113 protein-coding genes (2 of these 113 running past the window's edge) are annotated in these 113,776 nt (G+C 61.7%); 40 read left to right on the forward strand and 73 right to left on the reverse strand.

Annotation, left to right across the window (positions count from 1 at the left end; genetic code table 11):
• Positions 1-205, forward strand: partial view of an o-succinylbenzoate synthase gene (gene menC / locus ACBG85_RS23705; protein WP_003940422.1) — the final stretch only. Its footprint begins 929 nt before the window's first position; 205 of the gene's 1,134 nt are visible here — the last part of the coding sequence; its start codon lies off the left edge, out of view; the stop codon is at positions 203-205.
• 123 nt (positions 206-328) lie between these two features.
• Entirely contained in the window at positions 329-1,009 is a 681-nt protein-coding gene (locus tag ACBG85_RS23710) for a 3'-5' exonuclease (protein WP_003940028.1), read from the forward strand.
• A gap of 28 nt (positions 1,010-1,037) precedes the next feature.
• Here ACBG85_RS23710 and ACBG85_RS23715 read toward each other — a convergent pair whose 3' ends face one another.
• Together ACBG85_RS23715 and ACBG85_RS23720 are read right to left on the reverse strand one after the other, a co-directional pair.
• Complete coding sequence (locus tag ACBG85_RS23715; RefSeq protein WP_116057885.1) at positions 1,038-2,465, reverse strand: amidase; 1,428 nt, start codon at positions 2,463-2,465, stop codon at positions 1,038-1,040.
• 115 nt (positions 2,466-2,580) lie between these two features.
• Positions 2,581-3,447 (reverse strand): response regulator transcription factor, encoded by an 867-nt coding sequence (locus ACBG85_RS23720; protein WP_372025113.1) that lies wholly within the window; start codon positions 3,445-3,447, stop codon positions 2,581-2,583.
• A 131-nt stretch (positions 3,448-3,578) separates the two neighbouring features.
• Here ACBG85_RS23720 and ACBG85_RS23725 point away from each other — a divergent pair, with 131 nt between their 5' ends.
• The 6 genes from ACBG85_RS23725 to ACBG85_RS23750 all read left to right on the forward strand — a co-directional run bounded on the left by ACBG85_RS23725 (position 3,579) and on the right by ACBG85_RS23750 (position 9,632).
• Positions 3,579-5,183, forward strand: a complete 1,605-nt coding sequence (locus ACBG85_RS23725) for an acyl--CoA ligase family protein (RefSeq protein ID WP_030535166.1) — start codon at positions 3,579-3,581, stop codon at positions 5,181-5,183.
• Between the two features lie 28 nt (positions 5,184-5,211).
• Positions 5,212-5,904, forward strand: a complete 693-nt coding sequence (locus ACBG85_RS23730) for a TetR family transcriptional regulator (RefSeq protein WP_003939674.1) — start codon at positions 5,212-5,214, stop codon at positions 5,902-5,904.
• A 159-nt stretch (positions 5,905-6,063) separates the two neighbouring features.
• Positions 6,064-7,221, forward strand: a complete 1,158-nt coding sequence (locus tag ACBG85_RS23735; RefSeq protein ID WP_003939784.1) for an acyl-CoA dehydrogenase — start codon at positions 6,064-6,066, stop codon at positions 7,219-7,221.
• Between the two features lie 87 nt (positions 7,222-7,308).
• On the forward strand, positions 7,309-8,157 hold the full coding sequence (locus tag ACBG85_RS23740) for a 3-hydroxybutyryl-CoA dehydrogenase (protein ID WP_003940434.1): 849 nt from the start codon (positions 7,309-7,311) through the stop codon (positions 8,155-8,157).
• Between the two features lie 164 nt (positions 8,158-8,321).
• Positions 8,322-9,215, forward strand: a complete 894-nt coding sequence (locus tag ACBG85_RS23745; protein ID WP_042452758.1) for an oxygenase MpaB family protein — start codon at positions 8,322-8,324, stop codon at positions 9,213-9,215.
• A 24-nt stretch (positions 9,216-9,239) separates the two neighbouring features.
• Positions 9,240-9,632, forward strand: a complete 393-nt coding sequence (locus ACBG85_RS23750; RefSeq protein WP_029256216.1) for an RNA-binding S4 domain-containing protein — start codon at positions 9,240-9,242, stop codon at positions 9,630-9,632.
• Positions 9,633-9,635: 3 nt separating this feature from the next.
• Here the strand turns inward: ACBG85_RS23750 and ACBG85_RS23755 are convergent, their stop codons facing one another.
• Positions 9,636-10,265: a GyrI-like domain-containing protein gene (locus tag ACBG85_RS23755; protein ID WP_075834364.1), complete on the reverse strand. Its 630-nt coding sequence runs from the start codon at positions 10,263-10,265 to the stop codon at positions 9,636-9,638.
• Positions 10,266-10,388: 123 nt separating this feature from the next.
• Between ACBG85_RS23755 and ACBG85_RS23760 the strand changes: the two genes are divergently transcribed.
• A complete protein-coding gene (locus tag ACBG85_RS23760) occupies positions 10,389-11,573 on the forward strand; it encodes a metallophosphoesterase (RefSeq protein WP_372025115.1) in 1,185 nt (394 codons plus the stop codon).
• 6 nt (positions 11,574-11,579) lie between these two features.
• Here the strand turns inward: ACBG85_RS23760 and ACBG85_RS23765 are convergent, their stop codons facing one another.
• The 9 genes from ACBG85_RS23765 to ACBG85_RS23805 form a co-directional block, all read right to left on the reverse strand.
• Complete coding sequence (locus tag ACBG85_RS23765; RefSeq protein ID WP_372025116.1) at positions 11,580-12,266, reverse strand: TetR/AcrR family transcriptional regulator; 687 nt, start codon at positions 12,264-12,266, stop codon at positions 11,580-11,582.
• A 47-nt stretch (positions 12,267-12,313) separates the two neighbouring features.
• Positions 12,314-13,141: a potassium channel family protein gene (locus ACBG85_RS23770; RefSeq protein ID WP_372025117.1), complete on the reverse strand. Its 828-nt coding sequence runs from the start codon at positions 13,139-13,141 to the stop codon at positions 12,314-12,316.
• 46 nt (positions 13,142-13,187) lie between these two features.
• Positions 13,188-14,105 carry a diacylglycerol kinase gene (locus tag ACBG85_RS23775; RefSeq protein WP_007731349.1) on the reverse strand — a complete coding sequence of 306 codons (918 nt, stop codon included), beginning with the start codon at positions 14,103-14,105 and terminating at the stop codon, positions 13,188-13,190.
• Entirely contained in the window at positions 14,102-15,682 is a 1,581-nt protein-coding gene (locus ACBG85_RS23780; protein ID WP_217018922.1) for an FAD-binding oxidoreductase, read from the reverse strand. Before ACBG85_RS23780 ends, ACBG85_RS23775 begins: the two co-directional genes overlap by 4 nt.
• A gap of 92 nt (positions 15,683-15,774) precedes the next feature.
• Positions 15,775-16,314, reverse strand: a complete 540-nt coding sequence (locus tag ACBG85_RS23785; protein ID WP_030535159.1) for a DinB family protein — start codon at positions 16,312-16,314, stop codon at positions 15,775-15,777.
• Positions 16,315-16,468: 154 nt separating this feature from the next.
• Entirely contained in the window at positions 16,469-18,397 is a 1,929-nt protein-coding gene (gene htpG / locus ACBG85_RS23790) for a molecular chaperone HtpG (RefSeq protein ID WP_083056719.1), read from the reverse strand.
• Positions 18,398-18,527: 130 nt separating this feature from the next.
• Positions 18,528-19,667: an acyl-CoA dehydrogenase family protein gene (locus ACBG85_RS23795; protein WP_003939706.1), complete on the reverse strand. Its 1,140-nt coding sequence runs from the start codon at positions 19,665-19,667 to the stop codon at positions 18,528-18,530.
• Between the two features lie 9 nt (positions 19,668-19,676).
• The gene (locus ACBG85_RS23800; RefSeq protein ID WP_209909822.1) at positions 19,677-20,849 is read right to left on the reverse strand and encodes an acyl-CoA dehydrogenase family protein; all 1,173 of its coding nucleotides are present in this window, start codon (positions 20,847-20,849) and stop codon (positions 19,677-19,679) included.
• Positions 20,850-20,877: 28 nt separating this feature from the next.
• Positions 20,878-21,339 (reverse strand): MaoC family dehydratase, encoded by a 462-nt coding sequence (locus ACBG85_RS23805; RefSeq protein ID WP_047271233.1) that lies wholly within the window; start codon positions 21,337-21,339, stop codon positions 20,878-20,880.
• A 94-nt stretch (positions 21,340-21,433) separates the two neighbouring features.
• Here ACBG85_RS23805 and ACBG85_RS23810 point away from each other — a divergent pair, with 94 nt between their 5' ends.
• Positions 21,434-22,087: a TetR/AcrR family transcriptional regulator gene (locus tag ACBG85_RS23810; RefSeq protein WP_047271168.1), complete on the forward strand. Its 654-nt coding sequence runs from the start codon at positions 21,434-21,436 to the stop codon at positions 22,085-22,087.
• A 6-nt stretch (positions 22,088-22,093) separates the two neighbouring features.
• Here ACBG85_RS23810 and ACBG85_RS23815 read toward each other — a convergent pair whose 3' ends face one another.
• Complete coding sequence (locus tag ACBG85_RS23815; RefSeq protein WP_003940281.1) at positions 22,094-22,540, reverse strand: MarR family winged helix-turn-helix transcriptional regulator; 447 nt, start codon at positions 22,538-22,540, stop codon at positions 22,094-22,096.
• A gap of 12 nt (positions 22,541-22,552) precedes the next feature.
• Positions 22,553-22,957: an EVE domain-containing protein gene (locus tag ACBG85_RS23820; protein WP_030535154.1), complete on the reverse strand. Its 405-nt coding sequence runs from the start codon at positions 22,955-22,957 to the stop codon at positions 22,553-22,555.
• Between the two features lie 145 nt (positions 22,958-23,102).
• Between ACBG85_RS23820 and ACBG85_RS23825 the strand changes: the two genes are divergently transcribed.
• Both ACBG85_RS23825 and ACBG85_RS23830 read left to right on the forward strand, forming a co-directional pair.
• The gene (locus ACBG85_RS23825; RefSeq protein ID WP_007731336.1) at positions 23,103-23,780 is read left to right on the forward strand and encodes a TetR family transcriptional regulator; all 678 of its coding nucleotides are present in this window, start codon (positions 23,103-23,105) and stop codon (positions 23,778-23,780) included.
• Positions 23,777-24,697, forward strand: coding sequence for a TIGR01777 family oxidoreductase (locus ACBG85_RS23830; RefSeq protein ID WP_050656413.1), 921 nt, complete (start codon positions 23,777-23,779; stop codon positions 24,695-24,697). The genes ACBG85_RS23825 and ACBG85_RS23830 overlap by 4 nt, the downstream gene beginning before the upstream one ends.
• On the opposite strand, the gene ACBG85_RS23835 is transcribed toward ACBG85_RS23830, so the two are convergent.
• Positions 24,655-25,623, reverse strand: a complete 969-nt coding sequence (locus tag ACBG85_RS23835; RefSeq protein WP_209909825.1) for an NAD(P)/FAD-dependent oxidoreductase — start codon at positions 25,621-25,623, stop codon at positions 24,655-24,657. The genes ACBG85_RS23830 and ACBG85_RS23835 overlap by 43 nt on opposite strands.
• 93 nt (positions 25,624-25,716) lie before the next feature.
• Here ACBG85_RS23835 and ACBG85_RS23840 point away from each other — a divergent pair, with 93 nt between their 5' ends.
• Positions 25,717-26,238, forward strand: coding sequence for a MarR family winged helix-turn-helix transcriptional regulator (locus ACBG85_RS23840; protein ID WP_007731333.1), 522 nt, complete (start codon positions 25,717-25,719; stop codon positions 26,236-26,238).
• A 36-nt stretch (positions 26,239-26,274) separates the two neighbouring features.
• Here ACBG85_RS23840 and lipA read toward each other — a convergent pair whose 3' ends face one another.
• From lipA to ACBG85_RS23880, 8 genes are all read right to left on the reverse strand, one after another.
• Positions 26,275-27,303 carry a lipoyl synthase gene (lipA, locus tag ACBG85_RS23845; RefSeq protein WP_372025121.1) on the reverse strand — a complete coding sequence of 343 codons (1,029 nt, stop codon included), beginning with the start codon at positions 27,301-27,303 and terminating at the stop codon, positions 26,275-26,277.
• 31 nt (positions 27,304-27,334) lie between these two features.
• Positions 27,335-28,375, reverse strand: a complete 1,041-nt coding sequence (locus ACBG85_RS23850; RefSeq protein ID WP_372027904.1) for a phosphotransferase family protein — start codon at positions 28,373-28,375, stop codon at positions 27,335-27,337.
• Positions 28,376-28,429: 54 nt separating this feature from the next.
• Complete coding sequence (locus tag ACBG85_RS23855) at positions 28,430-29,641, reverse strand: acyl-CoA dehydrogenase family protein (RefSeq protein ID WP_209909834.1); 1,212 nt, start codon at positions 29,639-29,641, stop codon at positions 28,430-28,432.
• Between the two features lie 72 nt (positions 29,642-29,713).
• Positions 29,714-30,751 carry a phosphotransferase family protein gene (locus ACBG85_RS23860; RefSeq protein ID WP_083056707.1) on the reverse strand — a complete coding sequence of 346 codons (1,038 nt, stop codon included), beginning with the start codon at positions 30,749-30,751 and terminating at the stop codon, positions 29,714-29,716.
• Positions 30,752-30,776: 25 nt separating this feature from the next.
• Complete coding sequence (locus tag ACBG85_RS23865) at positions 30,777-31,874, reverse strand: alcohol dehydrogenase catalytic domain-containing protein (protein WP_083056705.1); 1,098 nt, start codon at positions 31,872-31,874, stop codon at positions 30,777-30,779.
• Between the two features lie 25 nt (positions 31,875-31,899).
• Positions 31,900-33,201, reverse strand: coding sequence for a dihydrolipoamide acetyltransferase family protein (locus ACBG85_RS23870; protein ID WP_372025124.1), 1,302 nt, complete (start codon positions 33,199-33,201; stop codon positions 31,900-31,902).
• A 25-nt stretch (positions 33,202-33,226) separates the two neighbouring features.
• Positions 33,227-34,249: an alpha-ketoacid dehydrogenase subunit beta gene (locus ACBG85_RS23875; RefSeq protein ID WP_007735418.1), complete on the reverse strand. Its 1,023-nt coding sequence runs from the start codon at positions 34,247-34,249 to the stop codon at positions 33,227-33,229.
• The gene (locus ACBG85_RS23880) at positions 34,246-35,229 is read right to left on the reverse strand and encodes a thiamine pyrophosphate-dependent dehydrogenase E1 component subunit alpha (protein ID WP_050656427.1); all 984 of its coding nucleotides are present in this window, start codon (positions 35,227-35,229) and stop codon (positions 34,246-34,248) included. The genes ACBG85_RS23875 and ACBG85_RS23880 overlap by 4 nt, the downstream gene beginning before the upstream one ends.
• A gap of 235 nt (positions 35,230-35,464) precedes the next feature.
• On the opposite strand from ACBG85_RS23880, the gene ACBG85_RS23885 reads away from it, so the two are divergent.
• The 4 genes from ACBG85_RS23885 to ACBG85_RS23900 all read left to right on the forward strand — a co-directional run bounded on the left by ACBG85_RS23885 (position 35,465) and on the right by ACBG85_RS23900 (position 40,880).
• Positions 35,465-36,100 (forward strand): TetR/AcrR family transcriptional regulator, encoded by a 636-nt coding sequence (locus ACBG85_RS23885; protein ID WP_228232242.1) that lies wholly within the window; start codon positions 35,465-35,467, stop codon positions 36,098-36,100.
• Between the two features lie 316 nt (positions 36,101-36,416).
• Complete coding sequence (locus tag ACBG85_RS23890; RefSeq protein WP_007735413.1) at positions 36,417-37,832, forward strand: MFS transporter; 1,416 nt, start codon at positions 36,417-36,419, stop codon at positions 37,830-37,832.
• A gap of 26 nt (positions 37,833-37,858) precedes the next feature.
• Positions 37,859-39,262, forward strand: coding sequence for a dihydrolipoyl dehydrogenase (lpdA, locus tag ACBG85_RS23895; RefSeq protein ID WP_047269781.1), 1,404 nt, complete (start codon positions 37,859-37,861; stop codon positions 39,260-39,262).
• Between the two features lie 112 nt (positions 39,263-39,374).
• Entirely contained in the window at positions 39,375-40,880 is a 1,506-nt protein-coding gene (locus tag ACBG85_RS23900; RefSeq protein ID WP_037127420.1) for an MFS transporter, read from the forward strand.
• Between the two features lie 5 nt (positions 40,881-40,885).
• On the opposite strand, the gene ACBG85_RS23905 is transcribed toward ACBG85_RS23900, so the two are convergent.
• The 6 genes from ACBG85_RS23905 to prpD form a co-directional block, all read right to left on the reverse strand.
• Entirely contained in the window at positions 40,886-41,359 is a 474-nt protein-coding gene (locus ACBG85_RS23905) for a MerR family transcriptional regulator (protein WP_030538051.1), read from the reverse strand.
• Positions 41,360-41,369: 10 nt separating this feature from the next.
• Positions 41,370-42,230: an SDR family NAD(P)-dependent oxidoreductase gene (locus ACBG85_RS23910; protein WP_372025128.1), complete on the reverse strand. Its 861-nt coding sequence runs from the start codon at positions 42,228-42,230 to the stop codon at positions 41,370-41,372.
• Positions 42,231-42,290: 60 nt separating this feature from the next.
• Positions 42,291-43,073 (reverse strand): enoyl-CoA hydratase, encoded by a 783-nt coding sequence (locus ACBG85_RS23915; protein ID WP_075834383.1) that lies wholly within the window; start codon positions 43,071-43,073, stop codon positions 42,291-42,293.
• A gap of 177 nt (positions 43,074-43,250) precedes the next feature.
• The gene (locus ACBG85_RS23920) at positions 43,251-44,372 is read right to left on the reverse strand and encodes a bifunctional 2-methylcitrate synthase/citrate synthase (protein ID WP_047269777.1); all 1,122 of its coding nucleotides are present in this window, start codon (positions 44,370-44,372) and stop codon (positions 43,251-43,253) included.
• Positions 44,369-45,286, reverse strand: a complete 918-nt coding sequence (gene prpB, locus ACBG85_RS23925) for a methylisocitrate lyase (protein WP_054825247.1) — start codon at positions 45,284-45,286, stop codon at positions 44,369-44,371. The genes ACBG85_RS23920 and prpB overlap by 4 nt, the downstream gene beginning before the upstream one ends.
• Positions 45,286-46,788 carry a 2-methylcitrate dehydratase PrpD gene (prpD, locus tag ACBG85_RS23930; RefSeq protein WP_075834387.1) on the reverse strand — a complete coding sequence of 501 codons (1,503 nt, stop codon included), beginning with the start codon at positions 46,786-46,788 and terminating at the stop codon, positions 45,286-45,288. The genes prpB and prpD overlap by 1 nt, the downstream gene beginning before the upstream one ends.
• Before the next feature lie 167 nt (positions 46,789-46,955).
• On the opposite strand from prpD, the gene ACBG85_RS23935 reads away from it, so the two are divergent.
• Positions 46,956-48,377 (forward strand): short-chain fatty acyl-CoA regulator family protein, encoded by a 1,422-nt coding sequence (locus ACBG85_RS23935; RefSeq protein WP_058037687.1) that lies wholly within the window; start codon positions 46,956-46,958, stop codon positions 48,375-48,377.
• A gap of 67 nt (positions 48,378-48,444) precedes the next feature.
• Positions 48,445-49,440, forward strand: coding sequence for an endonuclease/exonuclease/phosphatase family protein (locus ACBG85_RS23940; protein ID WP_372025132.1), 996 nt, complete (start codon positions 48,445-48,447; stop codon positions 49,438-49,440).
• Positions 49,441-49,510: 70 nt separating this feature from the next.
• Here the strand turns inward: ACBG85_RS23940 and ACBG85_RS23945 are convergent, their stop codons facing one another.
• The 6 genes from ACBG85_RS23945 to ACBG85_RS23970 all read right to left on the reverse strand — a co-directional run bounded on the left by ACBG85_RS23945 (position 49,511) and on the right by ACBG85_RS23970 (position 55,997).
• Positions 49,511-50,749: a DUF222 domain-containing protein gene (locus ACBG85_RS23945; protein ID WP_372025134.1), complete on the reverse strand. Its 1,239-nt coding sequence runs from the start codon at positions 50,747-50,749 to the stop codon at positions 49,511-49,513.
• A gap of 114 nt (positions 50,750-50,863) precedes the next feature.
• The gene (locus tag ACBG85_RS23950) at positions 50,864-52,771 is read right to left on the reverse strand and encodes an alkyl/aryl-sulfatase (RefSeq protein WP_372025136.1); all 1,908 of its coding nucleotides are present in this window, start codon (positions 52,769-52,771) and stop codon (positions 50,864-50,866) included.
• A gap of 63 nt (positions 52,772-52,834) precedes the next feature.
• Positions 52,835-53,161, reverse strand: coding sequence for an SHOCT domain-containing protein (locus tag ACBG85_RS23955; protein WP_003939954.1), 327 nt, complete (start codon positions 53,159-53,161; stop codon positions 52,835-52,837).
• A 24-nt stretch (positions 53,162-53,185) separates the two neighbouring features.
• Positions 53,186-53,614 carry a DUF6325 family protein gene (locus ACBG85_RS23960; RefSeq protein WP_007732604.1) on the reverse strand — a complete coding sequence of 143 codons (429 nt, stop codon included), beginning with the start codon at positions 53,612-53,614 and terminating at the stop codon, positions 53,186-53,188.
• Between the two features lie 70 nt (positions 53,615-53,684).
• On the reverse strand, positions 53,685-54,956 hold the full coding sequence (locus ACBG85_RS23965; RefSeq protein ID WP_019745275.1) for a nitrate/nitrite transporter: 1,272 nt from the start codon (positions 54,954-54,956) through the stop codon (positions 53,685-53,687).
• Between the two features lie 45 nt (positions 54,957-55,001).
• Positions 55,002-55,997, reverse strand: a complete 996-nt coding sequence (locus ACBG85_RS23970; protein ID WP_372025139.1) for an aldo/keto reductase — start codon at positions 55,995-55,997, stop codon at positions 55,002-55,004.
• A 101-nt stretch (positions 55,998-56,098) separates the two neighbouring features.
• Here ACBG85_RS23970 and ACBG85_RS23975 point away from each other — a divergent pair, with 101 nt between their 5' ends.
• A complete protein-coding gene (locus ACBG85_RS23975) occupies positions 56,099-56,656 on the forward strand; it encodes a TIGR03086 family metal-binding protein (protein ID WP_020970773.1) in 558 nt (185 codons plus the stop codon).
• Here the strand turns inward: ACBG85_RS23975 and ACBG85_RS23980 are convergent.
• The 3 genes from ACBG85_RS23980 to ACBG85_RS23990 all read right to left on the reverse strand — a co-directional run bounded on the left by ACBG85_RS23980 (position 56,653) and on the right by ACBG85_RS23990 (position 60,057).
• Positions 56,653-57,927, reverse strand: coding sequence for an alkaline phosphatase family protein (locus ACBG85_RS23980; RefSeq protein WP_047270749.1), 1,275 nt, complete (start codon positions 57,925-57,927; stop codon positions 56,653-56,655). The two genes, ACBG85_RS23975 and ACBG85_RS23980, sit on opposite strands and share 4 nt — an antisense overlap.
• Complete coding sequence (locus ACBG85_RS23985; RefSeq protein ID WP_064074308.1) at positions 57,924-59,612, reverse strand: alkaline phosphatase; 1,689 nt, start codon at positions 59,610-59,612, stop codon at positions 57,924-57,926. The genes ACBG85_RS23980 and ACBG85_RS23985 overlap by 4 nt, the downstream gene beginning before the upstream one ends.
• 103 nt (positions 59,613-59,715) lie before the next feature.
• Positions 59,716-60,057, reverse strand: coding sequence for a hypothetical protein (locus tag ACBG85_RS23990; protein ID WP_003940142.1), 342 nt, complete (start codon positions 60,055-60,057; stop codon positions 59,716-59,718).
• Between the two features lie 142 nt (positions 60,058-60,199).
• On the opposite strand from ACBG85_RS23990, the gene ilvD reads away from it, so the two are divergent.
• Positions 60,200-61,894, forward strand: a complete 1,695-nt coding sequence (gene ilvD / locus ACBG85_RS23995) for a dihydroxy-acid dehydratase (protein WP_003940201.1) — start codon at positions 60,200-60,202, stop codon at positions 61,892-61,894.
• 13 nt (positions 61,895-61,907) lie between these two features.
• Here ilvD and ACBG85_RS24000 read toward each other — a convergent pair whose 3' ends face one another.
• Positions 61,908-62,564, reverse strand: coding sequence for a S1 family peptidase (locus tag ACBG85_RS24000; protein ID WP_007732621.1), 657 nt, complete (start codon positions 62,562-62,564; stop codon positions 61,908-61,910).
• Between the two features lie 74 nt (positions 62,565-62,638).
• Positions 62,639-63,358 carry a DUF6319 family protein gene (locus ACBG85_RS24005; RefSeq protein WP_003940205.1) on the reverse strand — a complete coding sequence of 240 codons (720 nt, stop codon included), beginning with the start codon at positions 63,356-63,358 and terminating at the stop codon, positions 62,639-62,641.
• Between the two features lie 206 nt (positions 63,359-63,564).
• Here ACBG85_RS24005 and ACBG85_RS24010 point away from each other — a divergent pair, with 206 nt between their 5' ends.
• Entirely contained in the window at positions 63,565-64,665 is a 1,101-nt protein-coding gene (locus ACBG85_RS24010) for an adenylate/guanylate cyclase domain-containing protein (protein WP_372025141.1), read from the forward strand.
• Positions 64,666-64,669: 4 nt separating this feature from the next.
• On the opposite strand, the gene ACBG85_RS24015 is transcribed toward ACBG85_RS24010, so the two are convergent.
• Entirely contained in the window at positions 64,670-65,320 is a 651-nt protein-coding gene (locus ACBG85_RS24015; protein WP_030537009.1) for a TetR/AcrR family transcriptional regulator, read from the reverse strand.
• A 56-nt stretch (positions 65,321-65,376) separates the two neighbouring features.
• On the opposite strand from ACBG85_RS24015, the gene ACBG85_RS24020 reads away from it, so the two are divergent.
• A complete protein-coding gene (locus tag ACBG85_RS24020) occupies positions 65,377-66,921 on the forward strand; it encodes an MFS transporter (protein WP_372025143.1) in 1,545 nt (514 codons plus the stop codon).
• Here ACBG85_RS24020 and ACBG85_RS24025 read toward each other — a convergent pair.
• On the reverse strand, positions 66,909-67,421 hold the full coding sequence (locus ACBG85_RS24025; protein ID WP_003939810.1) for an Lrp/AsnC family transcriptional regulator: 513 nt from the start codon (positions 67,419-67,421) through the stop codon (positions 66,909-66,911). The two genes, ACBG85_RS24020 and ACBG85_RS24025, sit on opposite strands and share 13 nt — an antisense overlap.
• 195 nt (positions 67,422-67,616) lie before the next feature.
• Here ACBG85_RS24025 and hppD point away from each other — a divergent pair, with 195 nt between their 5' ends.
• The gene (hppD, locus tag ACBG85_RS24030; RefSeq protein WP_047270743.1) at positions 67,617-68,822 is read left to right on the forward strand and encodes a 4-hydroxyphenylpyruvate dioxygenase; all 1,206 of its coding nucleotides are present in this window, start codon (positions 67,617-67,619) and stop codon (positions 68,820-68,822) included.
• 6 nt (positions 68,823-68,828) lie between these two features.
• On the opposite strand, the gene ACBG85_RS24035 is transcribed toward hppD, so the two are convergent.
• The 5 genes from ACBG85_RS24035 to ACBG85_RS24055 all read right to left on the reverse strand — a co-directional run bounded on the left by ACBG85_RS24035 (position 68,829) and on the right by ACBG85_RS24055 (position 73,782).
• Entirely contained in the window at positions 68,829-69,479 is a 651-nt protein-coding gene (locus ACBG85_RS24035; RefSeq protein ID WP_020909123.1) for an NUDIX domain-containing protein, read from the reverse strand.
• Positions 69,476-70,765, reverse strand: a complete 1,290-nt coding sequence (locus ACBG85_RS24040) for an adenylosuccinate synthetase (RefSeq protein WP_372025145.1) — start codon at positions 70,763-70,765, stop codon at positions 69,476-69,478. Before ACBG85_RS24040 ends, ACBG85_RS24035 begins: the two co-directional genes overlap by 4 nt.
• A 9-nt stretch (positions 70,766-70,774) precedes the next feature.
• Complete coding sequence (locus ACBG85_RS24045; RefSeq protein WP_030537005.1) at positions 70,775-71,761, reverse strand: hypothetical protein; 987 nt, start codon at positions 71,759-71,761, stop codon at positions 70,775-70,777.
• 5 nt (positions 71,762-71,766) lie between these two features.
• Positions 71,767-72,798, reverse strand: a complete 1,032-nt coding sequence (locus tag ACBG85_RS24050; RefSeq protein WP_372025147.1) for a hypothetical protein — start codon at positions 72,796-72,798, stop codon at positions 71,767-71,769.
• A gap of 84 nt (positions 72,799-72,882) precedes the next feature.
• Complete coding sequence (locus ACBG85_RS24055; protein WP_065455831.1) at positions 72,883-73,782, reverse strand: LysR family transcriptional regulator; 900 nt, start codon at positions 73,780-73,782, stop codon at positions 72,883-72,885.
• A gap of 188 nt (positions 73,783-73,970) precedes the next feature.
• Between ACBG85_RS24055 and ACBG85_RS24060 the strand changes: the two genes are divergently transcribed.
• Both ACBG85_RS24060 and ACBG85_RS24065 read left to right on the forward strand, forming a co-directional pair.
• Positions 73,971-74,609 carry a hypothetical protein gene (locus ACBG85_RS24060; protein WP_007732640.1) on the forward strand — a complete coding sequence of 213 codons (639 nt, stop codon included), beginning with the start codon at positions 73,971-73,973 and terminating at the stop codon, positions 74,607-74,609.
• Positions 74,606-75,382, forward strand: a complete 777-nt coding sequence (locus ACBG85_RS24065; RefSeq protein WP_007732641.1) for an SDR family NAD(P)-dependent oxidoreductase — start codon at positions 74,606-74,608, stop codon at positions 75,380-75,382. Before ACBG85_RS24060 ends, ACBG85_RS24065 begins: the two co-directional genes overlap by 4 nt.
• 15 nt (positions 75,383-75,397) lie before the next feature.
• Here the strand turns inward: ACBG85_RS24065 and ACBG85_RS24070 are convergent, their stop codons facing one another.
• Entirely contained in the window at positions 75,398-76,159 is a 762-nt protein-coding gene (locus ACBG85_RS24070; RefSeq protein ID WP_081558427.1) for an SDR family NAD(P)-dependent oxidoreductase, read from the reverse strand.
• Between the two features lie 199 nt (positions 76,160-76,358).
• On the opposite strand from ACBG85_RS24070, the gene ACBG85_RS24075 reads away from it, so the two are divergent.
• The gene (locus tag ACBG85_RS24075; RefSeq protein ID WP_003940546.1) at positions 76,359-77,135 is read left to right on the forward strand and encodes an SDR family oxidoreductase; all 777 of its coding nucleotides are present in this window, start codon (positions 76,359-76,361) and stop codon (positions 77,133-77,135) included.
• Positions 77,136-77,245: 110 nt separating this feature from the next.
• On the opposite strand, the gene ACBG85_RS24080 is transcribed toward ACBG85_RS24075, so the two are convergent.
• From ACBG85_RS24080 to ACBG85_RS24105, 6 genes are read right to left on the reverse strand one after another with little or no spacing between them, the layout of a single operon-like run.
• Positions 77,246-78,067 (reverse strand): MaoC/PaaZ C-terminal domain-containing protein, encoded by an 822-nt coding sequence (locus tag ACBG85_RS24080; protein WP_007732645.1) that lies wholly within the window; start codon positions 78,065-78,067, stop codon positions 77,246-77,248.
• Between the two features lie 14 nt (positions 78,068-78,081).
• Positions 78,082-79,260 (reverse strand): lipid-transfer protein, encoded by a 1,179-nt coding sequence (locus ACBG85_RS24085; protein WP_003940050.1) that lies wholly within the window; start codon positions 79,258-79,260, stop codon positions 78,082-78,084.
• Positions 79,260-79,688 carry a MaoC family dehydratase gene (locus ACBG85_RS24090; RefSeq protein ID WP_081558428.1) on the reverse strand — a complete coding sequence of 143 codons (429 nt, stop codon included), beginning with the start codon at positions 79,686-79,688 and terminating at the stop codon, positions 79,260-79,262. The genes ACBG85_RS24085 and ACBG85_RS24090 overlap by 1 nt, the downstream gene beginning before the upstream one ends.
• Complete coding sequence (locus ACBG85_RS24095; RefSeq protein ID WP_030537002.1) at positions 79,685-80,800, reverse strand: acyl-CoA dehydrogenase family protein; 1,116 nt, start codon at positions 80,798-80,800, stop codon at positions 79,685-79,687. Before ACBG85_RS24095 ends, ACBG85_RS24090 begins: the two co-directional genes overlap by 4 nt.
• Entirely contained in the window at positions 80,800-81,747 is a 948-nt protein-coding gene (locus ACBG85_RS24100; protein ID WP_372025151.1) for a bifunctional MaoC family dehydratase N-terminal/OB-fold nucleic acid binding domain-containing protein, read from the reverse strand. The genes ACBG85_RS24095 and ACBG85_RS24100 overlap by 1 nt, the downstream gene beginning before the upstream one ends.
• On the reverse strand, positions 81,744-82,910 hold the full coding sequence (locus tag ACBG85_RS24105; RefSeq protein ID WP_020970792.1) for an acyl-CoA dehydrogenase family protein: 1,167 nt from the start codon (positions 82,908-82,910) through the stop codon (positions 81,744-81,746). The genes ACBG85_RS24100 and ACBG85_RS24105 overlap by 4 nt, the downstream gene beginning before the upstream one ends.
• A 130-nt stretch (positions 82,911-83,040) precedes the next feature.
• Between ACBG85_RS24105 and ACBG85_RS24110 the strand changes: the two genes are divergently transcribed.
• The 4 genes from ACBG85_RS24110 (at position 83,041) to ACBG85_RS24125 (ending at position 86,150) form a co-directional block, all read left to right on the forward strand.
• Entirely contained in the window at positions 83,041-83,499 is a 459-nt protein-coding gene (locus ACBG85_RS24110; protein WP_372025153.1) for a nuclear transport factor 2 family protein, read from the forward strand.
• 114 nt (positions 83,500-83,613) lie between these two features.
• Positions 83,614-84,471: a MetQ/NlpA family ABC transporter substrate-binding protein gene (locus tag ACBG85_RS24115; protein WP_003940478.1), complete on the forward strand. Its 858-nt coding sequence runs from the start codon at positions 83,614-83,616 to the stop codon at positions 84,469-84,471.
• A 12-nt stretch (positions 84,472-84,483) separates the two neighbouring features.
• Positions 84,484-85,485: a methionine ABC transporter ATP-binding protein gene (locus ACBG85_RS24120; protein WP_007732648.1), complete on the forward strand. Its 1,002-nt coding sequence runs from the start codon at positions 84,484-84,486 to the stop codon at positions 85,483-85,485.
• Positions 85,482-86,150 carry a methionine ABC transporter permease gene (locus ACBG85_RS24125; RefSeq protein WP_007732650.1) on the forward strand — a complete coding sequence of 223 codons (669 nt, stop codon included), beginning with the start codon at positions 85,482-85,484 and terminating at the stop codon, positions 86,148-86,150. The genes ACBG85_RS24120 and ACBG85_RS24125 overlap by 4 nt, the downstream gene beginning before the upstream one ends.
• Positions 86,151-86,154: 4 nt before the next feature.
• On the opposite strand, the gene ACBG85_RS24130 is transcribed toward ACBG85_RS24125, so the two are convergent.
• Entirely contained in the window at positions 86,155-87,375 is a 1,221-nt protein-coding gene (locus ACBG85_RS24130) for a fatty acid desaturase (protein ID WP_021331991.1), read from the reverse strand.
• 133 nt (positions 87,376-87,508) lie between these two features.
• On the opposite strand from ACBG85_RS24130, the gene ACBG85_RS24135 reads away from it, so the two are divergent.
• Together ACBG85_RS24135 and ACBG85_RS24140 are read left to right on the forward strand one after the other, a co-directional pair.
• Positions 87,509-88,714, forward strand: a complete 1,206-nt coding sequence (locus tag ACBG85_RS24135) for an enhanced intracellular survival protein Eis (protein ID WP_372025156.1) — start codon at positions 87,509-87,511, stop codon at positions 88,712-88,714.
• A gap of 65 nt (positions 88,715-88,779) precedes the next feature.
• Positions 88,780-89,343 (forward strand): GtrA family protein, encoded by a 564-nt coding sequence (locus ACBG85_RS24140; protein WP_003939753.1) that lies wholly within the window; start codon positions 88,780-88,782, stop codon positions 89,341-89,343.
• A gap of 84 nt (positions 89,344-89,427) precedes the next feature.
• Here ACBG85_RS24140 and ACBG85_RS24145 read toward each other — a convergent pair whose 3' ends face one another.
• Genes ACBG85_RS24145 through ACBG85_RS24155 form a run of 3 tightly spaced genes read right to left on the reverse strand, consistent with a single transcriptional unit; the run spans position 89,428 to position 92,764 of the window.
• Positions 89,428-90,309, reverse strand: a complete 882-nt coding sequence (locus ACBG85_RS24145; protein ID WP_372025157.1) for an LLM class F420-dependent oxidoreductase — start codon at positions 90,307-90,309, stop codon at positions 89,428-89,430.
• Entirely contained in the window at positions 90,306-91,136 is an 831-nt protein-coding gene (locus ACBG85_RS24150) for an SDR family NAD(P)-dependent oxidoreductase (RefSeq protein WP_030536994.1), read from the reverse strand. The genes ACBG85_RS24145 and ACBG85_RS24150 overlap by 4 nt, the downstream gene beginning before the upstream one ends.
• Positions 91,133-92,764, reverse strand: a complete 1,632-nt coding sequence (locus tag ACBG85_RS24155; protein ID WP_371684398.1) for an AMP-binding protein — start codon at positions 92,762-92,764, stop codon at positions 91,133-91,135. The genes ACBG85_RS24150 and ACBG85_RS24155 overlap by 4 nt, the downstream gene beginning before the upstream one ends.
• Before the next feature lie 254 nt (positions 92,765-93,018).
• Between ACBG85_RS24155 and ACBG85_RS24160 the strand changes: the two genes are divergently transcribed.
• The 4 genes from ACBG85_RS24160 to ACBG85_RS24175 are packed head-to-tail and all read left to right on the forward strand — an operon-like array spanning position 93,019 to position 96,572.
• Positions 93,019-94,680, forward strand: a complete 1,662-nt coding sequence (locus ACBG85_RS24160) for a class I adenylate-forming enzyme family protein (RefSeq protein WP_007732670.1) — start codon at positions 93,019-93,021, stop codon at positions 94,678-94,680.
• Entirely contained in the window at positions 94,677-95,147 is a 471-nt protein-coding gene (locus tag ACBG85_RS24165; RefSeq protein ID WP_042448401.1) for a nuclear transport factor 2 family protein, read from the forward strand. Before ACBG85_RS24160 ends, ACBG85_RS24165 begins: the two co-directional genes overlap by 4 nt.
• Before the next feature lie 13 nt (positions 95,148-95,160).
• Entirely contained in the window at positions 95,161-96,120 is a 960-nt protein-coding gene (locus ACBG85_RS24170; RefSeq protein WP_372025159.1) for a TIGR03619 family F420-dependent LLM class oxidoreductase, read from the forward strand.
• Positions 96,063-96,572, forward strand: coding sequence for a nuclear transport factor 2 family protein (locus tag ACBG85_RS24175; RefSeq protein ID WP_054187458.1), 510 nt, complete (start codon positions 96,063-96,065; stop codon positions 96,570-96,572). The genes ACBG85_RS24170 and ACBG85_RS24175 overlap by 58 nt, the downstream gene beginning before the upstream one ends.
• Positions 96,573-96,580: 8 nt before the next feature.
• Here ACBG85_RS24175 and ACBG85_RS24180 read toward each other — a convergent pair whose 3' ends face one another.
• Positions 96,581-97,096, reverse strand: coding sequence for a hypothetical protein (locus ACBG85_RS24180; RefSeq protein ID WP_232329918.1), 516 nt, complete (start codon positions 97,094-97,096; stop codon positions 96,581-96,583).
• A gap of 838 nt (positions 97,097-97,934) precedes the next feature.
• Here ACBG85_RS24180 and ACBG85_RS24185 point away from each other — a divergent pair.
• On the forward strand, positions 97,935-99,431 hold the full coding sequence (locus ACBG85_RS24185; protein ID WP_054781179.1) for a DUF222 domain-containing protein: 1,497 nt from the start codon (positions 97,935-97,937) through the stop codon (positions 99,429-99,431).
• A 40-nt stretch (positions 99,432-99,471) separates the two neighbouring features.
• On the opposite strand, the gene ACBG85_RS24190 is transcribed toward ACBG85_RS24185, so the two are convergent.
• Positions 99,472-99,627, reverse strand: a complete 156-nt coding sequence (locus tag ACBG85_RS24190; RefSeq protein ID WP_003940615.1) for a hypothetical protein — start codon at positions 99,625-99,627, stop codon at positions 99,472-99,474.
• A 135-nt stretch (positions 99,628-99,762) separates the two neighbouring features.
• Here ACBG85_RS24190 and ACBG85_RS24195 point away from each other — a divergent pair, with 135 nt between their 5' ends.
• Entirely contained in the window at positions 99,763-100,587 is an 825-nt protein-coding gene (locus tag ACBG85_RS24195) for a mycofactocin-coupled SDR family oxidoreductase (RefSeq protein WP_003940537.1), read from the forward strand.
• A gap of 31 nt (positions 100,588-100,618) precedes the next feature.
• Here the strand turns inward: ACBG85_RS24195 and ACBG85_RS24200 are convergent, their stop codons facing one another.
• From ACBG85_RS24200 to ACBG85_RS24230, 7 genes are all read right to left on the reverse strand, one after another.
• A complete protein-coding gene (locus ACBG85_RS24200; protein ID WP_007732675.1) occupies positions 100,619-101,407 on the reverse strand; it encodes an SDR family NAD(P)-dependent oxidoreductase in 789 nt (262 codons plus the stop codon).
• A 78-nt stretch (positions 101,408-101,485) separates the two neighbouring features.
• Positions 101,486-102,136, reverse strand: coding sequence for a PaaI family thioesterase (locus tag ACBG85_RS24205; protein WP_372025162.1), 651 nt, complete (start codon positions 102,134-102,136; stop codon positions 101,486-101,488).
• A complete protein-coding gene (locus ACBG85_RS24210) occupies positions 102,136-103,005 on the reverse strand; it encodes a MaoC/PaaZ C-terminal domain-containing protein (protein WP_030536989.1) in 870 nt (289 codons plus the stop codon). Before ACBG85_RS24210 ends, ACBG85_RS24205 begins: the two co-directional genes overlap by 1 nt.
• Complete coding sequence (locus ACBG85_RS24215) at positions 103,005-104,207, reverse strand: lipid-transfer protein (RefSeq protein WP_003940027.1); 1,203 nt, start codon at positions 104,205-104,207, stop codon at positions 103,005-103,007. Before ACBG85_RS24215 ends, ACBG85_RS24210 begins: the two co-directional genes overlap by 1 nt.
• A gap of 7 nt (positions 104,208-104,214) precedes the next feature.
• Positions 104,215-106,395, reverse strand: a complete 2,181-nt coding sequence (locus tag ACBG85_RS24220; RefSeq protein ID WP_372025164.1) for an acyl-CoA dehydrogenase — start codon at positions 106,393-106,395, stop codon at positions 104,215-104,217.
• A 34-nt stretch (positions 106,396-106,429) separates the two neighbouring features.
• Complete coding sequence (locus ACBG85_RS24225; RefSeq protein WP_064688117.1) at positions 106,430-107,593, reverse strand: steroid 3-ketoacyl-CoA thiolase; 1,164 nt, start codon at positions 107,591-107,593, stop codon at positions 106,430-106,432.
• Between the two features lie 192 nt (positions 107,594-107,785).
• Entirely contained in the window at positions 107,786-108,412 is a 627-nt protein-coding gene (locus tag ACBG85_RS24230) for a TetR family transcriptional regulator (RefSeq protein WP_064688118.1), read from the reverse strand.
• A gap of 153 nt (positions 108,413-108,565) precedes the next feature.
• On the opposite strand from ACBG85_RS24230, the gene ACBG85_RS24235 reads away from it, so the two are divergent.
• Positions 108,566-110,098, forward strand: coding sequence for an FAD-dependent oxidoreductase (locus tag ACBG85_RS24235; RefSeq protein ID WP_037128865.1), 1,533 nt, complete (start codon positions 108,566-108,568; stop codon positions 110,096-110,098).
• Between the two features lie 79 nt (positions 110,099-110,177).
• Here the strand turns inward: ACBG85_RS24235 and ACBG85_RS24240 are convergent, their stop codons facing one another.
• From ACBG85_RS24240 to ACBG85_RS24265, 6 genes are all read right to left on the reverse strand, one after another.
• Positions 110,178-110,729 carry a pyridoxamine 5'-phosphate oxidase family protein gene (locus ACBG85_RS24240; RefSeq protein WP_073512548.1) on the reverse strand — a complete coding sequence of 184 codons (552 nt, stop codon included), beginning with the start codon at positions 110,727-110,729 and terminating at the stop codon, positions 110,178-110,180.
• 30 nt (positions 110,730-110,759) lie between these two features.
• A complete protein-coding gene (locus tag ACBG85_RS24245; RefSeq protein WP_058037665.1) occupies positions 110,760-111,776 on the reverse strand; it encodes a TIGR03617 family F420-dependent LLM class oxidoreductase in 1,017 nt (338 codons plus the stop codon).
• Between the two features lies 1 nt (position 111,777).
• Positions 111,778-112,659 (reverse strand): SMP-30/gluconolactonase/LRE family protein, encoded by an 882-nt coding sequence (locus ACBG85_RS24250; RefSeq protein WP_058037664.1) that lies wholly within the window; start codon positions 112,657-112,659, stop codon positions 111,778-111,780.
• An 81-nt stretch (positions 112,660-112,740) separates the two neighbouring features.
• Positions 112,741-113,202 (reverse strand): SRPBCC domain-containing protein, encoded by a 462-nt coding sequence (locus ACBG85_RS24255; protein ID WP_030536982.1) that lies wholly within the window; start codon positions 113,200-113,202, stop codon positions 112,741-112,743.
• The gene (locus ACBG85_RS24260; RefSeq protein ID WP_003940373.1) at positions 113,195-113,554 is read right to left on the reverse strand and encodes a helix-turn-helix transcriptional regulator; all 360 of its coding nucleotides are present in this window, start codon (positions 113,552-113,554) and stop codon (positions 113,195-113,197) included. Before ACBG85_RS24260 ends, ACBG85_RS24255 begins: the two co-directional genes overlap by 8 nt.
• Positions 113,555-113,619: 65 nt before the next feature.
• Positions 113,620-113,776: the end of a glutamine synthetase gene (locus ACBG85_RS24265; protein ID WP_372025167.1), read on the reverse strand. It continues 1,136 nt past the right edge of the window; only the last 157 of its 1,293 coding nucleotides appear in the window; the start codon falls outside the window, past its right edge — the gene reads right to left on this strand; its stop codon occupies positions 113,620-113,622.

Genomic DNA, 113,776 nt, shown 5'->3' on the forward strand with positions numbered 1-113,776 from the left:
CGCCGCCAACGCAGCCCTCGCGGCGCTGGACGGATTCACGCTGCCCGGCGACATCTCGGCGTCCGATCGCTTCTACAAGGAAGACATCACCGAACCTTTTGTCATCGAGGACGGCCACATCGCCGTGCCGCAGGGACCGGGCTTCGGTGTGACTCCGCGCGAAGACGTCATGGATCGCTTCACGGTCGGAACCGAGATTCTGTAGGTCCGTCACACAGTTACGCAGCAGCCACCTCCACCTTCACCCCGGAGGTGGCTGTTCGTCGTTTGTGTCGGTAGGGGGGTGCATAGTGATTCGGACATGACGTTCTGCACCGAAAGGCCCCCGATGAGTAGCTGGTCCGATCGCCCGATCTGCGCGTTCGACCTCGAGACCACGGGGCGGGATCCGTCGACCGCTCGTATCGTCAGTGCCTGCGTCGCGGTGATCGACGGTTCGAGTGTCGAAACACGCACGTGGCTACTCGATCCCGGCGTCGACATCCCCGCCGGCGCCTCGGCTGTTCACGGCATCAGCACCGAGTTCGCGGCGCAACACGGCCAGGATTATTCCGAGGGCTACGAAGAGATTCGCGAGGCTCTGCACAATTCCTGGGCGCGCGATCACGCCGTCGTGGCGTTCAATGCCTCCTATGATCTGACGGTCATGCATGCCGAGGGTCTGCGCATCGGCAAGCCTGCATTCGTTCCGGGGTTGGTGATCGATCCGTACGTGATCGATCGGGCGATGGATACGTTCCGCAAGGGCAAGCGAACGCTTGCGGCCGTGTGCGAGCACTACGGAATTTCATTGGAGTCGGCGCACGAAGCCGAGGCCGATGCCAAAGCTGCGGCAGCGTTGGCCCGCGAGTTGGCCGTGCGGTTCCCCGACATCCTGGGGCTCGATCTCATGGTCGATCAAGCCGATTGGCACGCCGAGCGGCAACGCGATTTCGCCGAGTACCTTCTCAGCCAAGGGAGGGACGTGGCAGATGTGAACGGCCAGTGGCCGATTCGCATCATCGCCTGACGTCCTCCCCGGCTCGGACGACCGCGCGCTACGCCGGGACCGGCGGCCACACCGGCGCAATGGACCACGGACGGGCTGTTTCGAGCTGCGACGCAACCTGAATCAGCAGATCTTCACGGCCGAACGCGCCGACCAACTGCACGCCGATCGGAACGCCGGCCGAGTCATGACCCATCGGCAAGGAAATCGCCGGCTGACCTGAACTGTTGAACGGACTGGTCAAGCCGCTGTACCCGGCCGAATGCTCCCAGATCGACATAGGATTCGCCGTATCGAGCAGACCGAGCGGAGCTGCCGGCCGAGCCATCGTCGGAGTCAGCAACAGGTCGTGATCGACAAAGAACGCACCGATCACCTGGGCGGCCCGCTCGAGTTCCTGCAACGCCTTGACGACGTTCGTCGCACTTTCGGACTTCGCGCGGTCGTAGATCATCCGCGCCATCGGCTCGAGGTCGTCGTCGCGGATCGCGCGGTTCAGGGCGTCGAGTCGTTCGTCGACCTCGATCGTCATCGGAATGCCCATCAACACCGACAGCCCGGCAGTGAGCGCATCGAGCGGAAAGTTCGGGGCACTCTCGGTGACATCGTGACCGAGTTCTTCGAGCAGGCCGGCAACACCGGTCGCGACGGCCGAGCACTCCGGGTCCACCGGTGTGCCGTCAGGAAGAGCGTTACTCAGACCGATCCGCAACCGTCCGGGATCGGCACCCACTTCCTCGATGTACGGCCGCTTCGGCGCCAGGATCACGTAAGGATCGCCCACTGTCGGCCCGGCGGACAGATCGAGAAGCAGCGCAGTGTCGCGGACACTTCGGGTGAGCGCGTGATGAACACTCATCGGCGACGAGAAGAGCGTGCGCGCCGGTGCCGTCGGAGTACGTCCTCGGCTCGGCTTGAGGCCTACCAGGCCGCAGGCCGATGCGGGAATACGGATCGATCCACCACCGTCGCTGGCATGCCCGCCTGGCACGATCCCGACGGCAACAGCTACAGCCGTGCCACCCGAAGATCCGCCGGGCGAACGATCAAGGGCGTAAGGGTTACGGGTGGGTCCGAACAGCGCAGGTTCGGTACTCGCGTTCTTGCCGAACTCCGGGGTGTTCGTCTTGCCGATGACAACCAGACCAGCCTGGCGGTAGCGCTCGACGAGCGTCGAATCATTTTCTGCCACAGCGTCGGCGAACAATCGAGATCCATTGGTGCTCGGCAATCCTGCCACATCCATGCCGAGGTCTTTGATCACGAACGGGACGCCGTGCAGTGGGCCATCCGGCAGGCCGCCTGATACCTCGTTGCGCGCTTCCTCTCGACGCTCACTGATCACCGCGTTGACTGCCGGGTTGCGCTCGTCGAGCCTGTCCAGACTGAACTCGAGGACTTCCTTGGCGGAGACGTCGCCGCTCTTGATCGCTTCGGCCAGGCCGGTCATGTCGTTGTTGTCGAACAAATCCTGCATCGATGCCCTCATCACTCGTGTCGAACTCTGCCGATAGTGAGGTCCGTCATATCAACCGGAGCGGCGACGGAGTTCCGAAATTCCGCTTGGCGGGACCGATCAGAGAATCAAGCCCTCACAGAATCAAACCCTGCCGCCGCGCTTCCACGACCGCTTCGTGACGACTGCGGACGTCGAGTTTTCCCATCAGATTCCTCATGTACGTCTTGATCGTTTCGACGCTCAGGGACAACCTCTCGGCGATCTCGGCATTGCGCAGTCCGAGAGCGACGTACCCCATCACCTCCCGCTCGCGTGGCGACAGGACAACGGTGTTCGCGACTGGAGTGTTCGCGGATGGTTTCGGCGACACCAACGACCGCAACTTTGCCTCGACCGCGAGGACCTGCGCGCTGAGAGCCATGTCCTCGAGGTTCGCCGCGATCTCGCCGAGCGCCAGGACGCTCTCGGTCAACCCTTCGGATATCTGGGCATCGCGGTTCGAACCATGTTCCACCGCAGCGGTATCGAGCATCGCCACCCGACGATCCACTTCGTCGCGAATCTCGAATTCGCGGGCCAACGCGTACGACGATCGCATCATCGTCTCTGCGATCACGTCGCCGATCGGCAGGTTGGCACGCAGTCCTCCGTAGATCGCTCCGCGAGTAACCCCGCGTACGACGATGGGGACTGCCATCAAGGATTCAATCGCTTCGGTACCCACTTCATAGTCGTAGTCGTGAGTGATGTGCGACGAGTTCGCGTAGTCCTGGACCGCGCCCGGTCGTTGTTCTGCGATCGCCCGACCGCCGAGTCCGCATTCGGCGTCGATCCGCAGGTTTCGCAGGATGTTGCTGCGCGTGCCGACGTGACCGGTGATGGTCAGCGACCGGTCGCTGACGCAGCCGCCGAACAGAACCGGCAACTCGGTTTTGGGGTGCAGCCGACGCAGTTCGGCGCGCAACGCGTCGTCGTCGCTCGGTCTCAGTACCCTGCTCACTCTCACCTCCACGTACCCAATTCAGAGGGTAGCGGCACCTTTGGCTGGGCAATAGCGTGCATCCAGGCCATTTGTAGTGCCGATCACACTTATCGTGATACCAACCGTGCCACGTCGCCTTCGGAGGAACCGTGTCTGTCCCGACAGCTGTTGCAGCCAACAACACCCCGCTCAGTCCGCTGCGTTTTCTCGAGCGCAGCGCCGCGGTGTTCCCCGAGCGCACCGCCGTCGTTCACGGCGACCGGACCTACTCGTACCGAGAGTTCGGTGACGAGGTCGCGGCTCTGGCCCGCGTCCTGCGTGAACGCATTCAGCCCGGTGACCGCGTCGCATACCTGGCGCCGAACGTACCCGAGATGCTGTTCGCGCATTTTGCCGTTCCCCTCGCCGGCGGGGTCCTGATCGCCCTGAACTCACGCCTCGCCGGTCCCGAACTCGAATACATTCTCGATCACTCGGGAACCACGATCCTGTTCGTGGACTCCGAATTCGTCGGTTCGGTCACCTCGTCCAAGGCAAACGTGGGGAGCCTGCGTGAGATCGTCGAGATCCCGGACTCCACCGTCCCCTATCCGGACGTTCCCACCGGAATCGTCACCGGGCAGTACGCCGATCTGATTGCCGAAGGCGAAGCTCTCTCCGATCAGCCACTGCACTGGGGCGTCGACGACGAGCAGCAGTGTATCGCCATCAACTACACCTCGGGTACCACCGGAAAACCCAAGGGCGTCATGTACTCCCACCGCGGGGCGTACCTGAACTCGCTCGGCGAGACATTCCACAACGGCTTCGACGGAGCGACGAAGTATCTGTGGACACTGCCGATGTTCCACTGCAACGGGTGGTGCACGCCGTGGGCCGTCACTCAGGCCGCGGGCACACATATCTGCCTGCGCGCGGTCCGCGCCGATGCGATCTGGGACGCCATCGACAATCTGGGCGTGACACATCTGTGCGGCGCTCCTACCGTCTGCTCCACCATCGCCGACGCAGACCAGGCCCACAAGGTCGACGCCTTGCGCATCACCACCGCCGGCGCTCCCCCGTCACCGACGATCATCGGAAAACTCGAAGACATCGGTGTCACCGTGGTTCACGTCTACGGCCTCACCGAGGTGTACGGCCCCTACACGATCTGCGAATACCAGGAAGCCTGGGACGACAAGCCGCAGTCCGAGCGCGCCGCACTTCTCTCGCGTCAGGGAGTCGGCATGGTGCAGGCCGAAAATGCTCGCGTTGTCGATGCCGAGATGAACGACGTCCCCGCCGACGGCCAGACCATGGGTGAGATCGTGCTCCGCGGCAACAACGTGATGCTCGGGTACTACCGCGACGAGGCCGCGACAGCCGAAGCATTTGCCGGTGGTTGGTTCCATTCCGGCGACCTCGGCGTCATGCATCCCGACGGATACATCCAGCTCAAGGACCGCGCGAAGGACATCATCATCTCAGGCGGCGAGAACATCTCCACCGTCGAGGTCGAGCAGGCGATCATGAGTCACCCCGCGGTGATCGACGTGGCAGTCGTCGGCGTTCCGGACGAGAAGTGGGGCGAGCGCCCGAAGGCATTCGTGGTGCTGGGCAAGGGATTACAGGCATCCGCCGAAGACATCGTCGAGCACACCCGCACTTTGCTGGCCGGGTACAAGGTTCCCCGCGACATCGTCTTCCCGCTCGACCTTCCTCGCACCCCCACCGGCAAGGTTCTCAAGTTCCAGCTACGCGCCGACAACTGACGCCGACGAAACCTGGATACTTGCATCCATGACCGAGCGCTCCGATGTACCCGGAACTGACCCCGCACAGTTTCGGGTACACGTCGCGTCTCAAGCGATCCGGTTGTTCTCGGAGAACGGGTACGAAGCCACCACCGTCGAGCAGATCGCCGCTGCCGCCGGTGTGTCGCGTCGGACGTTCTTCCGGCAGTTCCGCTCCAAGGAAGACGTGATCTTCGCCGATCACGAGTCCCTCCTCGAACACGTCGCAGAGTTCCTCGCGTCCGATTCCGCCGACCCCTGGGCGTCCGTGTGCGAGGCCGCGGGACTGGTCTTCGATTTCTTCCGCAGGAACCGAGACCTGTCGATGCGGCGATACCGCGTCGTACAGCATGTTCCGGCTCTTCGCGACCGCGAACTCGTCACCGGATTCCGCTACGAGCGCCTCTTCGTCGACTACCTGCGCAGCGCTGTGCCCCGCGAACCTGTCCTCGAGGTTGTCGGTTTTGCCGCAGCTGTCACCGCGTGCCACAACTACCTCTTGCGAAGCATGATCAAAGGCGACGAGGACGCCACAGCTGATGCACTAAGTCAGGCATTGCTCGACGTTCGGCGGACGTACGGCGTGGCACCCGGGTCCAAGACCAGCACGCCAGAATCGAAGTCCGTGCTGGTAGTAGCCTTTCCCCCGGGCACGTCCGCTGATGAGATCAGCAGAAAAATCCACGAACAACTCGGCTGACACTGCTCGTGCACCGAAACTTCACACACCCATCCCTTGACCTGGCACTCAGTGCCGTGTTTGACTGGGGTCATGGGCACCGGTCTGTCCGCGAATCTCGCTGGTAACGCCGGAGCCGCACCGACCGCCTTCAAGCCACCTTCACCAAGGAGCGTTCCCATGGCAGGAAACCCGGATTTCAATCTCTTCGCACTGAACGAAGAGCACGACGAACTGCGGGCTGCTATCCGCGGACTCTCCGAGAAGGAAATCGCGCCGTACGCCAAGGACGTCGACGAGAACGCACGTTTCCCCGAGGAAGCGCTCACCGCTCTCAACGCGTCCGGCTTCAACGCCATCCACGTTCCGGAGGCTTACGACGGCCAGGGCGCCGATTCCGTCGCCACCTGCATCGTCATCGAGGAAGTCGCCCGCGTCTGTGGATCCTCCTCGCTGATCCCCGCTGTGAACAAGCTCGGCACCATGGGCCTGATCCTCAAGGGTTCCGAAGAGCTCAAGTCCAAGGTGCTCCCGGACCTCGTGAACGGCGGAATGGCGTCGTACGCACTGTCCGAGCGTGAAGCCGGATCCGACGCCGCTTCGATGCGTACCCGCGCAAAGGCTGACGGCGACGACTGGATCCTCAACGGCTCCAAGTGCTGGATCACCAACGGCGGCAAGTCCACCTGGTACACCGTCATGGCTGTCACCGATCCCGACAAGGGCGCAAACGGCATCTCCTCTTTCATGGTCCACAAGGACGACGAGGGCTTTGTCGTCGGACCGAAGGAAAAGAAGCTCGGCATCAAGGGCTCCCCCACCGCTGAGCTGTACTTCGAGAACTGCCGCATCCCCGGCGACCGCATCATCGGCGAACCGGGCACCGGCTTCAAGACGGCACTCGAGACCCTCGACCACACGCGCCCCACCATCGGTGCTCAGGCTGTCGGCCTGGCCCAGGGCGCACTCGACGCGGCGCTGGCGTACACCAAGGATCGCAAGCAGTTCGGCAAGTCCATCAGCGACTTCCAGGCAGTTCAGTTCATGCTCGCGGACATGGCGATGAAGGTCGAAGCCGCACGTCTGATGGTTTACACCTCCGCAGCACGCGCCGAGCGTGGCGAGAAGAACCTCGGCTTCATCTCCGCTGCGGCGAAGTGCTTCGCTTCGGACGTTGCCATGGAGGTCACCACCGACGCCGTGCAGCTGTTCGGTGGCGCCGGCTACACCACCGACTTCCCGGTCGAGCGCATGATGCGCGACGCCAAGATCACGCAGATCTACGAAGGCACGAACCAGATTCAGCGCGTCGTGATGTCGCGTGCGCTGTTGAAGTAAGGCACTTCGCGCCCCTGTGCGCCTTTCTGGTAGTTCTGACTACCGGAACGGCGCACAGGGGCTTGCCCCTAATTTTTGAGGAGAATTGTGGAACTCGTAGGCGTAATCGGCGGCGGCACCATGGGTGCCGGCATTGCCGAAGTTTGTGCAAAAGCCGGTAGCTCGGTACTGGTGCTCGAAACCAAAGAAGAATTTGCCGCCGCTGCCCGCGAACGGATCGCCAAGTCGATCAACCGCGGCGTCGCCAAGGGCAAGATCACCCAGGAAGAAGCCGACGCCGCGATCGCACGCGTCCGCGTCACCTTGGACATGGAAGAGTTCGCCGATCGCGATCTGGTGATCGAAGCTGCTCCCGAGATCGAAGCTCTCAAGTACGAGATCTTCGGCAAGCTCGACAAGATCGTCAAGCCTGCAGGCATTCTGGCGACCAACACGTCGTCGATCCCCGTCATCAAGATCGCCAAGGCCACCTCGCGCCCCGGCCAGGTTGTCGGCGTTCACTTCTTCAACCCCGTGCCGGTCATGCCGCTCGTGGAGATCGTGGTCAGCCTGACGACGTCCGAAGAGACCGTTCTCGCCGTCACCGACTACGCCAAGAACACCTTGCGTAAGAAGACGGTTCGCGCGGGCGACCGTTCGGGCTTCATCGTCAACGCTCTGCTCATCCCGTACCTGTGCCAGGCTGTCCGGATGCTCGAATCCGGCTACGCCACAGCAGAAGACATCGACGAGGCCATGAAGGGCGGCTGCGGCTACCCGATGGGCCCGCTGACGCTGCTCGACACCGTCGGTCTCGACATCGCTCTCGCAGCAGCGGAGTCGCTGTACGCGGAATTCGCAGAACCGCACTACGCTCCGCCGGCGCTGCTTCGCCGCATGGTCGACGCCGGTCGCCTCGGCAAGAAGACCGGTCGCGGCTTCTACGAATACGCCTGAGTCCGACCGCTTCACTCTTCCGGCCCCTCACCTGTTGCAGGTGAGGGGCCGGAGTTGTTTTCGGGCAGATCTAGCCGAATCCATTGACAAATTCGCGCGGCGCAGCAAAAGTCATCATGTGACAACAACCGTTGTCACATGAGCGCAGGCGGAGGGTCAACCAGATGAGCAGCGATCCGGACACCGATACTCGTCGACCTAAGCCCCAGGCGCGACCAGAGCCCCGGGAACTACGAGCCGATCCGATCGGCCCCGGTTCCCTGACGTGGACACACTTCGGCGACGTTCGCGGTCTGCTGTATCTCGGACGCGCAGGCACGCTGCAGAACATGCACCCCGCGGTAAGTGGAGCGCTGCAAGATCATTCGAACTTCTTCGACAATCCGCTTGACCGCCTGTTCCGCTCACTTCCTCCCATCTACGGGGTCGTGTACGACCGGACCGAAGAGGGCACAGGCACGCTCGTTCGCAACTTCCACACCGATCTCAAAGGAATCGACGAAACCGGCGGGCGTTACCACGCCCTCGCTCCTGACACTTTCTGGTGGACACACGTCACGTTCTTCGAGGTGATACTCGATTTCAACGAGCGATTCGCGTACAAGAAGTTCACGGCGGAGCAGAAGGACCAGCTTGTCCGTGAGGCCGTAACCTGGTGGCGCTGTTACGGACTCACCGACCGACCGGCTTTCGACGACTACGCCAGCTTCCGCACGTACTGGGAAGACATGCTCGACAACCACCTGATCAACACCCACACCACAAAATGGTCGACGCGCATCGCCGAGCACGACATCGCACCGGCTCCGAAGGTTCCGACGTGGCTGTGGCGTCTTAGCTCTCGCCCCACGATGGCCGTGGCGAACTGGATCGGCAAGGCACTGATGCCGGAGAAGGCGCGCAAGACCCTTGAATGGGAATGGACGCCGCGCGACGAACGGATGTACTTCTGGTTCGCCCGCTTCCTGACATTGACAGATCGGTTCTGGCATCTGCTGCCGTTACGACTGCGGTATGCACCGCGCGCCTACTCGGGCATCCGCGCGCAGGGTCTGTGAGCACTCGTCGGTAGGCTGGAGTGCGTGCCAGCCCAACTCCCCTCCGACGCGATCAGTGTCCGCGTGGACAGCTGGACGTGGGCGGTTCGGCTGTTCAAAACACGCTCGCAGGCGGCGACCGCCTGCCGATCGGGACACGTTCGGGTCAACGGAACGTCGGCAAAGGCGGCTCAGCAGGTGAAAGCCGGCGACGAGGTGCGGGTGCGTGTATCCGGCATCGAGCGCATCGTCGTCGTGGTCAAGCCGATCACGAAGCGAGTCAGCGCCGTGCTGGCCGCCGATTGCCTGCAGGACAATTCGCCGCCCCCACCACCGCCCGAACTGATCGCGTCCATTCCGCGACGTGATCGTGGCGCCGGCAGACCGACCAAACGCGAGCGACGCGACCTCGAGAAGTTGCGCGGCCTCGAGCCCTGATTGCTACCTCGAAACAGGCTGACGCAGAACCGTCTTCAGTTTCTCGGGCGGTGTACGGCGAGCGTCGCTGAGATAGATCTCGTGATGATCGCCGTTGAAGCTCAGGCCGTTCGACGGGATGAACGTGTTGTGCAGCCGGTCCAGGGTAGGAGCTTCGTCGTCGTACGAGCCGACGTGAAGAATCTGGACGGACAGACCTTCCTCCAACTCGAGAAACCTGACCTTGTCGAGAGCGGCAATGTCCTTCTTGGCCCGCATTGCCTTGGGCCGGACTGCGTCAATCGACGCAGACAGTTCGGTCTCCGTGATCCACTCCGGTTGCGAGATCATCATCGTCCAATCCCACGACGACTTGTCCCGCGTCACGAACACCTCGGGGTCATCTGCCCGCCACAACCCTTCCAGCGGGCCCACGACGAAGTCGCGATCCAGTTCCTTCTTGCTCGCGAATTTGGTCGCGTAGGACACCGAATACAGCGCTTCGAGCGCCTCGGAGTACTCGGTGGCAGTGTTGGGATCACCGTGACCGTCGACGGCGAAGTAGCCGAAGCGCGGGACGGTCACGAGGGCAAAATCGCGGCGCCCGGGGGAATAGAGATCCTTGTATGCCTTCTTGACGTCGTACTTCTCCATACGCCACCCACCTGATCACTGGCCGAGTTTCAACGTTCGGAAACCTATCCGAGAACACCGACATTCCGATAGCGGACCACCGTCCCCTTGTTAATAGACCAGTGGACCTTTACTCTGGACGGGGTGACTACACCCCAGGCGACCGACGTCGCTCGAGTTCCGCACCGCAGACCGTTGCGGATCGTTGCCATATCCGCGATTGTCGCGTCGATCTTGGCTCTGTTGTTCGTGTACCCGTGGTGGAGCTTGTTCGTCCGGCCGGACTGGCCGACAGCGGTGGCAGTTTTCGGCACCGTTCTATTTGCCGCCCTCCTGATCACCCTGCCTGCCACCATGATGCTCAGCCACGGACACACTGACCGCGATCCAGTTCGCCTGGTCGGCGACGCCCTCCTCGGAATCATCTGGGTCGTGTTCGTGTGGACCCTGCTCGGTGAAGTCCTGGGGCTCGGATTGCTCGTCGGCGGCGTGGATGACCCGCTTCGATCGAGAATCGTCGCCGTTGCGGCACTGATCACCTCGGCCGTTCTGCTGATCTGGGGCTATCGGGAAGCCATGAGACTGCCACGGATCAAGCACGTCGACGTCACCATCCCTCGCCTCGGAGCGGGAATGGACAAGCTTCGGGTAGTCGCAATTACCGACACCCATTTCGGCCCGATCAATCGCGAGAAGTGGTCCGAGCGCGTGATCGCGGCAGTCAACGAACTCGACGCCGACATCGTGGCCCACGTCGGCGACATTGCCGACGGAACAGTGGAGCAGCGCCTCGGCCAAGCCACCCAACTCGCATCGGTGGAAGCCAGACTCGCTCGTGTCTACGTCACCGGGAATCACGAGTACTTCCACGAGGCTCAGGAGTGGCTCGACTACATGACCTCGATCGGCTGGGATGCCCTGCACAACCGGCACCTCGTCGTCACCAAGGGCGGCGACAACCTGGTCATCGCCGGAGTCGACGACGCCACCGCTCTGGGATCGAAGCTCGACGGTCACGGCGCGAACTTCGATATGGCCCTTGCCGGCACCGACCCCGATTTGCCGATCCTGATGCTCGCCCATCAACCGAAGCAGGTAACTCAGTCCGCTTCCGCGGGAGTGGATCTGCAGCTCGCCGGCCATACCCACGGCGGACAGATCTGGCCGTTCAACCTTCTGGTCAAACTCGATCAACCGTCGGTGCACGGGCTCACCCGTCACGGCGACCGCACGCAGTTGTACACAAGCCGCGGAACCGGGTTCTGGGGTCCACCATTCCGCGTGTTCGCACCGAGCGAGATCACCGTCCTGACGCTGCACAGCGCCTGAACGGGCTCAGCTCGTTCGGGTTGCCGCTCGCGCCGACAGCCCGACGAGCTGATTGATCAGACCTTCACGTAGGCCGGTTGCGAACATGTCGGCAGCAGGGGGCGCCTGCATCTCGTTCAGTACGACGACCATGGATTCGGCAGGCTCGGCAGTCGGCCACAAGCCTGCAACAATCACCAGGGTTACCTTGGCGAATTGAGCCGCGCCGCCCTCCGAGAGGTGAGGCAATTGCGAATGAATCAGCGACGCAAACCTTCCCGAGTTGACCGTTGCCCGCTTCTTGAAGTCACGGGCGAAGTCGACGGAGATGTTTCTTTCGAGGACACCTGCCATGACGCTCATCAACTCACACAGTAAACGCTGTGCGACAAGCGATTCCGCAACCGTCGATGCCACATGGATTTCAGTGGCGAACGGCGAGTCGTCACCGGTCGGGGTCAACGACTCGGACAACCCGTCCAACCACGCAACCCAGTTCTCGTCGAGCACTTCGAGAAAGATGGCTTCGCGACTGTCGAAGTAGCGAAGCACGTTCGACTTCGCCAGTCCGACGCTCTCACTGAGCTCACGCAGGCTGATGTCGGCGACGGGCCTGGACCCGAGCATCGCGCGGGCCGCATCGAGAATCGCGCACCGACGCGCTTCGATCTGCTCAGGCCTGCGCGCGCGCTGAAATCCGTGGGTCGCCACCATCACGCAAGATTATCAGACCATCGTTCTATTGTTTGCTGTACTGCGGGTCAATTGTCCGAAGGTGCATGCTGCGCCACGACTCCCCTCGACGCCAGTTCGCGACGCAGCGAATCGGTATCGACGGACGCGAGATCGACTCGGTGCGTGCGGGTGGCCAAGGCTCGGACTTCCTCGGACAGGTCCGCCACCTGCTTACGCGTCGCGGCCTGGGATGCCTCGTCCTGTTCCGCCACGCGCTCGACCAACCAGGAAGCGAGTGTGGCAGTCACGATGCCCAGCAACGCAATTCCGCCGATCATCAATGCTCCGGCGATCATGCGCCCGGTCGTGGTAACGGGCGCCATGTCTCCGTAACCGACGGTCGTGACCGTCTCCATCGCCCACCACAATGCCGTTCCGTACGACGTGATGGCAGCGCCCTGCGCGTGACGCTCGGCATCGAGCATGGCCAGCGCCGCGACACCGATCAGCAAGGCCGTGGCACCAGTGGCGTAAATAACCACCCGTCCACGCAAGCTTTGCCCGCTCGAGCGGTGAACTATCGCAAGCAGTCTGACCAACCGAAGTAGGCGCAGCGGACGCAGCATGGGCAACACCACCATCGCCAAGTCCAAGAGATGCCTGACGAACCAGCGACCGCGGGCAGGTGCCAACCACAGGCGAACTGCGTAGTCGACGGCAAAAACGACCCACGCAGCCCACATCGTCCATTCGGTCAGACGATGTGGAAGGCCCGTCGGTTGCGCCAGCACTTGGTACGCGTACGCCACCAAGAACAGGCAGGCCGCAGCGGTCAACGGGATGTCGATGGCTAGCTGCCATTTCTCCAACGTCCACGCAGCGCGGCGGTGCGCCGACTTCGTCGATTCGTTCATCCGAGAAGTCTGACACCACCGCTACCTAGTGCCCGGCAGAACCGACTCAGATCCGAGTGTGCGTCAAGATGTTGAGCGCCGTGGGAACTGCCTCGATCGTGATGGGCAACGGCCCCACCCGATCGCCGTCCGCGTAGGCGATGATGCCCTCGGAGACCAACCGCACCTTCTTCGACCGATACGTCTGCACCGCATCCAAGGAGACGTGAGTTCCCTTGTACACCCGCGGAAACAGGCGCACCAGACGCAACCTCGAACCGTGCCCGACGACGGTCAGATCCAGCAACCCATCAGACTTCGACGCGCCCGGAGTGATGAGCATGCCGCCACCGTACGAGCGGCCGTTGCCGACAGCCACGAGCGTCGCGTCCACCGTGATGACCTCGTCGTCGAGTTCGATCCGGTACGGCAACGGCTTCATCTTCGCCAACTCGGCGAGCATCGCCAGGTTGTAGCGCATCGGCCCCTTGGGCCACGACATCCGATTGGCCCGTTCACTGACCAGCGAATCGAATCCGCTCGCGATGATCGTTCCCGACCAGACGACGGAACCGTCGGCCAGCGTGATCTTCGCCAGGTCGGACTGCTGCACGACGCCGTCGGCGATCACATCGGCGGCTGCCTCGGGATCGCCTGTGGGAATGCCGAACTCACGGGCGTGATCGTTACCGGTGCCCGCCGGGATGAGCCCGATAGGAGTATCGGTCAACGCGGCAGCCTGCAATCCGATGCTGATGGCACCGTCACCGCCGACCACCACCAGCGCGTCGGTACCCTCCTCGATCGCACGACGGGCCAATTTCTTGGCGTCGTCGGCGTCGGTTCCGATGATCTCGGTGACGGCAACTCCCCGAGCGCGCAGTCGCGCAACACCTTTGCGTCCTGCCGCAGGCGCGTGACCATGTCCCGCCATCGGATTGATCAGGACGGTAACCTTCTCGATCTGACTGCGGGTTTCGGTCACGGAATCAGCTTTCCAGGATTGAGGATGCCGGCAGGGTCCACTGCATTCTTCACTGCGCGAAGGATGTTCGCGCCCAATTCACCGATCTCGTCCTTCATCCATGGGCGGTGATCGGCGCCGACAGCGTGGTGATGGGTGATCGTGCCACCGGCGGCGATGATCGCATCGCCAGCGGCAGTTTTCGCCTTGTGCCACTGAGCGATCGGATCCTCGGTCTGCGCGCTGACGACGGTGAAGTACAGCGAAGCACCGGTCTTGTAGGTGTGCGAAATGTGGCACATCACGAGCGGCTGAGTCCCCTGCTCGACGAGAGCCTTGGTCAGCGCCTCGGTGACCGAGGAGCGCAGGTTCGCGAGGTTACCCCAGGTGGTTGCCGTCTCGAGGGTTTCGCACAGTGCGCCGACGTCGAGCAGAGCGTCACGCAGATACGGCGCATCGAATCGCCCGTGTTCCCAGCTGTTTCCGGGCTCCTCACCGAGCGACGTGCCGCCGTGAGCGGTGAGAATTGCGCGGGCCTCCGCCATCCGTTCAGCGGTGTGCGAAGCGGTGCCCTCGTAGGTAGTGATGCCGAGGCAACCACCGGTGAAGGCGTTCTCGCCGATCTTGTCGGTGGTCGCCAAATTCACGCCACTCTCGGCCTCGTCGGACAACCGCAGCACGGTCGGAGCCGATCCTTCCTGGACAAGCTCACGCAATGCAGCTGCGCCGGTGGCGAAGTCGGGGAAGCTCCACCCTTCGCGCACGGTGGTCTCGGGCAGACGGTGAACCCGCACACGCACGTGCGTGATGACGCCGAAGGTGCCCTCGGAGCCGACAAAGAGCTCACCCAGATCGGGGCCTGCAGCGGATGCCGGCGCACGCCCGGTCTCGATCACTCCACTCGGGGTGACAACGGTGAGGCCCTGAACCATGTCCTCGAAGCGCCCGTATCCAGCCGACGCCTGCCCCGAAGACCGGGTGGCGGCAAACCCGCCCAGAGTGGCGAACAGGAAGCTCTGCGGGAAGTGCCCGACCGAGAAACCGTGCTCACGCAGAAGCTCCTCGGCCCGTGGGCCGGTAGTTCCGCCGCCGAACGTCGCAATGCCCGATTCCTCGTCCAACCCGACAAGCTGATCGAACCTGCGCAGATCGAGAGAAAGAACTGCGTCGAACCCGTCACGAATGGGATCGAGCCCGCCGACGACGCTGGTGCCACCACCGAACGGGACCACTGCGATCCGGTTGGCAGAGCAGTATCGGAGAACCTGCTCGACCTCTGCGTCTGTCCCTGGAGTGACGACTGCGTCCGGTGCGTCCTGCGGCTCGACGCTACGACGGCGAAGCAGATCCGGGGTGCTCTTGCCACCGGCCCGAAGGATTCGATCGGAATCCTTGGTACTGACGTACTCGGCCCCGACCAGCCCAGCCAGCGCTTCGACATGCGACTGGGCCATAGCGGACGGAGCCACCTGGACGTCTTCGATGGCGAGACGCGATCGAGTCGGTGCGGAGACACCGAGAAATCCGGTCAACAATGATGTGACTGCGTCCGACAGTTCACGCTTCTTGGCCGGATCGCCCCAGGCGTCCCACTGCATCGGCGGTTGCAAGGCAGACTTTTCGGTGCTCATAGACACTAGTGTTACATATTTGTGTGATGTGTAAACATCCCGGTGGATCAATCCATCCATCAACCCATCGTCTTGGAACCGTCGATGGCTTCGCGAAGCATGTCCGCGTGGCCCGCATGCTGGGCCGTCTCGGCGATGATGTGCAGCAATGCGCGCCGCGCTGACCAGCGAGCTCCCGCTTCGAACCACGGCGCCGACGGCAGTGGATGCGAGATGTCGAGGCTGTCCAGCGAGGCCACCAACTCGTCGGTCCTGGCCGCGATCCCCTCGTACTCGGAAACGATGCCTGCCAAGGTTTCACCCTCGACCATGGCGAATTCGTTCGCCCGTTCCTGTTGCATCTCTTCCGACCACTGGGTCGGGTCGAAGTCCCCACCAAGTCCGGCCGGCCCTTCCAGAATGAAGTCGACCCATCCCTTTTCCGCCTGACCCACATGCTTGATCAATCCGCCGAGGCACAGTTCACTCACGGTCGGCCTCGAAGCGGCCTGCTCGTCGGTGAGGTCCTTGACGGTGAAGAGAAGGAATTCACGATGCCGACGCAGGCTCTGGAGGAGATCCGCGCGCTCGCCGGTGACGGTGGTGATCGGTGCGTTCATGATGTTTTCCTTCGCTCGTGGGTTCGTGCCCTGTGAGAACTACGTTAGAAGTTATTGCGGACAGAAACGGTCCTCATTAGAAAACGATCAAGAAAAAACTCCCGGCACCCACCGATGAAGGTGAGTGCCGGGAGTTCGAGCGAGCTAGACGAGATCAGACTGTGCGAGCCAAACGATCGGCCAGCAGGCGCGTGAAGTGCGCCGGATCGCTCAGTTCACCGCCCTCGGCAAGCAACGCCATGCCGTAGAGCAACTGAGCCGTCTCCGTCAGGTTCTCTGCATTGTCATTGGCGGCCTGCGCCTCCCGCAGACCCGAGACAAGCGGATGCTCCGGGTTGAGCTCGAGAATGCGCTTGCTGTGTGGAACAGGCTGACCCGAAGCCTTGTACATCTTCTCGAGCGTCGGAGACATGCTGAACGCGTCGCCGACGATGCAGGCAGCCGACGTGGTCAGTCGCGTCGAGAGACGCGTTTCCTTGATGTCTTCGGACAGGGTTTCGGTCAGCCACGTCAGTAGCGCGCCGAATTCCTTTTCCTTCTCTTCGCGCTCGGCCTCGGCCGCCTTCTTCTCGTCCTCGGTGTCGAGGTCGACCTCGCCCTTGGCGATCGACTGGAAGGTCTTGCCGTCGAAGTCCGAGACTGCGTCGACCCACATCTCGTCCACGGGATCGGTAAGTACCAGAACCTCGAGGCCCTTGGCCTTGAAAGCCTCCATGTGCGGCGAGCTTTCGATGAGGTGACGAGATTCGCCGGTCATGAAGTAGATCTGTTCCTGACCGTCCTTCATGCGCTCCACGTACTCGGCGAGAGTGGTCACGCCCTCTTCACTGTTGGTCGAGGCGAAGGACGAGATGTCGAGCAGCGTCTTGCGGTTGTCGGCATCGGCCATCAGGCCTTCCTTGAGCGCGCGTCCGAACTCGGTCCAGAAAGTCGAGTACTTCTCCGGCTCGTTCGCCTTCATGTCCTTGATGGTCGAGAGGACCTTCTTGGTCAGACGACGACGGATGGCAGCGATCTGCCGGTCCTGCTGCAGAATTTCACGAGAGACGTTGAGCGAGAGGTCTTGTGCGTCGACGACACCCTTGACGAAGCGCAGGTAATCGGGCACCAACTCTTCGCAGTCGTCCATGATGAAGACGCGCTTGACATAGAGGTGGATCCCGGCCTTGCGCTCACGCATGAACAGATCGAACGGCGCCGTCGACGGAATGAACAGCAGCGCTTGGTATTCGAAAGTACCTTCGGCCTTCATCGGGATGACCTCGAGAGGCTCGTCCCAGGCGTGGCTGACGTGCTTGTAGAACTCCTTGTACTCGTCCTCGGACACCTCGTCCTTGGAGCGAGTCCACAGCGCCTTCATCGAGTTGATCGTCTCGGTCTCGATGGTGACCTCGGGCTCCTCGCCCTCGGCCGGCGTCGACGTACGAGCGACATCCATGCGGATGGGCCACGCGATGAAGTCGGAGTACTTCTTGACCAGTTCCTTGATCTTCCATTCCGACGTGTAGTCGTGCAGGCCGTTCTCGGAATCCTCGGGCATCAGGTGCAGGGTCACGGAGCTACCCTGTGGTGCCTCGTTCACATGCTCGAGCGTGTACGTGCCTTCGCCGGTCGATTCCCAGCGCGTCGCGTGATCTTCACCGGCGCGGCGGGTCAGCAGCGTGACCTTGTCCGCGACCATGAACGTGGAGTAGAAGCCGATGCCGAACTGACCGATCAGTTCTTCCGATGCCGCTGCATCCTTGGCTTCCTTGAGCTTGCGACGGACCTCGGCGGTGCCGGACTTGGCGAGCGTGCCGATCAGGTCGACGACCTCGTCACGCGACATGCCGATGCCGTTGTCGCGGATGGTCAGGGTGCGTGCTGCCTTGTCGATGTCGATCTCGATGTGCAGATCGGAGACGTCGACGTTGAGGTCTTTGTCCTGGTAAGACTCGAGGCGGAGCTTGTCCAGCGCGTCCGAAGCGTTGGAGATCAACTCACGAAGGAAGCTGTCCTTGTTCGTATAGATTGAATGAACCATCAGATCCAGCAGCTGACGTGTTTCTGCTTGGAACTCGAGCTGCTCGGTATGCGCGGTCACTTCGATCCCTTTCTCTTCTCGGACTGATCACAGGAATTTTACTTGACCGCGAATACCGCGGGTCGGCCCCCGCACAGACAAGGGAGGCCACGCGACCTGCGCGTGACCTCCCGTTATCTTCACCACCGATCTACTCGGTGACGTTCACCATCGAATAGTTCGAGACGCCGGCGGCCAGCACCCTGAGGTGATCGTCCGATGCGCCCAAAGTGTGTTCGATGGCCACCAGCCGCGAGACGTAGTGCCCGACCGGATACTCGGCTGTCATACCGATACCACCGTGCATCTGAATTGCTTCCTGACCGATCTGATGCGCGGCGCGACCGACAGACAGCTTCGCTCGCGACGCGATGGTCGGATCGATCACTCCGTCGGCGATGGCCATGGTGGCGTACAGACTCATGCTGCTCGCCAGTTCGAGCGCCACGTACATGTCGGCCGCACGATGAGTCAGCGTCTGGAACTTCGCGAGCGGAACACCGAACTGCTTGCGCTGCTTCAGGTATTCCGTCGTCAGTCGCAGAGCTTCGGTCATGATCCCGATCGCCTCGGCGCACAGAGCTGCCTGCGCCCGAACCTCTGCTTCGACGATCGCCTCCGTGACATCGCCGCCCTCACCAAGCTGTTCGGCCGCGGCATCGGTGAACGTGAACTGCGCACCGCGACGGCCGTCGTGAGTTGCGTATTTGCTCCATGAGACACCCGCGCTTTCCGCATCTACCAGAAAGAGCCCGGTGCCCCCGTCTGGAAGTGCGGCGCTGACGATCACGACGTGCGCGCTGTCGCCCTGCAGGACCGGGTTCTTGACGCCGGTGATAGTCCACCCCGATCCCGATCCCGACTGCGACGCCGTGGTCGTGACGGTGGCGACCGGCCAGCGCGTGCCGGGTTCCGTATGCGCGAAGGCCGACAGAGTGGTCCCGTCGCTGAGCGCCGGCAGGAGCCGCGCCCGCTGATCTGCCGAACCAACAGCCGCGATCAAACCGCCGGGGATCAGAACACCACCCAGATACGGCTCGGGTGCAAGCGCGCGGCCCAGTTCGGTCATCACGACCATGGTCTCGACCGGCCCAGCGCCCATCCCGCCGTCGGCCTCCGCGAATGGCAGGCCGAGCAGCCCGAGCTCGGCGAACTGCTTCCACACCGAGGCATTCCATCCCTCGTCAGTGGCCGAGGTGGCGTTACGCTTCTCCGCGTCGTAGCTGCGGTTGAGCAATTCACGCGTCGTGTCGCGAAGCATCGTCTGCTCGTCGTCGAGTTCGAAATTCATGTCAGATGCTCACAATCCGAGGATCGAGGAGGCAATGATGGAGCGCTGCACCTCACTTGATCCGCTGTAGATGGAAACCTTCCGGTAGTTCAGGTAGCGCGGCGCCGCCTGCTGCGCCCACTCCGGCGAGTCGATCTCGGCCGTGTTCACCGGCAACGAGTCCGGACCCGCAACATCCATCAGCAATTCCGTTGCCGCCTGCTGCAATTCGGAGCCACGGAGCTTGAGCAGCGACGATGCCGGATTCGGCTTTCCGTCTGCCGAACTCGCCACAACTCGCAGTTGAGTCAGATCCAGTGCAAGCAGTTCGTTTTCCAACTCAGCCAACCGAGCCGCGAACAACGGATCCTCGAGGAGTGTGCCTTTTCCGACGCGGACCTCCCGCGCCTTCTCTTTTGCCGTGGCGACAAGGGTTTTGGAGAACCCGACCCGTGTGACCCCCGTGCGTTCGTTGCCGAGCAGGAACTTGGCGTAGTCCCAGCCCTTGTTCTCCTCGCCGACAAGATTCTCCGCAGGTACGCGGACGTTGTCGAAGAACACCTCGTTGACCTCGACGCTGCCGTCGATCAGTTTGATGGGGCGAACCGTGATGCCGGGAGTTGCCAGATCGATGAGCAAGAACGAAATTCCGGCCTGCCGCTTCTGGGCACTGGCATCTGTGCGAACCAGACAGAAGATCCACTCGGCGTGCTGAGCGAGAGTAGTCCACGTCTTCTGACCGTTGACGATGTAATCCGCGCCGTCACGGACAGCGGCCGTCTTGAGTGAAGCGAGATCCGAACCGGCTTCTGGTTCCGAAAAACCCTGGCACCACCAGATATCGGCGTTGGCCGTAGCGGGGAGGAATTTCTCCTTCTGCTCCTGCGAGCCGAAGGTCGCGATGACGGGCCCAACCATGCTCACGTTGAACGGCAACGGGTTGGGTACCGACGCCAACTGCATTTCCTCGGAATAGATGTGGCGCTGTACCGGAGTCCAGTCCTTGCCACCCCATTCGACCGGCCAGTGCGGAACCGCCAGTCCGTGTGCGTTCAGAATCTGTTGGCCCGCAACGATGTCTTCACGCGTCAGCTTTCCGAATCCCGCTGCACGTGCTCGAAGTTCGGGCGAGAATTCGGTGGTGAAGAACTTTCGCATCTCCTCGCGGAACGCAACTTCCTCAGTGGTCAGTTCGAGATTCATGTGGAGTCTGCTTTCTTCTTGCAGGATTTCAGAACAAGATTCGCGCGACGGTCTGCGCAACGACGGCAGGTTTGCCCACGCCTTCGATCTCGACGGTGTTGGTGATCTGACTCTGTAGTGAACCGTTCGGCAATTCTTCGATTGCGGAGAGCACTGCGGTATTTCGAACCTTGGCCCCGACTGGCACCGGACTCGGGAATCGAACCTTGTCGGACCCGTAGTTGACGACCATTTTCGCGCCGTCGATGCGATACACGGACTTCGACAGAAGCGGCAGGAGTGAGAGCGTCAGATACCCGTGCGCAATTGGTCCACCGAAAGGTGATTCGCGCCTGGCTCTTTCGTCGTCGACATGAATCCACTGATGGTCACCGGTCGCGTCGGCAAATTGATGGACCATCTCGCGGGTGACCTCGACCCACTCGCTCGAGCCCAGCGTTTCACCGACCGCCCCCAGGAGATCGGACTTGTTCTCGAACACCCGTGTCATCTGATCCTCCACGTTCCCGAACACTGTTAGGTTAATTGGATAATAAACTCACAGTGTAAGGTTGTCCAGTACTCAGACGAAAGGTTTCTGTGCGATGGCGCGACCGCGGGTTCCACTACTGAGCAAGCCGATCATCAGGGACACCGCCCTGAAACTGGTCGACGAGAACGGTTTGACCGACTTCTCGATGCGCAAACTCGCCACCGTCCTCGGCGTGCAGGCACCGTCGCTGTACAGCCATTACGCCAACAAGGATGAGCTACTCGACGACGTCGCGAACGTCATCATGGAGTCCGTCGACGTGAGCGGCTTCGACTCCGACGATTGGCGCGGCGCGCTACGCACGTGGGCGCGGTCCTACCACGCCGCCCTGGGCAAGCATCCCAATATCGTTCCCTACTTGGCCTACGGTCCGAGCGTCAGGCCCATCGCCCTCGATCGCGCGAACGCCATCCATGGCGGACTGGTGCGCGCCGGATGGCCGCAGCGCACGGCAACGCTGATCGGCGCTTCCGTCAAGTACGTGGTCATGGGCGCTGCGACAGCGACGTTCTCCGGCGGATTCGTGGACGATCCTGCGATCTACGCCGAGCGTTACCCGCACCTCACGCGAGCACATCTGTTGCGTGAGCGTGCCACCGAGATCGACGGCGCCAGCTTCGAACTCGCACTGGAATCCCTGCTGGACGGACTGGAAGCCAAATACGCACTGCTGCAGAGAACTACAGAGCAACCTCCTCGAAACTGAGGGTTGTTACCGTCGATCAAGCGCGCCGAGCATCGCGACGAAGGCCGCCTGACGATCCCCCAGAGCGGCGAAGAATTCCCGGTCCGAAGATTCCACCGCGCGGTTCGCCCTGCCGGCCAAGGCCGCACCCACCGGCGTGACGGCAAGCGAGCGAGCACGAGCATCGGTCGGATGTGGACGTCGTTCGACAAACCCCTTGGATTCGAGGGTCCGAATCACCTGTGACGTCATCATCGCGTCGGTGCGCGCGTACTCGGCAAGACCGCGTTGAGTTATCGGCGTCTCTGCATCCAGCCAGGTCAGTGCGGCGAGCAGAACGAACTGCACGTGGGTCAGGTCGAAAGGTCGCAGCGCCGCGCGAATCGAGGCTTGCCAAGCATTGGTGACACGCCACAACATCAGACCGGGACTCTCGTCCGCGTCCTCGAAGTCGGTTTCCAGTTTCTTCGCCACAGCGCCAGTGTGTCAGCTCGTCGTCGAACGCAGAACCTCGACGTCGTTGTCATCCAACGGAATCAAGCCACGCCGGAGTTGATACCCCCAATTCGGTGCAGAGGTCAATGCCAATCGACTCCGGACTGCGTCGAGAGGAACGGGGTTGAACTGTTCGTACCGAACTCGCCGCCGAAACGGCTTGAAACACCCCTCGTCCGCCTGCCAGATCTCACCCTCTTCGATCACACCGAGAGCTGTGAACTCGCGCAACGGATCTCGGTCGCCCATGGACTCGACCGGCGAATAATAGACCAGCACGTCACCTGCTTTCATCCGTACCAAACCAGCTCTCTTTCCGTGCCCGATCTGTGCGATACCGAGATCCACTGCGCGACGCACATGTTCGGCAGAGACAACCCCTAACCAGGCATTCATCGCCGGCCCCCTGGCGAACCGAAAGCACATTCATTCATGCATTTAGTATGCGCGCTTATTATCTTTCACGCAACAGATCCACTCTTGAACGTGTTCAACTCCAGGGCGTACGCTGCACTTGAACATGTTCAAAGAAGGAGTGTCGATGAGTAGTCGCGGGATCGAGACCAGGGAAAAGCTGGTGGAAACAGCATTGCGGCTCTTCCGCGACGAGGGCTTCGCAGCGACGACCATGCGCAAGATCGCCAATGAGGCAGAGGTCTCGCTCGGGAACGCCTACTACTACTTCGCCAGTAAGGACGAACTGGTTCACGAGCTGTATCTCGTCATCCAACGCGATCACCGCGCGCGGGCGCTTCCACTCCTTCGCGAAGGTGGGTCACTGACAGAAAATCTCAGGATTGTTCTGCACACCGGACTCGATGTCATGGGGCCCTATCACGGCTTCGGCAGCACGTTTCTGCACGTTGCCCTGCCCACCACATCACAGTCCAGCCCGTTCTCGGCCGAGTCGACCGATGCGAGATCGATGGCCGTCGATCTGATGCGTGAAGCACTGGCGGCGTCGAAGCAGAAGACGCCGGCGTCATTGGAGACCCAGCTCCCCACGCTCTTGTGGCTCAGCTATCTGGGCGTGACGCTGCACTGGGTCACCGACGCGTCTCCGGGGCAAACTCGTACCCGATCCCTCGTCGACGGCCTGGTACCGATCATCGCGAAAGCGCTCACCCTCGCCCGGCTGCCAGTGGCACGAGGTCTGGTCGGCGATGTCGCCGCCCTGATGACAAAAGTCGTTTCTGCAGAGGGGAACACAAAACCATGAAGACCGTTGTTGTCTGTGGTGCGTCGGGTTACGTAGGCCAACACCTTCTTCGAACGCTCGAATCCAACGGGGTCGACGTTCGGACGATCGGCCGGGGAGGAACGAGCGATGCCACGTGGTCCGACGAGCACGGCGTCGCCGATGTACTCAGCGGCACGGATCTGCTCGTCAACCTCGCCGGCCGCTCCGTGAGCTGCCGCTACAACAAGCGCAATGCCGACGACATCTTCTCCTCCCGAGTGGAAACGACTGCACTGTTGGGTCGTGCGCTGACCCGCACGCCGCAGCCACCCTCACTCTGGGCGAATGCCAGTACCGGCACGATCTACCGAGACGCACGAGATCGACCGATGGACGAGAAGAACGGAGAGCTGGGTAAGGGATTCTCCGTAGCGGTCGCGCGAGCGTGGGAACACGAATTGTTCTCAGCCCCGACGCCTGTTCGCAAAGTGGCACTTCGGATGTCGATCGTCCTCGGAGCCGGCGGTGGGGCGATCAATCCGTTCGTCAACCTCGCCCGAATGGGCTTCGGCGGACGAATGGGCGACGGCCGACAGATGTTCAGCTGGATTCACATCGCCGACGTCATTCGCGCGATCATCCACGTCTACGAGAATCCGGAGATCTCAGGCCCGGTCAATATCGCATCCCCGTATCCGGTAACCAACACCGACATGATGCGGATGGTACGAGCGAAACTTGGCCGACAATATGGGTTTCCGACGCCGGGCTGGATGCTCGAGTTCGGCGCACGAATCATCCGCACCGAGGCTGAACTGGTAACGAAGAGTCGCTGGGTTTCACCAGGGGTGCTCGCGGACAGCGGCTTCCAGTATCAATTTCCGACGTTGGAGTCTGCGCTGAACCAGATCGCTCAAGAGACCCCGCGAGGGTTGCTTCCGGTTTCACTCGGCTGAAGTTCGGCTGCGATCGCAACCGCTCGCACGATATCCTGCTCGAGCAGATAGTGATTCAGTGCAATCGCAGCCTTTGATCCGGCAGCGGCGGCGGTGATCAACTGCGCCGGAGAATCCGACACATTCCCCGCGGCCCAGGCTCCAGGCACACTTGTGCTGCCTGCAGGATCAGTTACCACCCGACCATTTTCGTCGGCTTCACACCCCAGGTCAGTCAACAGATCGCCTCGCGGAACAAACCGTGGGCCGACAAACACTACGCTTCGCGGAATTACCTGACCGGAGGCCAGTTCGACGCCGTCCAATCGACCATCGCCAACCGACACGCCAGCCACATCGCCTTCGACAATGCGAATCCCCCTGGCAATCAGCCGCTCCCGTTCGGCTCCCGTCAGCTCGATACGGTTGGGAAAGAAGACGACATCCTCCGACCATTGGCGCACCAACGACGCCTGATGAATGGTGAACGGCCTGTTGTCACCACCGAGCACACCGATCGGGGAATCTCGAACCTCGTATCCGTGACAATAGGGGCAATGCAGAACATCGACTCCCCACCGATCGTGCAGCCCAGCGATGTTCGGCAGCTCGTCACGTAACCCCGTGGCCACCAGAACAGTCCGTGCCTCCAGCTGCGCGGTCGCATCGGTTTGCACAAGAAATCCACCGTCATCCGTGCGCTCGATTCGGATTGCGGTGCCAGTCGTCATTTCGCTGCCGTACTCGAGAACCTCCTTGCGGCCGGCCGCAAGTAATTGCGTAGGACTCTCACCATCCCGCGTCAGGTACCCGTGCAGGTGCTCGGAGACACCATTGCGCGGGTTACCTGCATCGACGATCATCACTCGCCGCCGAGCCCGAGCCAGAACAAGCGCGGCACTCAACCCCGCCGCACCGCCACCGACAATCACCACGTCGAACCTCATGTGCTCCCCCAGTCCGCAGATCGTCCCACCCGAGACGGTGGCTATTCTGGCAATCTAGCAAATTTGTTTACCGGTTAACAAAGTTGAGGAATCGTGAACGAACCAACACTCCGCTCCCGTACCTGCAACCTCTGGGCCGAAAACAATCCCGACCTCGACACCTCGCCCATGGAAGTAGTCGCGCAACTCAAACGGATTACGGCGCTTCTCGAACTAGCAGTCGAACCGGTATACCAAACCGCGGATCTCACCGTGTCGGAAGTGGAACTGCTTGTGCCACTGCGATACGCCGAGGAACCGGTCACCGCGATTCGTCTCGCCGAACGCCTCGGTATGTCTCGGGCCGGGGTCAGCAAGGCACTCGCGCGACTCGAGAAGCGAGGACTCGTCTCCCGCACAAGCAATCCCGAAGACAGGCGATCTGCACTGATCACGATGACGGTCCAGGGAAACGCTGTCGTCGACGACGTCTTTCCTCGCGAACTCGCCGCTCACGGTGAATTGTTCACCCAACTCGGCCGGGACCGGGGGAAGGTCCTTGCCGCACTCGAGCGACTGGCAGTATCCATGGAAAGTGGGCTCGATCGGATGAGCGATGCCCGTTCGCGTACCTGAGTCGCCCAATTCCTGTATCGAACTGACGTCGGCGCACTAGATATCGACGACGAGGCGTGCGATGAGTGAGCTGGCTTCCTGGGAAGCGTCGCCGCCCTCGGTCAGATGACGCTGCGCCTCGGGAAGTTCGCGGCCATGATGTGCCATGGCCTGCGCATACAGGCGGCCGGCGCGGTACGACGAGCGAACCAACGGACCGGCCATGACGCCGGCGAAGCCCAGCTCTTCTGCAGCCTTCGAGTGTGCGACGAACTCCTCGGGCTTGACCCACCGCTCGACGGGGTGGTGCCGGGGCGAGGGGCGCAGGTACTGGGTGATGGTGAGGATGTCGCAACCGGCGGCGTGGAGATCTGCCATCGCCTCGGTGACCTCTTCAGGGGTTTCGCCCATGCCGAGGATCAGGTTGGACTTGGTGACCAGTCCGTAGTCGCGTGCTGCGGTGATGACGTCGAGGCTGCGCTGGTACCGGAATGCCGGACGGATCCGCTTGAAGATGCGGGGGACGGTCTCGAGGTTGTGTGCGAGTACCTCGGGGCGTGAGGCGAAGACCTCGTCGAGCAGTTCGGGCTTGCCGTTGAAGTCCGGAACCAGGTTCTCGACGCCGGTGCCCGGGTTGAGTTCGTGGATCTTGCGGACGGTCTCGGCGTAGAGCCAGGCGCCGCCGTCGGGGAGTTCGTCGCGGGCGACGCCGGTGATCGTGGAGTACCGAAGGCCCATGGCCTGAACGCTTTCCGCGACGCGACGGGGCTCGTCGCGGTCGAGAGCCTCGGGCTTGCCGGTGTCGATCTGGCAGAAGTCACAGCGGCGTGTGCACTGCTCGCCGCCGATCAGGAAGGTGGCTTCGCGGTCTTCCCAGCATTCGTAGATGTTGGGGCAGCCCGCTTCCTCGCAGACGGTGTGCAAACCTTCACGCTTGACCAGGCCCTCGAGCTCCGTGTACTCGGGGCCCATCTTTGCTCGGGTCTTGATCCAGTTGGGTTTGCGTTCGATGGGCGTCTCCGCGTTTCGGATCTCGAGACGGAGCAGCTTGCGCCCCTCCCCGGTGGTTCGATTGTCGTGCGTCACGACTTTCCTCCAAGCATTCGTTGGGTCTCTGTCATCGCGTGAGCACAAAGGATGCGGCAAGGTGACTGCCTTCCAAGGCTGCAACTGCGCGGGTGATCAATGGTGTCACCAAGGCCGACACATCGCCGAATCTATTTGTGCTCGAGAGCCATTCGCGTCTCTCATTGCACAGTTCGAGCACACGTGCAGCAACCTCGAGAAACCCCACCGAGTAGAACCACGGCAACACGCGTGTATCGACATCGAAGGTAACTGACCTTCGATACCGGGACAACAACTGCTCGAATGCCGGGTATCCGAAATGAACTGAAGGGCAACCCGATACAACGCTGGGAATTCCTCTCAAACCTGCCCAGAAAACGTAAGCGATACCAACGTCCAACAGCGGGTCACCGAAACCTACTCGACGCCAATCTGTCACTGCGCGCAATAGTGGGGAGTCGGTGAGGTCGAAAATCGTTCGATCCAGACGATATTCGCCGTGGAGCAAGCAGGGCTTCTGCGGCGCCGGCACCGATCGCGCGAGGGAATCGAGGAGCGCGTTCAACGCCGGCCTCACACTCAATTCGTGCCGAGCGAGCCTTATTCCAATCTCGGACAAGTAGTTGTGCAGTTCCCCGCACATCCCGGGGAGAGCACTCACACCGTTGAGGCCGACTTCGAGCGAATGAATCCCGGCAAGCGTGTCGGCAAATGAGTTCGCTACCAGTCTTCTCGCGCCGATCTCGACGTCGGCTAACTGAATGTCGGTCCGGAGAGATGATCCATGCACCCGTCGAGAGACGACCAATCCAGAGACTTCGTCCCGGTAGACAAGGAGAGGTACTGGAATGCTGCTCTTTTCGAGCATGTGCAGCGCAGTGGCCTCCGCTCGAATTCCTCGTGTTCCAAGACTGTCATCACTGCTCGACGAACAGCGCAAGATCCATGCTCCTTCACCGCTGGTCAAGGAGTAGGCCTGACCCGGCGGCGAACTGGAAACCTTATTAGCACTGAATCGCGAGTACCGATCCAACTCGCCACAGTCGATCAGACGCCGTCGAATCTCACCGATATCGAATGGGAGTTGCATTCCCACCAGTTATCCCCATTCGGCATCGATTCGTCATTCGTGAAACCCGGACCGCTATCGATGAAGGCGCAATTCTCGTGACGCGACGACCATCCGATGAACCTCGTCAGCGCCGTCGATGAAACGCATGGTCCGAGCCTGCGCCCACAACATCGCCAGCGGATAGTCTTGCGTCATTCCGCCAGCGCCGTGCACTTGAATTGCCTTGTCGATCACCCAACCCACAGCATCCGGGGCAGCCACCTTGATAGCCGAAATTTCCGTACGCGCCTCACGCGCCCCAACTGTGTCGATCAACCACGCAGTCCGCAGAACGAACAACCGCAACTGATCGATCTTCACACGGGACTGCGCAATCCAATGCTGAATGATCCCCTGATCCGCCAAAGACCTACCAAAGGCCTCACGCTCGTTCGCCCGGCGGCACATCAACTCGATCGCACGCTCTGCCATCCCGATCATGCGCATGCAGTGATGAATGCGCCCCGGACCAAGCCTGGCCTGCGCCAACGCTTGCCCCCGACCACGCTCGCCGAGCATGTGGTCCTTGGGAACAAGCACGTCCTCGAAATGCACCTCCGCGTGACCGCCATGGGCACCGTGAGTGAAGCCGAACATCTTCAGCCCCCGGACAATACGCACGCCGGGAGTCTCACGCGGAATCAGAACCAAACTGTGGCGCGACCGCGGATCCGCATCAGGATCTGACACCCCCATCACGATCAACAACGCACAATCGCTGCTCATCGCGCCGGTCGACCACCACTTACGTCCATTGATCCTCCAACAATCACCCTCATCAGTGATTGAGCAGGTCAAGTTCGCGGGATCAGACGACGACACATCCGGCTCCGTCATGCAATACGCCGACCTGATGTCACCGTTCAACAACGGATCGAGCCACCGATGTTTCTGCGCCTCAGTCCCGAACAGCGTCAGCAACTCCATGTTCCCGGTATCGGGCGGGTTGCAGTTGAACGCTTCCGGCGCAACCTCAGGACTCCAACCCGTTACCTCGGCCAACGGTGCGTACTGCAGATTCGACAGTCCCGCACCACGCGGATCGTGCGGAAGAAACAAATTCCACAACCCCCGCGCCTTCGCGTGTTCCTTCAGCTCCGCCATCACCGCCGGACGCTCCCACTGCCGATCCCCTACTTCCGGGTTGTCGTGGAAGAAATGCTCTGCAGGAAAAACGAACTCGTCCATGAATGCCGACGCAAGTTCCTTCAAATCAATAGTCTTCGCGTCGAACTCGAAGTCCATGTCACACACCTTCACCCTTCGTGGGCCGAGTACGACCGAGATCAGAAATTACTGTTTGACAACAATTTTCGGCTACGCAAGTGCCGAGAGCCCGCGCTCTGCCAAAGGAACGACCATCGAGCCGATGTCCTCGAAACCGTCGCCGACTGTTTCCCCATTGACGAAGCGAAGATGGATGCCTTCCAGAATCACTGCCATCTTGTAGAATGCAAAGCCCGAATACCACTGCAGCGCATCGATATCGAACCCAGTGCTTAGGGAATATCTTTCGACAACGTCGTCGAACGAGGGGAAACCCTCATGCGCAGAGGGTGTCCCGGCAATCGGATTATCGATACCTGCCCATCCCGACCAGAACAGATGGATTAAACCCAAGTCTGTCAACGGATCACCCAGTGTTGACATCTCCCAATCCAGCACTCCGACGATGTCCGACGGGGCACCTAACCGAACAATCATGTTGTCGAATCGAAAGTCGCCGTGGACGATCGAGGTTGCAGACCGCCTCGGAATCGACGACGCGACCCTTACCCCTAGTTTTTCCAACATCGGAAGATCGCGGGACTTCGACGACGCCAACTGCTTACTCCAGCGCCTTACCTGCCGCTCGAGGTATCCCTCCGGCCTACCGAAACCAGACAAACCCAGGCTACGAAAGTCTTGCGTATGCAGAGCAGCCAGGCAATCGACGTAGCGAAACGCCAGCTCGGAGCGATTGCTCTGGTCCACGGAAGCGAAGTCGTCATCGGTTCGCAACACCTGACCTTCGATCTTGTCCATGACGTAGAAACTTCCACCCGATGTCGCGTCGAACTCCTCGGAGAACACGATCCGCGGAACCGGGACAGCACTTTCCGCGAGGGCTCGCTGAACGGTCACTTCCCGACCCATGTCGTGAGCAGTCTCCAGACGGTGACCGATCGGCGGACGACGCAGAATCCATCTTCTCGACTTACTCGCCAACTCGAACGTCAGGTTGGATCGACCGCCTGCCAATAGTCGCACAGTCAGTTCCTCGCCCGTACCCAACTCGCCCATCTCGACCAACCTGGACCGAACCAAGTCGGCGTTGAACTGCTCGCTCTCCGCTATTGATTCAACCTCATTCATTACAACGTCCTCATCCCATAGTCCGTTACTCGACGCCACAACGCACCACACCCGCACCGGCGGGCAGGTCGGGCCGAACCAAAACCTTCACGTGCTCTATCTCGTCACCCGCGGCCGGGCGCAGCGCAGAGAACACCTCACTCACCGCATCCAGCCCGGCAAAGCCCGTGACCATCAATCCCGGATCGAAACGACGCTCCACGATATGTTCGAAAGTTCGGGAAAACGCTTGGTACGTATGTTCTCCACGCCCCGGACCACCCACGAATTCCAAACTCACATTCTTGAGAATCCCGATTACGGGTCGAATCGACTCGTGCTCCATTGCCGATCCGACAATCACAATGCGTGTGAACGGTGGAACGACAGACATCAAGGAACCCAGTAGATTCCGCGCTCCGGATGCTTCGAAGACAAATACTTCGGTATCTGCCGGAATCATTCCTGCAAGTGTGCTCAGTGGATCCGAGTGCCTCGGATCGACTGCCACATCGGCCCCGTACGCCAAAGCCACAGTTCGTCGAAGTTCCGAAGGGTCGGATACGACGATGGGGTGAACGCCACGTTGCGCCAATTCGATGACTGCGCCGAGTCCCACAGGCCCGCAACCGGTCACCACTGCGGCGGCGCCGGCAACGATTCGTGAACGCAGCACGGCGTTAACACCAGTAGCGAGAGGTTCGGTCACTGCAGCGGTAACCGGATCCACGTCCGGAGGGATGTGCAGGTGCCCTCCAGCCTGGATAACAACCCTTTCAGCCAGCCCTCCCGGCTTCGAATTGCAGTATCCGACTGTATGAGTCAATCCATCGTCGTCAACGACCCACGGCAGAACCACCAGACGGTCACCGACTGCGTAGTCGACCACTCCGGTTCCCAACTCGGTCACCGTTGCAGTGAACTCGTGTCCGAATACAACATCGTGCGCCGGATCGAACAGCGCTCCCGGCACGTCCGCCTCACGATGCGCAGCCAGGAAATCATCGGTGTGCTGCCAGGCCGAAAGATCACTGCCGCAGATCCCGGTGGCTATCGGCTCCACCAGAAGCTGATTCGGTCCCGGTGACGGCTCCGGAATGTCGGCAAGTATGACGTCTCCACCTCGAAGCACTGCTGCCCTCATCTGATGTCCTCACGTCGAGAAGTGCCTACGATTTTGTCGGCCATTGTTCGAGATACTTCTGTACGGACATCAGCGTGCGCAAGGCTTCGGCGCCGTCGAATGCCCTGTGGTCGAAGGTCAATCCGAGTCGTGCAATGGGCCTGATGGTGAGGAGCTCGGATTCACCGTCGACGCTCTTTCGCGCGACGGGGGTACGCACGATGGCTGGGAGACCGATCGAGGCAACTTGCGGACGAGTGAGGATCGGAGTCGAGACCACGCCGCCGACACTTCCCGAGTTGCTGATCGTAATTGTTCCGCCCGAAAGATCCTCCGGCTGCGTGGAACCCGAGAGTATCGCACTACTGGTCGCGACTATTGCGTCCGACAGTGCCTCCAGTTCGAGATTCTGCGCATCACGTATGACGGGGACGATCAGTCCGTCCGGAGTGTCCACGGCAATTCCCAGGTTGACAGTGTTCCATCGCACGAGGTGCTTGTCCGTGAACGTGGCATTGGCATCCGGGTGGTCTGCGAGCGCCCGGCACAGTGCGTGACCGACAAAGGGAAGGAAACTGAGTTTCCCTTCACCTCGAGCTGATCTCTCACGGTTGATCTTCGCTCGGGCTACTGAGACCGCAGTGAAATCGACATCAACCTGCGCCGTCAATTGAGGAGCCGTATTCCACGATTCTGTCAGATTCTTGGCGATTGCCCTACGCAGGCGAGTGTGTTCGATAGCCGTGTAGGTCACCGCCTCGTATCCGGCGGGAATCGCCACGGTGTCAGCATCTTCCGGTACTCGATCCCTGGCTCCCGGCAAGAATTCGCTCTTGCTCTCCAGCGACATATCAGTCGAGCCCGAATCGAGGCGGAGGCGTCGACTTCCTTCGGGCGGACGATTGACCGGAGAGAACCACGACGCAGCCAACACCAGTGAATCGTTGGGTGGGCGAGAACCCTCGGCGGCGACTGTCGGGGCCGCGCTCTCGAGAGCCCGATCCGGCGAAATCGGGAACGGACCCGATGTCGGCGCCGCCGGCGCGACATCTTCACCGACTGCATCTTCACCGGCAATGGCTTGCGCGACGGCTACCGGGTCGGCGTCGAGTGAGGCAAATCGAGCAATGACGTCACCGACAGGAACCTCCTGATCCACTGCGGCAACGTAGCTGATGAGGATTCCCGAAGTTGGCGAGTCGACTTCGGTGTCGACCTTGTCGGTCGACACCTCACAAAGCGGATCGCCCTCGGCGACCCTGTCCCCAGGCTTGAGCAGCCATTCGGTGAGCAACGCGAATTCCACCGACCCCATGTGGGGCATGTGGACGTCGAATAGTGTGAGCATGGTGAATGTCCTCGTAGTCGAGTAATTAGTCGCGAACCAGGTGACGGGCCGTCTCGATGATGTCGGAAACACTTGGGAAGCAATGATCTTCGAGGAACCGACTCGCCGGAATCGGCGCATCCACAGAACCGAGACGCGCGATCGGAGCGTGGAGCCAGTAGAAGCAACGCTCCTGGATGAGCGCAGCGATCTCGGCGCCAGGACCAGCGGTTCTCGGCGCCTCGTGAACGATCATCGCCCGCCCGGTCCGCATCACCGACGCGATGATCGTGTCGTGGTCCAGCGGAACCAGCGTCTGCAGGTCGACGACCTCGAGTTCGATACCCTCCGCAGCCAGCACGAGTGCTGCTTCGAGCGAGCGAGGCACCATACATCCATAGCTGATGACGGTCACTGTGTCGCCACGCCGTGGAATCGATGCTTTACCCAAGGGCATTACGTACTCGGGATCGGTGAATACCTCACCCCGTTTGAAGTTGAGCTGCTTGCTCGGGTAGTACAGAACAGGATTTGGGTCCCGGATTGCGGCCTTGAGTAGGGCTTTCGCGTTGGCAGGATTGGACGGGACAACTGCTTTGAGTCCCGGAAAATGCATCGGTAGCATCTCCATCGAACCCGAATGTTCTGGTCCTGCACCACCGCTCGGCCCGATCGGCATGATGATCACAGCGGGAAGTTCGAATTGACCACCGTGCATATGGCGCCACTTACCCAGTTTCTGAAAAATCTCGTCCCCGGCGATCAAACTGAAGTCTGCAAACCCCAACTGAACGATCGGACGCATTCCGGTCATGGCGGCACCGGCAGCTGCACCCACCATGAATGCTTCGGTGATTCCGGTGTTTCGGATCCTGTCCAGGCCGAATTCCTCTACCAGGCCTCGGGTTCCGCCGAAGAACCCGCCTGAGGCAATGTCCTGCCCCATGAGAAACACCGAGGGGTCACGGCGCATCTCTTCGGCAATCGCCGCACCCTGTGCGGCCTCGTAGCTTTGCACCGTAGTTTCCGGAGCCGTGCGGTTGACAGACGTGTCGTCAGTGATAGTCATGCAAAAACGTCCTTCATGATAACGGAGGGGTCAGGCAAAGGAGCGGCTTCTGCCTCGGCGAGCGCTTCGGCAACTTCCGCACGCGCTGCGGCGACGATCTGGTCGGCCAGCAAAGCATCGAGTCGAGAACGCATGATGTCCAATGGATCTCGGTACGTCGACAGGAAGTCTTCCGGGCGATACTTCTGCGCGTCACCTTCCCAGTGTCCACCGACACGGGTGACAACTGCCTCGATCAACGACGGCCCCTGACCATCGCGAGCTCGATCAATCGCAGCCTTTGTCGCATGGTAGACAGCGACGGCGTCATGACCATCGACGCGAACGCCGGGAATCCCGTATGCAGTCGCGCGTTCGGCGATAGTGCGTGTCGGACTCACAGATTCAAATGGGGTGGTTACCGAGATTCCATTGTTCTCACAGAAGTAGACCAGCGGTAGTTTCCACCGCGATGCCTCGAGAAGAGTTTCATGGAAGGTGCCACGTGCCGCCGTCCCGTCGCCGAAGTCCGCCAGCGCAACTTGCCCAGTGCCTCTCATTTGCGCCGACAATGCCGCGCCTGCTGCCACCGGATACACCGAACCCAGCGTCGCACCCTCCCCCATGATTCCCAGCGCCGGATCAGCCCAGTGAGGAACGCCGGCACCCTTTCCGCCGGTAGAACCTGTCACTTTTCCAAGCAGGTCACCGATGATCGGCCCCATCGTCATCCCTTTGGCAAGCGGCCATGTGGCTCCTCTTCCCTGATAGAACAGATAGTCGTCGTCTCGCATCGCTGCCACCGCTCCAGCGACAGCACCTTCCTGCCCTTTGCCCGGATGCCAAAATCCGGCAAATCCGTGGTCCCGGATGTGAATCTGCACCGCGTCCTCGATCGCACGCGCACGGGCCATGACGGTGAAAATGTCGATCGCCAACCGTGGGTCGAGGGACTCCGGTTCCACTACTTCGGTCAGCTGTTCGCTTGTGTGCGTGGCCATTCCGATCTCCTTCTGACAGTCCGACATGCAAGTACGAGGTTCGCGCCTTTGACAACCCGGCATCGATTGCCATTCGTGTGGCTGCTGTCACATCACCCTATGTGGATCAAGTGATTCAATCAAGTGCATTCTCTAAATCGACTGAGATCTACTCAGACATCACCGGGTCAGCAGGCCGGAAATCAGGCCGCGACATCGCGATATGATGGGGTCAACAAACCGAAAGGTTGCGGAAATGCCACGATCCAGTCCACGCGACGGCGCAGCAACTCGCCGTGCTCTGATCGACTCAGCGGCAAAGCTGTTCGCAGCAGAGGGAGTCGAGGCCGTCTCGATTCGAGCGATCAATGCCGAAGCCGGATTGGGAGCAGCATCCGCGCACTATCATTTCGGATCCAAGGACGCGATCCTCGACGCCGTCCTCCTCGACTCCGGCGCCGAAGTACTCGCACACATTCATCGCCTGGCCAAGAACATGGTCGATTCCGACACCGTTCCGACAGCGAGGCAGATCGTCGATCTCCTGGCACTGCCGTATCGCCAGTTCCTCGATCAGGAACCTGACAAAGGTGTTCGGTGGCTGACTATTTGTGGACAACTCAGCCTCGCCAACGATCCTCGGCTATTCCCCGTCAAGGACGACACAGCAGAGTTGCTGCGCAAACTACTCGAACGCGCCTACCCCGCAGCCGACGACACCGCGATCGAACTGAACTGGTCACTCACCGTGAACACGCTGATCGTGATGGCGGCACGATGGTCGGACGCAAGCATCGAGGGATCTCGCGCGCTGTCCAACGGTCGATTCGACACACTGGCGGATTTTGTCGCAGGCGGACTCGAGTCACTCATGGATCCAACCCGGACCTAGCTTGCGGATGGATCTTCCCAGGTAGGGTTGCGGATCCACCATCCACAGAACGCGCCGTCTCCGTGCGCGCTTTTGCAATTTTCTCGGGAAAAATTTAGTGGATCACTTGACAGAATCAATCGATCCATTTTACTGTGCCTCACATCACAAAATGCTTCAGTGGGTCTGCACACTCGCCGCGCCGACTGTCCCGCTCACTGCCCCGTCTTCCCGTCAGAAAGATGCAGGAGCCACGATGACCGCTCCATCCACGGATAATCCTTCCTCGACTCCATCGGAATCTTCCTCCGCAAACCCCACTCTCGCGATAGAAGGCGTGGGAAATCGATCAACCGCCGGCTGGGTCGGAATCCTCCTGATCCTCTGCCTTCTGTCCGAAGAAGTCGCATACGCGTTCAATCTGGTGACGCCCGCACTCCCCAGCATGGCTGGTTCATTCGAGACCTCGAACATCGCTTGGGTGTCAACACTGTTCACACTCTCCGGCGCTATCAGCGCACCGTTGATCGGCAAGCTCGCAGATCGAGACGGTAAGAAGAAATGGCTTCTGATCGCAACCGCCTGCATGGCAACAGGCTCGCTGATCGTCGCAATCGCGCCGACCTTCTCCGTAGTACTAGTCGGTCGTACCGTCGAAGGACTCGGTCTTGCAATCGTGCCGATAACCTACTCGCTGATGCGCGACATCTTCCCGAAGCGGATGCTGGCGATGGCGGTCAGCATGACAACCGCTGGAATTGGTGTCACCACGATCACCGGTCCTGTCATTGCCGGAGTTTTGATCGACAATTTCGGATTCCGCGGAGTGTTCTTCGCATTGGCACTCTTCCCTGTGCTCTTGGGTGCCTTGGTCATGCTCGTTGTTCCCGAGTCCCCGATCCGAGTGAAAACGTCCATCGACTGGGTTGGTGGGATCATGCTCGGGCTCTCGATCGCACTCCTCCTGTACTGCATCGGCGAAGGCGGAACGTGGGGTTGGACGTCGTGGAAGACACTTCTCTGCGCCATCGCCGCGGTGGCAATTTTCATCGGATGGGCTCGATACGAAAAGCGAATCGAGAACCCACTGATCGACATTGCGGTGCTGCGTGGTCGCGCTGTCGTGACGACACTGGTCGCGCAATTTACCGGCCAGGCCGTCATCGTTCTCCAATTCGTCTTGTTGTCCTTCATCGTTCAGACACCCATCGCCCTCGGCGTTACCTACGGGTTGGGGGAAAGCGCAAGCTACATGGCGCGGTTGACCACACCGGCCGGCGTGGCCACCGTCGCAATGGGGTTGCTTGTCGGCATAATCGCAGAACGTCGGGGCGCACGCCTGCCGAACTGGATCGGCTTCGCCTTGATGGCGATCGGCTCCGCATCACTCGCCCTCTCCCACAAGGAATTCTGGCCGATACTGTTGGGATACTTGGTATATGCATTCGGGGCCGGTCTGATCAGTGCGGCAATACCCAACCTGGTGATCGCCGCCGCGCCGGTTCGACTGCAGGCCGTCACAGCCTCGACGGTCAATGTGGTGGGATCCGTCGGCAGTGCTGTTGCTGTACAGATTGGTTTTGCCATCCTCGCCCTGAACATTGCAACGGTTGCCGACGGAACGCCTATTTACGCTGGAATTGGCTACACAACAGTCTATTTCGTTGCAGCAGGTCTGGCGATAGTCGGACTCGCCGCGACTCTCCTCATGCCGCACGGCCGAAAGCCCCAGTCTGTGGAAGCACTGACCTGATCTGAATCGACTATCTGAGAATTATCGTGACCTCACACTATGACGTCGTTGTCCTCGGAGCCGGCCCCGGTGGGTACGTCGCTGCTATCCGCGCGGCACAACTGGGCCTGAGCACCGCCATCATCGAGCAGAAGTACTGGGGCGGTGTATGCCTGAATGTCGGCTGCATTCCGTCCAAGGCGCTTCTCCGTAACGCCGAACTCGCGCACATCTTCACGAAAGAAGCGAAGACGTTCGGCATGTCCGGAGACGTGTCCTTCGATTTCGGCTCCGCTTTCGATCGCAGCCGCAAGGTCGCGGACGGGCGAGTCAAGGGCATTCACTTCTTGATGAAGAAGAACAAGATCCCGGAGTACGACGGCAAGGGCACGTTCGTCGACGCCAACACCATCAGCGTGGAGCTGAGCAAGGGTGGCACCGAGACGATCACGTTCGACAACGCGATCATCGCGACCGGTTCGTACACCAAGCTGCTGCCCGGCACCTCGCTGAGCGAGAACGTCGTGACCTACGAAGAGCAGATCCTCACCCGTGACCTTCCGGGTTCGATCCTCATCGTCGGTGCCGGCGCGATCGGCATGGAGTTCGGTTACGTCCTCAAGAACTACGGCGTCGACGTCACGATCGTCGAGTTCCTCGATCGGGCACTGCCCAACGAGGACGCCGACGTCTCGAAGGAAATCGCCAAGCAGTACAAGAAGCTCGGCGTCACCATCAAGACCGGTGCCGCTGTGCAGTCCATCAGCGACGACGGCAGCAAGGTCACCGTCTCGATCAAGGACAACAAGTCCGGCGAGATCGAGACCGTGGTCGTCGACAAGGTTCTGCAGTCCGTCGGCTTCGCACCGCGCGTGGAGGGCTTCGGTCTCGAGAACACCGGTGTGGCGTTGACCGATCGCGGCGCCATCGCGATCGACGACTACATGCGCACCAACGTCCCGCACATCTTCGCCATCGGTGACGTCACCGCCAAGCTGCAGCTCGCGCACGTCGCAGAAGCTCAGGCTGTCGTCGCTGCCGAGACCATCGGCGGCGCGGAGACGCAGACACTCGGTGACTACCGGATGATGCCGCGTGCGACGTTCTGCCAGCCGCAGGTCGCCTCGTTCGGTTTGACCGAGGAGCAGGCCAAGGCCGAGGGCTACGACGTCAAGGTCGCGAACTTCCCGTTCGCTGCCAACGGCAAGGCACACGGTCTCGGTGACCCGACCGGTTTCGTCAAGCTGATCGCCGACAAGAAGTACGGCGAACTGCTCGGCGGGCACCTCATCGGACCGGACGTTTCGGAACTGCTGCCCGAGCTGACCTTGGCCCAGAAGTGGGACCTCACGGTCAACGAGTTGGCACGCAACGTCCACACCCACCCCACACTCAGTGAGGCACTGCAGGAAGCGATCCACGGCCTCGCCGGCCACATGATCAACCTCTGAAGAACTCCGATCGATCAGAAAGTAGTAGACCTCAGTGACATCTACTGGCAGTACTGAAATCCACGCACTCCCAGTCACCGATCCACCTCGAGACTCCAATCCCTGGGTCGCCATGACTGCGATCGCACTCGGCGTTCTCATCGTTTCGCTCGACGGCACGATAACGGCAGTGGCCAATCCGGTTCTTGTCGTCGATCTAGGCGCGAGTCTCTCTGGTTTGCAATGGATTACCAACATCTATCTGCTCGCGATGGCGGCAACGCTTGTTCTCGCGGGAAGGTTGGGCGATCGCTTCGGACGACGATCTGTATTCCTTTCAGGGATCGTCGGTTTCGGGCTGGCATCAGCGGGAATTGCCCTGGCGCACAGTGTAGAAATGGTGATCTTCTCGAGACTCGGCCAGGGAATTTTCGGCGCACTGATCGTCACCAACGCTCTGGCGTTGCTTCGGTCCCTCTTCTCCGAGGCAACACTTCCGAAGGCGCTTGCGGTCTTCGCATCGCTGATCGGCGCTTCATCCGCCGCCGGCCCCCTGATCGGCGGATTGCTGATCGAGCACACCAGCTGGCGATGGGCCTTCTTGATCAACGTCCCCGTTGCGGCGATTTCCCTCGCTACAGGATTGTTTCTGCTCCCCAAGGGCCGGGTCGTACGGACTGTAAAGTTCGACGTCCTGGGTTCGATCTTGCTGACGAGTTCACTCCTCGCCATAACCTATGGACTTATAAAAGCCCCCGAAAGTGGTTGGACTGATTGGCATGTCATCGGGTGGCTGGTCGGTGGAACCGTCACTGGTTTGGCCTTCGTAGAAGCGGAGCGACGCGCATCGGATCCTTTGGTGCCGCTTCGGCTATTCGCTGACCGGTCAATCACACTCGGAGTCATCCTGACAATCATCTCCTTCTTTGCGCTGGTCGGCTCACTGTTCTTCATTCTCTTGTTCTTGCAACAGATCAACGGTGACTCCCCCATGGCCGCTGGACTCCACATCCTCCCGATGAGTATCGCGAATGTAATCGCTTCGAGCAGTTGCGGTTGGATCATCAAACGGTACGGCGCACGTCCGCCCTTGTTTATGGGAATGTTGCTCAGCGCAGTGGGATTCCTACTGTTCACCACCATCGAACCACACGGAAGCTACCTTTCTCTGGCCATTCCGTTTGTGGTACTGGGCCTGGGAATCGGGTTTGTGATGACTGCGTCAGTCCAAGCGATCCTAGGGAATGCGAACGTCGCAGACGCCGGACCTGCCGCGGGCGTCCATCAGACCTCACTTCAAGTTGGCGGTATCCTCGGAACTTCAGTGCTCGGAGCCGTGATGGCGGCGGCATCCGCAGCAAAGTTCCACGAAACACTACTGGGCAACGTCATTCCCGACTTCATAGTCGATCGAGTCTCGGAAGATGCGGTTCGCGCCGTCGCCCAGGGCACCACACCAGTCGTGACAGAAATTGACCCGGCTCTTTCCCTCACACTGCGATCAGCGACAGAGACTGCATTCATGTATGGGCTGCAGACGACGATGTGGGTGGGCGCCATCGTCTCCCTGATTGGCGCGTTCGTCTCGATCGGAATCAGAAGAGGGCGAGTCACGAAAACAGCCACTCACATCCACTGAACGGATCACTCCTGCTCTCCGGTCCGCCCGCCGTACGTCGCAATCTTGTACTCCGTCGCAGCCAAAGACAACGTGAGCTCCTTGATCTGCCGACGAACGGTGTCCCGGTGCTCGAGCAGCATGTCGAGCCTCTCCGGAACTGTCCCTTCACCGGCGTCGACCAGTTCGACGTAGTGCTGCAGGTCGCGAATCGCCATACCTGAAATACGCATGCGGGTCAGAAACACCAGCCTGCGAACAGATTCCGGACCGTACACACGATGTCCGCTCGAGTCACGATCGACCTCGACCAGACCGATCTTCTCGTAGTAGCGCAGCGTATGTGCCGAGACATCCAGCAGGTCCGAGACTTCGGCGATCGACATCGGCTCCTGAACGTCCCCTGCATCGACGAGTCGGTGAATCACCTCGATCGACATGGGCCCGTCCACTTCCCCAAGTGCCTCGAGTGCCTTACGCATCAAGTCTTCCGTAGCCATGACTCTCAGCCTAGAACGGGCGGACAGGGCCGGCAGCATCCGCGAAGTCTGCACTGCGAGCCAGGTCGGCCCAGACGCATACCTCGGCGAGATTCTTCCGATACGACGCGGAGACACGCTCCACGGCTTCCTTTCCGAGTGGCAGACGAAGTGGCACATTCTCGCTGTGCACAAGCGAGGTGATGATCTCTGCTGCTTTCTCCGGATCACCCTCCTGAACACCGTCTGCGGCCGCCATGTCCCGCAGAACGGGATCCAGCAAATCACGGTATTCCGATGATGATTCGGCGAAGCTCAGAACGCCAGGCGTGTTGAATGCTGTACGGAATCGGCTGGGCTCGACGATCATCACCCGAACGCCGAACTGCGCGACCTCACCGGCGAGAGCCTCCGACCAACCCTCGAGAGCGAACTTCGACGCCGAGTACGCCCCGACACCGGGAAACGACATACGGCCGCCTTGACTGCTCATCTGCACGATCGTCCCGCTGCCCTGCACTCGCATCGACGGAAGGACGGCGCGCACCAACGCGGCGGGTCCGATCAGGTGCAGTTCCATGAGATCCCGCAAGGTCGAATCGTCCACCATCTCCGCCGCGCCGACCATCCCACGACCGGCATTGTTGACCAGCACGTCGATGCGACCGAAACGCTCGAGCGCATATTCGACGATGCTGGGTGCCGCCGCGGTGTCGCGGACGTCGAACGTCACCGCCGAGAACCGATCCGGATTCGCCGACGCAATATCTGCAACGGACTCGGGACGACGAACTGCAGCGACTACCGCGTCCCCCGATCGAAGTGCAGACAGTGCGAGTTCACGGCCGAAACCCTGAGAAACTCCAGTGATGATCCAGGTCTTTGTTGTCATGGTCGGCAACGCTAGGGGTTAGAGCGCGCTCCAACGCAAGCCTGTGGTTCTACCGCCGAACTACACGCCGGCCCACACCGGTCGTTCCCCGCGAAGGAAACCGTCGACGCCGGCTTTGAAGTCGTCACTGCTGTAGATCATGCTCATCAGATCATCGTTGTCGGCAATCACTCGGGTTCTGATGCGTCGCAGGGACTCCCGAATAGTCCAGACGGTCATCGGGGCGGCGGCAAGTAGATCGCGAGATACCTGGGCAGTCAGGGGCGCGAACTCGGACTCTGTTGCACAGTCGCTGAGGAAGCCGCTCCGCAGAGCCTCGCCACTCGACATCACCCCAGCCCGAGCGATCAACGACATCAGACGCGAACTGCCGATCCTGTCCGCCAGCAACGCCACGGAATGGATCGACAACGAGTTTCCGAGTGTGCGCGCGATCGGTAGGCAGAAGCGTGACCCCTGCGTCGCGATCCGCACATCGCACGCTGCCGACAGCAACAGCCCTGCTCCCGCGCACACACCGTCGATGACCGCGAGGGTGGGAACCCTCACTTTCTCGAGTTCGGTCAGTACGCCGACGAACCGGCTTTCGTAGTCGAGCCCGTCGTGAAAGCTCGAGAAGGTTTGAAAGTGGCCAATGTCGGAGCCCGCCGAGAACGCCCCTCCCCCAGCACCTCGGAGAGTGAGTAACCGAATCTCGCGGTCGGAGTCGGCGCGCCGGCAGGCTCCGGCAATGGCGTCGTACATCTGCGGGGTCAATGCGTTGCGCTTTTCCGGCCGGTTGAACACGACGTCGAGGGTCTCGCCACGACGGATGATCAAGATTTCTTCGTGCGTTTCAGTCATGACACTCACGTTACTTCCGGTAGAGAAAAGTCGAAACACATTGCACTTGAATATCTTTGCGAATTCTCGATGCAAAGTTGCAGATAGTGCGAACGGAGAAGCGTCGACGAGGCCAGGAGACGGTGATGCCAGAACCGAACCTCGCCGACGCAGTATCAAAGGGGCGTCATGCCACCGTCATGCCACGACTGTGCGCTGTGGCACGCCCGAATACTGGCTCAGCGGCCGGATCAGTGCATTCGACTGCCCTTGCTCGATGATGTGCGCCGTCCATCCGGTGATGCGGCTCATCACGAAGATCGGCGTGAACATCTCGACGTCGAAGCCCATGAGAAAATATGCAGGGCCCGTGGGGAAATCGAGATTCGGCTTGATTCCGGTGGCACTGACCATGGTCTTCTCGAGGATCTCGTACATCTGCACCCACTTCTCGCCGTCGGTCGCTGCCGCGACGTCGAGGAGGGCCTGCTTCATGGTCGGAACACGCGAATCACCGTTCTTGTAGACGCGGTGCCCGAAGCCCATGACCTTCTCCTTGGCAGCCAACTTCTCCGACATCCAGGCTTCGGCGCGGTCGGGGTCGTCGATCTCGAGCATGTCGTGCATGACAGCTTCGTTTGCACCGCCGTGCAACGGGCCCTTGAGCGTGCCGATAGCAGCGGTCACTGCGCTGTAGATGTCCGAAAGTGTGGACGTCACAACACGAGCGGCGAACGTCGAGGCGTTGAAGGAGTGCTCCGCGTACAGGATCAGCGAGACCTCGAAGGCCTTCACGATCGCCGACTCCGGAACAGCACCGAAGCACATGTTCAAGAAGTTTTCGGCGAAACCCAGGTCCGACTGCGGCGCGATGGGATCCTGACCGCGCCGGCGGCGGAAATCGGCTGCGACGATGGTCGGCAGCACAGCCGTCATCCGCAGCGCCTTGGCCAGATTGGCCTTCTCCGAGTTGTCGTCCTCCGCCGGATCCTCGGCGCCGAGGTAGCTGATCGCCGTGCGGACAACATCCATGGGGTGGCAGTTGTCCGGCATCTTGGTCAGGAGTGAGAGCAGTGAGCGGTCGGCACGACGGGCCGCACGCTCACGCAGGCAGAGTAATTCGAGCTGCTCGGGAGTCGGCAGTTCGCCGTACCAGAGCAGGTGCGCAACTTCTTCGAAGCTGCAGTTCGCGGCAAGGTCCTGCACTGCGTAACCGCGATACGTCAACGAATTCGTCTCGGGCACTACCTTGGAGATAGCCGTCGTATCGACGACAACTCCGGCCAAGCCCTTGTAGATCGTCGGAATCTGTTCGGTCATGTCCTACTCCCCTCCAAGCTGAAATTGAAAATGCCACTGTCGAATTCGTTGTAGCGCTCGTACTCGAGAATCTCGTACAACCTGCTGCGATGCTGCATTTCGCCGAGCAGTCCTTCTTGCGTGCCCTCCGCGAAAATCTCGCGCAGACCCTTTTCGATAGCGAACATCGCCAGCCGAAGGGTGGTCACGGGGTAGATGACGGCGTTGAAACCGATCTCTTCCAATGTCTTCGCCGAAATGAGGTTCGACTTCCCGAACTCGGTCATGTTGGCGAGGAGCGGAGTGTCGACTGCTGCGCGGAACTTCTCGAAGTCTGCTTCGGTGGCAAGAGCTTCGGTGAAGATCAAATCAGCACCGGCATCCGCGTAGGCCTTTGCTCGCTCGATCGCCGCGTCGATACCGTCGATTCCGGCAGCATCGGTGCGCGCGCAGATGACGAAGTTCGGATCACGGCGCGCCGACACTGCAGCACGAACACGGCGAACCATGTCTTCGGTGGGCACAATCGCTTTGCCGTCGAGGTGCCCGCAGCGCTTCGGGTTGATCTGGTCCTCGAGATGCAGACCGGCTATGCCGTCGTCCTCGAAGATCGTGACCGTGCGGGCCGCGCTCATGGGTTCACCGAATCCGGTGTCGGCGTCGACGAGCGTCGGGAGGTCCGTGACGCGCGCGATCTGCTTGCTGTGGCCGACGACCTCGGTCAAGGTGGTCAGTCCGATGTCGGGAAGCGCCAATCCGGCGGAGTACGCACCACCTGAAACGTAGACACCTTCGAATCCGATTTCCTCAATGAGCTTGGCTGTCAGCGGATTGATGGCACCTGGCAAGCGCTGAATCTTTCCGGACGTCAGCCCCGCCCGGAAGGCAATCCGCTTGTCGGCTGCAGACGTCGCTGCTGCGATGAGGCCCGACATCAGAAAAGTCCCTTGGCGACCTTGGGAGCCCGAGCGAGAACGTCTTCGGAAACGGTGAAGGTCAGCTGATCGAGTTCGCCTGCCTTCAATTCGGCGGTGCGCTGAGCCGCGTCGAGGAAGCGGTCCTGTTCGCTCGGCTCGATGACGCCCTCGGCGAGGGTGCGGAATTTCGCGACGTACTGATCGCGAGCGAACGGACGTGCGCCGAGCGGGTGCGCATCGGCCACCGCAAGCTCGTCGACGATGACTTCGCCGCTCTTCAAGGTGATCTCGGCGCGAGCACCGAAAGCCTTCTCGTCCGGATCCGTCGAGTGGTAACGGCGTGTCCATTCGGGATCTTCGCGCGTGGAGATCTTGTTCCACAGCTCGATCGTGTCCGCGCGCTGTGCACGCTCGGACGCGTAGGAACGTTCGTGGTGCCACGTACCGTCCTGTAGCGCAACGGCAAAGATATACATCACCGAGTGGTCGAGGGTTTCACGCGAGGCGGTCGGGTCGAACTTCTGCGGATCGCCGGAACCGGTGCCGATGACGACGTGGGTGTGGTGGCTGGTATGCAGGACGATCGAGGCGATCTGATCGAGATCACCGACACGAGAACGCATTCGGCGAGCGAGGTCGATCGGCGCCTGGCTCTGGTACTCCGCGGAGTGTTCTTTGGTGTACGAGTCGAGGATGGCGCGCTTCGCCTCACCCGAACCGGGCAGCGGAACGTGGTACTCCTTGTCCGGGCCACCGAGTAGCCAGGCGATGACGCCGTCTTCGCCTTCCCAGATCGGTGACGGTGCGCCCTCACCGCGCATCGCACGGTCGACCGCCTCTACGGCAACCTTGCCTGCCAGCGCAGGCGCGTACGCCTTCCAACTGGAGATCTCGCCCTTGCGGGACTGACGTGTCGCTGTCGTGAGGTGCAGTGCCTGGCCGATTGCCTGGTAGACCGTCTCGGTGCCCAGGCCCAGCAAAGTTCCGATACCTGCCGCAGCCGAGGGGCCGAGGTGTGCGACGTGGTCGATCTTGTGCTCGTGCAGGCAGATAGCCCGAACCAGGTCGATCTGGATCTCGTAGCCGGTCGCCAGACCACGAATCAGGTCTCGACCGTCACGGCCGGTGTGCTGAGCGACGGCGAGGATCGGCGGGATGTTGTCTCCGGGGTGCGAGTACTCGGCGGCGAGGAACGTGTCGTGGAAATCGAGTTCACGAACCGCGACACCGTTGGCCCAGGCGGCCCATTCAGGAGAGAACGTACCGGGGATACCGAACACGGTGGAGCCCGGCGTATACGGATGCGACTGTGCTTGCGCCCGCGCATTCACCACGGGACGGCGCACCAGGGAAGCTGCGGCAACTGCCGCGTTGTCGATGATCCGGTTGACGATCATGTCGGACGTGGCGTCGGTGACCTCGACGGGATCCGTCGCAACTTCCGCGATCTTCCACGCGAGGTGGTCTTCCTTGGGGAACTCTTCGGCAGAGCGGTGGGTGCGTACGAGATGCGTCTTCATCGATCCTCTTCTCACGTTCTTCGGTATCTATTTGCACGCTACGCAGCTCATTCACCTCGGGATAGGCCCTCGCAATTGCCTATTTATGCAATGACGATGCTGCAATGTTGCGAATGTTGCGAATAGCTTCTCGGTAGGGTGAACGCGATCGGCACCGAGGAGATTCGATGAAGAAGATGTACGCGGGAGCGCGGCTGCGACGGCTGCGGGAGGAACGAAACCTGTCACAGTCCGCACTGGCGAAGGCACTCGAACTCTCCCCCAGCTATGTCAATCAACTGGAGAACGATCAACGACCGCTGACGGTGCCCGTCCTTCTCAAGCTCAACGCCGAGTTCGATCTCGACGTGCAATTCTTCGCCTCCGATTCCGACGCACGCCTGGTTGCGGACGTTCATCACGCCTTGGCCGAAACTTCGGAATCTGGAGACGTATCTCTGGCCGAGGTGGACGAATTGGTGGCCCGCATGCCGGCGGTCGGACGCACCCTCGTGATGTTGCACCGCCGCCTTCACGCCGCGACAGAGCAGTTGGACCAGTTCTCGACGCAGTTGTCCGGCGAACCAGCGTCCGATGTGTCACTCGTACCGATGCCCTACGAGGAAGTTCGGGACTTCTTCTACGACCGAAAGAATCACATCGCCGTTCTGGACGACGCTGCCGAGCAGATGTTCCTGGACAACGGATTGTCCGTGGGCGCAGTGGATTTGCAACTGGCACGACTACTTCGCGATCAGCACGGCGTCACCGTGACGATCCGTACCGACGAACCCGACAAGCTCGGCCCCAAGCGTTACTACGATCCGAACAAGTCGGTCCTCACACTCGCCCGTCGTCTGTCGGCAGGACAACGCGCGTTCCAGATCGCAATGCAGTTGGCCTTCTTCACGCAGGCCGACGTGATCGATTCCCTTGTCGCCGAGGATGAATCATTGAGCGCCGAGTCCGCAGCGCTGGCCCGCGTCGGACTCGCACACTACTTTGCCGGCGCACTGCTACTCCCGTACACCCAATTCCTGCAATCCGCTGAGGCCTTGCGGTACGACATCGACCTGCTCAGCCTCAAGTTCGAGGTCGGCTTCGAGACAGTCTGCCACCGGTTGTCCACTCTCCAACGACACGGCCAACGCGGCATCCCTTTCTTCTTCGTCCGAACCGATCGCGCCGGAAACATCTCGAAGCGTCAGTCTGCTACCGCTTTTCACTTCTCCAGAGTCGGAGGCAGCTGCCCGCTGTGGGTCATCCACGAGGCATTCGCGAGCCCAGGTCGCATCCTCACTCAGGTCGCGAAGATGCCCGACGGCCGGACATACCTCTGGGTGGCGCGCACTACCCACAGCGGCGGACTCGGGTACCTCGCACCCGAGCGCAACTTCGCCGTCGGACTCGGTTGCGACATCGGCTACGCCGATCGCATGGTCTACTCACACGGAATTCAGACGGACGACCCCGTGACCATCGTGCCGATCGGCGCGGGGTGCAAAGTCTGTGACAGGCCAGCGTGCTCTCAACGCGCCTTCCCCCAACTCGGCCGCTCGATCTCCGTCAGTGAGAACAGCAGCAGCCACCTTCCGTATCCGCAACAATAGGGCGCAAACAATAGGGCGCACCGACTCCACCTGCAGTTTCCCGGAGCTACGACGCTCTTCTGCTTCCATGGACGTCATGCAACCCGATGCCGTGCCCCCTCGTCGACTGGTTCTTCGCCGCCTTTCGGCCGTGGCCGGTGTGGCCGGCATCGTGACTGGTTTGGTTGCCTTGATCGCAACTCAGTTGGACGTCGATCACAACATCGTGATCGTTCTGGCGTCAGTGGCGCCCTTGTTGATGATTGCTCCGCTGATCGGTGCCGTCGTCTCGGGTATCGGGCGTCAGTGGATCGTGTGCGCCGCCTCGATCCTCGTCCTTGGGTTGTTCGGATGGTCTGTGAGCCCGCTGTACATCGGCGGAACTGGGGAGTCGACGTCTGCGAACGGTCCATCGATTCGAATCATGCAGGCCAACTTGATGGTCGGTGCAGCGGATCCGGAGTCGCTTGTGGCGATGGTCCGCGAACGCGAGGTCGACGTGGTGACGGTCCAGGAGTTGACGTACCAGGAAGCCGACGCGCTCGAAGCCGCCGGGCTTGACGAGGTTCTGAGCCACCAATTCCTCGTCCCGTACACCGACGGTGGTGGCGGGGCAGGAATCTACAGTCGCTTTCCACTCTCCAATCCGCGTAGCCTCGACGGATTCTCACCCGAAACGCTGTCCGCAGAACTGAATGTCGGCTTGGCGCAGCCAGTCACATTGTTCGCCGTGCATCCGGCACCGGCGTACATCTCACCGGCCTCGGTGTGGGCGGACGAGCAGCGAAGGCTCGGGTCTTACATGGACAAAGTCGCCGGGCGGGACAACGTGATAGTGAGCGGCGACTTCAACGCGTCGTACTCGAACAAACAGTTCCGGAATCTTCTCACGAACGGATACACCAGCGCCGCCGACCAATTGGGTTCCGGCCTGATCCCGACCTATCCGACCGACAAGCGGTATCCGGCGGTGGTCGGTATCGACCACATCATCACGAAAGGCGCCGTGGCGACATCCTTGGAAGGGATCGAGATCGAGGGATCCGATCACCACGGCCTGATTGCCGACATCACGTTGTCTTGAGTAAATACTGGATTGAGCAAGCACCAGGGCATGGTTGTGCCCCGGTGCTCACGTCTTCAGTTGTCGCGATTCACGCCGCGGTGGGCGGACTGTTCCCGCCGATCGGCTGCTGATACGGATCGATCGACATGGGTGGATAGAACACCGTTTTCCGATCCGGGCCGATCTCGACACGCCATTCGGTGTGGTGCATCGTCCGGTGGTGATGACCGCACAACAAGATCAGATTGTCGAGATCTGTTGGGCCACCATCACCCCAGTGAACAATATGATGAGCATCGCACCACCCCGACGGAGTCCCGCACCCCGGAAACGCACACCCGCCATCACGAACCGCCAACGCCCGCCGCTGCGGCACCGTCGCTGTTCGCGCTTCCTTACCGCAGTCGAGCGGAACACCATTCTCGTCCAACAAGATCCGGGTGACCGTGCAATCGCACGCCAGCATCCGCGCGGTATCGATACTGATCGGGCCCACCCAATCCGCCCACGCGAAACCCAACTCCTCAGTGGACGGCAGTAGGTCTTTCAACGCCTTGAGGTCTGTCATGTCTTTCGCGGACGCGGTGACCGTGATGTGCGGTTTCACCCCGCCCTCGATCGGACCCAACCCCGCCCGCTCGTACCGGCGCAACAACTCGCAAAACCCATCCGCCCGCCGCAGCGCCGGAGTACGGGTGTCCTTCACGCCGTCCTTCTCCGGCGTCGGCGCAGACAGACTCGACAACAACGTGATCAGACGGGCCCCGTTCACCGCATCCAGATCACCCTTCACGGTCACACGCCCGTACAAACCTTTCGAGGCGTAGAACTCGTTACGCTCCGAATCCTCACCCACCGGAACGCCGTCCTCACGCTTGCCGTACTGCTTCTCGATCCGCCGAATCGCCGCCCGCACCGCATCACAATCGGCAATGTTCTTCGACGCCAACCCCAACAGAATCCCGCGAGCCTTGTCCACATCCGCCAGGGTCATGTTCTTCGGCGGATGCTGACAAAACGACGCCACCTGCCGCGCCTTCAACGCATCCACGTCACCACGGTGAAACGCATCGCCCACAACAGGCTCGAGCATCAACAACCGCGCCAACCCGACCAGCAGACTGCACTCACCGATCTCCAGATTCGTCGAACCATGCAACCACAGCGCGATCGCCCGAAAACCCTTCCCACCGAGAACGTCCCGGGAAAACATCTCCACGATCAGCAACACCATCCGCGACTGCAACTCGTGCCGGGCGCGCACCAGATCCAGAACCTCACCCTTGAGGTCCTCGCCATCCAGTTGCCACGCTTCCCGACTGTCCATGCTCAAAGTTTAATCGAACATACTTTCGATAACCAGAGACAAACCGGACAACTTCAAACAGGTGGGTGGCTCGAGACCTATTGAAGTACAGGCTCGTTCACGACTGATACAGCGCTAGGTCGGAGTGACTATCGCAAAGTTCGGATCCGGCTCGTCGAGGTACCCGGCAAGTTCTGCGAGCTTCGCCGGGTCGCCGGAAACCGAGATGGTTCCATTCGCAATCTCGGCACCCAAGTCCACACCACCGAGCAGCACACCGAGTAAGTCGCGCCGACTCAAACTGAACACCGCATCCACAGACCCAGCATCTGCAGACCCACCTTCCACGTCGAAATGGATCAGAACTCCGTTGCTGAGTTCCGTTCGGTGAACGATGTTTTCGTCAGTGATGTTCCAATCGACGACGATGTGCGAGCCCGCTGCGCGCACTCCATCCACGCGCAGCGATACTGCATCGAAGACTTGACTTACCGACAGCGCTGCGGTGATGTCGGGCGCCGCGGCAACCGTGGGCGTCCCCACTGAGCCGTTGCGCAGTTCGTATGCACCGGTGAGGTAGAAGTTCCGCCAGGTGCCGTTCTCGGCGCCGTACCCGAGTTGCTCGAAGGTATCGGCCTGCAGATTCTTGGCCTCGACGTTGTCCGGTTCAGCGAAGACCACGTAGTTCACCACCTGCGCAACCCAGCGAAAGTCGCCGCGCTCGTACGATTCCCGAGCTTTCCGTAACACTTCTGCAGATCCGCCCATGAACTCCACGTGACGCTTGGCCGATTCGACGGGTGGATGCTCCCACAGATGCGCAGGGTTACCGTCGAACCAACCCATGTATCGCTGGTAGATGGCTTTGACGTTGTGACTGACGGAACCGTAGTACCCGTGCGTGTGCCACGCTTGCGCCAATGCAGTTGGCAGCTCGATCGATTCGGCGATCTCGAGACCGGTCCACCCCTGATTGATTCGACGAAGTGTCTGATCGTGAAGGTACCCGTAGAGGTCGCGCTGCAATGACAGGAACTCGGTGAGCCGTTCGGTCCCCCACGTCGGCCAGTGGTGGGACGCAAACAGAACGTCGGATCGTGAGGCGTAACGATTGATCGATTCCGTCAGGTACGCAGACCAGACGTGAGGATCTCGTACCAGGGCACCGCGAAGCGTGAGCAGGTTGTGGAGAGTATGAGTTGCGTTCTCCGCCATACACAGTGCGCGCAAATACGGGAAGTAGAAGTTCATCTCGGACGGGGCCTCGGTTCCGGGCGTCATCTGGAATTCGATCCGAACGCCGTCGATCGTCTCCGTGTGACCTGTCTTCGAGATCGACACCGTCGGCGAAATGAGCGTCGGTGTGCCGGTTGAGGTGGTCTGCCCCAACCCGGCTCCGACGCTACCTCGGGGACCTCGGGGTAAGGCCGCCCCGTACATGTAGGCCGCGCGTCGAGCCATTGCCGTTCCCGCATAGACGTTTTCCTCGACCGCGTGCTCCACGAGCCCGGTGGGTGCGACGATCACGCATCGCCCGGCGGCGACGTCGTCGTCGGTGGTCACACCTTTGACCCCGCCGAAGTGGTCGATGTGCGAATGCGTGTAGATCACCGCGACTACTGGTCGATCACCACGGTGTTCCCGGTACAACGCGAGCCCGGCAGCAGCGGTTTCCCGGGAGATCAGTGGATCGATGACGATGATTCCGGTATCTCCCTCGATCAACGTCATGTTCGACAGATCAAGTCCGCGAATCTGATAGATCGAATCCGTCACCGCAAAGAGTCCCTGCTTGGCGACCAACTTCGACTGACGCCACAAGCTCGGATTGACCGTTGGCGGGCAGTCCTCGTCAAGGAAGGCGTAGGAATCGTTGTTCCACAGGACTTTCCCGTCCGAATCGGCAACCAGCCCCGGATCGAGCGCGGCGACGAAACCCCGCTTCGCCTCGGTGAAGTCGGCGTCGTCGGAGAACGGTAGAGTCTCGGCGACTCGGGCGTTCGCGGCTTCGATTGCGGCCGATGCCGCACGTGGGTCGATCATAAGTCAGCCTTTCACGCCGAATTGCGGCAATGCGCATTGCCGCAATTGAAGAGAACAGCAGGGCTAGCTCAGCAACTGCGCCTTTGCCGCCGCGAACTCGGCATCGGTCAACACGCCGGACTGATGAAGCTGTCCCAACTCCTGCAGCTTGGAGACCAGATCGTCCGCGCCTGAAGGGGGAACGGACTGCACGGGGGCGACCTGCTGCTGCGGCGGCGGCTGTTGCTGCTGGTACTCCTGCTGATATTCCTGCTGCTGCTCGCTGGCCTTTCGTTGACTCCGTCGATCCATGGCGTTGGACGTCGCCTTTGCGGTTCCAGCCACTACCGCCGTGCGCGCCACCGTGCCGAGCAACCCCGGCCGCCCTCTGCGTCCACCTCGAAAAACCATGCCGAACTCCTTGGGTAATTGTCGCTACTGAAATGCTGCTTCGACCGCTGCGACGACTACCTCGCGCGGTATCTGAACGTGAAGGACTACGTCGCCGCCGCCACCGCGAACCGTCGACGCGAGCTCACGCGCCCACGTCTGCTCGTAGACGATGACTGCGGCTGACGTTCCTGGTTCGAGTGACTCACGGACCACGTCCAGGTCCTCGTCACTGATCAATGCCTTGGCTTCGATGGACAGAATCGCCAGTCCGATGTCGGTGAGATCTTCGTCGACGTCGATCTGCGACACCTGTCCGTCCGCGTCCTTGGCGATGTACACGAGGTCGAGCAGAGTGACAAAACCTCGTTCCACCACGTTCTGCAGCGCGGCGACAGCTTCAGGATCCACAGTTGAACCTGGGAATGCCAGCACCACGAGCTCGACCGGTCCGATGTTCATTGCGTCGTTCATCCATCAAGCCTGGTGGCTCGGACGCTTGGGAACCTCACCCGCAGGGGATGAATTACCCGATGCGATCGAGTTATTTGTTGCGACGAATGACTTCGCGAATCGGCCGTACGTGTACGCCTTCTGCTGCGAGGGCGCGCCGGGCTTTGCCTCGGGTGACGAGCACGCCGACGATGCCGAGAACCCAGACCGGATATTGCACCATCCAGGCGACGCGGAATCCGTCGAACGTGTACCCGCCCATGTGCCCGAGGATGACGCCCATCACTTGAATCACGATGAGGGAAGCGAGGAATCCCCCGATGTTGACCATGCCCTGGGCGGTGCCCATCGCCGAACTCGGATTGGATGTGCGCGCGTAGTCGAAGCCGATCACCGAACCCGGTCCACCCACCGAGATGACGACCACCAGGATCGTCAACAACCAGAGCGGAGACGGTTCACTACGCGAAAGCACGATCGTCCACATGAGCGCGCTGGCCACCATGATGGTGAGAACCAACCACGATCGACGCATGGGATAGCGACCGGTGAGAATACCGAGGATCGGGCCTGCCACGATTGCCGAGATGACTGACAGCGTCAGCAGCGAGCCGACCGTCGTGGAGTCGAGGCCTTGAGCCGATTTCAGGTACGGCACACCCCACAGCAGCGCGAACGTCGTGATCGAGAACTGAGTCCCCATGTGGCTGAAGAACCCGAGTCGGGTGCCGGGCCGCATCCACACAGTCTTGATCTGTCGCCCGATCTCCTTGGCGCCGGCCGGCACGGCGACCACGTCGGCACCGGGAGGCGCGTCGCGGATGACACTCAACGCCAGCGCAAACGCCAACAGTCCGACAGCAGCAGCGCTGCCGTAGGCAAAAGTCCAGCCCGGTCCGGACAACAGCAACATGAACGGAAGCGCAGACATCACCTGGCCCAGCTGACCGAGGATGCCCGTGAACTGCGAGACCAGCGGCACCTGCCGGGGCGGGAACCACTGCGGTACCAACCGCAGCACCGAGATGAAGGTGAGTGCGTCGCCGGCGCCGACGGCGATACGTGCACCGATCGCAACGGGCAGCGATTCGGTGAAGGCGAGTGCCAATTGCGCGGACATCATGATGAACGCACCGACTGCGATCATGATCCGCGAACCGTAGCGGTCGAGGAGGACTCCCGCCGGAATCTGCATACCGGCGTACACGACGATCTGCAGCACGACGAAGCTCGACAGAACGCTGGGCGAGATCGAGAACCGATCAGCAGCAGACAGACCCGAGACGCCGAACGAAGTGCGGTGAAGCACGGCGATCACGTAGGCAAAAACACCGACACCCCAGACCAACCACACTTTTTTCATCGGGTCTGTATGTTACTCCTGTCTTTCGCAAGGCTCAGGACATGATTATTCGCGGCCCTGAGACACCCAATTCAGATCGGCCGAACGGAAGCCTTCGGTGATCGCGGCGAGGGAGTCGAGGCGAGCGATCTGGTCTGCGCTCAGAACGATGTCCAACGCTCCGGCGTTTTCGGTGACTCGTGCAGCGAACCGAGTGCCGGGAATCGAAACGGAAGGCAACCCGTACCGGCGGCCCTTGGCATCGAGCCATGCCAGGGAAACCTGTGCAGGCGTCGCGCCGAGCTCCTCACCGACGGCGCGGACCACGTCGAGAACCTTCTGATTAGCGGGGAGCGCGGAGTCCGAGAAGCGGGGGAAGCGTCGGCGTAGGTCGTTGTCACCGAGCGCCTCCGCATCGAACGATCCCGCCAGGAAGCCTCGGCCCACAGGTGAGAAGGGCACGAATCCGACTCCGAGTTCCGCGGCGGTGGGTACTACCTTGTTCTCGACGTCCCGACTCCAGATGCTCCATTCCGACTGGATCGCCGCGATCGGATGTACCCCGTACGCACGACGCAGTTCATCGCCGGTCGCCTCGGACAGGCCGATGTTGCGGACCTTGCCCGCCTTCACCTGCTCTGCGATCGCGCCGACGGTGTCTTCGATCGGCACGTTCGGGTCGACCCGGTGCAAGTAGTAGAGGTCGACATGATCGACGCCGAGTCGTCCCAGAGACTCGTCGAGTGCCCGCGGCACGTAAGCCGGGTCTCCGTTGATCCCGCGCTGACCGTTGGCGATGTTGCCGACCAGACCGAACTTGGTCGCCAACTGCACTTCGTCCCGGCGGTCTTTGAGAAGCTCTCCCACCGCACGCTCGCTCGAGCCCTCGCCGTACACGTTGGCGGTGTCGATGAACGTGATCCCGATGTCCACCGCATGGTGCAGCGTGGCGAGCGCCTCGGCCGGATCCACCGGGCCGTAGACCGGGGCGACGGACATCGCGCCGTATCCCTGGGCACTGACGGTGAGACCTTCGGCCAGAGTGACGGTGGGGACGGTCATGAAAACTCCTCGACTCGACTAAGCGACAACCTCGACAGTCTTCACCGAATCGAAGCCTCACGCACCGATTAACGTCACGCTGATCGGGTTACCCTCGAGTGATGGCATTCGATTGGCTCGAACTCGTACTCACCGCCCACCGCGAATTCGGTTCACGACTCGCTGCGGTCGAGGACTGGAACGCACCCACGCCCGACTCCGACTGGCACGTCGAACACCTCGTCCGCCACGTCATCGAGGAGCAGCAGTGGGTACCGCCGCTCCTGGCCGGACTGACGGTCGGCGAGGCGACACCGGACATCGTTCCCGTCGGGGACGACCTGTGGACCGAATGGCAGAAGTACTCCGATGCCGCAATCAAAGCGTGGAAATCGACGGACCTCAGTGCCCACGTTCACCTCTCGTACGGCACGGTGAAGGTGGAACCCTATCTGCGCCAGCAGACCTCGGACGTCACGATCCACACCTGGGACCTTGCGCGAGCGGTCGGAGCAGACGAGCGGCTCGATCCAGACCTCGTCGAGGCCGTCTGGTCCGACCTCGACGGGCAGCGCGACATGCTCGCCGAGAGCGGTCTGTTCTCCGCTCCCGTCGATCTTCCTGACGATGCGTCGTTGCAGGACAAGCTGATTGCCCTGACCGGTCGCGATCCTCGTTAGACGTTCAGCGACACACCCGTCGTGCGAGCGACGCCGTCCCAGCCGCCGGCAGGTGCACCGAGGCCGAGCAGAGCCGCAACCGTCGGCGCGACGTCGATCGTGCGAGCCTGCGTGTCGATCTTCCGTCCACCGTCCAGAGCGGGATGTCCGCCGCTGAGGAAGAACGGAATGGGCAGTGTCACGAAGTGGCCGTGGTTGCCGGGAATCGGGTTGGACAGTGGAGTCGGATCACTGAACCGCCAGCCCTGAGCGCAAAACGCAACGACGTCACCGGCATTGGTGCCGAGATCGAATTCGGCGGGGAGGTGGCTGGATTCGACGCCGTCCACACCATCCACGATCTGCTGAATCCGGCTGACGGCTTCCGCCCGTTCGCCATCGGGTCCGACGAAGTAGATCAGGTCTGCGCCACCGTTCTGGGCGATTCGAATCTTGCCTGCCAGCAATGGGTCCGCGTTCAGCGGTCGATCCAAGCCGATGAGCCGCGCGGGCTCCGACCAGTCCATCGAGTGGTCGGCCAACACGATCAGAATGCTCCGATTCCAGCGACCCGTGTCATGAAGGAAGTCGACGAAGCGGCGAACCTGGTTGTCGGTGTTCTGAAGTGCAGCCGTGCGAGCGATCCGGATGGACGGACCGGACAGATCCAGGTGCCCGACCCGATCGACGTCACCGAGGTTGGTGAATGACAGCCGCGGCGAGTTCCCGCCGACGATACGGATCAAGGCGTCGATCGTGAAGTTGTCCGGCGCATGCTCGGTACCGGGAACGAGCGGCTGCGGATCCCACACCAGTGAGGCGCGGTCACCGAACAGCCCGTGAAGGTAGCGCTTCGACAGCACACTCGCAGTGGTCAATCCGAGTTCGGTGCGTACCCGATCCAGAACCGTCGATGCCTGCAGGTCGGAAGGCCGATCGAGGTCCCGCTTCTTGTCGATGGACGGATCGTAGACGGAGTTGGCGGGTACACCCGAACGCGCCGGCAGCACTCCCGTCATCATCGCCGTGTGGTTCGGCAGCGTCTCTGCGATCGTGATGGCACTGGCGTCCGGGTAGTGGATACCGCCGGCCGCAAGCCCGGTCAGCGTCGGGGTGAGCTCCGATCGCAGCTCGTCCGGCCGCATGCCGTCTACGACTATGACATGCACGTCCAGGTCTGGGATTCCGGCGCTGGTGGGAACACTCGCGCGAGCGGGCGTTCCGAGCAATGCCGTTCCGGCGACAACACTTCCGCCGATCAGAACGCTACGACGCGAAACTTCGATACTCACTGGTCGACTCCTGGTCGGTACGAGGCCTGATCGAGGGCGGCCGAGGTGGGTGAGACTCTACTGCCCGCGCCTGCCGGAAGACGGTAGCTCACGGCGTAGTGCGCATTGCTCTGCGGATTGGTGAGATCGTCGACGTAGTACCAGTCCATCTGAGTACCTTCGCGGGCGATTTCGAATACGCCGTAGCCGTGCGAATCCAGTTCGACGTACCGCACGTGTCGGTTCACGGCCTTGAATGCTTCTTCTGCCGCAACGGTTACCGTGCGCGGTGGCACTTTCAGCATGTCGTCGATATTGGGCGACGTCACCGACGGGACGACGAACTCGGCGCCGACGGTCGGCCCACCCGGATAGTTGGCGGCGTTGGTCGGTAGGTCGCAGGCCCATGACGTGTGGATGTCACCGGTGATGAAGACGGTGTTGTCCACACCGTTCGAGGTGATCGCGTCGAAAAGCCTGGTGCGGTCGGCGGTGTACCCGTCCCACTGATCCGTGTTGTACGGGACACCGGCCTGCGGCACACCCACCAGTTCGGTCAACGCCGCGGTGGTCGCCGGTTCCAGCGGCGGGAACACGCAGGGCGTGATCATGACCGGATTGCCGACGACCTTCCACTGCGTCGGGGAGGTGACGATTCCGTTGGTCAACCAATCCATCTGTGCGCGTCCGGTAATGGTGCGCGACGGATCGTCGACCTGCTTCATGGTCGGTTGCTCGTCGCGGTAGGTACGCAGATCGAGCATCGAGATCTCGGCCAGATTCCCGAAGCGGAACCGACGATACAGCTGAACGCTCGAACCATTACCCGACGGGCGGACGGGCATCCACTCGAAATATGCCTTGGCCGAGTTGGCCTTTCGATCTGCCCAGTCACCTTCGACACCGGGAGTGTGGTTTTCGGCGCCGTCCCGGTACGCGTTGTCGGCCGATTCGTGATCGTCCCACGTGGTGATGAACGGGAGCTTCAGGTGCAGAGCTGCCAGATCCGGGTCTGTCTTGTACTGCGCGTGCCGAATTCGGTAGTCGGCCAGCGAAATGATCTCGTGGGCCGGCTCGTGAAGGCGAACGGATCCGTTTCTCGCGCCGTACTCCCCCTGCCCGTACTCGTAGATGTAGTCACCGAGGTGGATGATCGCGTCGAGGTCTTCGCGGAATGCGAGGTGACGATAGGCACCGAAATACCCCGCCTCCCAGTTGGAGCAGGACACCACGCCGAAGCGGAGACGATCGAGATCTGCCGAGTTCGACGGAGCCGTGCGGGTGCGGCCCACCGGAGAAACAGCCGAACCCGCAGTGAATCGGTACCAGTACGTCGTCGACGAATCGAGTCCGGTGACGTCGACCTTCGCGGTGTGATCGGAATCCGCCGAAGCAGCAACACTTCCGGACGCAACGACGCTCGCGAACCCCTCATCGGTCGCGACCTGCCAGTTGAGAGTCACCGCCGGCCCGACGCCGGAACCGGGCGTCGCGTCTGCCGTCGGGGTGATGCGGGTCCAGATGATCACCGCATCCGGCAACGGGTCACCGGATGCCACGCCGTGCGCGAAGCCCGGGCTGCCACCCGGAACCTCGGCACCGGCGTGACTCGCCGAAGCGACACCGAGACCTACTGCGCCGGCGAGGGCCGCCGATCCCTGCAGCAGGCCACGTCTGGATATTCGATCGAAGGCATTCGTGTGCACGCTAGGAGTGAACCCGCACCTGAACGGGCGTTCAAGAGAGCTTCGGGATGTTCACCCAGGCTTCGCCTTCGCTTCTCTGGAAGTTTGATCGAGTCGATCCCGATTACAACCGGTAATCGAGGGCCGAGCCTCGAACCACACCGACCTTGACTCCGATGTAACCGCCGAGTGCACCCCCGGCCGCGATCAGGATCCAGAACGCCGGCGGAAGCAGAGCCTCGGACCCGTCGACCTCGGAGAACGCGGAATAACCTGCGATCAACGCGCCGAACAGGATGGGCAGTATCAGCAGAGCGGCAAAGAAAGTCACCCACACCGATACGAAGCGGCCCTTCCACCGGGCAATCTCGTGCAGAACCGTCAGAACGACCAGGAAGACACCACTACCGGTCAAGAAGGCGGCCAGAACTGCAAATCCGAAAGCCGAAGTCAGTTCCGACTCCACGTGAATCCCCCTGTACGTCAATCACCTGCACACTCAGCCCCAACTGCGATGCGACGAGTCTATTCACGACGGACGGCGTTTGTCGGCAAGTCGAGTCGCTCGTCTGCCGGAAACACACCCCGCTGACGCCTATGCTTGGAAAATGACCGAACCCGACATCAAGCCCAGAAGTCGTGACGTCACCGACGGACTCGAAAAGACCGCAGCGCGCGGCATGTTGCGTGCAGTAGGAATGGGCGACGACGACTGGGTCAAGTCGCAGATCGGCGTCGCCTCGTCCTGGAACGAAATCACGCCATGCAACCTGTCCCTCGATCGCCTGGCCAAGGCCGTCAAGGAGGGCGTACGGGAAGCCGGCGGGTTCCCTCTCGAATTCGGCACTATCTCCGTCTCCGACGGCATTTCGATGGGGCACGAGGGCATGCACTTCTCCCTCGTCTCCCGTGAAGTGATCGCGGACAGCGTCGAGACCGTCATGCAGGCCGAGCGTCTCGACGGATCGGTCCTTCTCGCCGGCTGCGACAAGTCGTTGCCCGGCATGATGATGGCGGCGGCCCGCCTCGACCTCGCCAGCGTGTTCCTCTACGCCGGCTCCACCCTCCCCGGCGTCGCCAAACTTTCCGACGGCAGTGAGCGGGAAGTCACCGTCATCGACGCGTTCGAGGCGGTTGGCGCCTGCTCGCGTGGGCTGATGAGCCGCGCCGACGTCGACACCATCGAACGGGCGATCTGCCCGGGCGAAGGCGCGTGCGGCGGCATGTACACGGCAAACACGATGGCCAGCGCCGCCGAGGCCATGGGAATGTCGCTGCCCGGCAGCGCTTCACCGCCCGCACCGGATCGTCGCCGCGACGGCTTCGCCCGCGAGAGCGGCAAAGCCGTTGTCGAACTCCTGCGTCGAGGTATCACCGCGAGGGACATCCTCACCAAGGAAGCGTTCGAGAACGCCATTGCAGTAGTCATGGCATTCGGCGGATCCACCAATGCGGTGCTCCATCTCCTCGCGATCGCGCACGAAGCGTACGTCCCGCTGACGCTCGACGACTTCGCTCGCGTCGGCGCGAAGGTCCCGCACCTCGCCGACGTCAAGCCTTTCGGAAAGCACGTCATGACGGACGTCGACCGTATCGGCGGCGTCCCCGTGATAATGAAGGCATTGCTCGACGCGGGACTCATGCACGGAGATTGCCTGACCGTCACCGGTAAGACCGTGGCGGAGAATCTCGCGCACATCACCCCGCCCGATCCGGACGGCAAGGTCCTGCGGGCGATGAACAAGCCCATTCACCCGACCGGAGGCATCACGATCTTGAAGGGGTCACTCGCGCCCGGCGGCGCGGTGGTCAAGTCGGCAGGGTTCGAGTCTGATGTATTCGTCGGCACTGCACGGGTTTTCGAACGCGAGCGCGCCGCGATGGATGCTCTCGAGGACGGCACCATCACCGGCGGTGACGTTGTCGTCATCCGCTACGAGGGCCCGAAGGGTGGTCCCGGGATGCGCGAAATGCTGGCCATCACGGGCGCGATCAAGGGCGCGGGTCTCGGCAAGGACGTCCTGCTGCTGACAGACGGACGATTCTCGGGCGGCACCACCGGCCTGTGTGTCGGACACGTTGCGCCCGAGGCGGTTGACGGCGGTCCCATCGCGTTCGTTCGCGACGGCGATCAGATCCGGCTCGACGTGGGTACCGGACAACTCGAATTGTTGGTCGACGACTCCGAATTGGAAGCCCGCAAGAAGGGCTGGGAGCCGTTGCCGCCTCGCTACACACGTGGTGTGTTGGCCAAGTACTCCAAGCTCGTGGGATCAGCCTCGGGTGGAGCGGTCTGCGGCTGATCCCAGCTCGCCGCTAGATGGGCCGGTACCCGGCGCCGACGCCTCCGTGGGCATTGATCGTGTCCACGATGGAGGTCATGTTGGTGCCGAGTTCCGGCCCCAGGCACGGCACCCAGAGGTAGGCGTTGACCATCGCGACCAGTGTCGTCCCGACCGTGACCGGGGCTCCCGAATCACCGTGGTCGACGCAGATCTGAGTCCAGGTGGATGCGTCGGCGCTCAGGTCTCCCCAGACGACGCCGCAGGTCGTGCCCGTCGTACGGCCTTCCTTGCAGGCTGTGGCCGGGAAGCTGGCCGGAGCGCCGATCGAGGTGATGGTTGCCGCGCCCACCGTTCGAACTGGTGTGACCTTGCCCGGATCGAACTGGATGACCCCGTAGTCCAGGTCCGGGTTCGACTCGACGAACGTGCCGACCACGCCTGCGTCCTCGTTGCTTTCCGGGATCACGAACGATCCAGGACCACCGCAGTGACCTGCGGTGATACCTACGAGTCTGCCGCCATTGTCGTGACCGATAGTGGTCAACGTACAGACCAGCTGATTGTCGATGATGATGCCCGAACCACCACCCATGGGCGTGGGTGCAGCAACAGCGTTGCTGCTGACGATGAACCCGAGTCCGAGTGCCAAGACCAACGCTGCCAGAGCCGAAACAATTCGCTGCAACATCACAATCTCTCCGCCGGTAATCTCCCCGCTGCAAAAAACGCATACCCCGGAAAGTGCGGACCTACGCAGCGTGTCTAGTCGGTAGCTCCGAGCGCCTCGAGCATCTTGCGTGCCTCCTCGAGCTGACGGCTCAACTCGTCGACTCGCGCTGCAGCCATGTCCCGTGCAGCGACGATGATGGACTCGACAGCCTCGATTGCGGTGGGCTCACCCAACTCGCGGACAGCTCGCTCGACCGCATCGGGTGCGACCGGAACTGCTTTGCCCGGACGCTTGGCGCCCTGTGTGACCGTCACGCTCCAGTCGTTGTCCGCGCCCGCATGGATGGTGACGCTGATGCCGGCCGGCAGTTTCTTCGCACGCTTGACGGCCGGACGAGGTGTCGCGGCAGGGGCAGCAGTGGTAGTCGGTACCGGAGCGGGTGCAGGCTGCGCACGCGGCTTCGGTCGAACAGGCTCTACGAGTGGCTCCATCAGGGGCTCGGACTCCACAACTGGTTTGGGCCGTGGCGCCGGTTTGGCCGGTGCCGCGGAGACGCGGTTTATGCGCAATTCCTCTGCCTCGAAAGGCAATTCGTCGTTCACGCCTTTGGGGCGGATCATCACGGTGTTGCCGTCCACCGACACGACTTTCGCCGAGGTACCGGCTTCGATCCCCAAGCTGGGAGTCGCCTCGCGCAGATAGACGGTGGCGCGCTTGCCTTCGGCGACAGCCGTGGCGAGCGCTGCCAGATTGTCCGCAGTGAGGTGATCCGGCGTTGATGCGGCAGCGCCGGAACGTCTACGGGGTGGCATGCGCAGGTCCTTTCAGAAGTATCTCGTGCATTTCGGTATCGACAGTGCTTTTCTCGGGGCAACTCTTGCACAAGCCACCGACGTGTTGACTCTCACCGCCCGCCTGAGCCCGAGGATCCGTAGGCGGTTCGGCCAATTCAGTACTGTTCTCGGGGCACCGCGTGGAAGATGGTGGACAGAAATTCGTTGCGGCAAGAAGGAGCACGGTGAGCAGTTCGGAGTCAGAGTGGATCGACGAGGTCACCGAACCCGCCCCTGCTGAATCTCACGCTGCCGAATCTCACACTGCTGATCCGGTCGACGTCGATGCTCATCTGCTCAGCCGGATTCAAGCCGACATCGAGGAGTCCCTCCTCGGCGGACCGCGCTGCTTCACGCAATCGCAGATCGCGGAATTCGCCGGTGTGACACGCGAGCGTGCCGATCGTTTGTGGGTCGCGATGGGCTTTGCCGTCGACGAGGATCCCGACGCCGTCATGTTCACCCAGCAAGACGCCAACGCCCTCAAGACGATCATCGACATGGTCAATCGAGGAGTCATCTCGCAGAGCAGTGAGGTTGCTGCCGCCCGTTCACTGGGGCAGTCGATGTCGAGGTTGGCTGAGTGGCAGGTCTCGCTGATCAGCACACACATCATCGACCAGCTCGCCGACTCGGCAGATCACGAGCCCGAAGCGATCCGGAAGATCGTTCTGCGCCTCGGCGCCGAGATCATTCCCGCTGTCGAATCTCTGCAGACGTACGTCTGGAAGCGCCACGTCGCGTCCTCGACGGGACGCAACGTCGGAAACCCGGGCGAAGAAGTAGCGAGTCGTGTTCTGGTCGTGGGTTTCGCCGACATCGTCGGGTACACCTCGCTGACCCGCGGCCTCGACTCCGCCGAACTCAACGATCTGCTCGAGCGGTTCGAGTCCGCGTCCACCGAAATCATCGGTCGTAACTACGGCTGGGTGGTCAAGACCGTCGGTGACGAGGTCATGTTTGCCGCCGAGAGTCCTCATCACGCAGCCGAGATCGCTTTGCAGATCCAGCAGGCGGTCCTCGCCGATCACGACGATCCGCAGCTTCGGGTGGGTCTGGCCATGGGGCCGACGTTGGTTCGCTTCGGAGATCTCTACGGTTCGGTGGTCAACAAGGCCGCGCGTCTCACCAGCTCTGCTCGTCCCGGCACTGTGCTGATCGACTCCGAGCTGGCCACCCAGCTCGGCTCGGACGCCAATTTCAAACTGCGACACCTTCGTCCGCGACGAGTGCGCGGCATCGACAGGCTCGAGCAGTACGTGCTACGCCGCAATCTGGAGCCGTGAGCTCTCAGCTCGACACTCCGCGTGCAGCCAGAAAGTCGTCCACGATCTGCTCACACGCAGCCTCCCCGAGAGGCGTCAGCGTGGCCAGCTTGGTGAGCACCAACGGTCCGACCAACTGAGCAAGTGCGACGTCGTAGTCGTACTCCCCCAACGCGTCGATCGCGTCCGGCGAGCGCAGGATCCGATCGAACGCGTGTCGGTACTGCTCGAAAACCGTCTGGCGCAGCGATCGCAATTCGGGCTTGTCCGTGGACAGGGCATCGACGCTCGAATAACCCTTCAGTTCCGGCCCCAAGCCGAGCCAGCACATCGCCGTCACCTGGATCGGTGCGCTTTCGATGGCCTTGGCCTGACTGGTCAACAACTCGAGCAACTGCGCGCGGAGATCGCCTTCACCGGACATCTCCGGCACCGGCGGCAGTAGACGTGCAAATGCCGCGGCGAGTAACTCCGTGCCGCTGTCGAAATGGCGATACAGCGTCGCACGCGCGACGTTGGCCAACTTGGTGACGGCATCGATCGTCACGGCGTCGACGCCGCCTTCTGCCAGCAGCGTGGTCGCTGCGTCGAGCAACCTGGACCTGGAACGCTGTTTGCGCGGGTCCTCGTCGTTTCCCTGCTGTTCGATTCCCTGCTTGTCGATTCCCACCGTCACAACTTCAGTTATACCCACTTGGGGGTTGTGGAACTGCTGTTCTTGTAACGATACTGATGGTCTTGTTTCTATCGGGAGGTTTCGTGAGTAGCGATACGACGCTCGAACAGTCCACGTGGACCATCCGACAGATCTGGATGCTGACGGTCGCGTGCTGCGCCGTCGCGCTGGTCGTCGCAGCGATGGCCGCGCTCAACACGGCCCTTCCCGACTTGGCCCGCGATACCGGTGCAACACAGAGCCAGCTCACGTGGATCGTGGACGGGTATACGCTCACGCTGGCTTGTCTCTTGTTGCCGGCGGGCGCACTCGGCGATCGATACGGTCGACGAGAACTGCTCATGTTCGGACTACTCGTTTTTGCTGCCGGCTCGTCGATTCCGGTCTTCGCGGACGAACCGTCGTGGATCATCGTCTCCCGCGTGATCTCCGGCGTCGGCGCCGCATTTGTCATGCCGGCGACGCTGTCTCTACTCACTGCAGGTTTCCCGCCGGCGCAGCGTGCCCGCGCCGTCGGAGTCTGGTCCGGCGTCGCAGGGTCCGGTGCAATCGCCGGACTTGTCGTCTCCGGGTTGCTCCTCGAAAAATGGTCGTGGCATTCGATATTCGTCAGCCTGGCCGTCGTCTCCGTCCTGATCCTCGTGGTGTCGTTCACGATCGTGACGTCGAAGGACGCTGAGGCAACTCCCCTCGATCTGCCTGGCACCGCACTGATCGCCGGCTCGATCGGCCTGTTCGTCCTCGGGATGATCGAGGCGCCCGCCCGTGGCTGGCTCGATCCGGTGGTTCTCGCATTGCTGATCGGCGGAATCGCCATGACAGCAATCTTCAGCTGGGTCGAATTACGCACTCGCCACCCACTTCTGGACGTCAGACTGTTTGCCAATCGTGCATTCGGCAGCGGCGCGGCGTCGCTGACCCTGCAATTTCTGGCGACGTTCGGCCTGTTCTTCCTGATCGTGCAATATCTCCAACTGGTGCTCGACTACTCCCCTCTGCAATCGGCACTCGCCCTCATGCCGATCGCCGTGCCGGTAATGGCCCTGTCCGTGGTTGCGCCCCTGCTGATTCCGCGTATCGGTCTACGCGCCCTCACCGCAACCGGAGTCGCCTTCCTCGGAACCGGAATTGCGCTCTTGACGCGCTTGGACGCCAGTTCGACCTATGCCGAAGTCTGTGTCCCCTTGGTAGTAGCCGCTATCGGATTGGGTTTGTCGACAACCCCCGCCACTGCTGCCATCGTCTCCAACGCACCGGACTCCAAACAGGGGGTTGCCTCAGCAGTCAACGACGCAACCCGTGAGATCGGCTCTGCCATCGGCGTTGCACTGGCGGGAAGTATTCTCGCCGCCGGCTATGGCAATCACGTCCAGCCCGCGGTCGACTTGCTGCCCGAATCCGCCAAGGAACCGGTATCCGGTTCTCTGGCCGCCGCTCTCCATGTCGCCGAAGCAGCCGGACCGCAGGGTGCCCAGTTGGCCGAATTCGCCCGTGAAGCCTTCATCAAAGGCATGGATCAAGGAGCACTCACGCTCGCTGCGATCATGTGGGTATCCGCGATCGTTCTGGGATTCTGGGCTCCGGGTCGTCAGCGAGACTGACCGCCTCGTCGGTACGCCGGGGCCTTGGTCGTCTGCTCCGACTGCAGAGTCTGCAGTAGGGGCATCGACCGGAGCGGCACCACAACCGAGAGAACCATGACGCTGGTCGACCGGGTGGCTATCCCCGACCGATTCAGTTCGAGCAGCGTCGCTTGCAAATCCTCGTGCGACGCAGCGGCAATCCGGCACAGCACGTCGCCGGAGCCGGTGGTGGCAAAGGCTTCGAGCACACCGGGGATTGCCTCGAGTTCCGCGGTGACGGTGTCGAGCGCCCCCTGGGCGATCTGCAAAGTCACGAATGCTTGTACTCCGAAACCCGCTGCAGCCAAATTGATGTGCGGCGCGTATCCGGCGATGACGCCCGCATCTTCCATCCTTTTCAATCTCGCCTGCACTGTCGCCCGCGCAACCTTGACCTGACGCGAAAGCTCCAACGCACCGGCTCTCGGGTGCTTGTTCATCGCGTCCAACAGAGCCAGATCCACTGCGTCGAGATTCACGTCCGCTCCACTCGTCGTTCAACTATGCACATTGCTTATAAAACAGTGCCACAATCTTCGCATTCCGGCGCTGTGTCTACTTTCAACTACCTCCGTTGACTACCTAACCTCTGAAGGACTTATCTGTTTGTACTGGCAGTGCCGAACATAACTCGAGCACCGCGCTGTGTACATCGCACTCAGAGGGGACTCATCATGACCGTCGAACAGACTCTCACCGACGACGAACAGCTGGCCGGCCTGGATCTGGAGCAATTGCGCCAGTTGGTCGGCTTGGTCGAGTACGACAGCGATCACGATCCCTTCCCCGTGAGCGGTTGGGACGGCCTCGAATGGATCGTCGGAAATGCCACGCAGACTTCACATTTCTTCCAGTCCGCATTCGGCATGGAATTGGTGGCCTATTCAGGCCCGTCGACGGGAAACCGCGACCACCACGCGTTTGTACTCAAAAGCGGGGCCGTGCGGTTTGTCGTCAAGGGCGCTGTGGATCCAGCAAGTCCGCTGATCGAACACCACAGCCGTCACGGCGACGGCATCCGCGACATCGCGCTCAGCGTCCCTGACGTGGACAAGTGCATCGCACACGCCATCACCCAAGGCGCGACAGTGTTGAGCGAACCGCACGACGTCACCGACGAGCACGGCACCGTTCGCCTGGCCAGCATCGCGACGTACGGCGAGACTCGGCACACCCTCGTCGACCGTTCCCGCTACACCGGCCCTTACCTTCCCGGATACGTCGAACGAACGTCGTCGTACCGCAAGCGTGACGGCGCGCCCAAGCGAATCTTCCAGGCCCTCGACCACGTCGTCGGCAATGTCGAACTCGGCAAGATGGACCAGTGGGTCGACTTCTACAACCGCGTCATGGGATTCACCAACATGGCCGAGTTCGTGGGCGGCGACATAGCCACCGACTACTCCGCGCTGATGAGCAAGGTCGTCTCGAGCGGCAATCACCGAGTCAAGTTCCCACTCAACGAACCTGCCATCGCGAAGAAGCGGTCACAGATCGACGAGTACCTCGAGTTCTACCAAGGTCCCGGCGCTCAGCATCTCGCACTTGCGACCAACGACATCCTCGGAGCAGTCGACGCTCTGGCCGACGAAGGAATCGAGTTTCTCTCCACTCCGGCTTCGTATTACGAGGATCCCGAACTGCGCGCGCGTATCGGAGAGGTTCGAGTTCCGATCGAGGAATTGCAGAAGCGAGGCATCCTCGTCGACCGTGACGAGGACGGCTATCTTCTTCAGATCTTCACCAAGCCGATCGGAGATCGTCCCACCGTGTTCTTCGAGATCATCGAACGCCACGGCTCACTGGGATTCGGACTGGGAAACTTCAAAGCCCTGTTCGAAGCGATCGAGCGTGAGCAGGCCGCGCGGGGCAACTTCTGAGGTAGGTCAGCTGTTTTCGGTCCACGCCCAGACCACCGCGGGTCGCCCGGTGGCACTGACCCGGACTCGTTCGTCCGTACGTTCCAGCCCTGGCAACGCTTTGAGCGTCCGGTTCAAGTTGCCCGGGTCCGGACGCACACCGGAAAGCTCCTCCGCCACCGCCAGCGCGTACGACGCCGGAAACGACGGACCCAGTAGTGCCCGCGTGAATGCCTGATCTCGCCACAACAGGGTGTCAGCAAGGATCGGGCGGGTATCGGCGACTATCCGATTGTGGTCGAACGCAAGGTCCCCCGGGTTGTCCCAGCTCACCCATTCGGCCGAACCCGGCACCTCGTCCGACGAGATCACTGCCCACATGGTCACCGAGAGCGTCGGACCGCGGGGGTCGCGATTGGGTTCGTCGAACACGGTCAATTGACCGCTGACGAGGATCTTCTCGTCGGGAATTCCGAGCTTGGTGGTCACGGCTCGCCTGGCGGCGTCCTGCAACCGCTCACCGGCGCCCAGCAGTACACCGGGCAGCGCCAACTGCCCGGTGTACGGCTCCGCTTGCCGCGGAGTGACGGCAAATCGCAACATCCCGGGTTCCGGATTGCCGAACCGGAGCGCGATGACATCGATCGAGACAAGTGACTGGTCCACACCGTCCATCATGCAGGCACTGGGTATCGCACTTGACGATCGACCCGGTCGGCACCGTTCGCGGTCAGCACTACCGGCGCACCCATTTCCTCGCTCAGATACCGGGCGAAATCCTCCGGGTCGGCCGGAAGTTCCTTCGGCACGACCCCTACGGCTTTCAAGGAATCTGTCAGCGCCTGCTGGTGATCGAGATCCTTCCACTCTCCGACGGGAACGAACGGCAATCCTTCGTACGCGTGCACCCCGTGGATCGGGACGCCTGCAGCCCGCGCGCGATCCATCGCGTCGAGATGAGTAAGCGCCAAACCGTCGACGCCACCGCTCACCTCGATTGCGTAGTGCAACAACAACTCGTCGAGGTGGCCCATCCGGAATCCGCCTTGATACTCACCCGTCCCGTTGTGCAGCTCGGGCAACACCTTCGCCAGCTCCGGATCCTCCGTCGGGAAGGGCCCAGCTCCGTGTCGTGTCATGTACGTGCGAGTGACGCCGAGTACGTAACTGTCCCGGCCCAACTCGTCGATCATCGCTCGCGCGTTGGACGGCTCGACCGTCGACCATGTGGTGTGTGGGTGAAACCCCCGCCACTCGTCGAGAAGGACACCTTGTGCCCCCTCGAATACCAGACGACCACCGGCGCCCAACGCGCCCAGCGCATCCGGGTCGGCGATGTCCACGACGGCACCGAATTCCGCGTACATGTCGACCATGTCGTCGATCGGCGGAAAACCGTGGCGACTCTCCGCGATCAACGGTCCGTAGAATGTGACCAACGCCGACAACTTACGACGCAAGGAGTCAGGTCGCCGGCAGTCTCCCACCGTAGGCGCATTCGCAACTTCGAGCGCGTACGCCGCGGTCTCACCGATCCCCTTGCCACACGAGCCGTGTCGGTTACCGCCGCGAGCATCCTCACGGGCCCTGTTGGCGGCCACGTGAATCGGCGTCGTCAACAATGCGCGCGCGTCGATCCGTATCAAATCGAACGGATTTCGAACTCCGAGCGCTTCCAGAGCACGCGCCTCCCGGGCGAGCGCGATGGGCTCGACCAACACGAATCTCGAGAGAAACGTCGGGACGCCGGACAGCGTTCCCGAACCGAACTGCGAAAACGTGTGGTGGCGCTCGCCGACCGTCACGTTGTGCGCTGCCTGTGCCCCACCGTTGAAGCGGACCACTGCGGCCACACCCAAATCGGCTTGGTCGGAGCAAAGCCAATCGACGGTTGCTCCCTTCCCCGCATCTCCGAACCCGAGGTCTACGACGACGATATCGCGGTCTTCGAACGGCTCCATCATGCTCTCCTTCTATGCGAAATCGACATCGTCCGTATCGGTTCCGAGATCGTGGGGCAACCCGGCCACCGTCGCGGTGCTGCGCCCTGGAATTAGAGCGAGAGCCTTGCCGACGGTCTCGGCTTCAGCTCTTGAACCGATGTCGCGGAGATCCGCCAGTCCGTCACGCAGGTCGATGCGGTCCTCGCCGATTCCGACCGTCAGCGCGATCAGTTCGCACACCGCAGCGGGGTCGTCGAGTTTGACGAAGCGTTCACCGAGCAACTTCTTCCAGTGATCCGCGATTTCCGGATCGTTGAAGTACGACGACTGATCTGGCAGAACGAAGTAGACATTCCATCTTTCTTCGAGTTCACGGTAGATCGACGAGACCGATACGTCCTGACGTACCTTGTCCCCGATCACCGAACGGATGTGACGAGCCGAGAGCCGCGGCTTGTTCAGCTCGTCGCCGATGATGAAGAGGTAGCCTTTCCTTCCGCGCTTCTCCCAGGCATCCGTACTGGTGTGGCGCGCCATGAAATATGCTGCCAATTCATAGCTTTCCGACTTCTGTCCGCCACCGTTGCCCTCGAGGAAGATCGTCCGAAGCTGCTCGTCCATCGCGTTACCCGACTCGAACTGACCGACTTGTAGTGGCACCTGATCGGAATCGGCGTCGCCGATACCACCGAACAGAATCTGCGGATCATCCGCGTATCCCTTGCGTTGCAGCAGCCCGTGCAGCTTTCCGAGCTTGTCCTGCATGATTCGCGGAACAGCGCCCATCGAGCCGGTGACATCGAAAAGCACTGCTATCGGGAGAGAATCGGGGTGCCCGGCCGAGTCTCGGCATTCACGCTTGTCGACGCCGAAGGGGTCGAGGGTCGGGTCCGCTTTCCAACTGCTTCGCGGACGCGACCGAAGCGAATCGGTGTAACCGAAATCGTCGACACCGCGTGCGGCACGAAAAGTCTTGCCCGCCAAATAGGTGTTGTCGTCCCAGTATCCGTAGCCCATGACAATCACTGTCCTTTCGTGGATGGAACGGCGAACGGACGAATTGTCCGCTGGCCATAGAGAAGATCGAGGAGTTCGTCGAACTCACCCAGTAGGTCGACCGCGTCGGGACGCAATCTCGGGTTGTCCTGCATGCAGCCGTCGGCAAACACCTTCATCCGTTCGTGGGTCTGCTCGCCCAGCATTCGGAGCATCAAATGATGAGCCATGTAGACGTCCCAGGCCGGAGACGCTCCTTCGCCGAGTTCCGGTGGGTACGAATCACGATCGGAACCGATCGTCGCCACCGGGCGGCTGCCCGTACGGGTGCCAAAGGACCAGCCGACCAGCACCACCCCGTGCCGATCAGGCTCGATCAGCACGTTCTCCGCGGTAATCGCGGTGTGCACCCAACCAGTCGCATGTGCTGCTGCCAGAGCCCGAAGTAGCCGTCGGTGCATCCACGCCCAGTCCCGTGGATCGAGGCCACCCGGATACGCCTCACGGACGTCGGCGAGACTCACAAAACCTTCGGTCAGATCGTCCAGCACATCGATCTGACGTCTCGTGCCGCTGCCCACATGGGTGATTCGATCGATCAATCGCGGGAAGTACGAGACTGCCCAACCGGCTTCGCACGAATTCTCGATGTCCGTCAGCACATTCCGTTCGGCCTCGATCATCGAGTTCGCCCGAGGGTTTCGCGGAATCTTGAGTACGACACCGGCATCGGACCGGTACAGGTTAGCGACCGAGCCGCGCTCTACCAGTCCACCCAACATGTACTCGCCCCGCTCGCCGACATAAACGGGTCGAGAATCTGCCGGCTCGAACTCCACTGTCCAACTGCGGTAAAGCTCGTTCAATCGAGATGTTGCGGCCGAGTATCGCACCCGATCTTCGGGCTTCGCCCGGTCCGGATGAATGGCTGAGGCGAGCCGATGAAAACGACGCTTTGCAGCGCGGCGGGAGTCGAGATCACTGGGGACTCCCCCGAACACATCAGCCGAAACCTTTGCCGTCTCGACCGTTTCGAGTGCAGTGTGCGTCGTTTTCATGGTTTTAGTCTAAGCGACTAAAACGAAAACGGCAAGAATGCGTATTTCATCCGAGTACATGCGCATCACATCAGGACACAGCAATCACCTGTCGGCACCGAGGGCTGAAACAGCTTTGCGTAGCTCGATCACTGCCGGACTGCTGTCGCCCTCACGGGTACACAGATCGATCGAACACTGCTCGATATCGGAAATGCGCACGAAACTGATATCCGAGCGGGTGTAGTACTCGGCAATGGTTGCTGCCGTTATCACCACCGCCCGACCGTTGGCGACAACCTCGAGCGCTTCGTCCATCGTGCGGACAGAGGGACCGTACCGGACGGGTACACCACTGGGGCGCGGGTCCACCGACCACCATTTCACCCATTCGGGTGGCGCACCGTCACTCGAAACCTGCACAGTCCCATCTATTTCAGAAATCTCGATGCTCGTACGGCCCGCCAGTCGGTGTCCTCGAGGCAGGGCCACCACCCGCGGTTCGACGCCGATCCGTTCGAGCACCACACCGTCGAGCACCGGCAGTGGAGGGCGCACGAAGGCGGCATCGACGGTCGCGCTCGCCACCGCGGAAACCTGTTGGGACCAGTCCAATTGGACCAGCTCCACCTCCGCATGCAACGAATCGATCACCGCACGTCCCAAACTTCCGGCCGCCCCGTTGATGAATCCGATCCGCAACCGCCTGGCCCGCCGACGCTCGAGTGCGTCGAGCCCGTTCATCGCGCGGACGGCGAACTCGAGAGCGGGCCGTGCATCCGCGACGAACACCTCACCCGCGGCGGTGAGCACCACCGGGTGCGAACTGCGATCGATCAACTCGACTCCCACCTGCTCCTCGAGTCGACGAATCTGCTGACTGAGAGCAGGCGCCGTGACGAACAACCGGTCTGCCGCTCGTCCGAAGTGCCCTTCCGCCACGACGACGAGCAACGAGGACACCAACCGCAGATTCAGATCTTCACCTCTTCTCGCCTTTTTCATTACCGTCCATTCGGTTGTCTTAGGCCGCCGTTCGCCAGCAAAGTGATGACCATCACGGTATCTGAACAGCGGAGTTAAGCAAACCGGCAATTGTCGAACGAAGTTCTACATGTACAGCGAATGCCACGTCAGGTCACAGTTGTCGCAGATCCGGACAGCCCGCCGAATCCGCGAAACCAGGAGATGTGATGAGCAAGTACGAGCACGAATTCGTCCACATGATGGATGGCGTCGAAAAGCAATTGGAAACCATCGACAATCCGCGGCACCAGAAGATCCTCCGAAACTACCGGCGCCACGCATTGCTCGAGGTCTCCGGTCGTTACAAGGAAATCCTCTCGCCCGACATGACCGTCGAAGAACCCGTCTACCGGTTGTTCGAAGACGGGCAGTCGATTGTCCTCGACGGCATGGACGCCGTCACCAACTTCTACCAGTCACTCGCCGAGACGGACACCCTTGTCATGTGGACCGGACAGTCCGACTTCGCGGTCTCCGACAGCGGATTCTCGGGTGAGACTCTCTTCAGTCAATTCGTCCCAGGATCGATTCTGGGAGACGGGGTGTTCGGCGCGGTGCACGAATCGGGTGGATCCACCCCCGCAGCCCCCGAACAGTCGTCGGACATCGACCCCGACGGTTGGTATCTCGTGCGTCGGACCTTGGCATTTGTCTGGCCGTACGACGAGCAGGGGCGACTCATCGGTGAGCATGTCTACGAAGATTCTGCTTCGAAAGTCGTGACCAAGGTGGACCCGAGCGAGGTCATCACTGCGGCGCGCGCAGCCGAACTGCTTGCCCCACTGCTCGAAACGCACCTGCCGTGAGCGCGCCCGTAGCCATTGTCACCGGCGCAGCTGCCGGGTTGGGCGCCGCTATTGCCGAGCGCCTTGCGGAGGACTTCGGCACCCTGCTTCTCCTCGACATCGAAGAGGCCGCACTCGCCGACACCGCAGCACGCCTGGAAAGCCTTGGCGTAGCAGTCCACACGGCACGATGCGATGTTCGACGTGAAGGTGACGTCAAGAACGCCTTCGACGTGGCTGCATCGGCCGGAAGCCCGACTGCACTCGTCAACGGCGCCGGAATCGGCGTCTTCACTCCGTTCCTCGAGATCACCGAAGACCAGTGGGACAACACCTTTGCGGTGAACACCAAGGGCAGCTTCCTGATGTGCCGCGAATTCGTGAGCAGAACCGAGGGTCCGGCAGCGATCGTCAACATCGCGTCGATCGGTGCCCGCTTGGGCGGTGACATGCTCGCGCACTACGGACCGTCGAAGGCCGCCGTGATCGAGATGAGTCACAGCGTCGCCCGAATCGGTGCGACTCGAGGACTTCGCTCGAATACGGTCATGCCCGGCCTGATCCTCACCGACATGTGGCTTCGAACCATCAAGGAACTGCGTCGACGCGATCCCTCGCTCACAGATGTTTCCGATGCTGACGTCTTCGATTCTTTTGTCGCACAGATGGTTCCGATGGGTCGAGCTCAGACGCCCGGAGACATCGCCGAGATGGTCGCCTTCTTGCTCAGTGACAAGGCTCGCAACGTCACCGGCCAGACGATTGCCGTCGACGGCGGCGCCGTGATGACCTGATCGGGTCGATGGCGGTCAGCCCCAGCGCGACTGGCCGCCGTCGAGCGGGATCGTGGCACCCGTGAGGTACCCGGCGTCTTCGCTGACGAGGAAGACGACGGCACGACCGATGTCGGTCTCGGGGTCTCCGACGCGTCCCAGCGGAATACCTGCGACAAATGCCGCTGCCTCTTCGGGATTCTTTTCCATCCACCACTGCAACGCGGGAGTCTTGGCGTGCGGGGCAACATTGAGAACGCGAATGTTGTCCTTGCCCCATTCGCAGGCGGCAGCGCGGGTCAACGAGCGCATGCCTTCTTTGATGGAACCGTAAGCGCCGTAGTTACTGGCATCCCAGCGCACCGCCGCCGAGGTGACCATGTTGATGATGACGCCACCGCCACGACTGTTCATGTGGGGGTACGACGCCTGCATCATGCGCAGGGTGGCGAGCGGCCCCGTCGCGAAGGAACGCTCGAAGTCTTCGTCGAGCACGCTCAAGAGTGGGCCGGGCTTGCAGTCGTTGGCGTTGTTGACCAGGATGTCGATTCCGCCGAACAGTTCGACGGTACGGTCCACGGCGTCGGTGATGTCGTCCTTCTTGCTGACGTCGCAGACCACCGCCTCACCGCGCGCACCGATGTCAGCCAGTAGTCCGCACGTGGTGTGCAACTTGGATTCGGTGCGGCCGGCAACGGCGATCACGGCGCCCTCTTTGGCCAAGGCCAGGGCAATCCCCTGCCCGATTCCCTGACCCGCACCGGTGATGAGTGCAACTTTGCCTTCGAGCTTGCCCATGTGACTACTCCAATGTCCGTCGACGCAGAGGTCCCTTTTGCGGGAGGGACCGGTCGATTCTGGTGACTGCCGCTGTTTGTCGTCTACACTCGACCTACAAAACAACCAAGCACTTGCTTGACCCTAAGGTGTGCGACCACGTCGCGTCAATCACATTGGGCGGCAATTCAGCTCGGCACCGCACCAGGAAGGCTCCACCGTGACACTGCCCAACCCCGTCGATTTCAGCGGACGCTCGGTGATCGTCACCGGCGGCACCAAAGGCATCGGCTACGTCATCGCCGAAACCTTCCTCGCCGCGGGTGCGAACGTGCTGGTCTGTGGCCGTAACGAGCCCGAAAACCTACCCACCGCCGACGGTCGTAGCGCAGCCTTTCGCGCCACGGACGTCCGCGATCCCGCCGACGCCGCAGCCCTCGTCCAGGATGCCGTCGAGCGCTTCGGCCGTCTGGACGTCCTGGTCAACAACGCCGGCGGCTCCCCCGACGCCGACGCTGCGACGGTGTCACCCCGCTTCGTCGAGAAGATCGTGGCCCTGAACCTGTTGGCACCCTTCAACGTTGCCCAGGCCGCAAATGCAGTGATGCAGACTCAGGACGACGGCGGTGCCATCATCAACATCGGCAGTGTCTCGGCGATCGACCCGCAGCCCGGAACCGCGGCGTACAGCGCAGCCAAGGCAGGCCTCCTCGTTCTGACCAAGGCATTGGCCCTCGAATGGGCGCCGAAGGTCCGGATCAACCACATCACCACCGGCCTGATCCGTACCGAGGCTGCCGCCGAGGTCTACGGCGCCGACGGCGGCGCTGCGGTCACCAGGACCATTCCGATGGAGCGCATGGCCGTGCCGGCCGATATCGCCAACTCCTGCCTGTTCCTGGCGAGCCCGCTCTCCTCGTACGTGAACGGCGCCGACATCGCCGTTCACGGCGGCGGTGAGTACCCGGCTCGCTACATGGCGACCCACCAGGATTGAAACAAATACGAAGCAGCCCCTGAGCGGATTCGCTCGGGGGCTGCTTCTTCGTGTGAACAACTGCGGGGCGCGACGAGGGGTCAAGCACCCCGCAGTTGAGTCTGGAGGGACTAGCGAGCGGAGAAGCTCACTCGTGCACCGGAAATCGCTACCTGATCACCCTTGGTGACCTGGAAGGCCAGGTCGTCGGGAGTTCCCCACGCAACGATGGACGGCGCCTCACCCGGATGGATCGCCGCAGCGAATCGACCTTCGAGACTGACAAGATCAGCCGGATGCACTCCGGCGACCCGAGCAAGCTCGAGTGTGCTGGCGGCCAACGTACACAGGCCGTGCATGATCGGACGCGGCTGGTTGATCCGCGCCGCAGCCTGGGGATCGATGTGGATGTGGTGCTTGTCGCCCAGGAGCCGGTACATCGCCGTCTGGTTCTCCGCTGTGGTCAGCACACCGGTCAACGAAGGCTCGCCGGTCGGCTCCGCCGGACGTGAGGGTCCACGTTCTCCGCCGAATCCACCGGCACCGGGGGCAAAAAGTGACCAGGTCGCGACGAAGTATTCGCACTCCACCTTCACTTCGAACACGGCCGCTGCGCCCTTGTCCCACACCTCGCCGACCGAAGCCTTCAAGGTCACGTCACCGCTACGCGGAAGCGGAGCAAGCACTTTCAGCTCTTGCGAGCCGTGCAGTGCCGTCGAGGTGTCGAAGGCGCCCGCCGAACCCAGAGCGTCGGGAGCCCACTGCGCCAGCGTCAGAGCAAAGGTCGGCAGTACCCGAAGCTGATCCTCGAAGACGAGGTCCAGCTCGGTCGCCTTGGCGCCCACGGCAAGTGCGTACAGGATCGCGTCGCGCTCGGTGTACGACACGGTGCGGGTCCCGAGATCGGCTCCACGCCAATCGCCGGCGGTCTTCGCAGCTTCCGAAGTTGTCACTGTCTTTTCCTCTCTCAAACAGCGCCGAGAACGAGACCGCTGGTGGGTACTGCTGTTCCGGCTGTGACCAATACGTTTTCGACGCCCTCGGGCTGGTTGGTCGACGTGCCTCGCACCAGTCGCACACCTTCGGCAATTCCGTTGACACCGTGCAGGTACGCCTCGCCGACCTGACCACCGTGAGTGTTGGACGGCAGGCGTCCACCGATCTCGAGGTTGCCTTCGCGGATGAAGTCCTTGGCTTCGCCTGGCTTGCAGAAGCCCAGTTCTTCGAGCTGCGGAAGCACCAACGGGGTGAAGTGGTCGTACAGGATCGCGGCGTTGATGTCATCAGGGGTCAGGCCGCTCTGGCCGTACAACTGACGAGCAACCAGGCCCATCTCCGGGATACCCGAGATGTCGGGCCGGTAGTAGCTGGTCATCATGTGCTGATCCTTGCTACTGCCCTGAGCGGCGCCCTTGATGACGACGGGCTTGTTGGCCAGATCCTTTGCGCGCTCGGCAGAGACGATGACCAATGCCTGGCCACCGTCGGTTTCCTGGCAGCAGTCGAGCAGGTGCAGCGGCTCGGCGATCCAGCGCGAGTTCTGATGGTCCTCGAGCGTGATCGGACGCTCGTAGAACCAAGCAGCCGGGTTGTTGGCGGCATGCTTGCGCGCCACCACTGCAACTCGTCCGAAGTCCTCACTCGTCGCACCGTACTGGTGCATGTAGCGGCGGGCGAACATGGCGACCCACTGAGCGGGAGTCGACAATCCCTGCGGAGTCATCCACGCATATGCCGCGCGATCCGCGGTGCTGTCCATGGGGCGATCGTGCTGCCCTAGGCCGTAGCGCACACCGGAGCGCTCGTTGAAGGCGCGGTAACAAACCACGACGTCGGCAACACCCGTCGCAACTGCCATGGCCGCCTGCTGCACGGTGGCACACGCAGCGCCGCCTCCGTAGTGAATGCGCGAGAAGAACTTGAGCTCACCGAGGCCGCAGTTGCGAGCCACGATCGCTTCGCCGTTCGTCTCCGACGTGTAGGTGGACAGACCGTCGACCTCGGACGGATCGATACCGGCGTCAGCGAGTGCCGCGACGATGGCCTCACACGCCAACTGCAGTTCGGTGCGGCCGGAGTTCTTGGAGAACTCGGTGGATCCGATGCCGACGATGGCGGCGGCTCCCGAGAGTGGGCTGATCGCCATCAGGGCCTCTCCTCTTCCTTGAAAGCGACTGCGACGGTGCCGGATGCATGGTTGCCGAGGCTGTTTGCACCCTGCACCTTGACCATGACCACTCCGTCTTCCTTGGACACGACCTCACCGGTCATCGTCATGGTGTCACCCGGGTAGTTGGGCGCCCCGAGACGAATGGCGATGCGGCGCAGGGTCGATGCAGATCCGGCCCAGTCCGTGACGTATCGACCGACAAGACCGTTGCTCGTGAGGATGTTCATGAAGACATCCTTCGAGCCACGCTCCTGCGCCAGGCTCGGATCGTGGTGCACGTCCTGAAAATCGCGAGTGGCGATTGCCGTGGCGACGATCAACGTGCGGGTCAGCGGGATCGCCAACTCGGGCAATGCCTCTCCGACAACGACGTCTGCGTAACTGCGACTGGCAAGTACGGTCATGCGAGCACCTCCACACCGGATGCGAGCTGCGCACCCAGACGCGCCAGATCGGAGCTGGAACCACCGAGGGTGGCAGCAATCTGCTTGCCCCACAACAGATGACGGTGAACCGGGTAGTCGGTGTCGACGCCCATGCCGCCGTGAACATGCGTGGTGCGATGCACGACGCGCTGTCCGCCGTCGGTAGCCCACCACTTGGCGACCAGTACCGAGGTGCCGAGATCCAGTCCCTCGGAGATGCGCCAGGCGGCCTGCCACAGTGTCACGCGCATCGCTTCGAGATCGATGTAGCAGTCAGCGAGTTGATGATTGACGGCCTGGAAGGTCGCCAGCGGACGGCCGAACTGCTTGCGGCCGTTCAGGTACGTGACGGCCTGCGCGACTGCACCCGACCCGACGCCCCATTGGATTGCGGCCAATGCCAGCTGAACGCGGTCGATCAGCCACGGAACCGTGGTGCCGTCAGCCGCACCGATCAGCTGCGCGGGGGCACCGGCAAAGGTGACGTTGGCACAGATCTCCCAACTGGTGGACTGCGTCTGTTCGAGCGTCACTCCCTCGGCACTCAGGTCGACCAGCAGCAGTGCCGTACCAGTGGAAGCGGTTGCCGAAACGAGAGCAAGGTTCGCGACGTGAGTCATCGGCACTACTGCCTTCTCACCCGTCAGAGTCCAGTTGCCGTCGGCGTCCTGCTCAGCCGTGGTCAGTGGGTCGCCGCCAGTGTACGGACCGAACTCTTCGAGACCGACGGTCAGGAATCGACTGCCGTCGGCAACTCCCGGAAGGAGTTCGGCGCGAAGGGAATCAGAGCCGAATTCGTTGACAGCCAATGCTGCAAGGGTCGTTTCCCAGATCGGCACGGCCGCAACGTGACGTCCCTGCTGTTCGAGCAGTGCGTACAGCTCGGACAAGCCGAGGCCACCGCCGCCGAACTCCTCCGGCAGGGCGATACCGAGCAACCCGGTGCTCGCGAGCTCACGCCACAGTTCACGGTCGACGCGCTCGGCGGAGAGTTCGATCTCCTTGGTGCGCTCGATCGTTGCCTTGCTGGTGAAAACCTCGTCGGCCAGTGCGCGAATTGCTTCCTGCTCTTCGCTGAAATTGAAGTCCATCAGTGCTCCTCGCGTACGGCCGGCCGGAACGCGGGAAGCGTCAGATCCGGGTCGGCGTCGATCCAGTCAAGTTCCACGGGCATGTCGACCACGACATCTTCGGGCGCGATACCCACCATGTTGGCGATCAATCGGGTTCCCTCTTCGAGTTCGATTGCCGCAACGATGAGCGGGTAGTCGAACGCGTCGATCTTGGGGTGGTGATTGACCACGAAGCTGTACACCGTGCCACGACCCGACGCGTCGATCGTGTCCCACTCGAGTGACCGGCACTCCCCGCACATCGGGCCGGTGGGATGACGCAGCGTCTTGCAGGACGTGCAGCGCTGGATCACCAGACGGTGCTCCTTGGCTGCTTCGAACCAGAAAGCGTTGTCCGCGTTGAGAGCCGGACGCGGACGCAATGCGCGCGGAGCCTCCGGAGCCTTGGCTTCCTGAGGCTTGAACCGCAGCGTCCGCCACCGCTGCGTGCCGACAACTTCGTCGTCGCCGTTGCGGTACGTCTTGAGCGTCGTCACGAAGTGCCCAACGCCGAGGCCGGTCTTCTTCTCCGGGGAAATCGACTCGATGACCTCGGTGTAGTTCACGCGATCGCCTGGGCGCAGTTCGGCGAAGAACTCCTGATCGGAATCGGTGGCCACGACGGAGCTGTAGCCGGCTGCGTCGAGGGTGGCGATCAGATCGGTCCACACCTGCGACGGGTCGTTGCCCGCCATCTTGTCGGTAAAGGTCCGCATGATCCAGACCTGAAGCATCTGAGCGGGAGCGACGACGCCGTCACGACCGGTGGCGCGGGCAGCGTCGTCGTCGAGGTAGACGGGGTTGGTATCGCCCATGGTCTCGGCCCAATGCCGGATCATGGGGATGTTGACCTCGTCTGGCCCCCAGGTGGTGGGAACAAGCGTCTGGCCTACAAAAGCGTCGAGTTGCGCCGAAATGTCGCTCACTTGACCCTCTTTTCGCGAACGAGTCCCAAGCCGATGGTGCCGACCATGTCCCGCAGAACTTCGTTGACGCCGCCGCCGAAGGTGTTCACGACACCCTGACGCGAGATCTGCTCGATCTGACCGGCAAGCAGAGCGCCCGGAGACTCGGGGCGGATGCGACCGGCGGAGCCGAGAATTCCGAGCAGGGTGCGGTAGACGTCGACGTGAGTCTCGGTCCCGTACGTCTTGGTGGCACCGGCGTCGGCTCCGGAGAGCGTGTCCTGCGCGACGGCTGCCGTCATCTTCCAGTTCAGCAGTCGCATGGCCTCGAGCTTGGCGTGTGTGCGAGCGAAGTCCTGTTGCACCCACGGGATGTTGATGGCGCCGTTTTCCTTGGCCCAGTCCAGGACCAGGTTCCACAGACCGTACGTGCGACCACCGATGGCCGCCAGGCCGATTCGCTCGTGGTTGAGCTGAGCCGTGATGAGCTGCCAGCCGCCGTTGACCTCGCCCACAACGTCCTTCGACGGAACTCGAATGCCGGAGTAGTACGTGGACGTCACCATCAAACCGCCGACGGTGTTGATCGGTGACCACTCGAAGCCTGCATCCTCGGTGGGGACGATCAGGATCGAGATTCCCTTGTGCTTGGGGGCATCCGCGTCGGTGCGGCAGGCCAGCCACACGTAGTCGGCAGTGTTGGCGCCACTGGTGAAGATCTTGTTGCCGTCGACGATCCACTCGTCACCGTCGAGAACCGCACGAGTCTTGAGTGACGCGAGGTCGGTGCCGGCCTCGGGCTCGGTGTACCCGATTGCGAAGACGATGTCGCCGGCCAGGATGCCGGGCAGGAAACGTTCCTTCTGTTCTTCGGTGCCGTACTTCATCAACGTCGGTCCGACGGTATTGACCGTCACGAAGGGAAACGGCAGACCTGCGCGCTGAACCTCGTCGAAGAACACGAACTGCTCTTCGATGGAGCGTCCCTGTCCACCGAATTCCTTGGGCCAGCCGATACCGAGCCAACCGTCCTTGCCCAGCAACTTCACGATCTCGCGGAAGTACTCGCCGCCCACACCTTGCTCGCCGGCCGCGCGACGCTTCTCTTCCGGCAGCAGCGCCGCGAAGTACGCGCGCAACTCCTTGCGGAGCTCCTGCTGCTCGGGCGATTCCCTCAGATCCATCGCTGTTTCTCCTATGGCATTCATGGCTGGCAACTCTTGGCCTGGACGCTAACCAGATGCCCAGGTGGGCGCTGTGAGTGTCTCGATGAGCGGGAAGCCGAAACATGAGCGGCGTCACATAGGGTGAGATATGCGCATGGACTCCTCGGATCGCGTCGCTCTCACCGACTTGGCCGCCAGGTACGCACAGGCCGTCGACCGCCGAAACACCACTGCACTTGCGGCTCTCTTCACTGACGACGTGGCATTCGTCTTGCCGCCGGCACTGAACGGAACGGATGCGCCGACGGAGATACGTGGGAACTCCGTCGTCAGCAGTTCGGTGGTCGATGCCGTCTCACATCTGCACTCGACCCGGCACATCGTCGAGCAGCAGATCCTCGACCTCGACGGCCCCACCACCGCACACGGTGAGGCTTACTGCTCCGCTCACCACATCTATCCGCGGGGCGAGGGCCACCGGGACAACCGGATCGAGATCCGTTACCAGGACAGCTTCCAAAAGGTCGACGGCACCTGGCTGTTCTCGCGTCGCGAACTGGTAGTCGATTTTGCCGAGGATGTTCCGGTCATCCTGCTCGGACAATAGGTACATGAAAAAATCGCGGTGATTCTGTATCTCCTCTCGGGAGGTTTACCGGGCTAGCGTTCAGCAACTGTCACGCCATCTCGGCGTGCGTTCGGCTATGTCTTGGAGATTCACATGTCACGCTCGCGCACCAGAAGATTCCTCGCTGCCTTCGCAGTGGCCGCCGTCGCAGTCGGAACCGTAGCCGCGTGCTCGAGCGACAACTCCTCCGACGAGAACGCACCTCTTCGCATCGTCGCTTCTTCGGTTCCGCACGCCGAGATCCTGAAGTTCGTCGAAGAAAAGGGCCTGCTCGGTGACACCAAGATCGAGGTCAGCGAGATCACCGGCGATCTCGACGCCAACGAGGTGCTCGAAGCCGGAGACACCGACGCCAACTTCTTCCAGCACGTGCCGTACCAGGAATCGTGGTCGAAGGAAAAGGGTGTCGACGACCTGGTCGCCGTGGCGAAGGTCCACGTCGAGCCCCTCGGTGCATATTCCAAGAAGGTCACCAACGTGGCCGACCTGCGCCAGGGCGCAACGGTCGCTTTGTCCAACAACGTGACGAACTTCGCCCGTGGGCTGTACCTGCTGCAGCAGGCCGGTTTGATCAAGCTCGATCAGCAGTTGGGCGCCCCCGGCACCGACATCACGCAGATCAGCGAGAAGAACATCATCGACAACCCCAAGGGACTCACGTTCACCCAGGTCGATCCCCCGCAGTTGCCGCGCACGCTCGACGACGGAAATGTCGATCTCGCAATCATCAACGGCAACTACGCAATCGAAGGTGGCCTCAACCCGGCCAAGGACGCCCTGGTGCTCGAGAAGGCCGAGGGCAACCCGTACGCCAATGTCCTGACCGTACGCACCTCGCTCGAAAACGATGCGCGAGTACAGAAGTTGGCCGAGGCATTGACGTCCGCCGACGTCGCGACGTTCATCGAGCAGACCTATCAGGGCTCGGTCATTCCGGCCAGCGCTACCTGATCGAGACCCGTCATGGTCTTCTCGATCGAATCGGTCTCCAAGGAATACCGCAGCGGCACACAAGTTCTGCATGCACTCGATTCCGTATCCCTGAAAATCGAAGACGGCGAAATCTTCGGCATCATCGGCAAGAGCGGCGCCGGCAAGTCGACTTTGCTGCGCTGCCTCAACCTGCTCGAACGCCCGACCAGTGGCCGGATTCTGTTGGGCGACACCGATCTGACCGCGTTGAGCCCAGCGCAACTGCGCGACACACGCAAGCGGATCGGTGTCGTGTTCCAGCATTTCAACCTGCTGCATTCCCGTTCGGTCGCCGCCAACATCGCCTTCCCTCTCGAAGTGGCGGGATACTCGCGGGCAGATCGACGTGCCCGCGTCGACGAGCTGATCGAGTTGGTGGGCTTGGAAGACCGACGTGACGCCTTCCCCTCGCAACTGTCCGGCGGCCAGAAACAACGCGTCGGCATCGCGAGAGCCTTGGCGGCTTCACCCGACGTCCTCCTGTGCGACGAGGCCACCAGCGCCCTCGACTCGGACACAACCGATTCGATCCTCGACCTGCTCGCCGATCTCAATCGACGACTCGGTGTGACCATTGTTCTGATCACCCACGAGCTCAACGTGGTTCGACGGATCTGCCATCGCGCTGCGCTGATCGATCAGGGCCGCATCGTCGACGAGGGAACGCTCACCGAACTGGTCGCAGACCCGGACTCACCCCTCGGAGAGGCGCTACTGCCGACCGGAACGGTACGAACGTCCACGACCGGAATTCCGGCGCTCCTCACCTTTGTCGATTCACTGTCCACCTCACCCGTGATTTCCCAACTCTCACGAGATCTCGACGTCGACGTCACCGTGATCTCCGGCGGTATCGAGGACATCGGATCCCATCAGGTCGGTCGCCTTCGCGTGGAGTTCGCCTCGCACACGGGACTCGTCAGCAACGAAGAGACAAGAAAGTCTGTCGAAGAACATCTTTCGCAGCGCGGAGTGAAGGTGACGTTCTCATGAACAAGACGTCCTGGCAGGATTCCCTGGGCGAAGCATGGGAAGCCCTACTCGACACGCTCTACATGGTCGGTGTCTCGTTCGTGCTCACCGTGATCATCGGTATCGCTCTCGGTGTTCTGTTGCACGCGAGCGCGCCCGACGGAATCCGTCCCAACCGCGTCCTCAATTCGGTTCTGGGCACCGTGGTGAACATCGGCCGTTCGCTGCCGTTCGTCATCTTGTTGGTGCTCCTCATCCCGGCAACGAGGGCGATCGTCGGAACAGCGCTCGGCGCCACGGCAGCGATCGTCCCGCTGACCATCGGTTCGGTGCCCTTCTTTGCGCGCGTCGTCGAGAACGCCTTGCGTGAAGTCGATTCCGGACGCGTCGAGGCAGCGCGGTCCATGGGCGCCACCGACAAAGACATCATCACCAAGGTGCTACTGCCCGAATCCGTTCCGGGATTGGTAGCAGGAGCAACCCTGACGGCGGTGATGCTGATCGGCTTCTCGGCCATGGCAGGTGCCATCGGCGCCGGTGGACTCGGCGACTTCGCAATCAAGTACGGCTACCAACGATTCAACACACCGGTGCTGTTCGTCGCAGTCGTGATCTTGATCGTGCTGGTGCAGGCAATCCAGTCGACCGGCGATCTCGTGGTTCGTTCAATGGCGCACAAGCGGTAACTGATCAGCTCGAGACCATCGCGATCGCTGTTCGCAGTCCGCGCCGCTTACCCGTCTGCGGATCGACGCCGAACACTTCCTTGATTCCGCCTCGGATGCGGAACTTCAACTCCGAGTGCGTCTCCGGAGCGTCGTCCTGGGAAGCCGAGAGAAACCTGTTGGGCAGCGACAACTTCCAGATGGTGCGCAGAGTCAATCCGTACTGCTTCCACAGCGGCCCGGTCGTGTACGGGAGGTCGTACTTGTCACACAGGTCGCGCAACGGCACCGCGATTTCCGAGTACCGATTGCTCGGCAGATCCGGGAAGCAGTGATGCTCGATCTGGTAGCAGAGGTTGCCGCTCATGAAGGCCATGACGGGACCGGCATGAAAGTTGGCAGAGCCCAGCATCTGTCGTAGGTACCACTGAGCGCGCGATTCGTTCTCGAATTCCTCGAGCGTGAACTTCTCGGCACCGTCGGGAAAGTGCCCGCAGAAGATGACGGCGTAACTCCAGTAGTTTCGGATGAGGTTCGCAACGACGTTCGCCGTCAACGTGGTCTTCCACGCGGGGCCGGTCAGGGCGGGGAACAGGATGTAATCCTTCGCCACCTGACGCGCGATCTTCTTACCGACGTCCTTGGCCATGTCCGATTTCTCGGACCACTTCACCTCACCCTTGCGGAGTTTGTCCGTTTCGAGGTGATGCAGTGCCACTCCCCACTCGAAGAGAGTCGCGAGCACAAAATTCGTGATCGGTTGAAAGAGATAGTCGGCGTGCCACTTTTGATCGCGCGTGACGCGCATGATTCCGTAGCCCACGTCGTTGTCCAGTCCGACGATGTTGGTGAACTTGTGATGGGTGAAGTTGTGCGAGTGCTTCCATCCCGAGGACGGGCAGGTGTTGTCCCACTCCCAGTTGCTCGAGTGAATCTCGGGATCGTTCATCCAGTCCCACTGGCCGTGGATGATGTTGTGGCCGAGTTCCATGTTCTCGATGATCTTGCCGACCCCCAGGAGCGCAGTCCCCAGAATCCAGGCAGGCTTCTTCTTGCTGGCGAACAAGACGATGCGGCCGGCCACCATCAGAGAGCGCTGAAACGCGATCGTCCGCTGGATGTATCGAGCGTCGTGCGCGCCGCGCTTCTCCTCGATGTCGAGCCGAATGGCATCCAGCTCGCGCCCGAGTGCCTCGACGTCTTCCTCGGTCAGATGGGCATATTCCTTGATGTCGGTGATCGCCACAGTGTTTCTCCGTATCGGTTTTCTCCGTGCCGCAGGACTGGTCCGTCGGGCGGTACCCCTGGGAGCCGGTGCGGAAACGTCAGCCCCGATATTCATGTGCGTCTTCACGCAATCTATGCCAGAGTCGATACACGTGAGCCCCGAAAACAAGATCACCATCCGCACCGCTACCGAGAGTGACTGGCCGGCTCTCCAACTACTCGACTCGGTGGGGTTCGGTTTTCACCCGTCTCCCGCGGTCAGCGAACTGACGAAGGCGCTCTACAAGCCCGAGGACATCATCCTCGCCGTCGACGGTGACCTACCCGTCGGCGTGGCCATCGAAATCGACATGGAATTCACCGTGCCCGGCGGACGCCAACTCCCCACGCGCGGAATCACCTGGGTATCCGTCGCCCCGACTCACCGTCGTCGTGGCGTCCTACGCTCGATGTTCACTGCGCTTCATGCCCACATCGAGTCGACCGGAGCACCGCTTGCCGCCCTGACGGCAAGCGAGGCCGGCATCTACAACCGCTTCGGATACGGCCCGGCCACCTTCAGCGAAGGCATCACCCTCGATCGCCGCTTCGCGCGATTCCGCCCCGAGGTGCCCGACAATGGTGGCGTGTCCATCGTCGACATCAAAGCTGCCTCGACGCTTCTTCCCGAGATCTACGACCGCTGGCGACTGCAGACTCCCGGCGCGCAGGTCCGTCCGCAACCGCTCTGGGACCATATGTTCGCCGACCCGTCCGAGGATCGTGACGGCGCCTCCGGACTGTTCTTTCTGACACACGCGGACGGATACATCGCTTACCGGCACACGAGCGAGGGCCGCGACAGCATCGCCCGGATCGACGAGTTCGTGACGATCACCGAAGATGCGCACGCGGCGCTGTGGCGCACGATCTGCGGCCTCGACCTCGTCACCCGGATCGAGACACGCCAGCATCCTGCCGATCCACTCCGGCTGATGCTCACGGACTACCGCCTTGCCCGGACGACGACGCGCTCCGATCGACTGTGGCTGCGCATCATGGACGTTCCCGCGGCTCTCGAGGCTCGTGAATATGCTGCTGACCTGGACACAGTCATCAAGGTCGAAGATCCGTTCCTGAAGGCCGGCGGAACCTTCGCACTTCAGGTCAAGGGCGGCAAGGCCACCTGTACGGCCACTGACGCGGTGCCTGCGATCACGATGCCCTCTGATGTCCTGAGCAGCTTGTACCTGGGCGAGCACCAGGCCAAGACCTTCGCGGCGGCGCACCGACTCCACGCGTCCGATCCGCAGGAGATCGTGAATTTCGACTTCGCTTTCAACGCGCAGAAGCCCGCAATTCTCGGGTACGGATTCTGATGATCTTGCCGACACGGGCATCGACGATTTGTGCCCTCGGTCGTATTCAGGGTTAGCCTCGAACAATGGCGTTTGTCGAAAAGATGGTCAATAGGCTTCCTGAGCGGGTTCTCGTGCGCGTCCTGCCGCACGCAGAAATGCTCAAGTTCCTGGTGGTCGGCGGCATCGCCTTCATCGTCACCACGGTGCTGTTCTTCGGCATCAAGTGGACGGTTCTGCCTCAGCACCCGGTGACGGCCAACATCCTTGCGGTCCTGATCGCGACGGTTCTGTCCTACGTCCTCAACCGCGAATGGTCGTTTGCGCAGCGCGGTGGTCGACAGCGCCATCACGAGGCCGCTCTGTTCTTCATCGTCGCGGGTATCGGTTTGGCCATCAACCAGGTACCACTCTGGACCTCCCGGTACGTGTTCCATCTGCGTCAACCCGAGGTGTCGGTGTTGATGGAAAACTTCGCGGACTTCATCAGCGGATCGATCATCGGGACCCTGCTGGCGACGGCCTTCCGCTGGTGGGCCATGCGTCGGTACGTCTTCCCCGAAGAAGCCACCGACAGCCAGGTCGTTCTCGACATCGAAGCGACTCCCGGCACCAAGACGCCGACAACCGACGCCACCGCCCTCGACTGACTCCCGGATCGACGCACCCGATCGCTCGCGCTTCGTGGCTCGATGGTCCTGAACGGGCTGGCCCATCCCTGATCAGACGAAGGACTACGCTCCGAGCCCCAGCCGCTTCGAGCATTCGGCCATTTCGTCGATGATCAGTTCCAGCGACGTGCCACGACGACTCGCGGACAACACGATTCGATCGGCTCCCAACCCGCGTGCCCAGTCGAGTTTCGCTTCGTCGAGCCTGGGCAGTGTCGCACCGAGTACCAGCGAGACGTCAGCAGGATCTCGATCTGCCTTCACCGCAGCCGCTTTCATCGCCGCTACAGCCTTGTCGCGATCTTCACCGGCCAGTCCCAGCGGCTGGAAACCGTCACCCAACCGGCCTGCTCGCCGAGCAGCAGCGAGACTGTGTCCACCGATGTAGAGCGGAACTCCGGATTCGCGGTGCGGCTTCGGCCAGCTGTACGCACCCTTGAACGAGAAGTAATCGCCGTCGAAATCGACTGCTTCCTTGCCCGCCCAGAGTGAACGCATCACCGCGATGGCCTCATCGGCTACCTTGCCGCGGCGCTCGAAGTCACCGCCGCACGCCTCGATCTCTTCCTTCATCCACCCCAGGCCGAGGCAGATGCGCAATCGCCCACTGGAAAGGCGATCGAGCGTCGCCAATCTTTTGGCGAGCACTACCGGATTGTGATTGGGCAGCACCAGAACTCCAGTGGACAAGCCCAAGGTGGTTGTGGCACCCGCCACGAACGAAAGCAGTTCGAGCGGATCCGGGATGTCGCAGTCATCGGGAAGATGCGATTTGCCGGTCGGAGAATAGGGGTACTCGCTCGCGGTGTCGGCGATGACCACCGAGTGCTCCACTGCCGAGATCTCGTCGAAACCCAGCGACTCGGCCGCACGGGCGAATTGCAGAATCCAATCAGGGTCTCCGCTTCGACCCAGTTCGACCGGAACGACCACGCCGAGCTTCATACCGTTTCCTCCAGTGTCGCCATCAATTTCGGACCATCCACGACGCGACCGAGGTACCGGTCCGCATCGGGATCTGTTGCAAGCCACACCGCCGCTGCAGCGGGTACGGATGCCGGTGTGGCCGCAAATCCGGCGTCCACGATTGCGTCCGCGCCACCACGGGCTTTCCCTGATTCCGTGATGACAAATCCCGGACTCAGGTTGAACGCTTTGATTCCGGCGTCTCGGTACTCGGAGTTGATCGCTCCGGCAATACGTCCGAACGACGCCTTCGACGCGGCGTACGACAGACCCCAACCACCCTCGCCGGGAGGCGCAGGCGGATCCATGGTCGCCGAGCCCGATGCCAGATTGACCACTACGCCGTTGCCGCTCTTGATCATCGACGGGAGTATCACCTGGACCAGAGCGAGTTGGTGCAGATAATTCCCGATCGCCATCGCCTGAGCGTCGTCGATCTCGATGTCGAGCACCCGGTCCATGTTTCCGACAGTCTGCGCGTAGGCGTTGTTCACCAGCACGTCGACACGTCCCCACTCGGCCAGCACCCGTTCACCGGCGCCGCGGACGGATGCCAGATCGAGCAGGTTCATCGGAACGGCCAATGCGCGCACACCGAAGGACTCGATCTCGGCAACCGTCGTCTCCAGGCTGCCGGGCACCGGAATCACTTGCTCGCCTTGCCTCGTTCGCGGGGCTGCCCGCCCCTCTCCTTCACGAACGGTGCGAGCAGTGATTGCAACGTCGAATCCGGCGCGCGCGAATGCCAGCGCGCACTCTCGGCCGATCCCCCGGGAAGCGCCGGTCACCAGCGCAACTTCACTCACAGGAACCGCGTGCGGCCGTGCGTCTCGAACTCCTTCTCCAGGTTCACCACGTCAGCTTCGGTCATCAACGTGTATTCGGGAGTGCCGCGGCCCACCCAGTGGAACACTGGTTCGTCGGTCCGCCAGCGATCGGCTTGAAGTTCACGTTTGAGTACCTTGTTGGAGCCCGTGACGGGCAGGTCGGTCGAAACGCGAACAAATCGTGGCGCTGCCTTGGTACCCAGATCCGCCTGCGCGGCAAGGTAGTCGGCGAACTCGACCGGATCGAAATCGGCGAGATCGGCGACCTCGATCGCAGCCATGACCTGATCACCCGAACGCGGATCCGGTACCGCGAAGACACCCGTGGCAATCACTTTGGGGTGCCGACGCAGGATGTGCTCGATCATCAAAGCCGAGGTGTTCTCACCGTCGACGCGGATCCAGTCGCCCTTGCGTCCCGCGAAGTAGATGAAGCCGGCCTCGTCGACGTAGCCGAGATCGCCTGTCCAGTACCAACCGTGGCGAATCTTCTCGGCGATCGCGTCTTCGTTCTTGTAGTACCCCTCGAACTTCTTCGATCCGGCCTTGTCGACCATCTCGCCGATGGATTCGTCGGGGTTCAGCACGTGACCGTGCTCGTCGAGAATTGCGCGGGGTCGCTCTTCGCGCGTATCGGGATCGACGATGACGATGTTCTCGCTCGCGGGACGGCCCAGTGCTCCGGCAGGTTGGTTCGGATCGAGCACTACTGAACCGGCACCTTCACTCGAACCGTATCCCTCGAAAAGTTGTGCACCGAAACGACGGATGAACTCTGCCTTGTCCCCCGGCGACGCCTCGGTCCCGAAGCCGTGGGTGAGGGTGTTCTCGATGTCGTCGGGCAGTTCCGGCGTCGCCATGAGATACCCCAAGGCCTTACCGACGTAGGTGAAATATGTTGCGCCGTAGAACCGAACGTCCGGCATGAATCCCGAGGCCGTGAACTTACGAACGAGGCAGACCGTAGCTCCCTGCGAAAGGGCCGGCGCCCACAGAGCCATCAACGCGTTGCCGTGGAAGAGCGGCATGCAGCAGTAGCAGACGTCGTCGCGGTCGATGTCGTACTTGGCGCAGTTCGCGTAGGCCAACCGCGTCAGACGCCCCTGGCTGCACCGCACTGCCTTGGACATTCCGGTGGTGCCCGAGGTGAAGAGAAGCAAGAACAGCGTCGACGCGTCGACACCGAGGTCGATCTGAGGCGACTCGACGTGATGTGCTGCAATCTTGTCCGGGTACGACGCGTCGTCGACGAGGACGAAACGATCTTCGGTCAGCCCGAGGTCCAGGCCGGCAAGCTTCTCGTAGCCTGCTTTGTCGGTGACGATCAGCTGGCAGTCGACGTACCGGACCTCAGCCTCGAGTTCAGCTCCACGCCTGGTCGGATTGATGCCGACGATCGTGGCCCCGGTCAGGGCCGCGCCGCCGAGCCAGAACAGGAACTCCGGATCGTTCTCGAGAAGTACTCCGATGTGAAACGGTCCGGGCGCGCGAAGCGACTTCGCCAGCGAGCCGCGCGCTGCGCTCTCGCGCACCACCTCGTCCCAGCTCCAGTCCTGCGTCCGCGTCCGCAGGCCCAGGTGCTGATCACCGAGACGGTCGATCAACATCTGCGCGACGTCCTCGCGCTGAGGAGCTGCAAGAGCTGCATTCGAAGATGCTTCGGTGGCGGTGTTCGTCATCGTGTCCTGTGTCCTAGTCGATATCGGAATGTCGATTACTCCAACTGCGATACGACTCGAACGTATCGACGCCTCAGAGCCGGAACGGTCCCAGTCTCGCTCAGTGGTAACCGCCGCCACAGATATGATTTTCTCGTGAGATTTTGTGACGTGAAAAGCGCCACAATACGAAAGGCCATTCCATGACTGCCCCCGCAGATCCGCAGTTGCTTCTGGACCAGGCGGTCTCACGCCTCACCGGTCCAGGTGGGCCATTCGAGATCGTCGAAGAAGAGGTTCTCGGCACCGTCATGCCTGTGATGAAGAACCGCGGTCACGCCATCGGTGAACTGATCTCGGCATCTCGCGCCTGGGGCGACGGCGACTATCTCGTCACCAGCGATCGTCGAATCTCGTTCACCGAGCATGCCGATTCCGTTGCCGCGCTGGCAACTGCTCTGCGGGACAAGTACGGAGTCCGCAAGGGCGACCGTGTGGGCATCCTCGCTGCCAACACTCCCGAATGGGTCATGACGTTCTTCGCGACGCAGGCGCTCGGCGCGATCGCAGTCGGTCTCAACGGTTGGTGGGTTCCGCGCGAGGTCACCCACGGGATCGAGCTCTCACGTCCGAAGGTTCTGGTCGTGGACGCCAAGCGCGGCGCCGCCCTCCCCGAACTGCCGGCAGACATCACGGTCCTCACCATGGAAGAGGATCTGCCCGCGCTCATCGCGGAATATGCAGGCTCCGACGTGCCGAGCACCGACATCGACGAGGACGACCCCGCCGTCATCTTGTTCACCAGTGGTACCAGCGGCCGCCCCAAGGGCGCACTCCATTCGCACCGCAACGTGATGGCCGTCGTCGACTACCACAAGTACAGCGACGCGATCGGCGCGGCATTCACCGGCCGTGAGTACGACGCTTCCAAGCCGAGCCCACTGCGTTATCTACTCACCTCCCCGCTCTTCCACATCGCCAGCCTGCACAATCTGGTGGTCCCCCGTCTCGCGACGGGCAGTGCCGTCATCCTGACCGAGGGCGGCTTCGACGTCGACAAGGTGCTCGGGTTGGTCGAACGCGAGCGCGTCACCAACTGGGGTGCTGTCCCCACGATGGCATCGCGGCTACTCGAGCACGGCAACATCGCCAAGTACGACGTCTCTTCGTTGACTGCATTCTCACTGGCATCCGCGCCGTCGTCGCCCGCGTTCAAGGAACGCCTCAAGGAGCAGGTGCCGTTCGCACGCAATGCTCTGGTCGACAGCTACGGCCTCACCGAATGCAGCACCGCCATTGCGGTCGCCGTCGGCGCCGAACTCGAAGAGTTCCCAGGCACTCTCGGGCGTCCGATCATCACCGTCTCGATGGAGATTCGCGATCCCTTCGGCGAATGGCTGCCGGACGGCATCGAAGGTGAAGTGTGCGTACGCAGCCCCTTCGTCATGCTCGGATACTGGGAGAACGACGAGGCGACCGAGTCGGCAATTGCCCCCGGACGCTGGCTCCGCACCGGCGATTTCGGCGTCATCGAAAACGGGCGTCTCCGTCTCACCGGTCGCCGTTCCGACCTGATCCTGCGCGGCGGCGAGAACGTCTACCCCACCGAGATCGAGCAGACGCTCGACGAACACCCCGACGTGATCGAGTGCGCTGTCATCGGCATGCCGCACCCCGACCTCGGCCAGGAAGTGTCCGCCGTGGTTGTCCTGCGTCCCGGAGCCGCCACAACGGAGGCGGAGCTGCGTGATTACGCCGCCGAGCGACTGTCCTATTTCAAGGTGCCGTCGAAGTGGCGCATCACCAGCGATCTGCTGCCTCGCAATGCAACCGGCAAGATGGTTCGGCGCGAGATCACCGTATGACCACGGAGCTGTCACGGATCGTCGCCGAGTCGGCGATCCGTGACCTGCTCTGCGAGTACACGCATCTGATCGATCAGGGCCGATTGCGTGAAGTCGCTGCATTGTTCGCCTCGTCCGACTACGGGCAGTGCGGGCCGGACGGGGTTGCCATCACGCTCATTTCGTCCGACGCCGACGCAGTGTTCGCAGCCTGCAGCGGCTTCATTCGAATGTACGGTGATCCGCCGGTTCCACGAACCAAACATCTGCTGACCAACACGCGAATCGCGGTCGACGGTGAATCAGCGACGGCACTCTCGTACGTCACGGTCATCCAAGGTACCGAAAATCTTGCCCTGCAACCTATTCTGGCGGGGCGCTACTTCGATCGCTTCACCTGCGTCGACGGGTCGTGGCAGTTCAGCTCGAGACTCTTCTGTCTGGACAACATGGGCGAGATGTCCGCGCATGCCAAGCGGGCACTGTAGAGGAACGACGACTGTGGAAATCGGCGTCAACATCTTGGGCCTCGAGGCCCTGTTCGACGGCAAGATTCGCCCGGTTCTGGACTTCGCCGCGCGTGCTGACCGTGCCGGGATCGATCTGATCTGCACCGGCGATCATCTCGGGTTCAATGCCGAAGCACACGCTCAGCGGGTAGCCGAACACAACTTCTTGTTCCCGTTGGATCACCCTTGGTACGAACCGATTTCACCTCTTTCCTCGATCGCCGCAGTGACCGAACGCGCTCGCCTCGGAGTATCGGTTCTGATCGCCACTGTTCGCCCAGCCGCCCTGCTTGCCAAACAGGTTGCAACTCTCGACTCATTGTCCGAAGGTCGAGCCGTCATGGGTTTCGGCGTCGGTTGGCAAGAAGCCGAATACACCGCTACCAACATGCCTTTCGACGCGCGATTCGGGCGCATGGAGGAGGCTGTCGCAGCGTGTCGCGAACTGTGGACCAATGCTCCGGCCACCTTCAAGGGACGCGACTTCGCCTTCGAGAACTACCACAGCCTCCCGCTGCCGATCCAAAATCGCGTACCGGTGCTCTTCGGTTTCGGACCAAGCCGGCGGAACTTCGACCGCATCGCACGCGTCGCCGACGGCTGGACCGTGAACCCGACCGATCTGGGAACGTTCACCGACAGTGTTGCACTGTTGCGCAACACGTTCGAAGCCCACCAACGTGACCCGGAGTCGGCGCGCGTGCAAGTGTCTGCGGTTGCCGAGAGGTCGACGCGACAACGGGTCCGTCGACCTCTCGGCAACCGCAGACAAGACCCGGGACTGGTTCGCCCGCGGCGCGTCCGTCGTCGTTTTTCGACCTGCCGTATTCGATTGCGCTGCCGAAGAACTACCAGAACTACTCGACTGGATAACCAGCATCAAGGAGGCATGACATGGACCGGGCACTGCAGGATCTCATCGACAAGCAGGCAATTCGTGAGGTGGTTCTGACGTACTGCCGCGGCATCGATCGCCTCGACTTCGATCTCGTCCGCAGCGCCTACCACCCGGACGCGATCGACCATCACACCGGATTCGACGGCACCATCGACGAGTACATCGCCTGGGCCACAACAAAACTCTCCGCGATCGGCGGCACGATGCACCACATCGGCAACCACCTGGTCGAACTGCACGGCGACCACGCGATCAGCGAGGCATATTCGATGTCCACACACTGGGGCGGGCCCGAAGACATCGGAATGATCAACTTCACCAGTGGTGCGCGGTTCATCGACCACATGGAGCGGCGCGACGGCCGTTGGGCGATCAAGGAGAGATGGGCCGTACGCGAGTGGACTCGCTCGGACGAGGGCCGCTTCGTCAACCCCGAAGGGCCTGGTCCGCGTGGGCGTCGAGATGCCTCGGATCCGCTCACCGCACTACGAAGGTCCCTTGAATAATTTGGGGTTCAGTCTGCGAGGTCGAATTCAACTCGCGCTCTCGCGAACAACATGCGGATATCCTTCCCGAACGTGACTGCTGCCGTTCCCAATGCATTGACCGCTGCGGTCAACGGGTCCGATTCGATCGCGTCGAAAATCGCATTGAGAGCGTAGGACGGGACATGAATATTCCCGTGATCGAACGGATTGGACTCCGGTTGCGACGAATGGTCCACTATCTCGATCTTGACTTCCAACTCCACATTGTCGGTCCCCGCACCGAATTCCTCCTCGTGTAGGTGCTCGAATGCCGTTGTGCGATTTCCGAAGGGTTCCGGAAGTTGTTGTCCCACATGCATAGCGTTGAGGGCCGGACGAACCCAATCCCTGTCGGCTAATCCCGCATGCTCATACGCCTGCACAGCGGCCCAAAACGCGAGTCGACGAAGAGTCGCGACGTTCATGCGGACGACCGCTTCGGCAAGTGGTCGGTCCATACGAGCTAGTTCTTTGCCGGACTGGAATCGTTCGAGTTCAGGCATCGGATCTCCTCCCCACTCCTGCCGCTCTCGTTCAGCAGCTTCGGCGCGGAGGTCACTGATTTGCACAACCCTGGACGGCTCGCCGTTCTCGCCGTAAATCGTTATCCATTTCGACTCGATGTCCCGTTGTGGACGAGGAATCGGTTCAGGTATCGGTTCGTCCACAGGAACGCCATATCCCGGCATGTCCCACTGCAGCGATGGCCGCACCTCGTCACCACCTGCAGGCCACATACGCACCCGCCAAACATCTCCGGGTTCCGTCGATCCGGGCCAGCCGTAGTTTACAAAACCGCGGCCGGCAATCTCGACCAGATATGACCCCTCGGGTACATCACAGACAATGAACTCCCCACCCGGAGGTGAATCAAAGCTGATTGACCCCTGCGGACCAACCGTCAGAAACGACTCACTGACCTGCTGCCATTTCTCGCGATCGGATGTGGGTCGGGAGGACCAGACTTCGACCGTTGTATGCATGTTGAAGTTGTTCTGGTGCGGGCTCAGGACAATCACAACTGTGCCGTCACTGTACGCAGGGCGCGAAGCCATCGCGAGTTCGAGCAGGTCCGTTTCCCTCCCGAAACCGTCGTCGTCGCCGTATATGTAAAACTGTCCATAGTCCATGAAGAGCACAAGCGACTGTTCACTGAGTTTCACCGCGTTCGCGTTGTCTGCCACAAGCCGATACTTACACAGTGGCACGACGATCATGTTCGAGTTTCGAATGAACAGGATCCAAAACGCAAGCACAATAAGCATTTCGGCCGATTCGGACTATTCCGACTGATTTGAGAATTCAGTTCACATCGAACACACATTCGAATATAATGGGTGCATGTTCAACCCGACAACAGAGCTCTTCGGTATCTCAGCACAGCTGACCGGTACCGAAACTGATTGTGCGCTGGTTGATCTCATGACCGATCTGCATGCATGCGAGGCGATGCTGGTCGAACGCAAGCTCGCTGTGATTGCCGAGTTCTTTTCGCGGCGAAGCTCGGAGCACGTCGCCAGTGGTGCGTGGTCGTCGACCGCACACGAGTTGGCGGAGTCGGAAGTCGGTGCGTCACTGACGATGGGTCGCGCGGCTGCCGGCAAGCTGATCGGGTTGGGGTTCTCGTTAAAGACTCGTCTGCATCGCACTCGCGCGGCGATGGCGCGTGGCGAGTTGGATCTGTACCGAGTTGGTTTGATCGATTCCGCGACCGCGAACGTGAAAGACGAATTGATCGACGAGGTGGAACGACTACTGCTCGAGCAGGTTCTCGCCCCACCAGTAGCAGGCGGAACGGGCTTGACGGGAAGACGACTGACAGCGGCGATCGATCGGATCGTGGCGATGGTGGACCCGGAAGGTATGCGAGAACGCCGACGCCGTGCTCTCACCGATCGGTTCGTCGGAGTCAGCGCTGCCGAGGACGGGATGGCAAAGATCTTGGGAAGCGTTCCGGCAGAGCAGGCTCGGGCATTCGACGGCCGACTACGCGAGTTGGCAGTGTCGGTATGCCGAAACGACTCTCGAACGTACGAGCAGCGACGAGCCGACGCGCTCTTCGAGTTGACCAACGGATCACAATTCTTGCCGTGCAACTGTGGCCGAGCTGATTGCCCGCAGGATCGTAGCGGTGGTGTTGTCGTTCGTCGGCCCGTGGTTCACGTCGTGATGACTGATTCCACTCTGCACGGTGGCGGCGAGCCCGCCCACCTCGACGGGTACGGGGTGATCAGCGCTGAGCATGCTCGCGATATCGCCCGTGGCGCCGTAATTCGAAACGTCCGAGCACCTGCTGATGACGTCGCAGAGCCGGTGCCTGCTTCGGCGCGCGTCTACCGGCCGGGCGCCGTTCTCGATACCTGGTTACGGATCATCGCGGGCAGCTGCCAATGGCTGCATTGTGATGTCCCGGCCTGGAATTCCGATCTGGACCACAATGAACCGTTCCATCACGGCGACCCCGAATGCGGCGGTAAAACGGTCGCGTCGAATATGAGTGCGTTCTGCCGCAACCATCATCGCCTCAAGCATTCCGACCGGTGGCGGTTCACGTCGAACGAGGATCGGACCATGTCGCTGACGTCGCCGACCGGGCATTGTTACCGAACGCGACCCGCAGGATTGATGGCTGGATCGCACGAACCGACACCGCCCCAGGGCGGTCGAAATCGGCGGACCCAGGCGGAGAACAAAGCTGCCCGTATCCAGAGTGAACGCAATCGCCAGCGCCGACGGATACAGAAACGAGCAGAGGAGCACGTTCAATACAAGCGGCGGAAATCACCGCGAGCCCGCCGAGAACCCAACGACTACGGGGACGACCCGCCACCGTTCTGAGATACCGAGCGGTGTCGAGGCGCGCCGACGGGTCGCAGGGTCAGTCTGACGTCGGCTTGGTGCCGTCTTCTGGTGCCGGATCGTCGTCGGCAAGCGGATCTATGGTGTCGACACCTTCAAGGACGGTCAGCTCTTCTTCCGCCTCGGCGAGGAGCCCTTTGGCTTCAGCTTCGACCTTCTTCACCCAATCGGACATCCCGAGCCTCTTCTCTTCCGAAGCGAGTTCCCGCTGTAACTGAACTCAGACTACGTCGCCGGCGACGAATTTCGCCGTCCCCTCGGGTCAGTACTCATGACCGAGGAATCATGATTCACGACGGACGGAGCACGCATGCCCGGACAGTTGGAAGGCAAAACCGCACTGATCACCGGGGCCGCCCGAGGTCAGGGCAGGAGCCACGCCGTGCGATTGGCGCAGGAGGGCGCGAACATCATTGCGCTCGACATCTGCCGTCAGATCGAATCGGTGGCCTACCCGATGGGAACCGCCGACGATTTGCGGCAGACAACAGCAGCGGTCGAGAACCTGGGACGAAGTATCGTCGCGCGAGAAGTGGATGTTCGCGATCTGTCCGCACTGCGAACTGCGGTATCCGAAGGAATTGCGGAGCTGGGCAGCGTCGACATCGTCCTGGCCAACGCCGGTATCGGCATGATGTCCCCGGATATCGACGATGCTCGCGCCTTCCGCGACCAGATGGAGGTCAACCTATTCGGCGTCTGGAATACCGTCCAGGCCGCAGCGCCCGCGATGATCGAACAAGGTACAGGTGGCGCAATAGTCCTTACCGGATCAACTCTGGGACTTGTCGGTCGTGGAGGTGACGGCACCGGCGGATCCGACGGCTACTGCGCGAGTAAACACGCCATCGTGGGGCTTGGGCGCACGTGGTCGCACTGGCTTGCTCCCCACAATATTCGTGTCAACTCCGTGCACCCGACTGGCGCGAATACACCGATGGTCGTCAACGACGCGGTCGCGAAGCTGTTTGCGGACTCCCCGACATCGAGCGGAGCCGACGTGGGCAACCTCTTGAACGTCGAGTTGATCGAAGCTGCCGACGTCAGCAACGCGATAGCCTGGCTGGTTTCGGATCAGGCTCGATACGTCACAGGTATCGCGTTGCCGGTCGACGCCGGGTTCACGGCCAAATAGATGCCGGATACACCGGCCGAGTCGCCGTCGATCAGTCGACGGTCGGCGCCCACTGCACGCCGTTGATGTGCCCACCACCGTCGACGAAGAGGGTGTTGCCGGTGACGTAACGGCTGTCGTCACTTGCCAGGAAGGCCGCAACGGGGCCGATGTCGTCGAGGGGATCGCCGATCCGCCCCATCGGGTTCTGTGCGGCCATCACTGCCACGTTCTCCGGATTGGCTTCGGCGACACGCTTGTACGCCGCACTCTGCGCACCGGGACAGATGACGTTGCAGTTCACCTGCTTGGGAGCCCACTCGCGGGCAGCAGTGCGAGTCAGGGTTCGCAATGCTTCCTTCGCCGCGTTGTACTGCACCGAGTACATGTGAGCATTCACGCCGTTGAGGCTGCACATGTTGATCACGCGGCCCGTGCCGTGACGCTCCAGTTCCGGCAGGGCAGCCTGCATCGCCCAGAATGCCGCCATCACTGCCATGTCGAAACCGCCGCGCAATTGCTCGTCGGTCATCTTCTCGAGCCGAGCGAAACCGAAAGTCCGCCAAGCATTGTTGACCAGGATGTCGAGGCGTCCGAACCGCTCGACGGACTTGTCGACCATGGCAACAACCTGAGCTTTGTCAGTGACGTCGGTCCGGACGAATTCCGCCTCCGCGCCCCATTCGTCCCGCAACCACTGGGTGGTTTCGAGGCCCGCTGCCTCGTCGATCTCGGCAACCAACACCGACGCGCCTTCACGCGCGAACGCGCCCGCCACTCCGCGCCCGATGCCCATACCGGCACCGGTGACCACTGCTACACGTCCGTCGAGCTTGCCCACTGGGCCCTCCTTCGTCAGAACCCCTGTGCGCCTTTTTGGTAGTTCCAACTACCAAAAAGGCGCACGGGGGCGAAGCCCCTACCTGGGGCGCGGCACGGTCTTGTCGATGAACAGTCCCTCTACCGACACACACAATTCGCCGTCCGCAGTTTTGATCTCACCGACGGTGTGAATCTTGCGGCCGTCCTTGGACAGGAATTTGCCGCTGATCGTGAGGGGCTCGAACAGCGGAGTCGGGCGATGGTACCGAGTGCTCAATTGTGCTGTCATGCCGGAAGTTCCACCCCAGGCGTTCGCGACGCCGAGAACGTGATCGAGCAGCAGCGCCGAAACACCGCCGTGCACATGGCCGGGAGGGCCCTGGTACGGCAGCGTCAACGTGACCACTCCCTGCACCGACCCGTCAGCGAGCCCTTCCAGAACGAGCGGCGGCGCAATGGCGTTCTCGGGGCCGGTCACGGGGTCGTGACGAGTCACGCCCTCACCGTTCCACATGTCGATCAACCGCTCGGCCACCTCGGGTGCGTGCTGTTCGAGATGCTCTGCAATGCTGTTGAGTTCCTCCGCAACCCGGTCCAAATTGGCGTTTCCGCGGTCGGTGCGCAGCATCGCGTCGACAACGCGACGCGCTGCTGCCGTGGCCCGGTCGACCGGGGCGTCCTGCGGCGGCGACGTCAGAATCGTGCCGCCCGGATGTGTCGCTGCTGTGGGGTGCGAACCGAGGTCCATCAGTTGATCTCCATTGTTGCGTGCGTGAGAACCGGGGAGTTCTCGCGTTCGGGGCACGTCGCCGCCAACGTCAGTGTGTTGCCGTCCTGCCATACCGAGGTGGTGATGGATTCGCCGGGGAAGAGCGAACCGGCAAACCGCACCGAGTAGTTCTTCACCCGCGTCGGATCTCCGTCGAGAATCCCGTCTACCACGGCCTTGCAGACGATGCCGTACGACGCGAGGCCGTGCAGAATCGGTGCATCGAAGCCCGCCATCTTCGCGAAGGAGGGATCAGCGTGCAGCGGGTTCATGTCTCCACTGAGTCGGTACACCAGCGCCTGTGAGGGACTCGTGCTCGACGTCAGTACCTTGTCGGGCGCTCGATCAGGCACCCCGGCAACAACTTCGGGTCCGGCGTTGCCGCCGAATCCACCTTCGCCGCGCGCCCAGATCTGCATTCCGGTGGTCCATAACGGATTCCCGTCCAGGTCCTCGGCCGCCGTCTCGAGAACGATCACAGCTGCCTTACCCTTGTCCCAGACATCGGCGACCCGAGAGGAAATACGGGCAGCACCCGTCGACGGGATGGGCGCGTGAAGTGCCAGCGACTGCCCACCGTGCAGGATCTTTCGCAGATCGATGTCGATTCCCGGCATACTCATCGACGGTGCGGGCAGTACACCCGCCGAAACTCCCTGGCCTGCAACCATTGCAAACGTCGGGAGTACCTTCAGCCCCTTTTCGTACACCCAGGTCAGTTCGGCGGGATCGAGAGCATTCGCCCCTGCCCCGAGTCCCAATTGGTAGAGCATGACGTCGCGATCGGTCCACGACGCCTCGCGCACAGTCGGTTCGGCGGCCAACGCCACCTCGAGATCGATAGCCATCAGTTCTCCAAAGTTCCGGCTCGGTAGACCGTCACGACGCACGCGCCGCCCAGTCCGAGGTTGTGTTGCAAGCCAATACGAGCGCCTTCGACCTGCCGCGCATCCGCGGTCCCGCGGAGCTGCCACGTGAGTTCGGCGCACTGCGCCAAGCCCGTCGCGCCCAGCGGGTGTCCCTTCGAGATCAAACCACCCGACGGGTTGACGACCCACTGGCCGCCGTACGTGGTCGCGCCGGATTCGACGAGCTTTCCGCCTTCTCCGACCGCGCACATCCCCAGGCCCTCGTAGGTGATGATCTCGTTGATCGCGAAGCAGTCGTGCAGTTCGATGACGTCGACGTCATCGATGGTGATCCCGGCCTGCGCAAAGACCTGCTCTGCCGCAGCTGCCGTCATCGGCGCGCCGACCACGTCGATCATCGACTTCTCGGCGAACGCTGCCTCGGTGTCAGTGGTCAACGCCTGTGCGACGATTTCGATCGCCCGGTCTTCGAGGCCGTGCTCACGCACGAACTTCTCGCTCACGACGATCGCGGCTCCGGCGCCGTCCGAGGTCGGCGAGCACTGCGAACGTGTCAGCGGCTCGTGAATCATCTTGTCGCCGAGTACCTGTTCGAGGGTGTACTCGTCACGGAACTGTGCGTACGGATTGTTCACCGAATGCTTGTGATTCTTGACCGCCACCGCTGCGATCTGCTCGACCGTGGTGCCGTACTTCTTCATGTGCTCGACGGCAGCGTTACCGAACAGCTGAGCTGTCATCGGCGATCGGGCGAACCCGTAATCCTCGACCATGATCTTCAGCTGAGAGTCCAAGGTCGTGACCTTGGGCATCTCACCGTTACCGGTCAACGCCGTTTTGGTCATCTTCTCGAAGCCGACGGCCAAGGCGCACTCGGCTTGTCCGGCCTGGACCCACTCGCGCGCCATCATCAGCGCCGTCGAGCCGGTCGCGCAGTTGTTGTTGACGTTGAAGATCGGAATGCCGGTCAGACCGGTCTCGTAGAGAGCTCGCTGTCCTGCTGTCGACGCGTTGAACACGTAACCGACCGCAGCACGCTGAATCTGGCCGTAGCCGATCCCGGCATCGGTCAGGGCATTCGAGACGGCTTCGGTCACCATGTCCGGGTATTCCCAGTCGCGGGTCTCGATCTTCTCGAACTTGGTCATGCCGACGCCGATGACGAAGGTGCGATTGCTCATGTGCAGGTCACTTTCCCGGTTCAGGGTCGCGAGGCAGACCCAGGATTCGCTCACCGATGATGTTGAGCTGAACATTGGTTGTACCACCCGCGATGGACATGCACTGCGAGTTCAAGAACATCTGGGTTGCAGACATCCGATGCTGTTCGCCCAGAAGTGAACTCGGTCCGGCCCACTCCATTGCCACGTCCCAGACCTGCTGGATGTGCTCGACACCGATCAGCTTCGCCACCGAGGATTCGGCACCCGGCTGCGCGCCGGTGAGCGAGCGCAGCGTGGTGCGCAGACCGAGCAGACCACCGGATTGCGCGTCGCACAGCACCTTTCCGAGCACGGTCAGCTGCTCGTCGTCGATGCCACCGGGCAGTCCGTCGACCAGGCTCAGAAGAGCCTCGCCACCCGATCCGAGCGACGAGTCGTTGGACAGCGAGACACGCTCGTTGGCCAGCGTGGTGCGAGCGAGCTTCCAGCCGTCGCCTGGCTCGCCGACCAGGCACTCGTCGGGAACGAAGACGTCGTCGAAGAAGACTTCGTTGAACAGTGCTTCACCGGTGATCTCGCGCAGCGGACGAATGTCGAGGCCACTGTTCTTGATGTCGATGAGGAAGTAGGACAGGCCCTTGTGCTTGGGTGCGTCGGCGTCGGTGCGCGCGAGGCAGATTCCCCAGTGCGCGTCGCGTGCCATCGACGTCCACACCTTCTGGCCCTGCAACTTCCAGCCACCGTCGACCTTGGTGGCCTTTGTACTCAGCGCCGCGAGGTCGGAACCTGCGCCGGGCTCGGAGAAGAGCTGGCACCAGACGATGTCGCCGCGCAGTGACGGCGGGACGAACTTGGCAAGTTGCTCTTCGTTGCCGTGCGCGATGAGCGTCGGGATGACCCAGTTGCCGATGATCATGTCGTGCGGCTTGATCATCGCAGCGCGTAGCTCTTCGGCGATGACCAGCTGGCTGACGGCATCGGCGGATTTACCCCACGGAGCCGTGAAGTGCGGTGCGGTGTAGCCCTTTTCCGCGAGATACGTTTTCTGGGCGGCGCCTTCGAGTTCGAGTGCAGGAGCGAGCTCGGCTCGGACGTCGGCTCGGATCGCCTCGGCCTCGGGCGGCAGCTCGACGCTGAGCACGCGACGGGTTCCGGCAATGGTCAGCTCGGCAACGCGACGACGCCAGGATGCCGTGGAACCCAGCAGAATTCGCAGGGACTGCGCGCGGCGCAGGTACAGGTGCGCGTCGTGCTCCCACGTGTAGCCGATTCCGCCGAGCACCTGGATGCAGTCACGCGTGACGGAGAAGCCAGCCTCGAGGGCCGTGGCTCCGGCGACGGCTGCTGCGAGAGAAGCCTCTTCGGCACCGACGCCGTTGGCGGGAGTCAGCGCACGCGCAGCGTCCCAAGCGCAGACGCGTGCCTGTTCGGCAAGCGCGAGCATACGTGCAGCCTTGTGCTTGACACCCTGGAACTGGCCGATCGAGCGACCGAACTGCTGACGCACCTTCGCGTAGTCGGCCGACGTCGTGACTGCCCAGTCGGCCAAGCCTGATGCCTCGGCCGCGAACAGTGTTGCGGCAATGTCCAGTACACGCTGGGTATCGATGGCGAGGATCTCGGAATCGGTGAGCACCAAACCGTCGACGGTGACCTCGGAGTTACGACGCACGACGTCGTAGCTGGCCAAGTCCGTGACCTCGAGGCGGTCACGTCCGAGCAGAACGAATCCGCTGTCCGTCGCGAGGAGGAACAGGTCAGCGACATGGCCGCCGAGAATAAGGCTGGACGTTCCGCTGAGGGTGGTGTTGTCGCCGTCGCGGGTGATCTTCAGCGAACCCGGCTGTAGTGCAACAGCTCCGAGCGTGCTGCCATCCACGAGCGTCGGCAGTCTGTCCGTTTCTCCGGCATCGCTGAGAACAGCGCTGACCACTACCGTCGGCAGGAACGGTCCGGGAACCATCGAGCGTCCAAGTTCCTCGACGACGATGGCGAGTTCGACCAATCCGTATCCTGCGCCGCCGAATTCCTCGGCTACGTGTAGTCCGAGAAGCCCCTGCTCGGCAAGCCCGTTCCAGAGTTGGGGGCGAGTTTCGACCTTCGCCTCGACGGCTTCACGGACGACGGTGGGTGTTGCGTGACGCGCCGCCCAGCCCCGTACGGAGTCGCGGAGGTCACGATCTTCTTCACTCAATCCAATAGTCATGTCTACCTCGTCAATTCGACAGTGTCAGTACGGGTCAGATGCGTTCGATAATGGTGGCGGTCGAGAGAGCGCCACCGGCGCACATCGTGACCAGAGCCGTCGACTTGTTCGAGCGCTCGAGTTCGTGCAGCGCAGTGGTGATCAGACGAGCGCCCGTGGAACCGACGGGATGTCCGAGCGCGATCGCACCACCGTTGACGTTGACCTTGGACAGGTCTGCGCCATGAACCTGCGCCCAGGAGAGCACGACCGAGGCAAAGGCTTCGTTGATTTCGACGAGATCGATGTCGTCCAAGGTCATTTTGGCCTTGTCGAGCACCATCTGGGTGGACTCGATCGGCCCGTCCAGGTGATAGAAGGGATCGGATCCGACCATGCCGGACGCGACGATCCGCGCGCGGGGCTTCAATCCCAGTTCCTGTGCGCGCTCTTCGCTCATCAGCAGTACCGCAGCCGCGCCATCACTGATCTGCGACGAGTTGCCGGCGGTGTGGATATGGCCTTCGATGACCGGCTTGAGCCCAGCCAGCGCTTCTGCCGTCGTCTCACGCAGTCCCCCGTCGCGAGTGACAGTGGCGATCTCACCGGTAGGCACGCCTTCCTTGTCCACCACGGGAGCCTTGACGGGCACGATCTCGCGGTCGAAGCGTCCTTCTGCCCAAGCCTTAGCTGCGCGGCGCTGCGATTCCAGACCGAACGCGTCGACGTCGGCGCGCGTGATCCCACGCTTCTCGGCAATTCGCTGCGCGGAGGTGAACTGGTCACCCATGTCGATGGTCCAGTCGTCCGGGTACGGGTTTCCCGTTCCCGGTGCGTTTGCCTGACCCAGGAACACACGGCTCATAGCCTCGACGCCGCAGCCGATACCGGCCGAGATCTGACCAGACGAAATCAGGCCGGAAATCAAATGCACTGCCTGCTGGGCGGATCCACAGGCGCAGTCGATAGTGGTTGCCGCGGTGCTGTACGGCAATCCGGCGTGCAGCCACGCCTGCCGCGTGACGTTGTTGGACTGCTCACCTGCCTGGGTGACGCAGCCGCCGATGATCTGTCCGATGTCTTCCGGTGCGACGCCTGCCCGTTCGAGAACGCCGAGCTGCGCTGCTCCCAGAATCTCGGCGGGGTGCAGTCCCGCCAGGGCGCCGCGACGACGGCCGATCGGTGTCCGAGCGGCCTCGACGATGACTGCATGACCCATGATGTTCGCTCCTTCGTGGAGTTTTCGGTCGGTGAGCTGGCTCACCGTCTAATTTTCTGTAATTTATTCTATTAATGATGTCAGGGCAATGTCCGGATTGACATCAACTCTCAACTGATGCGGATTCAAAAATAGAATTGATTTCAATTTTGCGAACATGACGAACCCACCCCAGAGAGGGGCGAAGTCACGTCAGTGCCGTGAGAGATTCACCAGAAGCAGGTCGCATCCCTTGCGGATGTCGTACTCCGCATCGGGGATGGAGATTCGACCGTTGAGGCACGATTGGATGACCCCGAACCACAACTGCATCAGCAGACGCAACCCGGTGTTGTCTTCCTCGGTGGGGTTCTCGATCCTGGCCGCATCGAGAATGATCTGCCGGAAGCCGCGATCGATCTTTCCCACGTCCGGCACCGTCGCGACGTTGGCGGTACTGGACGACTGCAGCATCGCAGTCGAGAGAGCCGGCCGACGCAGTAACCCGCGAGTCGCGCGAACCAATACCTCGTACACCGCATCCTGCGGATTGTCCGACTGAACCTGATGCCTGACAAAGCTGGCACCGATCTGGTCGATCTGCTCGACCATCACAGCGACGAAGAGGTGCGTCTTCGAGGGGAAATAGCGATAAAGAGTGCCGATGGCCACGCCCGCCCGCTTGGCGACCTCGTGCATCTGTACCCGTGAGAGTTCCTTCTCGGTCCCCAATTCGGCTGCCGCTTCCAGCATCCGCACATGGCGCGCCCGCTGCTCGTCCGAACTGGGCTCTGCAGCGTCCCTGACCTCGGCAATTCTCGGCAACGTCGCCCCCATCATCGATTCTGTGTCCCGGTCGCGAACGACCTCGCCAATTCTCTCATCTCGACCACCCATCTCGGCATATTGCCCGCTCAGTGGGACCTGGCATGGCCTTCTCTCCCCGTGCGGTATTCCGTGGACACCCCACCCTCTTGGAGTTAGGACGCAATGATGCAGGACTGGACCACCGAGTGCGACGTGTTGGTAGTCGGCTCCGGCGGCGGCGCGCTGACCGGCGCATACACCGCGGCAGCTCGAGGATTGACGACGATCGTCCTCGAGAAAACCGATCGCTTCGGCGGAACTTCCGCGTACTCGGGCGCATCCATCTGGCTGCCGGGAACCCAAGTACAGGAACGTGCGGGACTCCCCGACTCGACGGAGAACGCACGCACCTATCTGCGCGCATTGCTCGGCGACGCCGAGTCCGAGCGCCAGGATGCCTATGTCGAGACCGCTCCCGATGTCGTCGCACTACTCGAGCAGAACCCGCACATCGAATTCGAGTTCCGTGCGTTCCCCGACTACTACAAGGCCGAAGGCCGGATGGACACGGGACGCTCCATCAACCCTCTCGATCTCGATCCCGCCGACATCGGTGACCTCGCCGGCAAGGTGCGTCCGGAACTCGACCAAGACCGCACCGGTCAGGATCATGCTCCCGGCCCGATGATCGGTGGGCGCGCACTGATCGGCCGACTGCTGGCCGCAGTCCAGAGCACCGGTAACGCAGAACTTCGTACCGAATCCATCCTCACCTCCCTGATCGTGGAAGACGGTCGGGTTGTCGGCGCCGAGGTCGAATCCGGCGGCGAAACCCAGCGAATCAAGGCGAACCGCGGTGTGCTAATGGCAGCGGGCGGCATCGAAGGCAACGCCGAGATGCGTGAGCAGGCCGGCACCCCCGGCAAAGCGATCTGGAGTATGGGTCCCTTCGGCGCCAACACCGGTGACGCGATCTCCGCCGGAATTGCTGTCGGTGGCGCAACCGCTTTGCTCGATCAGGCGTGGTTCTGCCCCGGCGTCGAGCAGCCGGACGGCAGCGCCGCATTCATGGTCGGCGTTCGCGGCGGACTCGTCGTCGACAACGCGGGCGAGCGTTACCTCAACGAGTCTCTCCCGTACGACCAGTTCGGCCGGGCCATGGATGCGCACGACGACAACGGTTCTGCAGTGCCGTCGTTCATGATCTTCGACTCGCGCGAGGGTGGCGGACTGCCTGCCATCTGCATCCCGAACACGGCGCCTGCCAAGCACCTCGAGGCCGGAACCTGGGTCGCCGCCGACACTCTCGAAGAACTCGCCGCCAAGACCGGACTGCCGGCCGACGCATTGCGCAGTACTGTCGAAAAGTTCAACGATGCCGCAAAGCTGGGAGTCGACGAAGAGTTCCATCGCGGCGAAGACCCGTACGACGCATTCTTCTGCCCACCCAACGGCGGCGCGAATGCGGCACTGACGGCGATCGAGAACGGTCCGTTCTACGCGGCCCGCATCGTCCTCAGTGACCTCGGCACCAAGGGCGGATTGGTCACCGACGTCAACGGTCGAGTCCTGCGTGCCGACGGCAGCGCCATCGACGGCCTGTACGCCGCCGGCAACACGAGCGCGTCACTGAGCGGCCGCTTCTACCCCGGTCCTGGCGTTCCGCTCGGCACGGCCATGGTCTTCTCGTACCGAGCAGCCCAGGACATGGCGAAGTAACCAGCACAACGAGGACGTGGGGCAGGCAATGTCAGAATCACCTGCCCCACACTCTTTCGCACGGCGACGCGATTTTGTATCACTCCAGGTCGATACCGGGCAACCCGTCCACACTCTTCGCGTTCTTCTCGGCGCGATAGGCGATGAGCCGCTCCGGCCCCCTCTTCTCCGCTACGCGGTCGAGCACGTCACGATCGGATTGGTAGTCCATCAGCGGTACTGCGTATCCGCACGAATCCGAAATGCGCGTCAGATCGACCACGACGATCGACCGCAGCCCCGGGTGCTCAGGGAACCTACCGACAAGCTCGTTGAACGGTTCCGACCCTGCAAGCAGAACGTGTCCGTGACCGTGCAGTCGTACGATCTTCGGTGGTCCGTCAAACGCCATGAACATCAGTGTTATTCGCGAGTTCTCGCGCACGTGCGCGATGGTTTCCACACCGCTGCCGGTGAGGTCGAGGTACGCCACCCGGGTGGATGTCAGCACCACAAACGATCCGACTCCCCCTTTGGGTGAGCAATTGACCAACCCGTCAGCAGACAACGGTGCGGTGGCAACGACGAACAGCGGTTGAGCCTGCAACCACGTGGTGAGCTTTTCATCGATGCCTTCGTAGACGCGCCCCATGTCGAGAGTGTAGTTCGCGCCGACTGGACGTCACGGGGCAGACGCTGCGGCGGCTCGAATCTCCTCACACATCGCTGCGAAGACGCGGTCGTCGGCGGGATTCGCCGGCACCGCCAGTGCAATGCCGTCGCAGAGACTCGCGTATTTCGAACTCAGCACCTCGGGGAGTTCGGCGTAGGTGCATTGCGTGACCAGCCTGTCGAGAACATCGTCGGTGAGGACGGCAGGTAGTCGAGCCCAATCACCTGCCCGCGCCATCACTGTCAGTTCTTCCCCGACCTCGGATAATCCGAGGACCTCCAGCGCGACTCGGTACGCCGGAGTGGAGTAGAGAAAGGCAAGTTCACTGCGCACCGCTTCTCGTTGAGCAAGTATCGCGGCAGGATCTTTGCCGGTGATCATCTTCGGAACGGCAATCAGTCGCGGCTTCCTTCCTCCTGCCGTCAACGATGGAATGATCCTCTCCGCGAGCACCTTCGGATGGGAGCTGGTGGGGTGAGAAACAAAACCGTCGGCGACGGCTCCCGCCAGTGAGCACATGCGCAAGTTCACTCCCCCGGTCCAGATCTCCGGAGCCGGAACATCGAGCGGCCCCGGATTGAAGTAGGGCTGCAGCCGGTCGAAGGTGTAGTGCGTTCCGGCATGGTCGAGTTCACCGCCCTCCTGAAAAACTCGGAAGATCTCGCGTACAGCGCTGACGTAATCACGCAGTTGCGCAACAGGATCCGTCCACGGCATCGAGTACCGCCCGACGATGTTCCCACGCACCTGCGTCGCAAGCCCCAGTTGAAATCGCCCACCCGAGAAACCCGCAAGATCCCAGGCAGCCAAAGCCGTCACCATGGGACTGCGCGCAAACGCGACAACCATCGACGTCCGGACAGTGAGAGTACTGCTGTGCTCGACGGCCAAGGCCGCCACCGCAAACGGATCACGAATGGTTTCGGAGATGTGCACCGTGTCGAAACCAAGGTTCTCGATGCGTCGGACGTGCTCAGCTACCTGCCGCAGCGGAGTGTCGGCAGGTAGCGAGGTCACCAATTCCATATCAGCTCAAAGGCTCCAGGCGAATCGACAGCAGCTTTCCTTCGGTAGCCACCTTGCGAGCGTGTTCATTGAAATCCGGGGCGGCACAAACGAACAGGGTACGACCGTCGGAACCGCCGAGTCCGCAAGCGAAGACACCGCTGTCGAAGGCAATTTCGTCGACTATCTCCCCGCTGGCGCCCACATGAAGAACACGGCTTCCGAGGGCATCGGCCACCCACATCGAATCGTCTCCGTCGATACAACACCCGTCCGCCGCAACGACGATCTGAGCGAGGGTGGTCTCCATCTCGGGTCCACCAGGCACCGGCCCGAACGACGCCCAGTCGCGGCGTTCACCCAGAGAGCCGTCGGCCTGGACGGCAAACGCACTGATTCGATTTCCCAGCGTTTCGTCCACGAGCAGATCTCCGGTCGACGTCAGAGCCATTCCGTTGGGGAAGTGGAGATCTCGCGCGACGACGTGCACCGATCCGTCGGGGTCGACGCGGAGGAGATCTGCCGTCTCGACGGGGGCCAGGTTCATCAGATCGAACCCGAAGTTGCCCACGTACGCTCGTCCCTGTGCGTCGACCAGCATGTCGTTGACGTTGGCACTGACGTACCCGGACAAGTCTGCGTGCACCACCAACTCGCCATCGGATTCTCGCCGCAGAATCTTCTGGTCCCGCATGGAGACGACCAGTAATCTGCCGTCCGGAAGCCACCCCAGCCCGGACGGCTGCCCTGGAACCTCCGCCTCGACGCGTATGTCGGTCCCGTCCTCGCGGGCCGAAATCACCTGGTAGGTGTAGAAGTCGGATACCCAGATCCGGTTCTCGTGCCAGCGCGGGCATTCGAAGTAGGTGTATCCCTCGAGAACTACCGCAACTTCTGGTGCCATCGGGCTCTCCTGAGTCGGTGATGAATGAAGTATCAGTCTCATTCAATCACCGGCACCGCTGTCGCGGTGTCCGATTCCCGACTAGTCGCCGGCGCGAACTTCGTCCAACACGTCGAAAGCGGATTCCCATCCGTCGTACACATTCCCGTCACCCTTGAATCCCGGAATTCCTACCAGGTGGAAGGTCATCTCGGTTTTGTCACCCCGTTCTGCGAGCGTGACCGTTATCCGAGGTGCGGCATCCACCGGATCACTCGGATTTCCCCAGGTGAAGACCAGCCTCTTCGGCTCGTCGACCTCGAGATAGGTTCCGCCGGTGGGGTACTCGGCTCCGTTCTCGTCGTTGATCATCAGGTAGCGGTACGTTCCGCCAACTCTGGGATCGATCGTGACATGCTCACGGGGACTGCTGACACCCTTCGGATGCCACCAGCGCGCCGCCTCGTCGGGGTCGGTCCACGCCTGCCAGACAAGGTCGCGCGGCGCGTCGAAGATCCGGGTGATGGTGAATTCTGCAGTGGCATCGGCATTCCGGTCACTCATTGTCCTTCTCCTTCTTCGGTCGACGTTGTTTCAGCTCACGTAGACGCTCGTCGAGGAGGTCGAAGCGTTCGTTCCAGCCTCGCCGGTGTTCGTCGACCCAGGCGCTGGCGTCGTCGAGACCCTCTGCGCGAAGGGTGCACGTGCGCCATTGCGCGGTGGCGGTTCGTTCGATGAGACCGGCTCGCTCGAGCACCTTCAGATGCTGAGAGATGGCAGGTCGACTCATTTCGAACGGCTCGGCCAACTCACCGACGGTCATCGAACCATCAGTGAGGCGAGAGAGCATTTCACGCCTCGTCGGGTCGGCCAATGCGCTGAACACTGCATCGAGTCGGCCACTTCGCTCGTCCATGTAAGCAACTCCTTAATTAAGGAATAGCTTAAACATAGGACTCGACATCTTGCGCGTCAACCCTTTCAGCTCCAGGTATATCGAAGCCGCTCGACGGTTGTCGCCTCGTCCATCTGGGAGAAAGTCTCGCGCTCAACTCCCTTCACCGACACCATCGCTTCGATGATCGACTCCCCGAAGATTTCCTTCGCCACCGAGGAGGAGTTGAACTTCTGCACTATC

It is taken from the genome of Rhodococcus sp. NyZ502 (assembly GCF_041464245.1).
GTDB lineage: Bacteria > Actinomycetota > Actinomycetes > Mycobacteriales > Mycobacteriaceae > Rhodococcus_F > Rhodococcus_F qingshengii.

What these genes read in the sequence shown, in the direction of transcription:
- ACBG85_RS24020 (WP_372025143.1), top strand. Translation starts at nt 65,377, where the DNA reads ATGGTCTTGTTTCTATCGGGAGGTTTCGTGAGTAGCGATACGACGCTC.
- ACBG85_RS24105 (WP_020970792.1), bottom strand. Translation starts at nt 82,910, where the DNA reads ATGGATCTGAGGGAATCGCCCGAGCAGCAGGAGCTCCGCAAGGAGTTG.
- ACBG85_RS24195 (WP_003940537.1), top strand. Translation starts at nt 99,763, where the DNA reads ATGCCCGGACAGTTGGAAGGCAAAACCGCACTGATCACCGGGGCCGCC.
- ACBG85_RS24160 (WP_007732670.1), top strand. Translation starts at nt 93,019, where the DNA reads ATGACTGCCCCCGCAGATCCGCAGTTGCTTCTGGACCAGGCGGTCTCA.
- prpD (WP_075834387.1), bottom strand. Translation starts at nt 46,788, where the DNA reads ATGAAGACGCATCTCGTACGCACCCACCGCTCTGCCGAAGAGTTCCCC.
- ACBG85_RS24225 (WP_064688117.1), bottom strand. Translation starts at nt 107,593, where the DNA reads ATGGGTCATGCAGTCATCGTCGAGGCCGCTCGGACACCGATCGGCCGT.
- ilvD (WP_003940201.1), top strand. Translation starts at nt 60,200, where the DNA reads ATGACCGAACCCGACATCAAGCCCAGAAGTCGTGACGTCACCGACGGA.
- ACBG85_RS24040 (WP_372025145.1), bottom strand. Translation starts at nt 70,765, where the DNA reads ATGATGGAGCCGTTCGAAGACCGCGATATCGTCGTCGTAGACCTCGGG.
- ACBG85_RS24145 (WP_372025157.1), bottom strand. Translation starts at nt 90,309, where the DNA reads ATGAAGCTCGGCGTGGTCGTTCCGGTCGAACTGGGTCGAAGCGGAGAC.
- ACBG85_RS23870 (WP_372025124.1), bottom strand. Translation starts at nt 33,201, where the DNA reads ATGCTCACACTATTCGACGTCCACATGCCCCACATGGGGTCGGTGGAA.
- ACBG85_RS24060 (WP_007732640.1), top strand. Translation starts at nt 73,971, where the DNA reads ATGAGCAAGTACGAGCACGAATTCGTCCACATGATGGATGGCGTCGAA.
- ACBG85_RS24045 (WP_030537005.1), bottom strand. Translation starts at nt 71,761, where the DNA reads ATGGGCTACGGATACTGGGACGACAACACCTATTTGGCGGGCAAGACT.
- ACBG85_RS24125 (WP_007732650.1), top strand. Translation starts at nt 85,482, where the DNA reads ATGAACAAGACGTCCTGGCAGGATTCCCTGGGCGAAGCATGGGAAGCC.
- ACBG85_RS23965 (WP_019745275.1), bottom strand. Translation starts at nt 54,956, where the DNA reads ATGAAAAAAGTGTGGTTGGTCTGGGGTGTCGGTGTTTTTGCCTACGTG.
- ACBG85_RS24085 (WP_003940050.1), bottom strand. Translation starts at nt 79,260, where the DNA reads ATGGCGATCAGCCCACTCTCGGGAGCCGCCGCCATCGTCGGCATCGGA.
- ACBG85_RS24115 (WP_003940478.1), top strand. Translation starts at nt 83,614, where the DNA reads ATGTCACGCTCGCGCACCAGAAGATTCCTCGCTGCCTTCGCAGTGGCC.
- ACBG85_RS24260 (WP_003940373.1), bottom strand. Translation starts at nt 113,554, where the DNA reads ATGGACGAGCGAAGTGGCCGACTCGATGCAGTGTTCAGCGCATTGGCC.
- ACBG85_RS23715 (WP_116057885.1), bottom strand. Translation starts at nt 2,465, where the DNA reads ATGCAGGATTTGTTCGACAACAACGACATGACCGGCCTGGCCGAAGCG.
- ACBG85_RS24205 (WP_372025162.1), bottom strand. Translation starts at nt 102,136, where the DNA reads ATGGACCTCGGTTCGCACCCCACAGCAGCGACACATCCGGGCGGCACG.
- ACBG85_RS23710 (WP_003940028.1), top strand. Translation starts at nt 329, where the DNA reads ATGAGTAGCTGGTCCGATCGCCCGATCTGCGCGTTCGACCTCGAGACC.
- ACBG85_RS24210 (WP_030536989.1), bottom strand. Translation starts at nt 103,005, where the DNA reads ATGGCTATCGATCTCGAGGTGGCGTTGGCCGCCGAACCGACTGTGCGC.
- ACBG85_RS23940 (WP_372025132.1), top strand. Translation starts at nt 48,445, where the DNA reads ATGGACGTCATGCAACCCGATGCCGTGCCCCCTCGTCGACTGGTTCTT.
- ACBG85_RS24165 (WP_042448401.1), top strand. Translation starts at nt 94,677, where the DNA reads ATGACCACGGAGCTGTCACGGATCGTCGCCGAGTCGGCGATCCGTGAC.
- ACBG85_RS23820 (WP_030535154.1), bottom strand. Translation starts at nt 22,957, where the DNA reads ATGAATGCCTGGTTAGGGGTTGTCTCTGCCGAACATGTGCGTCGCGCA.
- ACBG85_RS24235 (WP_037128865.1), top strand. Translation starts at nt 108,566, where the DNA reads ATGCAGGACTGGACCACCGAGTGCGACGTGTTGGTAGTCGGCTCCGGC.
- ACBG85_RS24155 (WP_371684398.1), bottom strand. Translation starts at nt 92,764, where the DNA reads ATGTTGATCGACCGTCTCGGTGATCAGCACCTGGGCCTGCGGACGCGG.
- ACBG85_RS23785 (WP_030535159.1), bottom strand. Translation starts at nt 16,314, where the DNA reads ATGAACGCACCGATCACCACCGTCACCGGCGAGCGCGCGGATCTCCTC.
- ACBG85_RS24005 (WP_003940205.1), bottom strand. Translation starts at nt 63,358, where the DNA reads ATGCCACCCCGTAGACGTTCCGGCGCTGCCGCATCAACGCCGGATCAC.
- ACBG85_RS23830 (WP_050656413.1), top strand. Translation starts at nt 23,777, where the DNA reads ATGAAGACCGTTGTTGTCTGTGGTGCGTCGGGTTACGTAGGCCAACAC.
- ACBG85_RS24245 (WP_058037665.1), bottom strand. Translation starts at nt 111,776, where the DNA reads ATGGAATTGGTGACCTCGCTACCTGCCGACACTCCGCTGCGGCAGGTA.
- ACBG85_RS23860 (WP_083056707.1), bottom strand. Translation starts at nt 30,751, where the DNA reads ATGAATGAGGTTGAATCAATAGCGGAGAGCGAGCAGTTCAACGCCGAC.
- hppD (WP_047270743.1), top strand. Translation starts at nt 67,617, where the DNA reads ATGACCGTCGAACAGACTCTCACCGACGACGAACAGCTGGCCGGCCTG.
- ACBG85_RS24215 (WP_003940027.1), bottom strand. Translation starts at nt 104,207, where the DNA reads ATGAGCAATCGCACCTTCGTCATCGGCGTCGGCATGACCAAGTTCGAG.
- ACBG85_RS24190 (WP_003940615.1), bottom strand. Translation starts at nt 99,627, where the DNA reads ATGTCCGATTGGGTGAAGAAGGTCGAAGCTGAAGCCAAAGGGCTCCTC.
- ACBG85_RS23880 (WP_050656427.1), bottom strand. Translation starts at nt 35,229, where the DNA reads ATGGCCACGCACACAAGCGAACAGCTGACCGAAGTAGTGGAACCGGAG.
- ACBG85_RS24230 (WP_064688118.1), bottom strand. Translation starts at nt 108,412, where the DNA reads ATGATGGGGGCGACGTTGCCGAGAATTGCCGAGGTCAGGGACGCTGCA.
- ACBG85_RS23770 (WP_372025117.1), bottom strand. Translation starts at nt 13,141, where the DNA reads ATGAACGAATCGACGAAGTCGGCGCACCGCCGCGCTGCGTGGACGTTG.
- ACBG85_RS24095 (WP_030537002.1), bottom strand. Translation starts at nt 80,800, where the DNA reads ATGGACTTCAATTTCAGCGAAGAGCAGGAAGCAATTCGCGCACTGGCC.
- ACBG85_RS23755 (WP_075834364.1), bottom strand. Translation starts at nt 10,265, where the DNA reads ATGGAGAAGTACGACGTCAAGAAGGCATACAAGGATCTCTATTCCCCC.
- ACBG85_RS23735 (WP_003939784.1), top strand. Translation starts at nt 6,064, where the DNA reads ATGGCAGGAAACCCGGATTTCAATCTCTTCGCACTGAACGAAGAGCAC.
- ACBG85_RS24240 (WP_073512548.1), bottom strand. Translation starts at nt 110,729, where the DNA reads ATGGGGCGCGTCTACGAAGGCATCGATGAAAAGCTCACCACGTGGTTG.
- ACBG85_RS24255 (WP_030536982.1), bottom strand. Translation starts at nt 113,202, where the DNA reads ATGAGTGACCGGAATGCCGATGCCACTGCAGAATTCACCATCACCCGG.
- ACBG85_RS24120 (WP_007732648.1), top strand. Translation starts at nt 84,484, where the DNA reads ATGGTCTTCTCGATCGAATCGGTCTCCAAGGAATACCGCAGCGGCACA.
- ACBG85_RS23910 (WP_372025128.1), bottom strand. Translation starts at nt 42,230, where the DNA reads ATGACAACAAAGACCTGGATCATCACTGGAGTTTCTCAGGGTTTCGGC.
- ACBG85_RS24175 (WP_054187458.1), top strand. Translation starts at nt 96,063, where the DNA reads ATGGACCGGGCACTGCAGGATCTCATCGACAAGCAGGCAATTCGTGAG.
- ACBG85_RS23920 (WP_047269777.1), bottom strand. Translation starts at nt 44,372, where the DNA reads ATGACCGAACAGATTCCGACGATCTACAAGGGCTTGGCCGGAGTTGTC.
- ACBG85_RS23800 (WP_209909822.1), bottom strand. Translation starts at nt 20,849, where the DNA reads ATGAATCTCGAACTGACCACTGAGGAAGTTGCGTTCCGCGAGGAGATG.
- ACBG85_RS24090 (WP_081558428.1), bottom strand. Translation starts at nt 79,688, where the DNA reads ATGACCGTACTTGCCAGTCGCAGTTACGCAGACGTCGTTGTCGGAGAG.
- ACBG85_RS24000 (WP_007732621.1), bottom strand. Translation starts at nt 62,564, where the DNA reads ATGTTGCAGCGAATTGTTTCGGCTCTGGCAGCGTTGGTCTTGGCACTC.
- ACBG85_RS24220 (WP_372025164.1), bottom strand. Translation starts at nt 106,395, where the DNA reads ATGACTATTGGATTGAGTGAAGAAGATCGTGACCTCCGCGACTCCGTA.
- ACBG85_RS23975 (WP_020970773.1), top strand. Translation starts at nt 56,099, where the DNA reads ATGGCATTCGATTGGCTCGAACTCGTACTCACCGCCCACCGCGAATTC.
- ACBG85_RS23835 (WP_209909825.1), bottom strand. Translation starts at nt 25,623, where the DNA reads ATGAGGTTCGACGTGGTGATTGTCGGTGGCGGTGCGGCGGGGTTGAGT.
- ACBG85_RS24140 (WP_003939753.1), top strand. Translation starts at nt 88,780, where the DNA reads ATGGCGTTTGTCGAAAAGATGGTCAATAGGCTTCCTGAGCGGGTTCTC.
- ACBG85_RS23810 (WP_047271168.1), top strand. Translation starts at nt 21,434, where the DNA reads ATGGCGCGACCGCGGGTTCCACTACTGAGCAAGCCGATCATCAGGGAC.
- ACBG85_RS23780 (WP_217018922.1), bottom strand. Translation starts at nt 15,682, where the DNA reads ATGCAGTGGGACGCCTGGGGCGATCCGGCCAAGAAGCGTGAACTGTCG.
- ACBG85_RS24185 (WP_054781179.1), top strand. Translation starts at nt 97,935, where the DNA reads ATGTTCAACCCGACAACAGAGCTCTTCGGTATCTCAGCACAGCTGACC.
- ACBG85_RS23825 (WP_007731336.1), top strand. Translation starts at nt 23,103, where the DNA reads ATGAGTAGTCGCGGGATCGAGACCAGGGAAAAGCTGGTGGAAACAGCA.
- ACBG85_RS23915 (WP_075834383.1), bottom strand. Translation starts at nt 43,073, where the DNA reads ATGACTGAAACGCACGAAGAAATCTTGATCATCCGTCGTGGCGAGACC.
- ACBG85_RS24180 (WP_232329918.1), bottom strand. Translation starts at nt 97,096, where the DNA reads ATGCCTGAACTCGAACGATTCCAGTCCGGCAAAGAACTAGCTCGTATG.
- ACBG85_RS23955 (WP_003939954.1), bottom strand. Translation starts at nt 53,161, where the DNA reads ATGGTTTTTCGAGGTGGACGCAGAGGGCGGCCGGGGTTGCTCGGCACG.
- ACBG85_RS23865 (WP_083056705.1), bottom strand. Translation starts at nt 31,874, where the DNA reads ATGAGGGCAGCAGTGCTTCGAGGTGGAGACGTCATACTTGCCGACATT.
- ACBG85_RS23900 (WP_037127420.1), top strand. Translation starts at nt 39,375, where the DNA reads ATGACTGCGATCGCACTCGGCGTTCTCATCGTTTCGCTCGACGGCACG.
- ACBG85_RS23850 (WP_372027904.1), bottom strand. Translation starts at nt 28,375, where the DNA reads ATGCAACTCCCATTCGATATCGGTGAGATTCGACGGCGTCTGATCGAC.
- ACBG85_RS23855 (WP_209909834.1), bottom strand. Translation starts at nt 29,641, where the DNA reads ATGGACTTCGAGTTCGACGCGAAGACTATTGATTTGAAGGAACTTGCG.
- ACBG85_RS23960 (WP_007732604.1), bottom strand. Translation starts at nt 53,614, where the DNA reads ATGAACGACGCAATGAACATCGGACCGGTCGAGCTCGTGGTGCTGGCA.
- ACBG85_RS23970 (WP_372025139.1), bottom strand. Translation starts at nt 55,997, where the DNA reads ATGACCGTCCCCACCGTCACTCTGGCCGAAGGTCTCACCGTCAGTGCC.
- ACBG85_RS23745 (WP_042452758.1), top strand. Translation starts at nt 8,322, where the DNA reads ATGAGCAGCGATCCGGACACCGATACTCGTCGACCTAAGCCCCAGGCG.
- ACBG85_RS23875 (WP_007735418.1), bottom strand. Translation starts at nt 34,249, where the DNA reads ATGACTATCACTGACGACACGTCTGTCAACCGCACGGCTCCGGAAACT.
- ACBG85_RS24055 (WP_065455831.1), bottom strand. Translation starts at nt 73,782, where the DNA reads ATGAAAAAGGCGAGAAGAGGTGAAGATCTGAATCTGCGGTTGGTGTCC.
- prpB (WP_054825247.1), bottom strand. Translation starts at nt 45,286, where the DNA reads ATGTCGGGCCTCATCGCAGCAGCGACGTCTGCAGCCGACAAGCGGATT.
- ACBG85_RS23905 (WP_030538051.1), bottom strand. Translation starts at nt 41,359, where the DNA reads ATGGCTACGGAAGACTTGATGCGTAAGGCACTCGAGGCACTTGGGGAA.
- ACBG85_RS23730 (WP_003939674.1), top strand. Translation starts at nt 5,212, where the DNA reads ATGACCGAGCGCTCCGATGTACCCGGAACTGACCCCGCACAGTTTCGG.
- ACBG85_RS24110 (WP_372025153.1), top strand. Translation starts at nt 83,041, where the DNA reads ATGCGCATGGACTCCTCGGATCGCGTCGCTCTCACCGACTTGGCCGCC.
- ACBG85_RS24050 (WP_372025147.1), bottom strand. Translation starts at nt 72,798, where the DNA reads ATGAAAACGACGCACACTGCACTCGAAACGGTCGAGACGGCAAAGGTT.
- ACBG85_RS24250 (WP_058037664.1), bottom strand. Translation starts at nt 112,659, where the DNA reads ATGGCACCAGAAGTTGCGGTAGTTCTCGAGGGATACACCTACTTCGAA.
- ACBG85_RS23935 (WP_058037687.1), top strand. Translation starts at nt 46,956, where the DNA reads ATGAAGAAGATGTACGCGGGAGCGCGGCTGCGACGGCTGCGGGAGGAA.
- ACBG85_RS23950 (WP_372025136.1), bottom strand. Translation starts at nt 52,771, where the DNA reads ATGATCGACCCACGTGCGGCATCGGCCGCAATCGAAGCCGCGAACGCC.
- ACBG85_RS24070 (WP_081558427.1), bottom strand. Translation starts at nt 76,159, where the DNA reads ATGGGCAAGCTCGAAGGCAAAGTTGCACTCATCACCGGTGCGGGTCAG.
- ACBG85_RS23885 (WP_228232242.1), top strand. Translation starts at nt 35,465, where the DNA reads ATGCCACGATCCAGTCCACGCGACGGCGCAGCAACTCGCCGTGCTCTG.
- ACBG85_RS23945 (WP_372025134.1), bottom strand. Translation starts at nt 50,749, where the DNA reads ATGGACAGTCGGGAAGCGTGGCAACTGGATGGCGAGGACCTCAAGGGT.
- ACBG85_RS23805 (WP_047271233.1), bottom strand. Translation starts at nt 21,339, where the DNA reads ATGACACGGGTGTTCGAGAACAAGTCCGATCTCCTGGGGGCGGTCGGT.
- ACBG85_RS24035 (WP_020909123.1), bottom strand. Translation starts at nt 69,479, where the DNA reads ATGATGGACGGTGTGGACCAGTCACTTGTCTCGATCGATGTCATCGCG.
- ACBG85_RS23765 (WP_372025116.1), bottom strand. Translation starts at nt 12,266, where the DNA reads ATGGTGGCGACCCACGGATTTCAGCGCGCGCGCAGGCCTGAGCAGATC.
- ACBG85_RS23795 (WP_003939706.1), bottom strand. Translation starts at nt 19,667, where the DNA reads ATGAATTTCGAACTCGACGACGAGCAGACGATGCTTCGCGACACGACG.